Annotated in this window: 115 protein-coding genes, 3 pseudogenes and 2 riboswitches (1 of these 120 cut by a window edge); of the genes and pseudogenes, 81 read left to right on the top strand and 37 right to left on the bottom strand. The window is 57.8% G+C overall.

Annotation, left to right across the window (positions count from 1 at the left end):
* From E6W33_RS07470 to dsrO, 6 genes are all read right to left on the bottom strand, one after another.
* A protein-coding gene (locus tag E6W33_RS07470) for a hypothetical protein (protein WP_136416002.1) crosses the window boundary here: on the bottom strand, positions 1–299 show its 5' portion. Its footprint begins 394 nt before the window's first position; only the first 299 of its 693 coding nucleotides appear in the window; the start codon lies at positions 297–299; its stop codon lies off the left edge, out of view.
* Positions 296–697, bottom strand: coding sequence for a DUF309 domain-containing protein (locus E6W33_RS07465; RefSeq protein WP_136416000.1), 402 nt, complete (start codon positions 695–697; stop codon positions 296–298). The genes E6W33_RS07470 and E6W33_RS07465 overlap by 4 nt, the downstream gene beginning before the upstream one ends.
* Positions 694–1467, bottom strand: coding sequence for a molecular chaperone TorD family protein (locus tag E6W33_RS07460; protein WP_136415998.1), 774 nt, complete (start codon positions 1465–1467; stop codon positions 694–696). The genes E6W33_RS07465 and E6W33_RS07460 overlap by 4 nt, the downstream gene beginning before the upstream one ends.
* An 81-nt stretch (positions 1468–1548) precedes the next feature.
* Positions 1549–4197, bottom strand: coding sequence for a molybdopterin-dependent oxidoreductase (locus tag E6W33_RS07455; protein WP_136415996.1), 2649 nt, complete (start codon positions 4195–4197; stop codon positions 1549–1551).
* Between the two features lie 19 nt (positions 4198–4216).
* Positions 4217–5074 (bottom strand): NrfD/PsrC family molybdoenzyme membrane anchor subunit, encoded by an 858-nt coding sequence (gene nrfD / locus E6W33_RS07450; RefSeq protein ID WP_136415994.1) that lies wholly within the window; start codon positions 5072–5074, stop codon positions 4217–4219.
* Between the two features lie 5 nt (positions 5075–5079).
* On the bottom strand, positions 5080–5787 hold the full coding sequence (dsrO, locus tag E6W33_RS07445; protein ID WP_136415992.1) for a sulfate reduction electron transfer complex DsrMKJOP subunit DsrO: 708 nt from the start codon (positions 5785–5787) through the stop codon (positions 5080–5082).
* A gap of 357 nt (positions 5788–6144) precedes the next feature.
* On the opposite strand from dsrO, the gene E6W33_RS07440 reads away from it, so the two are divergent.
* Genes E6W33_RS07440 through E6W33_RS07430 form a run of 3 tightly spaced genes read left to right on the top strand, consistent with a single transcriptional unit; the run spans position 6145 to position 9780 of the window.
* The gene (locus E6W33_RS07440; protein ID WP_136415990.1) at positions 6145–6984 is read left to right on the top strand and encodes a PhnD/SsuA/transferrin family substrate-binding protein; all 840 of its coding nucleotides are present in this window, start codon (positions 6145–6147) and stop codon (positions 6982–6984) included.
* 1 nt (position 6985) lies between these two features.
* Entirely contained in the window at positions 6986–8434 is a 1449-nt protein-coding gene (locus tag E6W33_RS07435; RefSeq protein WP_136415988.1) for an ATP-binding protein, read from the top strand.
* Entirely contained in the window at positions 8431–9780 is a 1350-nt protein-coding gene (locus E6W33_RS07430; protein ID WP_136415986.1) for a sigma-54 dependent transcriptional regulator, read from the top strand. The genes E6W33_RS07435 and E6W33_RS07430 overlap by 4 nt, the downstream gene beginning before the upstream one ends.
* 128 nt (positions 9781–9908) lie before the next feature.
* On the opposite strand, the gene E6W33_RS07425 is transcribed toward E6W33_RS07430, so the two are convergent.
* Positions 9909–10640 (bottom strand): AcaB family transcriptional regulator, encoded by a 732-nt coding sequence (locus E6W33_RS07425; protein ID WP_136415984.1) that lies wholly within the window; start codon positions 10638–10640, stop codon positions 9909–9911.
* Positions 10641–11096: 456 nt separating this feature from the next.
* Between E6W33_RS07425 and E6W33_RS07420 the strand changes: the two genes are divergently transcribed.
* From E6W33_RS07420 to E6W33_RS07365, 12 genes are all read left to right on the top strand, one after another.
* Positions 11097–11669 carry a hypothetical protein gene (locus E6W33_RS07420; RefSeq protein ID WP_136415982.1) on the top strand — a complete coding sequence of 191 codons (573 nt, stop codon included), beginning with the start codon at positions 11097–11099 and terminating at the stop codon, positions 11667–11669.
* Between the two features lie 188 nt (positions 11670–11857).
* Positions 11858–12868, top strand: a complete 1011-nt coding sequence (locus tag E6W33_RS07415; protein ID WP_136415980.1) for a toprim domain-containing protein — start codon at positions 11858–11860, stop codon at positions 12866–12868.
* Between the two features lie 208 nt (positions 12869–13076).
* Positions 13077–14144, top strand: a complete 1068-nt coding sequence (locus tag E6W33_RS07410) for a DUF932 domain-containing protein (RefSeq protein WP_136415978.1) — start codon at positions 13077–13079, stop codon at positions 14142–14144.
* A gap of 321 nt (positions 14145–14465) precedes the next feature.
* On the top strand, positions 14466–14801 hold the full coding sequence (locus tag E6W33_RS07405; RefSeq protein ID WP_136415976.1) for a flagellar transcriptional regulator FlhD: 336 nt from the start codon (positions 14466–14468) through the stop codon (positions 14799–14801).
* A 15-nt stretch (positions 14802–14816) separates the two neighbouring features.
* Entirely contained in the window at positions 14817–15449 is a 633-nt protein-coding gene (locus E6W33_RS07400) for a FlhC family transcriptional regulator (protein ID WP_136415974.1), read from the top strand.
* Positions 15450–15809: 360 nt separating this feature from the next.
* On the top strand, positions 15810–16139 hold the full coding sequence (locus E6W33_RS07395) for a hypothetical protein (protein WP_136415972.1): 330 nt from the start codon (positions 15810–15812) through the stop codon (positions 16137–16139).
* Between the two features lie 124 nt (positions 16140–16263).
* The gene (locus E6W33_RS07390) at positions 16264–17478 is read left to right on the top strand and encodes a TolC family protein (RefSeq protein ID WP_136415970.1); all 1215 of its coding nucleotides are present in this window, start codon (positions 16264–16266) and stop codon (positions 17476–17478) included.
* Positions 17475–18023, top strand: coding sequence for a hypothetical protein (locus tag E6W33_RS07385; RefSeq protein ID WP_211097256.1), 549 nt, complete (start codon positions 17475–17477; stop codon positions 18021–18023). Before E6W33_RS07390 ends, E6W33_RS07385 begins: the two co-directional genes overlap by 4 nt.
* The gene (locus tag E6W33_RS07380) at positions 18023–19144 is read left to right on the top strand and encodes an HlyD family efflux transporter periplasmic adaptor subunit (protein ID WP_136415968.1); all 1122 of its coding nucleotides are present in this window, start codon (positions 18023–18025) and stop codon (positions 19142–19144) included. The genes E6W33_RS07385 and E6W33_RS07380 overlap by 1 nt, the downstream gene beginning before the upstream one ends.
* Before the next feature lie 10 nt (positions 19145–19154).
* A complete protein-coding gene (locus E6W33_RS07375; RefSeq protein WP_136415966.1) occupies positions 19155–22259 on the top strand; it encodes an efflux RND transporter permease subunit in 3105 nt (1034 codons plus the stop codon).
* A gap of 56 nt (positions 22260–22315) precedes the next feature.
* Positions 22316–22690, top strand: a complete 375-nt coding sequence (locus E6W33_RS07370) for a hypothetical protein (RefSeq protein WP_136415964.1) — start codon at positions 22316–22318, stop codon at positions 22688–22690.
* A gap of 66 nt (positions 22691–22756) precedes the next feature.
* Positions 22757–23260 carry a protein-disulfide reductase DsbD N-terminal domain-containing protein gene (locus tag E6W33_RS07365; RefSeq protein ID WP_247869565.1) on the top strand — a complete coding sequence of 168 codons (504 nt, stop codon included), beginning with the start codon at positions 22757–22759 and terminating at the stop codon, positions 23258–23260.
* A gap of 97 nt (positions 23261–23357) precedes the next feature.
* Here E6W33_RS07365 and E6W33_RS27475 read toward each other — a convergent pair.
* Positions 23358–23504 (bottom strand): annotated as a pseudogene (locus E6W33_RS27475) (IS5/IS1182 family transposase); the annotation flags it as partial.
* Positions 23505–24051: 547 nt separating this feature from the next.
* Between E6W33_RS27475 and mobH the strand changes: the two are divergent.
* From mobH to E6W33_RS07350, 3 genes are read left to right on the top strand one after another with little or no spacing between them, the layout of a single operon-like run.
* Complete coding sequence (gene mobH / locus E6W33_RS07360; protein ID WP_136415962.1) at positions 24052–25833, top strand: MobH family relaxase; 1782 nt, start codon at positions 24052–24054, stop codon at positions 25831–25833.
* Complete coding sequence (traD, locus tag E6W33_RS07355; RefSeq protein ID WP_136415960.1) at positions 25814–27727, top strand: conjugative transfer system coupling protein TraD; 1914 nt, start codon at positions 25814–25816, stop codon at positions 27725–27727. The genes mobH and traD overlap by 20 nt, the downstream gene beginning before the upstream one ends.
* Complete coding sequence (locus tag E6W33_RS07350) at positions 27724–28353, top strand: DUF4400 domain-containing protein (protein WP_247869564.1); 630 nt, start codon at positions 27724–27726, stop codon at positions 28351–28353. The genes traD and E6W33_RS07350 overlap by 4 nt, the downstream gene beginning before the upstream one ends.
* 169 nt (positions 28354–28522) lie before the next feature.
* Here E6W33_RS07350 and merR read toward each other — a convergent pair whose 3' ends face one another.
* Positions 28523–28930: an Hg(II)-responsive transcriptional regulator gene (merR, locus tag E6W33_RS07345; RefSeq protein ID WP_136415957.1), complete on the bottom strand. Its 408-nt coding sequence runs from the start codon at positions 28928–28930 to the stop codon at positions 28523–28525.
* Positions 28931–28972: 42 nt separating this feature from the next.
* Here merR and merT point away from each other — a divergent pair, with 42 nt between their 5' ends.
* The 3 genes from merT to E6W33_RS27470 are packed head-to-tail and all read left to right on the top strand — an operon-like array spanning position 28973 to position 29859.
* A complete protein-coding gene (gene merT / locus E6W33_RS07340; protein WP_136415955.1) occupies positions 28973–29344 on the top strand; it encodes a mercuric ion transporter MerT in 372 nt (123 codons plus the stop codon).
* Between the two features lie 12 nt (positions 29345–29356).
* Positions 29357–29650, top strand: a complete 294-nt coding sequence (gene merP / locus E6W33_RS07335) for a mercury resistance system periplasmic binding protein MerP (protein WP_136415953.1) — start codon at positions 29357–29359, stop codon at positions 29648–29650.
* Positions 29638–29859, top strand: a complete 222-nt coding sequence (locus E6W33_RS27470; protein ID WP_136415951.1) for a GDCCVxC domain-containing (seleno)protein — start codon at positions 29638–29640, stop codon at positions 29857–29859. Before merP ends, E6W33_RS27470 begins: the two co-directional genes overlap by 13 nt.
* 48 nt (positions 29860–29907) lie before the next feature.
* On the opposite strand, the gene E6W33_RS07325 is transcribed toward E6W33_RS27470, so the two are convergent.
* Positions 29908–30327, bottom strand: a complete 420-nt coding sequence (locus tag E6W33_RS07325) for a ProQ/FINO family protein (protein ID WP_136415949.1) — start codon at positions 30325–30327, stop codon at positions 29908–29910.
* Between the two features lie 571 nt (positions 30328–30898).
* Positions 30899–31210, bottom strand: a complete 312-nt coding sequence (locus tag E6W33_RS07320; RefSeq protein ID WP_136415947.1) for a hypothetical protein — start codon at positions 31208–31210, stop codon at positions 30899–30901.
* Between the two features lie 291 nt (positions 31211–31501).
* Between E6W33_RS07320 and E6W33_RS07315 the strand changes: the two genes are divergently transcribed.
* The 11 genes from E6W33_RS07315 to modA all read left to right on the top strand — a co-directional run bounded on the left by E6W33_RS07315 (position 31502) and on the right by modA (position 41026).
* Complete coding sequence (locus E6W33_RS07315; protein ID WP_136415945.1) at positions 31502–31885, top strand: copper-binding protein; 384 nt, start codon at positions 31502–31504, stop codon at positions 31883–31885.
* A 267-nt stretch (positions 31886–32152) separates the two neighbouring features.
* Positions 32153–32617 (top strand): translesion error-prone DNA polymerase V autoproteolytic subunit, encoded by a 465-nt coding sequence (gene umuD / locus E6W33_RS07310; protein ID WP_136415942.1) that lies wholly within the window; start codon positions 32153–32155, stop codon positions 32615–32617.
* A 21-nt stretch (positions 32618–32638) separates the two neighbouring features.
* Positions 32639–33157, top strand: a complete 519-nt coding sequence (locus E6W33_RS07305; protein ID WP_136415940.1) for a hypothetical protein — start codon at positions 32639–32641, stop codon at positions 33155–33157.
* Positions 33158–33190: 33 nt separating this feature from the next.
* Complete coding sequence (locus tag E6W33_RS27940; RefSeq protein ID WP_348983151.1) at positions 33191–33337, top strand: hypothetical protein; 147 nt, start codon at positions 33191–33193, stop codon at positions 33335–33337.
* A gap of 89 nt (positions 33338–33426) precedes the next feature.
* Positions 33427–33726, top strand: a complete 300-nt coding sequence (locus E6W33_RS07300) for a hypothetical protein (protein ID WP_136415938.1) — start codon at positions 33427–33429, stop codon at positions 33724–33726.
* Positions 33723–34892 (top strand): site-specific integrase, encoded by a 1170-nt coding sequence (locus tag E6W33_RS07295; RefSeq protein WP_136415936.1) that lies wholly within the window; start codon positions 33723–33725, stop codon positions 34890–34892. The genes E6W33_RS07300 and E6W33_RS07295 overlap by 4 nt, the downstream gene beginning before the upstream one ends.
* The gene (locus E6W33_RS07290) at positions 34892–36505 is read left to right on the top strand and encodes a hypothetical protein (RefSeq protein ID WP_211097255.1); all 1614 of its coding nucleotides are present in this window, start codon (positions 34892–34894) and stop codon (positions 36503–36505) included. Before E6W33_RS07295 ends, E6W33_RS07290 begins: the two co-directional genes overlap by 1 nt.
* The gene (locus tag E6W33_RS07285; RefSeq protein ID WP_136415934.1) at positions 36502–38331 is read left to right on the top strand and encodes a site-specific integrase; all 1830 of its coding nucleotides are present in this window, start codon (positions 36502–36504) and stop codon (positions 38329–38331) included. Before E6W33_RS07290 ends, E6W33_RS07285 begins: the two co-directional genes overlap by 4 nt.
* Positions 38328–38750 carry a TetR family transcriptional regulator gene (locus E6W33_RS07280; protein ID WP_211097254.1) on the top strand — a complete coding sequence of 141 codons (423 nt, stop codon included), beginning with the start codon at positions 38328–38330 and terminating at the stop codon, positions 38748–38750. Before E6W33_RS07285 ends, E6W33_RS07280 begins: the two co-directional genes overlap by 4 nt.
* 3 nt (positions 38751–38753) lie before the next feature.
* Complete coding sequence (locus E6W33_RS07275) at positions 38754–40055, top strand: Y-family DNA polymerase (RefSeq protein WP_136415932.1); 1302 nt, start codon at positions 38754–38756, stop codon at positions 40053–40055.
* Between the two features lie 212 nt (positions 40056–40267).
* Positions 40268–41026, top strand: a complete 759-nt coding sequence (gene modA / locus E6W33_RS07270) for a molybdate ABC transporter substrate-binding protein (protein WP_136415930.1) — start codon at positions 40268–40270, stop codon at positions 41024–41026.
* Between the two features lie 54 nt (positions 41027–41080).
* On the opposite strand, the gene E6W33_RS07265 is transcribed toward modA, so the two are convergent.
* The gene (locus tag E6W33_RS07265) at positions 41081–41404 is read right to left on the bottom strand and encodes a DUF190 domain-containing protein (RefSeq protein WP_136415928.1); all 324 of its coding nucleotides are present in this window, start codon (positions 41402–41404) and stop codon (positions 41081–41083) included.
* A 105-nt stretch (positions 41405–41509) separates the two neighbouring features.
* Positions 41510–41583, top strand: a riboswitch (Fluoride riboswitch).
* A gap of 60 nt (positions 41584–41643) precedes the next feature.
* On the opposite strand from E6W33_RS07265, the gene crcB reads away from it, so the two are divergent.
* From crcB to E6W33_RS07240, 5 genes are all read left to right on the top strand, one after another.
* A complete protein-coding gene (crcB, locus tag E6W33_RS07260) occupies positions 41644–42027 on the top strand; it encodes a fluoride efflux transporter CrcB (RefSeq protein WP_136415926.1) in 384 nt (127 codons plus the stop codon).
* A gap of 81 nt (positions 42028–42108) precedes the next feature.
* Positions 42109–42540 (top strand): EamA family transporter, encoded by a 432-nt coding sequence (locus E6W33_RS07255; RefSeq protein ID WP_136415924.1) that lies wholly within the window; start codon positions 42109–42111, stop codon positions 42538–42540.
* Between the two features lie 73 nt (positions 42541–42613).
* Positions 42614–42686: riboswitch (Fluoride riboswitch) on the top strand.
* A gap of 75 nt (positions 42687–42761) precedes the next feature.
* The gene (locus tag E6W33_RS07250; RefSeq protein ID WP_136415922.1) at positions 42762–44075 is read left to right on the top strand and encodes a voltage-gated chloride channel family protein; all 1314 of its coding nucleotides are present in this window, start codon (positions 42762–42764) and stop codon (positions 44073–44075) included.
* 21 nt (positions 44076–44096) lie between these two features.
* Complete coding sequence (locus tag E6W33_RS07245) at positions 44097–44441, top strand: DUF190 domain-containing protein (protein WP_136415920.1); 345 nt, start codon at positions 44097–44099, stop codon at positions 44439–44441.
* Between the two features lie 262 nt (positions 44442–44703).
* The gene (locus E6W33_RS07240; RefSeq protein WP_136415918.1) at positions 44704–45894 is read left to right on the top strand and encodes a Y-family DNA polymerase; all 1191 of its coding nucleotides are present in this window, start codon (positions 44704–44706) and stop codon (positions 45892–45894) included.
* A gap of 36 nt (positions 45895–45930) precedes the next feature.
* Here the strand turns inward: E6W33_RS07240 and E6W33_RS27465 are convergent.
* A pseudogene (locus tag E6W33_RS27465) lies at positions 45931–46056 on the bottom strand (phospholipase D family protein); the annotation flags it as partial.
* A gap of 491 nt (positions 46057–46547) precedes the next feature.
* On the opposite strand from E6W33_RS27465, the gene E6W33_RS07235 reads away from it, so the two are divergent.
* On the top strand, positions 46548–47153 hold the full coding sequence (locus E6W33_RS07235) for a methyltransferase domain-containing protein (RefSeq protein ID WP_168798563.1): 606 nt from the start codon (positions 46548–46550) through the stop codon (positions 47151–47153).
* Between the two features lie 29 nt (positions 47154–47182).
* On the opposite strand, the gene senA is transcribed toward E6W33_RS07235, so the two are convergent.
* The gene (gene senA / locus E6W33_RS07230) at positions 47183–48340 is read right to left on the bottom strand and encodes a selenoneine synthase SenA (protein ID WP_136415914.1); all 1158 of its coding nucleotides are present in this window, start codon (positions 48338–48340) and stop codon (positions 47183–47185) included.
* A 14-nt stretch (positions 48341–48354) separates the two neighbouring features.
* Here senA and senB point away from each other — a divergent pair, with 14 nt between their 5' ends.
* Both senB and E6W33_RS07220 read left to right on the top strand, forming a co-directional pair.
* Positions 48355–49329 (top strand): selenoneine biosynthesis selenosugar synthase SenB, encoded by a 975-nt coding sequence (gene senB / locus E6W33_RS07225; RefSeq protein ID WP_136415912.1) that lies wholly within the window; start codon positions 48355–48357, stop codon positions 49327–49329.
* Between the two features lie 32 nt (positions 49330–49361).
* Positions 49362–49811, top strand: a pseudogene (locus E6W33_RS07220) (tyrosine-type recombinase/integrase); the annotation flags it as partial.
* Positions 49812–49973: 162 nt separating this feature from the next.
* Here the strand turns inward: E6W33_RS07220 and E6W33_RS07215 are convergent.
* The 6 genes from E6W33_RS07215 to E6W33_RS07190 all read right to left on the bottom strand — a co-directional run bounded on the left by E6W33_RS07215 (position 49974) and on the right by E6W33_RS07190 (position 54614).
* Positions 49974–50171, bottom strand: coding sequence for a hypothetical protein (locus E6W33_RS07215; RefSeq protein ID WP_136415908.1), 198 nt, complete (start codon positions 50169–50171; stop codon positions 49974–49976).
* 544 nt (positions 50172–50715) lie between these two features.
* Positions 50716–51057: a YnfA family protein gene (locus tag E6W33_RS07210; RefSeq protein WP_136415906.1), complete on the bottom strand. Its 342-nt coding sequence runs from the start codon at positions 51055–51057 to the stop codon at positions 50716–50718.
* A gap of 2 nt (positions 51058–51059) precedes the next feature.
* A complete protein-coding gene (locus tag E6W33_RS07205) occupies positions 51060–51566 on the bottom strand; it encodes a helix-turn-helix domain-containing protein (protein ID WP_136415904.1) in 507 nt (168 codons plus the stop codon).
* 473 nt (positions 51567–52039) lie between these two features.
* Complete coding sequence (locus E6W33_RS07200; protein ID WP_136415900.1) at positions 52040–53200, bottom strand: IS30 family transposase; 1161 nt, start codon at positions 53198–53200, stop codon at positions 52040–52042.
* Between the two features lie 64 nt (positions 53201–53264).
* The gene (locus E6W33_RS07195) at positions 53265–53810 is read right to left on the bottom strand and encodes a phospholipase D-like domain-containing protein (RefSeq protein ID WP_136415898.1); all 546 of its coding nucleotides are present in this window, start codon (positions 53808–53810) and stop codon (positions 53265–53267) included.
* Positions 53811–54326: 516 nt separating this feature from the next.
* Positions 54327–54614: a PsiF family protein gene (locus E6W33_RS07190; RefSeq protein ID WP_136415896.1), complete on the bottom strand. Its 288-nt coding sequence runs from the start codon at positions 54612–54614 to the stop codon at positions 54327–54329.
* A 350-nt stretch (positions 54615–54964) separates the two neighbouring features.
* Between E6W33_RS07190 and E6W33_RS07185 the strand changes: the two genes are divergently transcribed.
* The 19 genes from E6W33_RS07185 to traN all read left to right on the top strand — a co-directional run bounded on the left by E6W33_RS07185 (position 54965) and on the right by traN (position 70768).
* Positions 54965–55474: a hypothetical protein gene (locus E6W33_RS07185; RefSeq protein ID WP_136415894.1), complete on the top strand. Its 510-nt coding sequence runs from the start codon at positions 54965–54967 to the stop codon at positions 55472–55474.
* Between the two features lie 157 nt (positions 55475–55631).
* Positions 55632–56180 (top strand): lytic transglycosylase domain-containing protein, encoded by a 549-nt coding sequence (locus E6W33_RS07180; protein WP_136415892.1) that lies wholly within the window; start codon positions 55632–55634, stop codon positions 56178–56180.
* Positions 56177–56878 (top strand): OmpA family protein, encoded by a 702-nt coding sequence (locus tag E6W33_RS07175; protein WP_136415890.1) that lies wholly within the window; start codon positions 56177–56179, stop codon positions 56876–56878. Before E6W33_RS07180 ends, E6W33_RS07175 begins: the two co-directional genes overlap by 4 nt.
* Positions 56875–57180 carry a hypothetical protein gene (locus E6W33_RS07170; protein WP_136415888.1) on the top strand — a complete coding sequence of 102 codons (306 nt, stop codon included), beginning with the start codon at positions 56875–56877 and terminating at the stop codon, positions 57178–57180. Before E6W33_RS07175 ends, E6W33_RS07170 begins: the two co-directional genes overlap by 4 nt.
* A 26-nt stretch (positions 57181–57206) precedes the next feature.
* The gene (locus E6W33_RS07165; protein ID WP_247869562.1) at positions 57207–57548 is read left to right on the top strand and encodes a hypothetical protein; all 342 of its coding nucleotides are present in this window, start codon (positions 57207–57209) and stop codon (positions 57546–57548) included.
* Between the two features lie 33 nt (positions 57549–57581).
* Positions 57582–57881 (top strand): type IV conjugative transfer system protein TraL, encoded by a 300-nt coding sequence (gene traL / locus E6W33_RS07160; protein ID WP_136415886.1) that lies wholly within the window; start codon positions 57582–57584, stop codon positions 57879–57881.
* Positions 57882–57899: 18 nt separating this feature from the next.
* On the top strand, positions 57900–58508 hold the full coding sequence (traE, locus tag E6W33_RS07155; protein ID WP_136415884.1) for a type IV conjugative transfer system protein TraE: 609 nt from the start codon (positions 57900–57902) through the stop codon (positions 58506–58508).
* A complete protein-coding gene (locus E6W33_RS07150; RefSeq protein ID WP_136415872.1) occupies positions 58453–59253 on the top strand; it encodes a type-F conjugative transfer system secretin TraK in 801 nt (266 codons plus the stop codon). Before traE ends, E6W33_RS07150 begins: the two co-directional genes overlap by 56 nt.
* Entirely contained in the window at positions 59253–60668 is a 1416-nt protein-coding gene (locus E6W33_RS07145) for a TrbI/VirB10 family protein (protein WP_136415870.1), read from the top strand. Before E6W33_RS07150 ends, E6W33_RS07145 begins: the two co-directional genes overlap by 1 nt.
* Positions 60655–61446, top strand: coding sequence for a DsbC family protein (locus tag E6W33_RS07140; protein WP_247869561.1), 792 nt, complete (start codon positions 60655–60657; stop codon positions 61444–61446). The genes E6W33_RS07145 and E6W33_RS07140 overlap by 14 nt, the downstream gene beginning before the upstream one ends.
* Entirely contained in the window at positions 61446–62075 is a 630-nt protein-coding gene (locus E6W33_RS07135) for a TraV family lipoprotein (RefSeq protein ID WP_247869560.1), read from the top strand. Before E6W33_RS07140 ends, E6W33_RS07135 begins: the two co-directional genes overlap by 1 nt.
* Positions 62076–62110: 35 nt before the next feature.
* Complete coding sequence (gene traC, locus E6W33_RS07130; RefSeq protein WP_136415866.1) at positions 62111–64690, top strand: type IV secretion system protein TraC; 2580 nt, start codon at positions 62111–62113, stop codon at positions 64688–64690.
* A complete protein-coding gene (locus tag E6W33_RS07125) occupies positions 64687–65040 on the top strand; it encodes a hypothetical protein (RefSeq protein WP_136415864.1) in 354 nt (117 codons plus the stop codon). Before traC ends, E6W33_RS07125 begins: the two co-directional genes overlap by 4 nt.
* A complete protein-coding gene (gene traF / locus E6W33_RS07120) occupies positions 65037–65630 on the top strand; it encodes a conjugative transfer signal peptidase TraF (RefSeq protein ID WP_247869559.1) in 594 nt (197 codons plus the stop codon). The genes E6W33_RS07125 and traF (E6W33_RS07120) overlap by 4 nt, the downstream gene beginning before the upstream one ends.
* 24 nt (positions 65631–65654) lie before the next feature.
* Positions 65655–65969 (top strand): hypothetical protein, encoded by a 315-nt coding sequence (locus tag E6W33_RS07115; RefSeq protein ID WP_136415862.1) that lies wholly within the window; start codon positions 65655–65657, stop codon positions 65967–65969.
* Between the two features lie 3 nt (positions 65970–65972).
* Entirely contained in the window at positions 65973–66596 is a 624-nt protein-coding gene (traW, locus tag E6W33_RS07110) for a type-F conjugative transfer system protein TraW (RefSeq protein WP_136415859.1), read from the top strand.
* Entirely contained in the window at positions 66596–67612 is a 1017-nt protein-coding gene (gene traU / locus E6W33_RS07105; RefSeq protein ID WP_136415857.1) for a conjugal transfer pilus assembly protein TraU, read from the top strand. The genes traW and traU overlap by 1 nt, the downstream gene beginning before the upstream one ends.
* A complete protein-coding gene (gene trbC / locus E6W33_RS07100; protein WP_247869558.1) occupies positions 67599–68369 on the top strand; it encodes a type-F conjugative transfer system pilin assembly protein TrbC in 771 nt (256 codons plus the stop codon). Before traU ends, trbC begins: the two co-directional genes overlap by 14 nt.
* 2 nt (positions 68370–68371) lie before the next feature.
* A complete protein-coding gene (gene traN / locus E6W33_RS07095) occupies positions 68372–70768 on the top strand; it encodes a type-F conjugative transfer system mating-pair stabilization protein TraN (protein ID WP_136415855.1) in 2397 nt (798 codons plus the stop codon).
* 24 nt (positions 70769–70792) lie between these two features.
* On the opposite strand, the gene E6W33_RS07090 is transcribed toward traN, so the two are convergent.
* Both E6W33_RS07090 and E6W33_RS07085 read right to left on the bottom strand, forming a co-directional pair.
* Positions 70793–71935, bottom strand: coding sequence for an RNA-guided endonuclease TnpB family protein (locus E6W33_RS07090; protein WP_136415853.1), 1143 nt, complete (start codon positions 71933–71935; stop codon positions 70793–70795).
* A 6-nt stretch (positions 71936–71941) separates the two neighbouring features.
* On the bottom strand, positions 71942–72169 hold the full coding sequence (locus E6W33_RS07085) for a transposase (protein WP_211097253.1): 228 nt from the start codon (positions 72167–72169) through the stop codon (positions 71942–71944).
* Between the two features lie 203 nt (positions 72170–72372).
* Here E6W33_RS07085 and E6W33_RS07080 point away from each other — a divergent pair, with 203 nt between their 5' ends.
* The 4 genes from E6W33_RS07080 to E6W33_RS07065 are packed head-to-tail and all read left to right on the top strand — an operon-like array spanning position 72373 to position 77899.
* Positions 72373–72744, top strand: coding sequence for a hypothetical protein (locus E6W33_RS07080; RefSeq protein WP_136415849.1), 372 nt, complete (start codon positions 72373–72375; stop codon positions 72742–72744).
* A 13-nt stretch (positions 72745–72757) separates the two neighbouring features.
* Positions 72758–73609 (top strand): conjugal transfer protein TraF, encoded by an 852-nt coding sequence (traF, locus tag E6W33_RS07075; protein ID WP_136415847.1) that lies wholly within the window; start codon positions 72758–72760, stop codon positions 73607–73609.
* 12 nt (positions 73610–73621) lie between these two features.
* Positions 73622–75061, top strand: coding sequence for a conjugal transfer protein TraH (locus E6W33_RS07070; RefSeq protein WP_247869557.1), 1440 nt, complete (start codon positions 73622–73624; stop codon positions 75059–75061).
* Between the two features lie 36 nt (positions 75062–75097).
* Positions 75098–77899 carry a conjugal transfer protein TraG N-terminal domain-containing protein gene (locus E6W33_RS07065; RefSeq protein ID WP_136415845.1) on the top strand — a complete coding sequence of 934 codons (2802 nt, stop codon included), beginning with the start codon at positions 75098–75100 and terminating at the stop codon, positions 77897–77899.
* 97 nt (positions 77900–77996) lie between these two features.
* On the opposite strand, the gene E6W33_RS07060 is transcribed toward E6W33_RS07065, so the two are convergent.
* On the bottom strand, positions 77997–78377 hold the full coding sequence (locus tag E6W33_RS07060; protein ID WP_136415843.1) for a hypothetical protein: 381 nt from the start codon (positions 78375–78377) through the stop codon (positions 77997–77999).
* Positions 78378–78797: 420 nt separating this feature from the next.
* Between E6W33_RS07060 and E6W33_RS07055 the strand changes: the two genes are divergently transcribed.
* On the top strand, positions 78798–79844 hold the full coding sequence (locus E6W33_RS07055; RefSeq protein ID WP_168798562.1) for a S49 family peptidase: 1047 nt from the start codon (positions 78798–78800) through the stop codon (positions 79842–79844).
* Positions 79845–79888: 44 nt separating this feature from the next.
* Here the strand turns inward: E6W33_RS07055 and E6W33_RS07050 are convergent, their stop codons facing one another.
* A complete protein-coding gene (locus tag E6W33_RS07050) occupies positions 79889–81817 on the bottom strand; it encodes a cytochrome c/FTR1 family iron permease (RefSeq protein WP_136415839.1) in 1929 nt (642 codons plus the stop codon).
* A gap of 431 nt (positions 81818–82248) precedes the next feature.
* Here E6W33_RS07050 and E6W33_RS07045 point away from each other — a divergent pair, with 431 nt between their 5' ends.
* Genes E6W33_RS07045 through E6W33_RS07035 form a run of 3 tightly spaced genes read left to right on the top strand, consistent with a single transcriptional unit; the run spans position 82249 to position 83222 of the window.
* Positions 82249–82560, top strand: a complete 312-nt coding sequence (locus E6W33_RS07045) for a hypothetical protein (protein ID WP_136415837.1) — start codon at positions 82249–82251, stop codon at positions 82558–82560.
* A 51-nt stretch (positions 82561–82611) separates the two neighbouring features.
* On the top strand, positions 82612–82890 hold the full coding sequence (locus E6W33_RS07040; RefSeq protein ID WP_136415835.1) for a hypothetical protein: 279 nt from the start codon (positions 82612–82614) through the stop codon (positions 82888–82890).
* Between the two features lie 53 nt (positions 82891–82943).
* Entirely contained in the window at positions 82944–83222 is a 279-nt protein-coding gene (locus E6W33_RS07035) for a hypothetical protein (protein WP_136415833.1), read from the top strand.
* Between the two features lie 117 nt (positions 83223–83339).
* Here the strand turns inward: E6W33_RS07035 and E6W33_RS07030 are convergent, their stop codons facing one another.
* The 6 genes from E6W33_RS07030 to E6W33_RS07005 form a co-directional block, all read right to left on the bottom strand.
* A complete protein-coding gene (locus tag E6W33_RS07030) occupies positions 83340–83849 on the bottom strand; it encodes a cupredoxin family protein (protein ID WP_136415831.1) in 510 nt (169 codons plus the stop codon).
* A gap of 100 nt (positions 83850–83949) precedes the next feature.
* A complete protein-coding gene (locus tag E6W33_RS07025; RefSeq protein WP_136415829.1) occupies positions 83950–84189 on the bottom strand; it encodes a hypothetical protein in 240 nt (79 codons plus the stop codon).
* 224 nt (positions 84190–84413) lie between these two features.
* Positions 84414–85601, bottom strand: a complete 1188-nt coding sequence (locus E6W33_RS27460) for a copper resistance protein B (RefSeq protein WP_247869556.1) — start codon at positions 85599–85601, stop codon at positions 84414–84416.
* Positions 85598–87433 carry a copper resistance system multicopper oxidase gene (locus E6W33_RS07015; RefSeq protein ID WP_211097252.1) on the bottom strand — a complete coding sequence of 612 codons (1836 nt, stop codon included), beginning with the start codon at positions 87431–87433 and terminating at the stop codon, positions 85598–85600. The genes E6W33_RS27460 and E6W33_RS07015 overlap by 4 nt, the downstream gene beginning before the upstream one ends.
* Positions 87434–87715: 282 nt before the next feature.
* The gene (locus tag E6W33_RS27935) at positions 87716–87835 is read right to left on the bottom strand and encodes a four-helix bundle copper-binding protein (RefSeq protein ID WP_348983155.1); all 120 of its coding nucleotides are present in this window, start codon (positions 87833–87835) and stop codon (positions 87716–87718) included.
* Between the two features lie 363 nt (positions 87836–88198).
* A complete protein-coding gene (locus tag E6W33_RS07005; protein WP_136415824.1) occupies positions 88199–88894 on the bottom strand; it encodes a DUF305 domain-containing protein in 696 nt (231 codons plus the stop codon).
* Positions 88895–90134: 1240 nt separating this feature from the next.
* Between E6W33_RS07005 and E6W33_RS07000 the strand changes: the two genes are divergently transcribed.
* Positions 90135–90614, top strand: a complete 480-nt coding sequence (locus E6W33_RS07000; protein ID WP_136415822.1) for a cupredoxin family protein — start codon at positions 90135–90137, stop codon at positions 90612–90614.
* A 127-nt stretch (positions 90615–90741) separates the two neighbouring features.
* Positions 90742–91029, top strand: a complete 288-nt coding sequence (locus tag E6W33_RS06995) for a copper-binding protein (RefSeq protein WP_247869589.1) — start codon at positions 90742–90744, stop codon at positions 91027–91029.
* 207 nt (positions 91030–91236) lie between these two features.
* On the opposite strand, the gene E6W33_RS26965 is transcribed toward E6W33_RS06995, so the two are convergent.
* A complete protein-coding gene (locus E6W33_RS26965) occupies positions 91237–91380 on the bottom strand; it encodes a hypothetical protein (RefSeq protein WP_168798561.1) in 144 nt (47 codons plus the stop codon).
* 325 nt (positions 91381–91705) lie between these two features.
* On the opposite strand from E6W33_RS26965, the gene E6W33_RS06990 reads away from it, so the two are divergent.
* The 3 genes from E6W33_RS06990 (at position 91706) to E6W33_RS06980 (ending at position 94408) form a co-directional block, all read left to right on the top strand.
* A complete protein-coding gene (locus tag E6W33_RS06990; protein ID WP_136415818.1) occupies positions 91706–92884 on the top strand; it encodes a methionine adenosyltransferase in 1179 nt (392 codons plus the stop codon).
* 184 nt (positions 92885–93068) lie between these two features.
* Positions 93069–93512: a hypothetical protein gene (locus E6W33_RS06985; RefSeq protein WP_136415816.1), complete on the top strand. Its 444-nt coding sequence runs from the start codon at positions 93069–93071 to the stop codon at positions 93510–93512.
* A 100-nt stretch (positions 93513–93612) separates the two neighbouring features.
* Positions 93613–94408 (top strand): IS5 family transposase gene (locus E6W33_RS06980; protein ID WP_136415814.1). Its coding sequence is split into 2 segments (ribosomal slippage): positions 93613–93887 and positions 93886–94408, totalling 798 coding nucleotides; the frame shifts between segments, so codons are not numbered across the junction.
* 8 nt (positions 94409–94416) lie between these two features.
* Here the strand turns inward: E6W33_RS06980 and E6W33_RS06975 are convergent.
* The 6 genes from E6W33_RS06975 to E6W33_RS06950 all read right to left on the bottom strand — a co-directional run bounded on the left by E6W33_RS06975 (position 94417) and on the right by E6W33_RS06950 (position 101283).
* Positions 94417–95586: a hypothetical protein gene (locus E6W33_RS06975; protein WP_136415812.1), complete on the bottom strand. Its 1170-nt coding sequence runs from the start codon at positions 95584–95586 to the stop codon at positions 94417–94419.
* Positions 95579–98092, bottom strand: coding sequence for an ABC transporter permease (locus E6W33_RS06970; protein WP_136415810.1), 2514 nt, complete (start codon positions 98090–98092; stop codon positions 95579–95581). The genes E6W33_RS06975 and E6W33_RS06970 overlap by 8 nt, the downstream gene beginning before the upstream one ends.
* 9 nt (positions 98093–98101) lie before the next feature.
* Entirely contained in the window at positions 98102–98791 is a 690-nt protein-coding gene (locus E6W33_RS06965; RefSeq protein ID WP_136415808.1) for an ABC transporter ATP-binding protein, read from the bottom strand.
* A complete protein-coding gene (locus E6W33_RS06960; protein ID WP_247869555.1) occupies positions 98788–99570 on the bottom strand; it encodes an outer membrane lipoprotein-sorting protein in 783 nt (260 codons plus the stop codon). The genes E6W33_RS06965 and E6W33_RS06960 overlap by 4 nt, the downstream gene beginning before the upstream one ends.
* A 182-nt stretch (positions 99571–99752) precedes the next feature.
* Positions 99753–100943, bottom strand: coding sequence for a sensor domain-containing diguanylate cyclase (locus E6W33_RS06955; protein ID WP_168798560.1), 1191 nt, complete (start codon positions 100941–100943; stop codon positions 99753–99755).
* 94 nt (positions 100944–101037) lie between these two features.
* On the bottom strand, positions 101038–101283 hold the full coding sequence (locus tag E6W33_RS06950; RefSeq protein ID WP_136415803.1) for a hypothetical protein: 246 nt from the start codon (positions 101281–101283) through the stop codon (positions 101038–101040).
* Between the two features lie 328 nt (positions 101284–101611).
* Here E6W33_RS06950 and E6W33_RS06945 point away from each other — a divergent pair, with 328 nt between their 5' ends.
* The 9 genes from E6W33_RS06945 (at position 101612) to fabI (ending at position 111724) form a co-directional block, all read left to right on the top strand.
* A complete protein-coding gene (locus E6W33_RS06945; protein ID WP_136415801.1) occupies positions 101612–102856 on the top strand; it encodes a DUF4010 domain-containing protein in 1245 nt (414 codons plus the stop codon).
* A 118-nt stretch (positions 102857–102974) separates the two neighbouring features.
* Positions 102975–103388, top strand: coding sequence for a hypothetical protein (locus E6W33_RS06940; protein WP_136415799.1), 414 nt, complete (start codon positions 102975–102977; stop codon positions 103386–103388).
* A 227-nt stretch (positions 103389–103615) separates the two neighbouring features.
* Entirely contained in the window at positions 103616–103906 is a 291-nt protein-coding gene (locus E6W33_RS06935; RefSeq protein WP_136416723.1) for a DUF2933 domain-containing protein, read from the top strand.
* Positions 103903–104583 (top strand): isoprenylcysteine carboxylmethyltransferase family protein, encoded by a 681-nt coding sequence (locus E6W33_RS06930; RefSeq protein ID WP_136415797.1) that lies wholly within the window; start codon positions 103903–103905, stop codon positions 104581–104583. The genes E6W33_RS06935 and E6W33_RS06930 overlap by 4 nt, the downstream gene beginning before the upstream one ends.
* A gap of 144 nt (positions 104584–104727) precedes the next feature.
* A complete protein-coding gene (locus E6W33_RS06925) occupies positions 104728–106008 on the top strand; it encodes an MFS transporter (protein ID WP_136415795.1) in 1281 nt (426 codons plus the stop codon).
* A gap of 46 nt (positions 106009–106054) precedes the next feature.
* The gene (locus tag E6W33_RS06920) at positions 106055–108484 is read left to right on the top strand and encodes a heavy metal translocating P-type ATPase (RefSeq protein ID WP_136416720.1); all 2430 of its coding nucleotides are present in this window, start codon (positions 106055–106057) and stop codon (positions 108482–108484) included.
* 52 nt (positions 108485–108536) lie between these two features.
* Positions 108537–110357, top strand: a complete 1821-nt coding sequence (locus E6W33_RS06915) for a DUF3141 domain-containing protein (protein WP_136415792.1) — start codon at positions 108537–108539, stop codon at positions 110355–110357.
* Positions 110358–110384: 27 nt separating this feature from the next.
* Complete coding sequence (locus E6W33_RS06910) at positions 110385–110954, top strand: general stress protein (RefSeq protein ID WP_136415790.1); 570 nt, start codon at positions 110385–110387, stop codon at positions 110952–110954.
* Positions 110951–111724, top strand: coding sequence for an enoyl-ACP reductase FabI (gene fabI, locus E6W33_RS06905; RefSeq protein WP_136415788.1), 774 nt, complete (start codon positions 110951–110953; stop codon positions 111722–111724). The genes E6W33_RS06910 and fabI overlap by 4 nt, the downstream gene beginning before the upstream one ends.
* Positions 111725–111877: the final 153 nt, after the last annotated feature.

Here is a 111877-nt window from a genome sequence, read left to right as displayed (position 1 = left end):
CTTCTTGCCATGCGCTGCACCGGAATCCATAGCCCTATCCTTGGGGAGCCGAACTCCTTCGACAAGGTTGCAATCAGGCTGTCGTCCAGAAGCGCCGCCTCGCCAAGGAGAACCTGTCGAGCGTCGGCCTGAAGCACAGCGCGGGCGCGCGTCAGCCCTTCCGCGCGCAGCACAACCGTCGCCTGCGACAGGTCTCGCGGCAAGGAACCGGACTCGTGAACGAAGACCGGCTCCGTGAAGGCCGACTCATTCGGGTTGCCCCAACGGCGCAGGGTAATAGTTGATGCGACCTGACTCATCCGGCATCCCTCAGGTAGACGAGCTTGTTGAACTTCGACGGCGGCACCGGACAGCCTGCATCGTGCTTCAGACCATCCAGCAACGGCCGCAACGCCGCCATCGTTTCCATCACGGGTGTCACTTGCACGCCACGATAGGCTGGCAGGAATGCCGACAATGCCTGTAACGCATCGTCGGCCAGCAATGCCGCGCCTTCCTGATTGCGGTTTTGCGTGAAGTGCAGCGCCAACGCGGCAAATGCCAGTCCTTGCAGAAAACGCGCGTCCTTATCCTCGTGGCCGTCGGGGCGGGTCTGGATCAGGTAATTCCAGCGCTCGCCCAACCAGTCATGCACGCTGCCGAAGTTCTTGCCGTCCCAGAGCAACGCCAGCTCATCCCATGCAAATTCGTGATTCATGCGACTGCCTTGCCGCTGCCATGTTCGCAACCGTTGCAGACCGGCTCGTCCGGGTTGAACAGCACGGACACCTCACTCTTGGGAACGACTTCGCGGCCGCCGTCGATATCATCCACCCGCACCTGCAGCAAGGTCAGTTCGTCATCTGCAAATGCCCCCAGCAGACGTGCGAACTCACGATAAAACGAATGTTCGCTGGCGCGCTCCAGCAGCGATGCATAACCACGCATCCAGCGGCCGAGGTGCAGTGCCCAAAATCGCTTGATTTCTTTTTCGAGCCGCGCGTGCGCGGTCAAATCGCCGTTTTCCAGTGCCGCGGCCTGTCGTTCCAGCAGCGCCGCGACAAAGCTCAGTTCAATCCCGAGCTGGTCTTCGAAGATCGCAAACCTGCCTTGTTGCAGGACAAAGCCGGCGCGCTGGTAGATTGCCTTGACGGCATGGTAGGGCTCCTGCTGAAAACGCCCGGCCAGGCGCGCCGATTCCACAGGCGGGCAACCGCCGGGCGAAGCGAACAGCGCCACATATTCGTACGCCAATGCTTCCTGCAGTTCCGCCAAAGACACGCGAGTCACGTCTTCGTCAAACAGCACGCCCAGCTCCGTCAATGCGGCAAGCGCCCCCGGCGTGCGCAGCGCATTCAGATAGTCGGTCCCGGGTTCTTCAACGAAAGCACCGGCAAGCAAGTGGTAAAAGCTGGCGCGTGCCCGCAGGTCCGATGCGGATTGAGCGCTATCGATCGATTCGGCGACTGCCGCAGTTTGCTCTTGCATGGATAACCTCTCACAAATCTCTGGCCGGCGGCATCGTGCGCCGGCCAGAGTGTCTGCCACTCAGGATTGGATGCCGAAAGCCTAGTGGCCTCCCGCCGGCTTATGCTTGACACTGTCAGGCCCGCCCCAGGACGCCATTTCCGGATGCATCTTGCGATGCAAGTCGCCGGTGTAGGCATAACGCATGGTTTCCTTGAACGCTTCCACATGCTTGTCCCACGACGCTTGCACGTCGCCATACTTGTCGTTCGGTCCGGCTTTGGTGACCTTGACCACCGTGTCATACCAGCCTTGCGAGCCGCCGATCGGATCGGCAACGACCGGGATGATCGCGTTCGGATGTACGCCCTTGTCGTCCCACCAGACATTTTTCAGGTCCGAATCGTCGCTGGCGCCCCAGGCACCGCCTTTCTGCGCATTGACCTTGGCCTTGGCGCCCGACGCGAGCCGGCCGTATTCCCAGTGGCCGAAAGCGGTCGGGATGGCGCATACCTTCGGATGGATACCTTCGAACACGTATGCCTTGGTGACCAGGTAGCCGACCTTGCTCTCAACGCGCACCAGGTCTCCTGTCTTGACCCCCAGTCGCTTGCCCGTTTCGGTGTTGAGCCAGACCGGGTTGCTGTGCATGATTTCGGCCAGCCACTTCACGGCGGCCGTGCGTGACTGCTTGTGCACATTGATCTTGTAGGTAGTGAGGACCATTTCGTCCTCCTTCATGTCCTTATGCCAGGGGATCTGCTTGAAGGTCGGCATCGGATTGAAGCCAAACTCAGCCCACTCATCCACCTTGACATTGATCAGCCGGTTCCTGGTCGGGAAGCCCGCGTAGTTTTTGCCCTTGCGTTGAATGCCGATCGCCTTACTGTTCTTCACGATCGTGCCGTTCTTTTCCACCACGGCGCCGGTCATGTCCGCGGCTGACAGTTCTTTCTTGTGCAGTCCGTACTCCGGCCGGATTTCGCGTCCGGTCTTGTCGATGATCTTGCCGGTATTCGAATCGAGTTTGCCGTAGACCGGATACACGCCATGTTTCTTCAAAAAGTCGAGCCCGCCCGCCTCTTTCAGCCCCGGGATATTGTCGAAATGCTGGCGCATGTAGTCTTCGCCATCCTTGAAGTTCCAGTATTTCTTCATGCCGCGGCTGCCGTCCGGATCCAGCTTGTGGATGATGTCGCGCATGATGATGCGGTTCTCGCGCGCCTCGCCCAACGGTTTGATGACCGGCTGGCGGATGCCCAGCCACGGCCACAGCGAGTTCGGCATGGACTCCGGCTCCCAGCGCTCCAGATAGGGGCAATCCGGCAGAATGATGTCGGCCAATGCCGTTTCTTCGCCCATGAAGGGGCTCATCGACACATAGAACGGGATCAGCTTCTCGTCGCGGAACAGCTTGCCCCATACCGCATCCGAACCGGGGTTCGTATAGACCGGATTGTCCTGATAGGTGAAATACACATTGATCTTCTGCTTGCCTTCCGCGATCCAGAACGGCGTCAGATGGCTGACCTTGTGCCCGGCCAGCGGGTAGTCGTCCGGATGGGAAAGATAGGATGGCTGGGCAGGTTTCGGCGGCTCCGGTTGCGGTTGCGGCCAGCCCATCCCGCGCGGCATGCAGTATCCGCCGCGCACTTCGACATTGCCGGTCATGATGGGCAGCATCATGCAAGCCTTCTCATTGTACGAGCCGTACAGATGCTTGGCCGGTCCGCGATAGGTATAGGTGGTGGCCGGCTTGGTCAGCGCGAATTCATGTGCGATGCGCTCGATCGTCTCGATCGGTACGCCGGAGAGCTGCGATGCCCATTCCGGAGTGTATTGCTGGTAGTGCGACTTCAACTCGGCGACGGTGACGTTGGTCCAGGTTTCGATGAAGTCGCTGTCCTGCAAGTCGTCTCGCAAAATCACATGGCCGATCGCCAGCGCGACTGCGCCATCCGTACCGGGGAACACCGGAATCCATTCATCGGAACGGCCCGCGGTGTTAGAAAGCCGAACGTCGAAAGTCACCAGCTTGGCCTTGTTTTCCGCCATGCCCTCGACCAGGCGCTGCGAGTATGGGTTATGGAAATAGGCGGCCTCCATGATATTGGAGCCGAAATTGAGGATGTATTTCGCATTCGCGAAATCCGGCGTTTCGATATCCGGCCCCCAGGTCGGCTCCATGCCGATCTTCTTGGACGATTCGCACACCGACGTATGGTTCACCACGGTGGCCGAACCGAGCGTTCTCATGAAACGGTCAATCACGCCGCCGGTGCGATTACGCCCGTACTTCAGCATGATGGTGTTGGGATCTTCCTTGAGCGCCGCATCCAGTTTTTGCGCGATCTCGGCGAGCGCCTCGTCCCAGGTAATGCGCTTCCACTTGCCTTCGCCGCGTTTGCCGACACGTTTTAACGGATAGAGAATCCGGTCCGGGTCGTAGGTGTACCACATGCCGGAATTGCCCTTGGCGCACAAGCGCCCGCGGGTCGAGACGTGCTCGGGATTGCCCTCCAGCTTCACGATCCGGCCGTTTTCCACATACGCCATTGCGCCGTCCTGAATATTGCACACATGACAGGTAATCGGGATTGCCTTGCGCTCGGCATAGGTGACGGGATTGGCATCCTTGCCTCCCAGTTCGGTTTCCATGGCGCGCAGCAGTTTCGGCGAAGCCGCTGCTGCCGCAACAGTACCGGCGCTGGCCTGCAAAAAGGTCCGGCGCGAGAGTTTGATTTTCAACATTGTCTTGTCTCCCCGATCTTTAGAAATAGGTCTGTACGATCTGGCCACCGATCAGGATCGAATAGCGCAAGGCCATGCCGCCGGCCAGCAGCAACAGCGATGCGAGCATGACGCCTCCCTGGCGATGTCCGAACGGCGCGAGCAGGAGCACCGCCGGAGCCGCGGTGCCAAGCACGACGCCCACGCCAACGAAAATCATGCCGAGGGAACCGGTCGTCATGAGCATGAAGGTCAGTTCCTGGCCGCTTCCGCCATACGAGGTGGTGCCCAGGAACGAAACCAGCATCGCGGCGACAGCGCCGGTCGTCCACAACATCAGGTGACGTAGTGCCCCCAGCAGCTTTTCATCTCCCCTGGCAAGGAACGATGCGACTGCGGCGCCGGACACCAGTGATAGCGCGACGAACAGCACCGGCATCAATGGCGTATTCCAGACCGGGCGGCTCTGGTGCACCGTCAAGTCAAAACCGGTGTAAATCGGCAGCCCCAGGCCGAGCAAGGCGCCGATGACCGCGAGCTTGCGGCTATGCGCTTCATCGTTCCTGCGCAATGTGACAAAGTAAGCAGCAGAAACGATGCCGAACAGCAGAAGGTTCAGGCTCCCCCAAGCCAGTGGCGAGCCGAAGTTGAGGTAGAACGGGTTCAGGATGTTAATGAAGCGCAGAGGCTGCGACAGATCGCCGATCAGCAGCAGCCCCCCTATCACCAGCAATATGAATGACGCATAGAATGCCCCGGTGCGCAATGACCTGAACTCTGGCCGAAACCACGACAGCATCGAAAAGAAAAACAGCGCCGCAGAAATGCCAATGACGAAGAAATAGATCGAGTAGGTGCCGGTCCACGGCATGTGGTGGAAAACGGTGTAGTCGCCCATAATTGTCACACCTCCTGGTTGCGGTTAACCGACTGGCGCTCCTGGTCGAGCGCCTCGCGGGGGTTATAGACGGCGCGACCGTATTCGGAATGATTGCGGTCCAGACCGATATAGAACACGTGCGGCTTCGTCCCCTCCTCGGGGCGCAGCACCTGCGTAGGCATCGTTGCCACCAGCCTCGATACCTCGCTCTTCGGATCGTTGATGTCGCCGAAGATGCGCGCGCGGCCGATGCAGGTCTGCACGCACGCCGGCGCGAGGCCTTGTGTTACCCGATGGTGACAGAAGGTGCATTTGTCGACGACGCTGGTGATGTCGGTGTAGGTGCGGCTCTTGGGCAGCATGAAGCGTGCGTTGTACGGGCAGGATGCCATGCATGCCTTGCATCCGATGCAGCGATCGTAGTGCTGCAAGACGAAGCCGCCGTCTTCGACCTTGTATGTGGCCCCGACCGGACAGGCGCGTACGCAGGGCGGGTTGTCGCAGTGATTGCACAGGCGCGGCATGAACTGCTTTCTGACGTTGGGGTATTTGCCGACAACCTTGTAGGGCACCCAGGTCCGGAACACGCCGAGCGGCACATCGAACTCCGCCTTGCATGCGACCATGCAGGCGTCGCATCCGATGCAGCGGCGCAGATCGATCACCATCGCGTAGCGCTTGACGCCCTCCTTTCCCCTGGTCTCGACCGATGAAATTCGTAGTTCGCTCATGGACTCGTCTCCTCCTGTCTTGGTATCGGTTGGCGCTCGGCGTCGCCGCGTGTTCGCAGCCGGCGCGCGGCAATGTATTAGGACAGTTTTGCTATTGCAACACCCGTGCCATAAATTTTTTTTCTTTTCTTTCAATGAGTTAGCACCAACACCCTGCAAAATCACGGGCAGCTGCATTACCGCCCCGTAACACTTCTGGCGGAATCGGCTTGAATTGGTATCACCGTTCGGTAACACCGTTCTGGATCGGGGCTGTTTTGATAATTCTTGATCTACCGCATTTTTTTACCTATTGATAACAGCTAGCCTGCCTTTCATAACACGTAGTTAAATTTGGAGACGTCGGTGCTTGGTTGGATGAGAGTCCTGGTTCTGTACTGGGCATTGCTGGGTTTGTCGCAACCTGTGGCCGCCACAGAAACGACACCGATCCGAATCGGACTGACATCGGTATTTCTCGATGATCAGACCTCCTTCATTAGTGCGTGGCGCGATTACCTGGAAAGCCACCTGCAGCGTAAGGTCGTATTCATCCAGCGTGCGAACTACCGTGAGGTGATGACCCTTATGCGCTCCGGCAAACTCGATTTTGCGTGGGTATGCGGTTATCCCTACGTACGCAACAAGCAGTACGTAAACCTGCTCGCGGTTCCGGTGTATAAGGGCAAGCCCACCTACCGCTCCTATTTAATCGTCCCGTCCAGCGATGTCCAAACGAAGTCGATCGGCGACTTGCGCGACAAGGTGTTCGCCTTTTCCGATCCGGACTCGAATTCCGGCTACTTGGTGCCAGTGCATGAGCTGGTTGGCATCCAGGAGAACGCAGCGGCTTTCTTCGGCAAGACGTTCTTTACCTGGTCGCATCGCAAGGTTGTTGAGGCGGTCGCCGCCGGCGTTGCGCAGGCCGGCGCGGTCGACGGCTACGTATGGGATATGCTGGCGCAGCAGCATCCCGATTTGACCGCTCAAACCCGGGTCGTGCACGAATCGGCCGAATTCGCCTTTCCACCCTTTGTTTCGGGCAAGGCGGTGGCTCAGGCAGACGTATCCGCCATGCGCAGCGCCTTGATGACCATGCCGCGGGACGCCGCCGGAAAAGTCCTGTTGCGCAAATTGGGATTGGACGGTTTTATTGAAGGCAATGACAGGATGTACAGCAGCATCGCAAAAATGATGCATGTCATTGCCGAGAAATGACATGTTCCGCGACCTGAGTTTCCGCTACAAGATTCCGCTGCGCGGCAGCGTGCTGATTGTCTGTACCGCGCTGGTCGTCACCGCATCCCTGATGTTTCGCGCCTACGAGGATCTCAAGCATGACCTGCTGCTCAACGCGCAGAGCATGGCGCGCGTGCTGGCACATACGCTGACGCCAGCCATCCTGCATGACGACGTCTGGCGCACCTATGAGATCATCAACTCGCCATTCCAGGTATCCGCCAAAGCCAACATCAACCAGGCCGACGAAATCCTGGTTCTCGATACCAAACGCCAAGTATACGCCTCCACGCATCCCAAGCAATACCCGATGCTGTCCGATCCGGCAAGGGTGAATCCGGACCATCTGCAGCTCCAGCAAAAAATCATCGACTACCGTGGCACTGAACCGACCGTCATCGAGCCGGCCCGCTCGGGAAAATTCTACATGGTTGCGCCGATCGTCTCCGATGGCATACCGCTCGGCACGCTGGTGCTGGGATTTTCGAATTCCATCTTCCTGCCGCGCTTTTACGACATTGCTCGCCGCGCGATGATCATTACGCTGCTGGCATTGGCAGCGCTGCTGCCGATCAGCTGGTACTGGGGGTGGCGCATGGCCGCCCCCCTGACGCAATTGGCAGGCTACATGGACAAGATCGGCCCGACTCTGCCTGACGACAAGGAGATAACACTGTACGAGTCGCGCGACGAGATCGGCCAGGTCGGGGCCGCATTCAAGCGCATGCTGGGCGAACTCAAGGAAAAGGAATCGCTTGAGCGGCAGATCTTCTTTTCCGAGCGTCTGGCGGCAGTCGGCCGGCTGGCGGCAGGCATCGCGCATGAGATCAACAACCCGTTGGGCGGCATGCTCAATGCAATCAGTACATTCAAGAAGCGCGATAACGACGATCCGCAGACCATCAAGACAATCTCCCTGTTGGAGCGCGGCCTGCTGCAAATTAAGGACACGATAGCCGCACTGCTGGTCGAGGCGAAGTTTCAAAGCCATCCGCTGACGGTACAGGACATTGAAGACACACGTACCCTGGTACTGGCCGACACAAATCGAAAGTCGGTCGACCTGCACTGGGAAAACGACGTGCTCGATACGCTGCCGCTGCCGTCGACACTTGTGCGCCAGATACTGATCAATCTGTTGCTCAATGCACTACAGGCCGTGGAAAACCATGGTCACCTTCGATGCCACATCTATCGCAATAGCGACACGCTGGTTCTGCAGATCGAGAACGACGGCAAGCACATCACGTCCGAGCAGCTTGACACCCTGTTCGAACCATTCATCACCGGCAGTGAAAGCGGCCACGGTCTCGGTCTATGGATGACCTACCAGATCGTGAATCAACTGAAGGGGGAAATCACAGTGGAAAGCCAGCCAGGCGAGACCCGATTCGTGGTCACCCTTCCTATTCCGGAATCCCTTGTATGATCAGTCATCAATTACCCCGCCTGTGCCTGATAGAAGACGACGCCATTATGGGCGAGTCGTTGTGCGACCGCTTCGAGTTGGAAGGTTATAGCTTCGATTGGTATAAAACTGCGGCTAGTGCGACGGCCGGATTGGATAACAAGCAGTATGCGGTTGTCATCAGCGACATTCGCCTGCCTGACCAGACGGGTGACGACATGTTCATACAGTTGCGCAAGCAGATCCCCAGTCTGCCGCCGTTCATTTTCATTACCGGTTTCGGTGCGATCGACACAGCAGTCAGCCTGCTCAAGCAAGGCGCCGCCGACTACATCACCAAACCGTTCGACCTGGATTCGTTGATGGAGAAAATACGGCTGCTGGTGTCGTCGGCTCCGCAACAGCGAAGCGCCGCAGGATTAGGCATTTCACCTGCGATGCGCCGCATCGCGGAAATGCTGCCGCGTCTGGTCGATCATGCGACAACTATCTGCATTACCGGCGAGTCAGGCGTCGGCAAGGAAAAAGTGGCGCTGGAGCTCCATCGTGGCGCGCCCGAATCGCAAGACAAGCCATTTATTGCAGTCAACTGCGGCGCGATTACCGAAACCCTGTTGGAAGCCGAGCTGTTCGGGCATGAGAAAGGCGCGTTCACTGGCGCCGCGCGCACGAAGAAAGGCGTATTCGAACAAGCGGACGGAGGCACCCTTTTTCTCGATGAAATTGGCGAGATGCCATTGTCCATGCAGGTCAAGTTGTTGCGGGTAATACAGGAGCGCTGCATCACACGGGTTGGAGGAGAAAAACTGATTCCTGCGAATGTACGATTAGTGTGCGCGACCCACCGAGACCTGAAGCAGATGGTTGAACAAGGAACATTCAGGGAAGACCTGTTCTATCGCATCAATGTGATTCAGCTGAAGATACCACCGCTGCGTGAACGCAAGGAAGACATCCTTTGGTTTGCTGACTTATTTTTAGAGCACTATGCCACCCAGCTCAACATCAAGAAGAAATGGCTTTTGCCGGCGACGGAAATGGTCTTACTCGATTATCCCTGGCCAGGCAACGTACGTGAGCTGAAGCATTGCATCGAGCGAGCTTATATCCTGACCAACGATCAGAACCTGAGCCTGGAACACCTGTTCGACGACGCGGTTTTGGCGCAACATACCATCCCCACAATCAAGACGGATGCGGATCTGAGCCACTACCTCCATGAGTGCGAACGTCGTTACATCATGAAGGCCCTCGATCGGCATCAGCATCACATGGGAAATACCGCTGCGGCGTTGGGCATTAGCCGTAAAAACCTTTGGGAAAAAATGCGTAAGTTAGAGATTGCTGGTGAAATAAAGGAAACCTGAGCAGCATGGGAAAGATGAACCGGGTGCTCGTCAAGAAATGGTGCTCCTAGCGATCCGGTTGTATATTTCATGCAAAAGATGATAGAACTTACGAGCAACGAGGATTAGCTCGTCCAGTCGTTTCACCTTCATGTACCGGTTGCGGCGCCTTCTTCCGCGCCGTTGATTGATACGCGAACGGCTGGAGCTTGCACACCTGTTGCTTCCCGCACTCCGGCTCGTTCATCGACTACGACAGAATTCATTCTTCGCTGCAGACCACTCTTGAAATTTCGTGCCGTGCCGGCGACCTGGCGCACTGCCCTCTTGAACTGCGCCTTGTGGCGATCCAACTCCCGCAAAGTAATCACATCGTCGATCGCCAGCGTTTCCAGCATCGGCATCAGCTGATCCACCTTGGAGAGCAATTCCAGATAGCGCCGCCCGAACTTGGAAATCACCTTCACCTCCAACGCCAGCGGCGCCGTGTCATAGCTCGCCAGGCTGGTAATACCATGCGCAGTGCATAAGGCCGCTGCGCTGTCGATTGCCTTATCCACGTCCGCGGTCAGCTTTTCGAGCTGATGCTGCAAACCGGCTTCCACTTTCTCGACCATTTCGTGGGGGAGCTTGGTGCGCGCCATCACCGAAATGAAATGGGTATTCAATTGCATGCTGTTGAAGCAGCGCACGAACAGCCGTTTGACCTCGGGGCTGCAAAAGGAAGTCGGAATCTTTCGGCTGGCTGCTTCCACCCGCCGAAAATCCGCCTTTACTTCTTTCGCCAGAATCTTGGCATTGATGCCGCCCTGGTCCGATTGAATAATCGCGTCGTTCGCCACGGAGCTTCTCCCACTGTTACTGGCCGGTACGGTGATCATCCGCCCTCCATGGCGGCGACGACCAGCATAAATATCGATTTTTGCCAGGGGCTTTCGCCATCAGCCTCTTGGTAGGGGCTTTTCGCTGGCGCCCCCGTTGACAGTCACCATCGGCAATCATTAAAGTGCTTCTCAAGCAGCAGCTAGCCCTGCAAGAAATTGGCAAGCCCCTACCGGATTCACCGCGCGCCTTGTCGCGCCCTCTCATCAAGTCGCTTTGTCTTGCGTCTTCCGTTTATCTATCGAAAGCCCTTTCGAGGCGATGGATCGATTCCCAGCCTTTCGCCTCAAAAGGTTTCTTCGACGGTAGCTGGCATCCCGTCCAGACGGCTCATGCCGTAGCAAGTACAAAGCCAGTCCATATAGTGCCGGTTTGCTCCGGCATTTCAACCACCCTACCGGGGCATTGTGTCCCCGCGCCGGGTCTGCATTGCCCCGTTTTTCATCATGGAGGCAATGATGTTGAATGAGTGTTTCTCTTTCGGTCCTCCCCCGGTCGTCGCGCGTGTCATTGCCGAACGATCGCTGGATACCCAACCTCTCCTCTTCCAGGATTTAACACCGGAAGCGCGAACGGCCGTTCTTCGGTACGTCTTTGACGATGACACACCGGTCGAGTGGTCGGAGGAAGATGTGGTGTTTCTCCACTGGCGCTTACTCAAGGAGCTGGATGCGCTCAGCAATCCCGCCACGCCGCTGGACGACAAGATCGATACCTTGCGCTGGGTCTTTACCGATCCCGAGCGCGACAAACGTCCGTTTTCGTTCGTCAATTGCCTAAGAGTCGTCGGATGCAGTCGTCTGTCTCCGACGCCCTATTTCGGGCTGGTCGACGCGGAAGCAATCCGGAGTTGGATCCGATTCCACGTGCGTACGTGGCTCGGCGCCGCTGTCGCGCGCTATCCGCTGTGGGTTCGAAGCGCGATTCTGCAGTATCCGAGCTGGGTCGAAAGCCGATTGGAGAAGAACGCGCAATGGATCAACGAGGAGATCAGGAAGCACACCGTCCAAGGTGATCTCTTCGCGTAGGCCCATTCGAACGGCACGTGCTCGATTCATCCAGAGTCTTGCTCTATTCAGATCAGGGCGGCGATTTACACCGTCCTTTCCACTACCCGCTGGCGGGGCGCTGCTCCGCTTGGGGCAAGGCTTCGCCTGCACTCAGGAGAGTTCCATGAAACAGGTGCAGAAGCGAATCAATGCATGCGGAGGCTACCATGCAACGTGACGAGTTCGAAGCGCGCATCAAGGAATTGAAGCGCCGTGCCCATGGGCGATGGACCAATATCCTTCGTCTGCTGGGCGTCCACGAAAAAATTCTCAACAAGCGCAACCAGCCCTGTCCGTTATGCGGCGGCACCGACCGTTTTCAATACACGGACAAGTATGGCGAAGGGAATTACCACTGCCGCCACTGCGGTCCGGGAGGTGGGCTGAAACTCCTCCAGGCTTGCCTCGGATGGGATTTCACCACCACGCTAGCCCGCGTTGAGGAATGCGTTGGTAATACCGTTGAAGCGCCGCGTCCCAGGCAAAGTGTCCCCACTTCCGACAAGATGAGACTGCTCGCCAAGCGACTCTGGGACGAAGCGCTGCCGATCACCGCTGGCGATGAGGTCGATCGCTACTTGAGTAACCGGGGTCTGCAACTAGCGGAATATCCGAGAACGCTTCGGTTTCACCCGAATCTCGGCTACTTCGTTAAAGACCCGACGTCCGGCAAGTCGAAGAAGCTGCGTGACTATCCGGCGATGTTGGCCTGCATCCAGGGCGCCGATGGGCATGCAGTGACGCTTCATCGCACCTACCTGCAGGATGGTCAGAAGGCCCTCGGCCGCCAGTCGAAAAAAGTCTTAAGCAGCGGCATCAATGGCGCCGCGGTGCGGCTGTGCGACGCGTCCGATGAGTTGGCGATTACGGAAGGCATCGAAACCGCCCTGGCCGTATATCGGCGCACCGGCAAGCCGGTATGGGCAGCAATCAGCGCCGGCAACATGGAAAAGCTGTGGCTGCCGGATTCGGCGCGCCGCATCTGCATCTATGCCGATAACGACGCCGCCTCGGAATTCGACGGTCAGGCTTCCGCGTTCATTCTCGCCCGTCGACTAAAGAAGGAGGAGATGAGATCTGGCCCGCGCCAGATTGAGGTCTTCGTTCCCAAGATCGCCGGCCATGACTGGGCCGACGTCTGGTTCACGCGCATAGCCCAGATTCGCCACGTGGCATAGCGTATCAAGTCGGTGAACGTCAGCGGAAAAGCAGTTTCACTGGTTGCTGCCATACCAGATTCGGTTGCTTGCCGGATGAAGGCAGCCCGTATAGCAAGCGCTTCAATGCGCGCATCCATGCGATCTAGCGATCGCTTTTTCAACCCAGCGGGGAAACGCTTCCCCGTTGGGGGGAATGGCGTCCTCGCTTCATTTTTTGGAGATCGATATGAAAAACGGACGCTCCCTTGTGAATTTGGCGACCGAACTGGAGCGCCAGCTCACAACCAAGAAAGACATGATCGTGCCCGCGTCACTCATGCATCACCAGACCCGGGACGATGGATCTTGCGTGCTGGTGATCCATGAATCGGGTGGAGTGCAAAGTTACGACGTGGCGGAACTCGCGCGCCGGCAGCTCGCCGAGAAGCTCAAGATTCCGTACGCGTATTTTGAACGCATGCGCACCGATCAGCCAGCTCTGCTCGACCGCAACGTGAACACCTGGCTGCAGAGCGACAGCGCGGACCGGCGCCTGATCCGCACGCTCGACGGGCGGGTGCGCGCTGTGCTGTCAGACCGCTACCGGCGACTGGACAATGTTGACCTGGCCGAGCATGTGCTGCCGATCCTGCAGCGCTTGCCGAATTCCCGGATCGAATCGGTCGACCTGACGGAAACGCGAATGTACCTCAAAGTCGTCACGCCGCGTATCAGCGCCGAAATCGCCCCCGGCGACGTGGTGCAGGCGGGCGTTGCCGTCATCAACTCGGAGGTCGGTTACGGCTCATTGTCGGTGCAGCCGCTGGTATTCCGGCTGCTCTGCAAGAACGGACTGATTGCATCGGACCATGCGCTCCGAAAACCCCATGTCGGCCGTTCCCTGGCGTCGTCCGATGAGTCGGTCGTCGTGTTCAAGGACGACACGCTGCGCGCGGATGATCAGGCGTTTTTCCTGAAAGCGCGCGACGTGGTAGAGGCGGCGGTGTCGGAGGTGACTTTTCAACTCGTCGTGCAGCGTCTGCAGAAGGCGCGGGAGATCCGGCTTACCGGTGATCCGGTGAAATCGGTGCAGGTGCTGGCCAATCGCTATGCGATGAACGATGGCGAACGGGCCGGCGTGCTGCGCCACCTGATCGCGCAAGGAGATCTATCCGGCTACGGCCTGATCAACGCTGTGACCGGATATTCGCAAGAGGTGGAAGACTACGACCGCGCCACGGAGTTTGAGGCGATGGGCGGCAAGCTGATCGAGTTGTCTCCCAGGGATTGGAAAGACATCGCCGAAGCCGTTTAAGCCTGGCGATTCACCCATGCCCCGATGAGAGATGGACGTGCCGGACTGTTTGTCGGCACGTCCCTGCCCGTGCTGTGCGCATCATTTCATCGCGAAACGATGCTCCTTAGTGTCAAAAGTTCCACAAACTTGTCCCATATATATGGCATTAGAGGCAAGATTCCATCCCTTGTTTGATAGTTATCAATTTTGCATCATTCCCGGAAGATATTTTACTAACCGTCACGAATGGAGCCCTGCTTAATAAGAAAACTTAATCGAGATCATGACCCATTGCGAACACCCTGCCCGAATACCAAGTGGCTTACCTGGAGAATCACCATGCCAAATGCAGTGCAGTTTTCAGATGTTCAACTGCTTAACTTAAGTTTTCTATTAGCAATTCAATCAAGTATCCGGAAAGACCCTATTTCTGCCTGTTATAAGTTCAAGCTCCCAGTCGAACACGCTTCCAAGCTCACCGAAATTCCCCCGGAAAAAATCCAATCCTTCGTTGCCAATCTCGGCCACGAAAGCGTTTTCACGCTGCGTCAGGATCTCATGCAGCTGCTGGAAACGCCGCCCGGATTACTGCGTCCGTTATCCACGGTACACGTCCCTGAACCGGAATCCGGCCTCACGCCGCCTGCCGACAGACGGGCTAGCGCTCGCACGTAATCAAAAGGAGGCCAAATGGAAACCTCGTACGCCGACCGCCATATCAAATCCTTGTCGCTTGCAAAGACTTGCGCCGAACTCGGCGCGCGCATCAAGACCATCATGTACATCACAGGGCTCGGCCACCACGAACTGGTCCGGCTGTTTTTTGTCGACGAACATTCTGCGCCGCGCGGCCGGCCGCCGGCTTCTCCCGAGTGGTTTCACCAGGCCAATCTCATCGAGAAAGTGGAAGCGTCGATTTTCTGCTCGATTTTCGAGCGGATGTCAGCCCTGGGTTATGGCCCTGCAGAGGCGTTGGTCGGCGCATATAAAACCTACCGCGAGCAATGCTCGCATCCGCCGCGCATCAGCTTCGACCGTGCCTTCGATCTGGTCTGCCACTCGAAAGGAATATGGGCGCAACAAGCACAGCATTTTTCACTGAACGTGTGCAGGGTTTGCCATTCGCAATATCTGGCCGCGTTCGGCGAATCCACTTCCTGCGAACACGGCTGCCCCTTCTGCAAACTGCTGAAGCGCTACCCATCCGACAAACGTGTGCAGACGACGTTTTCGCCGCATTCTACGCCGCAGATATCTCCAACTGATTTCGGTCTGTTAGCCGCATTCATTGCTGATGACGCAGCAGGTGCCGCTAAGAGTTAAACATTGCGTTATGTGCGACTAAGATCGGAGTACCACGGTGAATCGAATCGCAAAGACGTATCGATAGCCGCCCGACCACGAATAGGCAGGGAGGCTTTCAAGAGCCAAAGCAGCAATGCCTTGACGATGCGATTCATCCGATTAAAGCGATGCAGAAATTAAAACGTTCAAGGTCACATTGACAAGGCTAAGCCTTCCCACCAAGGGAAGGACCAGAGAATTTTGTGACAGGATACGTATAAATACGGATGTTTATATTCATTGAATAAGTGAACTAGCGTAGGAAACTGAACTGGTATAATCTATTCTTCGTGTATCTATTGCGATTGAAACGTGCGGCGCCTTGTTTGCATTCTCCTGATGTTCTTCTTGCCCTTGCATAGCTTTGCTCTGCAGGTCGAGTTGCCGTCGGGCGGAAATGCGTTTGATGTTGCACATGAGGTCGCGCATCTGGTCGGAGCAAGTCATCACCACGACGATGACCATGGCGCGATGCATTACGATAAGTCGACCGACTCCGCCAAGCATTTCGCAGAACACTCCGCATCACATCATTGCCTTGCAGTGATGCCCGATATTGCGCCGCTGGTTGCCATCGCCCCTGTCAAGGTCGAACAGACCGAGCATCGCCACTACATTCCCGACCACTTCCCGGATAGCCTCCAGCGCCCTCCGTCATCCCTCGGTTAATCCGCCGAGGGCACTTCTGCATCTTTTCGAGCTAGAAATAGCCTCACCGAGCATCCGCGCGGCTTAACTGCCGCGGCGTGCAGCTGCCTTCGGCCATTCTTTCCGAAATTCGAATGGAGATTGCATGCGTGCGCATTTATTAATACATCATCTTTGTATGGTGACTGCCCTGGCGCTCATCGCGCCGATAGCGCAGTCACAGGTCGCCCCGACCAGCCTGCATACGGCTGTCGAGGCGGCGTGGCAAAGGTCCCCGCAGGCGCGGACCTTGGTGGCTCGACAAGACGAAACAGCGGCTGGTCGTGAAGCCGCGCAATCCTGGATTGCAGGCTCGCCAACTATTGGCCTGTCACAGCGAAGCGACCGGTGGACTGACCGAACTGGCGTACGGGAAGACGAGGTTTCGCTCTCTGCCCCAATTTGGCTACCTGCGCAAAAATCCGCTCGTCAGGGCCAAGCCGAGGCAAGTGCTCAAGAATTGGACGCACAACTGGCCAACGCCATGCTCAGTCTTGCTGGAGAGGTGCGTGACCGATTTTGGGCTGTTGCGTCAGCCAAGGAAGCGCTGGCTGAGGCGGTTGAACATCAGCACCATCTTGAAGCTACTGCTGATGAGGTGATGCGTCGGGTCAAAGTTGGTGACATGGCGCGGACAGACGCCTTACTCGCGCAGCAAGAGGCTCTAGCCGCCAAGGCAGCGGTACTCGACGCGCAAGTAAAGGTACAGGAAGCACTGTCGCGTTACACCGCGTTGACTGGGCTTTCGGATGCACCGACGCCTGAACCTGAGCCAATCGCGACTACCGTCCCGGACCCGCATCCTCGACTGTTGGCCGCCCGTGCCGGCGTACAAGCTGCGCAGGCATCACTGAACGTCGTCAATAAAACCCGCAACGATCCGCCGACCTTAGGTGTGGCCATGCGGAGAGAACGGGACGCAACTAGTTCGCCGTTATCCAGCGTAATCCTTGCGGTGCAGATTCCAATCGGGACCAACGCCAGAAACCGCCCGTTAGAGGCAGCAGCGCGCACGCAGATTGAAACAGCGACAGCCGAAGCCACCCAGGCAGAAGCATTAATAGCCGCCGACATCAACGTTGCACGCCATCAAGTCGCAGCATCTCAGCAGTCGTTAGAGGCGGCTTCATCGCGTCTGGCCATGGCACGCGAGCACTTTCAGCTCACCGATAAAGCGTTTCGCCTCGGCGAGCGCGGATTAGTTGACCTGTTACGTGCACAGACACTGCTCCACGAGGCAGCAACCGCCGAGCGTCAACAGCGTGTCGCTTTGGGTCTTGCCCATGCGCGTCTGAATCAAGCCTTAGGAATCATTCCATGAACATCTTGAAAATCATCCTGATTTACTTTGCTGCCGTGTCCGCAGCGTTCGCACACGGTCCCGATGGCGACCACAGCCATGAAGACGCGACTGCACCGCAAGTGCAGGCCGGAGCGACACCTCGTATTGAAGCGTCCACCGAATCGTTCGAGCTTGTCGGCCAGTTGCATAAGGGCGAGCTGTCCATCCTGATTGACCGCTATGAAACCAACGAGCCTGTCCTCGGCGGGAAGCTGGAAGTCGAATCGAACGGACTGAAAGCACAGGCCAAATTTCACTCTGACTATGGCGATTATTCGGTCGATGACAAGCAAATGTTGGAGGCGCTCGCCAAGCCGGGCAAGCATCCATTGGTCTTTACCCTGACAACGGCGAATGAGAGCGACCTTCTCGAAGGAGCGCTGGAGGTCCGAGACGAAGCGCATGCAGACAATCATTCGCGCTTTCCATGGGCATGGACTGGTGCCGGATTGCTGGCCGCGCTGCTCGCATTCGTACTGGCTGCGAAGATTCGCCGCCCCAAAACATCGATGGGGAAAAAATAATGTTTAACAAATTTTCTTACTCAATCATTCCTTTCATCGCCGCTGGTCTTCTGTCGCTGACTTTTTCGATCGAAGCAAGCGCCCATGGAGATGAACCCCATTCGGATGAACCTGCACCGGCAGTTAGTGCGAGCGGCTTGGCTCGCCTGCCGGACGGGAGCGTCAATGTGCCCAAGCTGGCACAACGCCGGATGGCAATTCGAACCTTGTTGGCAAAGGAAGACGAACATCCATTCACCGTGGAACTGAACGGCCGCGTCGGCATTGACCCGAATGCGGGTGGTCGAGTGCAAGCGCCTTTTACCGGACGCATAGAGCCGGGGCCGAAAGGTTTGCCGGTCGCAGGGCAGCGAGTGGAAAAAGGCCAGGTGCTGGCGCAGGTACGGCCCGTTGCCAGCGCCGTTGAATTGGGGAATCAGCAGGCGCAGCTGGCCGATATCCGCGCTAACCGAAAGCTCGCCGAACAGCGCGTAAAGCGACTTGAGGCGTTGGAAGGAGCGGTGCCGCAAAAAGAAATCGAGGCCGCTCGTGCGGAGCTGGCGAGTCTGTCCGGTCGCGAACGCGCGGTCGCAAGCAGCGTTGGTGGGAGCGAATCCATCATTGCATCAGCATCGGGGATTATCGCGACAGCCAGCGTGTTAAGCGGACAGATTGTCGAGGCGCGTGACGTGCTTTTTGAAATCGTTGACCCGAACAGGATGATCGTCGAAGCACTCACGACAGACCCGTCACTTGCCACTCGGGTTGAGAGTGCGAGTCTCGCCAACGTGCCAGGTGCTGACCTGAGCCTGTTGGGTGGCGGCCGTAGTCTGCGTGACGGCTCGTTGCCGTTGAATTTCCGCGCAAATCTACGCAATACGGCGATTGCCATCGGTCAGCCAGTCACAGTGTTGGCGAAGCTGAACGACAAGATGAAGGGCATTGCCTTGCCCGCAGAGGCTTTGGTTCGCAACCCCGCCAACGAAACCATCGTCTGGACGAAGGTGAGCGCCGAACGCTTTATTCCGCGGCCCGTTGAGTACAAGCAGCTTGACGCGAAAACGATTGTGGTCGTCAAAGGCCTTGCTCCCGAAAGCCGTGTGGTCGTCTCCGGTGCGGCGCTGATTAATCAGATTCGGTAGGAGACGGACCATGTTTAACTGGATAGTTCGTTTCAGCCTGGCCAACCGGCTTTTTGCCTTGGCGGTGGCATTGCTGCTGATTGTGTATGGGGCGCTGACGGCAACGCGTACACCAGTCGACGTCTTCCCGGACCTGAACAAACCCTTGGTAACTGTTCTGACCGAGGCAGGCGGCATGGCGCCGGAAGAGGTCGAACAGCTGGTGTCGTTCCCGCTCGAGACGGCGCTGAACGGAATGCCGGGAGTCACCCGGGTGCGGTCGGTGTCTGGTGTCGGCCTCTCGATTGTATATGCCGAGTTCGACTGGGGCACCGACATCTACAGGAACCGGCAACTGGTCTCCGAGCGGCTCACACTGGTGAAAGACCAACTCCCTGGTGGCATTACGCCCATCATGGGGCCGGTGTCCTCCATCATGGGCGAAATCATGTTGATTGCCTTACCCATCGATGCATCAAAAGCCACGCCGATGCAAGCGAGGGAATACGCCGACTTCGTGCTTCGCCCTCGGCTTCTGTCCATTCCGGGTGTGTCACAGGTCATCCCTATTGGCGGCGATGTTCGGCAGCTCCGAGTGGAACCGGATACGGCACGCATGGCGCAGTTTAATGTCACCCTGGACCAGATTGCTTCCTCGTTGCAGGGATTCGCCAGCAATACCAGTGGCGGTTTCATTGACTTGAACAGCCGTGAGTATCTGATTCGCAACCTCGGCCGCACGAATCGGTTAGAGGACGTCAAGGACTTGGCTGTCGCTTTCCGCAACGGCTCGCCTATCCTGCTTGAGCAGGTCGCGTCGGTTCGCTATGCGCCGTCATTCAAACGTGGCGACGCCGGCATGAATGGCAAGCCTGCGGTGATTGTGAGCGTGCAAAAGCAGCCGACTGCCGATACGGTGAAACTCACGCGAGAGATTGAACGCGCACTGAAGGAACTCAAGCAAAGCGTCCCAGCCGGCCTGTCCGCGCCTGAAGTGCTGTTCCGCCAGGCGGATTTCATCGAGGCTTCCATCGACAACGTCACCGAGGCGTTGCGGGATGGCGCGATTCTGGTCGCGATCGTGCTGTTCGCATTCCTGATGAACTTTCGTACGACGGCAATTTCGCTTATTGCGATACCGCTGTCGCTCGCCGTGACGGCCGTCGCCTTTCACCTGCTGGGCCAGTCCATTAATGTCATGACGCTCGGTGGACTTGCTATCGCCATTGGCGAACTCGTCGACGATGCTGTTGTCGATGTGGAAAACATCCTGCGCCGCCTGAAACAACGAGGCAGCGGAGAAAATGCGCCGTCGGTGATGGAAGTTATCTGGCGCGCATCCGTCGAAGTACGGTCTGGCATCGTGTACGCGACCGTTATCGTCGTATTGGTCTTCGTCCCGCTATTTGCGCTGCCCGGCATCGAAGGCCGCCTGTTCGCCCCCTTGGGTATTGCCTATATCGTCTCCATTCTGGCGTCGATGCTGGTGTCCATGACGGTTACGCCGGTCCTGGCGTATTACCTGCTGCCGCAGATGAAGCAGCTCGGTCATGGTGACAGCCCCCTGGTTCGACGCCTGAAGGCATGGGATGCGTGCATTCTCGAATGGTCTTTTCCTCGCGCGAAGGGCATCCTCGCTATTGCGGTATTGGCAGTCGTTGCTGCTGCCGCGAGCGTGCCATTTTTCCCGCGCGCCTTCCTGCCTTCATTTAACGAGGGTTCGCTGGTGATGGGGATGACATTCACCCCGGGCACGTCGCTTGCCGAAGCCAACCGAATGGGAGCACTGGCGGAAACGCTGATGAAGGAAGTGCCGGAAGTGGTCAAGGTCGGGCGTCGCACCGGCCGCGCGGAACTGGATGAACACGCGGAAGGCGTCCATTCATCGGAAATCGACATCGACCTGAAGCGTTCCAAACGGAGCCGCGAGGACGTGATGGCGGACTTGCGCAGCCGGTTGGCCGTCATTCCCGCGTCGATTGCCATCGGCCAGCCCATCTCCCATCGGCTCGACCACCTGCTGTCGGGTGTGCGGGCGCAAATCGCCTTGAAAATCTACGGCGATGATCTCGATACGCTGCGTGGATTGGCCGAAGGTTTGCGCGGCAAGCTGACAGGCGTGCCGGGGCTGGTCGATTTGTCCATTGAGAGGCAAGTGCTCATTCCGCAGGTGAAGGTCAGAATCGATTACCGGAAAGCGGCGCAGTACGGATTGGCTCCCGGCCAGGTGCTGAAAACACTCGAAACGCTGTCAGATGGTGACCGGGTCACTCAGGTTGTGGATGGCGCACGCAGATTCGACTTGATGGTTCGTCTCCCGGATGCCAGCCGTTCCCCTCAGGACCTGGCTCGCATAATGCTCGACAGCCCGTCGGGCCGGATTCCGTTGTCCACCATCGCTACTGTCGAAGAAGGCGACGGCCCCAACCAAATCGGGCGGGAAAACGGTCGCCGGCGGATTGTCGTGTACGCCAACACGGATGGCTCCGACATGTCCCGCATCATTGGGGATATCCGGAAAGCCATCACCGCTACATCTCTGCCAAATAGCTACTTTGTCAGTATCGAGGGACAGTTTCAGGCACAGGAACAGGCAACGAAGCTGATTAGCGGCTTGTCGCTGGTCTCGCTGGTCATGATTTTCCTGGTGCTCTATTCGCGCTACAGGTCCGGTGCACTGGCTTTGGTCATCATGGGGAACATCCCATTTGCGCTCATTGGCAGCGTCATCGCGATGTGGGTTGCCGGCGTCTCGCTGTCGGTCGCTTCGATGGTTGGCTTCATCACCCTGACCGGCATCGCCACACGTAACGGCATCCTGAAAGTCAGCCATTACATCAACCTGTGCAAATTCGAAGGCGAAGTCTTTGGCACAAAGATGATTGTGCGTGGCTCGCTCGAGCGGTTGACGCCTGTGCTGATGACCGCTCTGGTTGCTGCGTTTGCACTCGTGCCGCTGCTTCTTGCAGCTGACGCACCGGGCAAGGAAATCCTGCACCCGGTCGCCGTGGTGATTTTCGGCGGGCTGGTCAGCTCGACGATTCTCGACTCGCTGCTGACCCCGCTGATTTTCTGGCTGGTCGGGCGCAAGCCGCTGGAAGCCATCGTGGCAGGAAAGTCGCAGGAAGCATATTAAGAACGGGCTGATGCAGCGGAGCCCAGTACAGAGCCGCTGCCTATACGGAGAAAGCAATGAAAAAACTTCTGACCCTCGTGGCAATAGCAGCATCAGTAGCAGCAACGGGCGCGTATGCACATGGCGACAAGCCGAAACACGGCGGCGTCGTTCAGTCCGCAAGCAACGACATCAGCTTCGAGCTCGTCAATAAGGACGGTAAAGCCACCATTTATGTGGAAGATCATGGAAAACCGGTCGCAACGGCTGGCGCTACGGGCAAGCTGACGGTCCTGAACGGCGCCGACAAGAGTGAAGTGGCGCTCGAACCAGCTGGCGACAATATCCTGGTCGCGCGAGAAAGTGCGAAGTTGGAGAAAGGTGCCAAAGCCATTGCGGCTGTTACGTTTGCTGACAAGCAAGCGGTGAACATAAGGTTTGCAATGAAGTAATCAGCTTGGGAGGGGAGTACGGTATGTGCTCGCCATCGGAACCGCGAACAAATGAATGAGGTTGTCATGAGAAGCAAGAAAGCACTGGCTGGCTGGCTGCTTGCAGCATTGAGTCTATCCCTGACCTGCCCGGTGATGGCGCAGCAATCCTCGCCCTCCGGACTGTCAGACAAAGTAAAAGGCCTGTTTTCCAACACAAAGGAAGATGAGCTAGTTGAGCCTGACGTGGCTTTCAAGATGAAAGCCGTGGCTAAGACCACCAACTTGCTGGCAGTCGACCTTACTCCTGCGAATGGATACTACGTCTACAAGGAACGGATTAAGTTCTCCGTAAAGGACACCGCAGGAATTCGAATCAACAACGTGAAACTCCCTGTCGGAGAGATGAAAACAGACCAGATTTTCGGCCGCACCGAGGTGTTTAAGAAGAATGTGCCTATTACGATTACGTTGGATAACGCGGCGAAGGGAAAAAACATCACCCTCTTCGCGTCGTATCAGGGATGCCATGAGAAATTGGGTGTTTGCTATCCGCCCATTGAGAAGTCGGTCACCTTAGTATTGCCCTAGCCCGGAAAGACGGGGCTGGAAGCGCGAGCGGCCCGGTTGCAACGCAGGTGATGCCTGGAAGTCGCTATCGACATTCCAGTGGAGAGCCCGTTCAGTGTCATCGCAATAACAACGCCATGAAAACAAGCGTCCCAAACTGTACGTTGGTTTCACGCTTGCGCTCGCAGTTCTTCCACAGTCATCGACATTTCTCCTGCCATGCGACCGAACGCTCGACCACCTAGCGCCGGGGAAGCACGACGAATGGGGCACCTCGCTGCATTTGACCACCGAGACCAGCGGCGGCGAATCCGGCGCGCTGGATTGCTTTCCCGACTGCGTCTGCATCCGTTGCAGCGGCTGCCAGACCCGTGTGAAGTTTGCGCTGCAATGGCTTGCCGGCATTCGGGAAGTGCTGGCGATCGCAAAAATCAGCGTATCGCAGTCGTCCTGAATTCCCGACAAATTACTATCCGGTAAGTGCAGGAACGATGAAAGCCAGCCGGCTTCGAAACTGCCGTTGTCGGCCGGTGATTGTGCATGCCACACAAAGGCAATTTGCGCATTTGCAAGGTTCCTGTCGGCTCGATTGACCAATGAACGCCAGTCGAACGGTTGTCGCGGCCTATTCCCACCGGCGTAACGGCTCACGTCATGTCGCCATGCTCCTGCAAACATCACAATTCGTGATGCCCTCGCGAAGGGACCCGCTTACCTAGTCCCGAAAGCTCAGCCAAAATCTTCTGATTTTGGCTGGACGAGCACAACCGGCGACAGTCAGACTGACCTCGTCTTCGTGCTATCGGATGATCATGGTCTTCGGCTCCCTATTCTCTGGCCGGCGTTCCGCCGGCCACGATACTCCGGGTACCCGTAACGAGGCGGCCACGCCTGCGCCGGATGCAACCGCCCCGTTAACCTATCCACCGCTCGATCCGGGTTTCCCGACGCACTCGGTTGACGATATCCTCTCTGTGCACAGCGATTTGATCCGCCGGATCAAACTAGCCTACGGCGCCGACCACGAGACGTATTCCAACGACCTTGAGACCGTCATGCATCGCTACGCCGGCTACGTCAACCTGTTGCCGGCCACAGCGAATAACTACTTCAGCGGCCCAGGTGGTCTGTTACGCATGGGGCTGGAGATCGCTTTTTATTCGCTACAGGCCACTGACGGACAGATATTTTCCGGACGCTCGACCATCACTAACCGCCGCCAGCTGGAGCCGCGCTGGCGCCATGCGACGTTCATCGCCGGGCTTTGCAGCCAAATCCACCGCACGCTTTCCCACGTGCTGGTTACCGACGACAAAGGCAATGCATGGCCTGCCTATCTTGGCCCCTTAACGGATTGGTTACAGGGCCAGCGTAGCCATCGGTTTTTCGTGCGATGGATCGCGCAGGCACAAGAGACGCGCACCCTCGGCGTGTTTTCCCTGCCCCACATTATTCCGGCCGAGACTCTGCAACTGCTGGCGCACGGAAACTCGATTATCGTCCCACATATGATGGCATCCATCAGCGGTATGCCCATCTACCGCGACCATAACATCCTGGACCAACTCGTCAGACATGCTACCGCCCTCGTGATTGACCGCGACTTGCAAGCCAGCACCGACAGGACTGGCAAGCCACAATTGGGTTCTCATCTGGCGCGCTACCTGATTGACGCCTTACGTCGCCTGGTGCAGTGCGATAGCGCCTGGGCGCCGAACGCCGACAAATCACGTATCTGGTATGGCCAGGATGGGCTGTTTGTCGTCTGGCCCAACGCCGCAGCGGAGATTACGGGCCTGCTGGAAACCGACCGCCTGCCCGGCATCCCGAAATCTCCTGCGACCATCCTTGACATCCTGGCTGACGCCGAGGTGATCGCGCCGCGCAATCCGTCGCAAACAACATGGCCGATCTATCCGCCGGGCGTGATGGGGCCGATCGAAGCCGTCAAACTCGCGTCGCCGAACCTGGTGCTGGCGCATCTTGCGGCGGCACCGTCTCCTTTGCCGATCGATTTACTGGCGCCAAGAGCGATGCCCGGCCCGGCCTCTTCCACTCATCAACGAGCGAGCACACAGTTGTCCCTGCTTGAACCCAAGTCCGATTTCAATGACGTGATCAGCCAACAGGAATCCAACGAACAAAACAAAGCGCCATCGGTTATCGATATCGCTAAGCGCCCTCGTGCAGACCAGGATTGGCCGGATGCCGCCATTACCGTCCCGACTACGTTTTCTTTCAATGCTCCACTGCGGCTCAATCCGGCCGTGCGTTCAGCATTGACGGACATTGTCGATACCCTCAATGGTCACGGTGCCTATGCCTGCTGCAGAGTCCCCGCCGGTCTCTTCGTCCCGCTGGCGGAGCTGGAGCGCCGGCAGATCGACACCTCCATGGCGATTCGCACCTTATCCGACTTGGAGATGCTGGTTTCTCATCCCCCAGGCAAGGTCAAGACCGTCACGCATGATTTCGGTGGTAACAAGGTGCTGGGCATTGTGATTACTCCGCAACACATCAGCGGCTTCGACCCATCCGATTTCGCTGCGCCGTCGCCTGCCACCGGGAGTTCCCATGCTGGTCCGCAAATATGAGATGCCCTGGCGAACCGCCTACGAGCTGTATGCCGGACTCGTCTGGGTAGGCGCGCTGGCCTTCTTTCTCTACATTACGGCGAGATCGATCGCCCCCGCCCTACTTGGCATGACGATGGCGGCAATGTGCGCGCTGATGACCGTGCAGCGACTGGGACTGGCGCTGCGGGTACTGACCGTGCGTGCTTCGTTGGCAGGCAAGGCAATGGAAGTCATCACGACCAAACGCCTGGGCGAGCTGACACCCAATGGCGATCAGGTTTTTCTGGGATTCGGGTTCGAATGGCAGCCGGTGCATTCGCAGCGTCTCTATGAGCTAGCCAAGGTCAACTTCCGCGACTACATGGTGTCGCCCTGGGTGCTGCGTACGCTTGGGTATGTCGTCAATCCACAGCCTGATGCGGAAATCGGCATGCCCTATATTCATGGCGTCGAGCCGCGCGAACAGGCGCTGTACCGGCCGCTGCAGAACTTCGAGGGTGGCACGCTGTTGGTCGGCACGACGCAGGCAGGAAAGGGAGTGGCGCTAGGCAACCTGATCACGCAAGCGATCCGACGGCAGGACGTCGTCGTCATCATCGACCCGAAAAACTCCAAGCGCTTGAAACGCGTCGCGATGCGCGCCTGCGACGATTACCGTGCTCCCGATACATTTCAATGGTTTCATCCTGCCTTTCCGGAAACCGGGGTGCGCCTCGACTTCACGTTCAACTGGCAAAAGCCTACCGAGATCGCGTCCCGCATCCAGTCCATCATGCCGCCGGATACCGCAGGCGCCTACTCGTCCTTCGGCTGGGATGCGATCAACGTCGTCGTCCAGGGCTTAGTCGACCTCGAAGAGCGTCCGAACCTTATGAAGCTGGCCAAATACATTGAAGGCGGCATTGAACCGGTGCTGGAAGTATCGCTGCGGCGGTTCTACGATGCCCTCCTCGGCGCGAAATGGCGCGAACGACCGGAAATGCGCCGCTTACTGGATAGCGCACAAAAGGGCAACATCAAGCGCCCGTCCGAATCGGCAAGCAACGACCTGCTGGCATACGTGGCGTTCTATGAACACCATGTGCTGCAGACCCAGCACAACAAGGTCATCGATTCGCAGGTGCGCACCTTCCGCCACAATCGCGAGCATTACCAGAAGATCACCGCTAACTTGCTGCCGATCCTGTCGATGCTGACCTCCGGCGATCTTGGAAAGAGCCTCTCCCCCGATCCTTTCGATGCCGAGGACCTGCGCCCCATGATGAATTTCGAGAAAATCGAGCGCGCCGGCCATGTGCTGTATCTCTGCCTCGATTCGCTCCCCGACCCGTCAGTGGCATCCGCGATCGGAGCGCTCGCCCTAGCGGACCTGGCCGCACGCGCCGGCATGCGCTACAACCTAGGCGGCTATCGGCGCATCTCGCTGTTCGTCGATGAAGTGTCGAACGTGATCAATCAGCCGTTGATCGAGATCCTGAACAAAGGCGCGGAAGGCGGCATCTATACCACGTGCGCGATGCAGACGCTGGCCGATCTTGCCAAGCGCCTGGGCAGTGAAGACGCGGCGCGCATGGCGCTGGGCAATCTCAACAATGTAATCGCTCTGCGCACAAAGGACCGCCCGACCCAGGATTTTATCGTCGAAACCTTCGGCAAGACCGCAATCCATACGATGCGGGTCGGACTGAATAACGCAGCGGACGCCCATCTCGGCGACTTCACCTCGGTCCATTCGGCTCAGGTGACGGAAAGCTTCGAAGAGACCATTCCTTCGGACATATTGGGCAAACTGCCCAACTTGCAATATTTCGCATCCGTCTCCGGCGGGCGCCTGATCAAGGGTCGGTTCCCGCTTCTCAATCCAGACGACGGCCTTCCGCCCCAACGCGTTACGCAGGAGGAGAACCAATGATCATTCGCGTCGTTTCCGCAGTATCGTTGGTACTGGTCTTGATCGCGGTGTTGTATCTGCCGGCCGCCCATCCGCCGCAGCGCTTTCTCAGCCAATTGCGCATCGAGCACGAACTGAACGCCGATTTCTGGGGCGGCGAATATGCGTTGCGCATCCTGGCGCGCATGCTCGACCTCCATGAGGAAAGGCAGCAAGCGTCCCCGCTTCCTCGGACATTCACCGAAACGCCGACGCCGGGCCAGGTCGATGTGGCGGTCGCCGCGCAAATGGCGCAAATGACCTCGCGCCTGACCGGCAATCCCTATTTCAGATCGCTCGATGCCCTGCTCGCACTCACCACTTATCGGTACTCGGTGTTTGCGCAATGGCTTCCGTACCTATTGGTCTTTGTTCTTGCCGCCGTGTTCGACGGCGCGATGTGGCGCCTCGTCAAGGGCAAAGAGTTCTTGCAACACAGCCCGGAGATGTATGCGCTGTATGCGTCCATGGCGATTATGGTCGCGTGCGGTACCGTTGTGGCATTCGTGATCCCGGTCACCCTGCATCCGGTTTTTCTGGTGACGGTGCCGATATGGATCGGCATATTCGCCGGTCTCGCGCTGGCGAACTTTCATATTCGCGGATAATGCAGAAGCTAGTTCGAATTGAACGCCTGAAGGTATGGTCTGACTCGTAGCGCTACCCGGCGTTGACCGGTTCCGCTGGTGTTGCCCTGTTACGGAGTACGCAGGCTTGAACACGCACCAACGCAAGTGGTTGGCTTAGTTCTGGCGACCTGAAATGGAGGATGCACCGTCAGGTATGCTGCAGCGAGGTGATCAGCGGGCACTTTACCGCCCCCTGCGTCGATTCACAGCGTGTGACAAGCTGATCCAGCGCTGACTCAATGCGTCTGAGATCGGCAATCCGATCGCGCACATCATGAAGTTTTTGCTCGGCTAAGCGGCGGGCTTCATCGCAGTGAGTACCATCATCTAGCTTTAGCAGTTCAGCTATCTCATCAAGGGAAAACCCGATCCGTTGTGCGGCCTTAATAAAACGCACGCGTGCCAGATCGCCTCGACCATAACGACGGATGCCACCTCGTGGTCTGTCTGGCTCCGACATTAATCGCTTGCGCTGGTAGAACCGGATCGTTTCAACATTGACCCCGGCTGCGTCGGCCAGCGCGCCGATTGTGAGGTTTTGTGAGAGAACGTTCATGAGACTTGACTCCGTACTTAAGTACGGAAGTAAGCTTAACGCATGAAACTGAAATCCCCAACAGAAAACGCCGCTCACACGGGGCGCACTGCATTGTTAGCGGGAGGCATTGCAGCCATTCTCGCTTCGACCTGCTGCCTTGGGCCATTAGTATTGATTACCCTTGGAATCTCTGGCGCCTGGATCGGCAACTTGAGGGCGCTCGAACGCTACCGGCCCATTTTCATCGGCGCGGCGCTCGTCGCATTGTTTTTTGCGTGGCGTCGCGTCTGGCGGCCAGTTGCCACTTGCGCGCCTGGGGAAGCGTGCGCAGTCCCGCAGGTTAAAAATGCGTACAAAGTGCTTTTCTGCGTCGTCGTCGCGCTTGTTGTCTTGGCTCTCGTGTTCCCGCTTATCGCGCCTTGGTTCTACTAAAAGGAAAATGCCATGAAAAAACTTGTTGTCGTGGCTGCGCTCTCCGCACTGACGTCGCCACTGTGGGCGGCCCCCCAGACGGTCACGTTATCCGTGCCTGATATGAACTGCGCAACCTGCCCGATCACGATAAAGAAAGCATTGACGAGAGTGCCAGGAGTCAGCAAGACCGAGGTGAGCCTGGACAAGCGGGAGGCCACGGTAACTTTCGACGACACCAAGACCAACGTCGAAGCGTTGAAACGCGCCACCACGGATGCTGGCTACCCTTCGACGCAAATCGGGAGCAAAAAGTGGCCAACGTGATCCTGGAATCGACGTTGACGTGTCCCGAGTGCGGCCACGCCAAGACCGAGAAGATGCCGACAGATACTTGCCAGTGGTTCTACGAATGCGAGCAGTGCCACACGGTGCTTAAGCCTAAGCCGGGTGACTGCTGTGTTTTCTGTTCCTACGGAACAGTCCCTTGCCCGCCTGTTCAGGAGCCTGGTCAAGGTAATAGCTGCTGTGGTTGATTGGTTCGACCACCGAGGTGCAGGCCGGAGAAATCGAATCGCGGAATATCAGCGACGAGATGAGAACTTCTCAGCGAGCTGCTGCAGCTTCGCCGCCCGTAGGCGCTCCGCCTTCTCGGCTTCCTGCTGCGCTTTTTTCCGCTCCTTGGCTTGCTTGAACCGCTCGCGCAGCATTTCAGATGCTCGCGCGCGATGCGCTTCGTCGATGTCGCCCGCCGGCGTGCCATCCAGGTTGAACCGGGTCGCGGCCTTCTCGATCGACTTCAGATACGGCAAGCATTTGGTATGCAGCCCGAGCGCGATGCGCAAGGCCTTTTTATCTAGCTCCGGCATCTGTATGCAAAGCTGCTTGTCGATCCCAATGGCGAGCGGTTGATATTCCCGAAAAACGGCAAACCTCTCTTGAATTTGTTTCAACAAAGCACGGGCAGCAGCGGCCGGGTTGGAAGAAGCAGAAGGAGTATTCATCAACAGCGGTAAAGAAGCAGGTTTTGTCGGTTCGCGAGCATATCACGGGGGCTCCCGTTGTTCACTCTTACCTTCCCGGAAGCGAAATACGCAGCCAAAAGCAGCAAGACCTTGCGCGCATGGAGCATTCTTCTGATTTCAATTAAGAAAGCGCCTCGCAATGCCATTTATGCTCGCGAATCATCTTTACCGCTCAGAAAGCTATACCCTTGAACAGAATCGCTCTCGTCCCCCAGGTCATCACGGCTATTGCGACAATCATCGCCGCGACCATGCTTTTCGTGACTCTTCGGGATACGCAGATAGAAAAACAGGGGGTAGTGACGCGGAGTATTTCCACGAATGCTATCAAACATTCATTACGGAATTTCCGCTGACAAAGTACAAGGGGACAACGGAGGAATATCTCGCCGAGGCACGCAAAGCTTGTCCGTGAACAAACACATTCAAAGCTGAAAGCCGCGCACTGCGGGGGCTTTTTCATTGAATCTGGGTTTACTACGCTGATGACCCATTTTCTTTAAAATCAATGGATTAGTTAAGCACTCTCGCCGAGCAATTGCGATTTACTCTATTTCTCCGCTACTGAAGCTAATCCTGCGAACAATGCATGCGCGCGGTAGGGTTTCTCAAACACAATATGAAATGACCGCAGTTTGTCATTCACGGCTAGTCGTGCCAGCAAATCAAACTCGTCGAGGGTGAGCTCCACTGCTCCCTGTGCAGATGGTTTCAGGCGGATAAAGCTTCCAATAGCCGGCGTCGGCATTTCCGATACCTTTGGTTGTTCCGCCGGGTAAGTTAGGATTGATACCGCGCTCACCACATTCAACGGTTGATCAAACTCGCCTGTATCTCTAAGTATTTGCTTCCTTTTCGACAAGCCAACGCGCCTCGAACGTGCGTATCCACGTGGACGTGAATATCGCTGCGCCAGGACCAAATCTTCCCAAAACAAGACACGGTTTCGGGGTTCTTTTTGCGTGTTGCCATAGGCGGCCTACCCGTCAAAAACACTATCTGGATACATGCGCATCGACACCGATTGAACAAGGTATGATTACCGCGCCATTGCTTTCGCTTTTCGTCATCCCCGCCGCCTGGCGTCTCCTACAGGAGCGCAAGCTGCGGAGAACTATCCACTCTTTATCTTCAACCAACGAGGAACAAAACCATGAAACATTCGCTGAATAAAACAACCGCTGCGTTTGGAATTGCCCTGTTTGCGCTGGCTGTTCATGCTGAGCAGTCCACCGGGACTAAGGGGATGGATATGGGCAACATGAAGATGGATTCCATGGAAATGAATTCGTCCAAAGCCATGAGCAGGGCCATGAACGAGGGAGAAGTAATAGCCGTTGATAAGGCGGGAAAAAGCGTCACCATTAAGCATGGCCCGCTCAAGAGCAAGACCGTCGAGATGGGCCCGATGACCATGTCCTTCCCGGTTCAACATGCATCGCTACTGTCCAATGTAAAGGTGGGGGATACGGTCAAGCTCACGGTTGAGAACGTCAAGAACGTCGCAACGGTCACCGCACTTAAGCCGAAAAAGTAAGAGAGTTCACTATGAAAAAGCGGTGCAGTACAGGCAACTGCCCCATGATGCCGTGAATCTATGCAAAAGCAGCACGCACCATCATCAGGTAGGATCGTTTTCGTTGAGCAGCACCGTCCCTTTGCAGTTTTTTGCAATGCCGACCACCCGAAAATTGAACCGTTTTCATTGCCGTGTCTGTTGCATTTCTTTATTGTGGAGAAATTTCACTAGCGGTTTCCCCGGCTCAAAATATATACTGGATATAAATACAGTATATCAATAAACATGCCGCTAGCCCTCACCTCACCTTCCCCGCCATTGCCGGGAAATCTGCTGCCCGCATCGGAAGCGCCCGAAGCCGTATGTCGCCCCTTGTTCCGCAGCCACGTCGCCGCTGGCTTTCCGTCTCCCGCCTCGGACTACATCGAACGGGGCCTGGACCTTAACAGTTACTTAATTCGTAATAAGGCTGCGACGTTTTTCTTTCGGGTTAAGGGCGACTCGATGATCGGCGCACGCATCCACGACGGTGACCTGCTGGTGGTCGACCGCTCCATTCAGGCCGAACACGGTCATGTCGTGCTCGCCGTGGTCGATGGCGAATACACGGTGAAGCGGCTGAATAAGCGCGCCGGCGTCATCGAATTACACGCCGAAAACCCTGACTATCCCCCCATCCGTTTCTCGGACGGCCAGGAGCTTCAGATCTGGGGCGTGGTGATCGGGACTGTTTGCAAGTTTATTGGGTGAATGTAACTGCACCAGGATGTCATGACGACTTCATTGATCATTACCGACTCTCGCCCCCTCATCGATCTGGCGATGGCCGACGAGCTCGATACCCTGCTCACGTTGGTACCGAACCTGCATGTTTTCATTCCGGACATGGTGCGCCACGCCCTCATTGCCCAGGTCGAGAACCCCGGTGCGCCGGACGCGCTGGAGTGGATCCGGACCAATGACGGGCGCAACGTGTCTGTGCCCTGCACCGAGGAACTGGAAGAGTTCATCGTTCTAAAACACGACGCAGCGGAGGCATCCGTCAAAACCCACAACGACCAAGCAGCAGCCGAAATCCTTGGCCGCGAATTGACACGCAGCGCTGACGCCATCCTCCTGTTGCTTGATGACGCCAGTGTCGGCCATGCCCATTTCCTGAAAAGCCTCCCGGACCATGTACTCCTGATGTCGACCTCCAGTTACCTCGACAAACAGAAAAGCCGGCGCATACGCCCCGCCGTTGCCGCCATGCTGCAGCGCTTTATGGTGCGCGGCCGCCCCCGCACCTGATTCACACGCCGACGGCATCCGTTTCGCAACGCCATGATCAGCGCGCAATCGGCGGCATTTGCCCTTGTCGACGTCAACAACATGTACGTGAGCTGCGAGCGGGTGTTCAACCCGAGGCTGGAGAACCGCCCGGTCGTGGTCCTTTCGAATAACGTTCTGTGGGGATTGAACTGTAAGTGATAAATTCACTAGGGGTTGGGTTTTGGTTTGGGGTTTGAGAGTCTCGCAGAGACGAGTAGCAGGTGGGGGCCGGGGGAGGAGCCGAAAACATGGGGGCTGTGGATAACGAGACGTTGAAGCGCTGGCGCGATCTGGATGCCATTGTTGTTCTCAACGCCCTGGCGGATCACATCAAACCGGACCGAACCTTCCGGCCAACTGCGTCTCACCTGTCGTCCAGGTGGAACGTGCACGCCGCCGGCCGAGATTGGGAGCTACTATGCACCGGCCCGAAGTTCTGGGATACGCGCGCCGAGTGCGGTGGCGGCGGTGCGGTCGATCTGGTGATGCACCTTCACCGGCTTACCTTCAAGGCAGCTGTCTCCCTGCTGAAGGAAAAGGGATTATGAGACTCATCTTTGCCACTGATGATCTCGCCATCGCCGGCCGGTCATTTGCTGGCTTTCCGCTGCTAATCGGTGATGATGGCTGGCCTTTGGAGCCGGCCCAGTCATTCCTATGGGAGACCTTGACGCATAGGGGCTCCGTGGAGAGCCCGTTTACTTGGGAGGCGTACGGCCGCTGGCTCTACGATTTCTTTGCTTTCCTGGCCGCGAACCAGCTCAACTGGAACGCGGCGCTCACGCCGAACGGACTGAGCGTCGTGGCGCAATACAGGGACTGGTCGATGACCGAAGTCGGCGTCAGCCCCAGCACGCTGAATAAGAGGCTCAACATCGTTGTGCGCTTCTACGAGTGGTGCAAGGACAATAACCATGTCACGCATCTGCCTTTCGGCCGGCATGACGTCCGCATCCCCGGCAAGGTCGGTTTCCTGGCGCATGTCAGCCGCGGGAAGACGCAATCCAAGGCGACTGTACTTGTTAGGGAGCGCAAGCCGACAATCAAGCTCCTGACCAAGGAACAAGTACGGATTGGCTTGAGACTCGACATGGACGATAGCCATCGGTTGCTGTTTCATCTGATGGTCCGCGTCGGGTTGCGTTCGTGCGAAGCGCGAACCTTCCCAATGGGATATGTCTTCAATCCGCGTACGCGTCGTGACCTGGTGTCTGGGCAGATGATTCGAGTCAACCTCGATCCCAAAGATATGCACATCAAGTTCAGCAAGCCGCGGAGCGTCGACGTGCCATGGTCACTGATGGAGGATTTGTGGTCTTACTCGCTGCATGCGCGCGAAAAGCGCCGACAGGTATTGGGCGACAACCCTTCATCCCTGATCCTCACCGCCAACGGTACTGAATTCAGCAAAGATGCTGTGGTCGACGTCATGAAGGCGATTGAGAAGAAAGTCAGTTTCCCGGTACGGGCGCACATGCTAAGGCACAGCTACGGCACCTATACGCTGGCGGCGCTGCGCAAGAACCCTGAATTCGAGGGCGAGCCGCTGCTGTACGTGCGCGATCGCATGGGCCATTCGGATGTTCAGACGACGGCCGTCTATCTGCACCTGATTAACCAGCTGAGCGCTCAGGCGGTGCTTGCTCATGAAGACGAAATCGACAGGCTGTTCACCGGCGCCGTGCCGATGACCCCGCAAGAGGATGCCGCCTAATGCCGCGCTCCAAAAACTACCGGACTACGCGCCCGGCCGCGTCGGCGAACGGTCCAGATGATGAGCCGTTCCATCCCGTGATCGAATTGCCAGGCAATCCCAAGAACCACAGGAAACTCGACTTTCGCCCTTACATGGGACGAGGCTACGACGGTTGGGTAAAGGCCTTCGCCTCGGTGCTTCGCTCACTCATGGCCAGTGGCAACTTCACCGTCTCCTCGATCGTCAGCCTACATTCCAACGGCATCAAGCACTTCATGTCATTCCTGATCGATGGTTCGTTGCATTTCCCGCCTAAGACGCCGGACAAGCTGAGCGCCTACGACCTGAACAGGTATGTCGCGCGTCTCAAAGTGCGGTACCCGAACGGCTCGACCGCCAAGAATTGCTTTGCGGCTTTGAAAACGGTTCTGACCGGCCTGGCTGATTACGGCTTCATCTGCACTGCGATGGAAGACCTCCTGCCTGCCAATCCATTTCCCAAAAGCGAAATCACGCTCGCCGGCGAAAAGCCTCTCACCCCTGCAGAGATGGACCGGCTGGCCAGCGCCGCGAAATCCGACCTGATCGCCATTCATCAAGGCAGATTCGACGGGCCGGATTCGGAAGCGATGGGCGTGCTGGTCCTGATCATCGCCATGCGTACAGGGATCAATGCCACGCCTCTGATGGAAATGGGCCGTGACTGCCTGACGCCACATCCCTTTATGCCCAGCCTGATGCTGGTCCACTCGGTAAAGCGCCGTGGCCAGGGTGCGCAGTCACAATCCATTCGGCAGACCGCTTTGCACGATAAGCAGACGACCATTCGCATGGACGGTGTAGCCGTGCTCAGGAAAGCGCTGGAACTGTCAGAGAGCCTGGTCGACCTCGCGCCGGAGGAATTGAAGAACCGCATCTGGCTCTACCGGCATGGCCAGCCCGGACGCTCGCAAAGCGTGTCTTGCCTCAATACAGGGATGACTTCAACTGCGTTCCGCAACTTCGTCAAGCGGCATGGCCTTCTCGGCGACGATGGAACGCCGATGCGTGTTACCTTGGCTGGCTTGCGCAAGACCATGGAAAACCGGCTGTGGAAGCTGAGCGACGGTGACCTGATCACGGTGGCCGCCATCATGGGCCATGCTCCGCAAGTGGCCGACAACCATTACCTCAAGCTAGACGAAGAAACCAAGGCCGAAGGCGCCCGATTCATCGGCGCAGCCTTTGCAGAGGCCCTGCGTGGTGAGCATCTGGCGCCAACCCCTAGCGGCAGCTGCCAGGACAGTCTGCACGGCTCGCTCGCCCCGAAGGATGGAAAAACGCATTGTGAGCAGTTCACGCACTGCCTTGGCTGTCCCAGCTATGCCATTGTCGGAACGCATGCGGATCTGTACCGCTTGTTCAGCTTCCAGGTGTTCCTGTCTCGTGAGGTCGACTACTTCAACTCTGCCGAGTGGGCGGAGTGGCGCGATCACCACCGCAGATTGATCGACCTGATCGATTGCTTCACCGGCGACAGGTTCGCAATTGACGTGGTGGATAGTGCCAAAGCCGCCGCACGGGCGAATCCGCATCCGTTTTGGGCGGCGAAAATCCGGCGCCTAGATGCCTCCAAGGGAGAAGCGGTATGAGTGCGAGACCTCGATCAACCGCTGCGAAGGCTTTCGACTTGCTGGCAGCGCAACCTATTACGGCGGCTGGCCTCACGGCCGACGAGAGAGACTGGATCGTCATCAGCGCCGTTGCCGATTCTCAGGAAAGCGAACACGTTCTGAGCTATTTCGGCAATGCTAGCTGGGATCTGAGGCCTTTTTACCACCAATCCAATGTCTCAGACTGCCACAAGGTCATCGACTGGCCAGCGGACTGCCCGCCGGCCATGGTGAAAGACTGCAAGGCAGTCCTTTACGCCTGGTTCAAGCGCGGACTGCCGGGAGCAAAGCCGCCGGTCGCGCGTGGCATCTACTCCGCAGCGCTGGCCTCCGCCATACCCGTCATGCGCTGGCTGAAACAGCTCGGAATTGAGCGATTTGACGAGGTACGTCCGCTTCACGTCAGTAACTTCTTCCACCTGAGCAAAGTCGAGATGGGGCTCAGGCCTATGACTGTCTACAATCGGTTGCGTATCTTCGATCTCCTGTGGCTCTTCCGGGACGAGACGTTACATCCGTTGCAGCAGTCGCCGTGGGGTAATACAACCATCTGGCGCTTTACCGGCATCAAGGCGACGAAGCTCGCCGAAGCAGCTGGCGGACGTGCCGGCCGCACAGCCATCATCCCGCAGGATGTTCAAGCGAGGGTCTTCACCTACTGCGAAAACGTCCTGAAGCAGGCTCCCGATATCCTGAAGAATCGGCATCAGATGCTATGGGCAGAGCGGAATCCACAGCTAATCCAGATACGTGATGCCGCCCTCTATATCCTCTCGATTACCAGTGGCATGCGCAATGAGGAAGCGATCGGTGTCGAGTCTGGCAGCTGGCGCAAGGAAGTCAAGGATGGTGTCGAATACCACTGGGTTGCCACAGTCGAGCACAAGACGCTCAAGGGCAAGGTGGAATACCTGGTGCCGGCGCTAACGATTAACGCGCTAGAGGTAATGCGTGAATACGCCAAGCCGCTGCAGGCAAAGCTTGTGGCGGAGATCAAGCTGCTTGAAGCTGGGTCAACGACTCTGTCTGAAAAAGAACGCCTGATCAGGTTGGAAAAAGCAAAGTGCGACTCGAAGAAGTTATTTCTTTGTCTTTTACACGGGCCCCAAAACAGGATCGATGCCCTATCCAATACCGCCTCACGGATCGCCTTCCGTCGGCTTGCGACAGCCGCCGGCGTCGACTGGAATTTGCAGCCACATCAGTGCCGACGGACCTATGCCCGAATGGTCGTGGAATCGAAGATGGGGCGCGCCTCGCTTATCTTCCTGAAGTGGCAGCTCAAGCACTCCAGCATCAGCATGACTCAGCTCTACGCATCGAACCCTCTACAGGACGCCGCTATATTTGACGAGATTCTGCAGGAGATGACTTATTTCAAGATGGATCTGATCGACTCTTGGTTGGAAGACCGTCCGCTTACTGGCGGAGCCGGTCGCGTGATCTCGCGCTTACGTGCCATTCCGATCGACAATCGGTCTGATTTGCTTGCCCAAACGGCCGCACAGGTGCATATCCGGGCGACTGGCCATGGCTGGTGCCTGGCCGAAGAAAAGGGATGCGGAGGCGCGGGGTTGTACGAAACTACGCGGTGCGCCGGCTGCAAGAGCAGCGTGATCGACGAGACATTCCTCGCTACGTGGCGTGGGATCCTCGATCAGCAGAAAGAGCTTTTGGCGATCGCCGATGCAGGACCGGCCGTACAGCAGCGCGCGCTCAGGGAGTTGCGCATTGCAACCCAGGTCATGAAAGAGCTGGGCGTCACTGGGGACGAAGTCACATCAGAACAAGGAGCCGAATCGTGAAGGCAGATGAAGGCGCGAAGGCAAAGAGACGAAAGAGTACAGTCAACCTCATCCAGGGTGCGATCGCCAAGCTGCAGGCGGAGAAGGCCAAGGTGACGATATCCGCCGTCGCCAAGGCCGCCAATGTATCTTCGGCGCTGATTCACAACACCTATCCTGATCTAGCGGAGAAAATCCGGGCGATCACCGGTAAGGCTACGCGCACCCAGCGAGATGAAAAGCATACGGCGCTCATGAAGGAGCGTGAAACAAACCGATCGCTGCGTGCCGAGAATGCTTCCTTGAAGTCAGATTTGGCGAAACTGGCTTCTGTGAATCAACTGCTCTTGGCCGAGATGGCGGTGCTAAAGGGAGTGGCTAGCGGCAAAGTGGTATCGATATTGCGCAAGTCCGCATCAGAATCACCATCAGAGGGCTGAACCATGTTTGCCCTTATTGACGGAAATAACTTTTACGTGAGTTGCGAGCGTGTGTTTCAACCGCAGTTGATTGGGCGTCCGGTGATTTCCTTGTCTAATAATGACGGTTGTACGATTTCGCGCAGCAATGAGGCAAAAAACCTCGGCATAAAAATGGGACAGCCCTGGTTCGAGATCAGGCACCTTGAAAAGGAGGCCGGGCTGGTTGCATTGTCGTCGAATTTCACGCTGTACGGAGACATGAGCAACAGGATGATGCAGATCGCCGCCGAGCTGGGGCCAGCGCAGGAGATCTACAGCATCGACGAATCCTTCATTGGTTTGCACGGCGTACCGGGCGATCTCGTGCAGCGTTGTCATGAGATCCGCTCGCGCATCCTGAAATGGGTCGGCATCCCTTGCGGCGTTGGGATCGGTGCAACGAAAACGCGGGCAAAGCTGGCCAACCACATCGCCAAGACGGCCGAACGAAAACCAGGCATCTATCCAGCCCAGCTGGCGCAGGTCTGCAACCTCGAAGCGCTGCCGGCATCGGACGTCGACGTCATCCTTGCGGCCACCGACGTCGGCGAGGTCTGGGGCGTTGGCCGACAAATCGGCAAGCAGCTTAAGGCGCTGGGCGTCCACTCGGTGCTAGATCTCGCACACCTGTCGCCGACGATGGTCAAAAAGCGCTGGAACGTCGTTCTGGAACGCACGGTGCGCGAGCTGCAGGGGGAGCCGTGTATTGCGCTTGATGATGCACCGCCTCCAAAGCAACAAATCGCCTGCACGCGTAGCTTCGGCCAGCCGATATCGACCTTGCCGCCGCTGGTGCAGGCGGTGAGTGACTTTGCCTCCCGTGCCGCAGAGAAGCTGCGGGAACAGGATAGCGTTGCTGGACAACTCCTCGTGTTCGCCCACACATCACCGTTTAGGGGTGGGCCGCAGTTTTCCCGCCACTCTGTTGTAAAGCTATTGCGACCGACGTCGGACAGTCGGCTTCTGGTCAAGGCAGCGATCGATGGTATCACCAGCATTTATTCCCGCGGCTTCCAGCTGATCAAGGCAGGCATCATTCTGCTGGATATCATGCCGACGACAGTGCGGCAATGTGAGCTGGATTTCGGCGATATTGACTCATCTAGCACAGCTAATCTAATGGCAACCTTGGACGCGCTAAACCACCGATTTGGCCGCGGTGCAGTCAGTATTGCGAGTGCCGGTCTTCCAAGGTCACAGCGGGTATGGACGATGAAGCAGGAACGACTGTCTCCGCACTACACGACTAGGTGGAGCGATCTACCGATTGTGAAGGCGAACTGACCTGATATTGCAAGCGTACCTGGGCAGCAGCTTCTGCTCACAAACCGGTCATTTGCATTATCTTTCCAAAATACAACTATCGGCCATTTCCGGACATCTGCTGTTGCGGCAAGAAGTGGCAAATCGCTCCTTTGCGAAAATTTGGCTGTCTCGGTCGCGGGCAATGACACTGGTATCATAGGCCCTGTTGTTATTTCCTAAGAGGCTACAAGATGAAGCGCGTCCTGGTTCTCTTGCTGGCAAGTATCGCCGCCTTATCTGCCCATGCGCGTGATGTTTATGTGGCTGCAGCAGCCGACCTGACATTTTGTCTCAAAGACCTCAATGCTGCCTTTCAGAAGGCCAATCCCGATGTGAAAGTGATTGTAGCCACCGGGTCCTCAGGAAAGTTCTTCTCTCAGATTCAGAACAGCGCCCCTTTTGATGTCTTCATGTCCGCTGACATTGACTACCCGCGCAAGCTGGCTGATGCCGGCCTTGCGGTCAGGGAGAGCTTGTTCCAGTACGCAGTAGGACAAATCGCCGTATGGGTAATCAATCCTCAGTTCGACGTGGCAAAGGGCTTGGCCGTGCTGAGTGATCCTCGTATTTCAAAGATCGCTATCGCCAATCCGAGTCATGCGCCCTACGGTCGTGCTGCACAGGCAGCAATGGAGAAGGCAAAGGTCTGGGAATCAGTTCGTCCAAAGCTGGTCATGGGAGAGAACATTTCGCAAGCTGCTCAATTCGTTCAAACCGGAAACGCCTCTGCAGGAATCATTGCTTTGTCAATCTTGAAAGCCCCATCTGTTGAAGGCATAGGCCGGTATTGGCTGATTCCTCGGGACCAGTACCCGGCGATTGAGCAGGGGGCAGTTCTGACCATCAAGGGCAAGGACAATGCCGATGCACGAAATTACATGGCGTTTTTAAAGACTCCTGATGCACGACGCATTTTCGACAGGTACGGGTTCCTGCTTCCGTCCAAATAACTTGCCCCTGAATTGCCCTAAACGGACCATTGAGCGGTACGGCACGAAAGGGTCTCAAGCGGCTGGCATCCCAATTTCGCCGAACTCCACCGGCAGCTTCACATAGAACAAATGGACGCCCTCGCTCTCAAGGGATGCGAAGAGCCTGTCCGCTTCTTCTTCGCTGACCACCATTGTGACCTCTACCGGCTGGTCTGCCAGTTCGAAGAAATGCGCGGCATGGAATCGCCGGTGATGGCCAAAACCGATTGCTCCCATAAATACAGTCGCGCCACGAATGCCCTGCGCGCGGGCAGTTTCGATCAGCCATTGATAAAGCGCCGCATGCCCGTGTCGTTTGTTCTGTTCTGTGAAAAACTCAAGCTGATAGCCTTTCATTGCGTTCTCCCGGAAAGAAATGGCCTTATCACGAGTATAGGCAAATTGAACGACAGCGCACAGCGGCAGGATCATTGGTCCGAGACGGACAACTCTGGTAAAGTTTTGATTATCGGAGATGGCATTCCTCCCTGAACCGTCGCTGTGCGCAACAGTTGACTGATGATGCCTACGTTACACCCTGGATGGGGATACGTAGGCTCGACCTGTCCAGGTAACAACATGAAAGGACAGGTATCGTGCTTACATCCATTGCTGCAATCGCCATTGGTGCCAGTCTCGGCGCGTTGCTTCGCTGGGAACTCGGCAATCTGCTCAATGCGTTGTTTCCGGCAATCCCTCCTGGCACGCTGGTCGCCAATCTACTAGGGGGCTACCTGATCGGCGTTGCCGTCGCCTTTTTCGCAGAACATCCCGCACTAACTCCTGAAATCCGCCTGCTCGTGGTAACCGGATTCCTTGGAGGCCTGACGACCTTCTCGACCTTTTCCGCGGAAGTCATCGCGCTCTTCCAGGAGGGCCGCCTGGCGTGGGCATGTGGCGCGATTGCAGTCCATGTCGCAGGGTCGTTAAGCATGACAATGCTCGGCATTCTGAGCGTATCGCTCATCTATGATGCCTGACCGGCTACACGTCACGTGTACATCAAAAGTGCATTGATACGGCAGCGTGTTTTCAGTTGATCGGATATTTTTGGAGGCTTCATGAATCTTCTTCCAAGCTGGGTATGGTTTGCATTGGGATCGGCATTCTTCGCTGCACTGACGGCCTTGTTCGGCAAGCTCGGCGTCGCCGGCATGAATTCCAATATGGCGACCTTCATCCGGACCATCGTCATTTTGCTGGTCACCGCCGCGATCTTGTCCTTACGAGCGGAATGGCAGAAGCCGAACGCCATTTCCTCCTACAGTTGGCTGTTCCTCGTGCTGTCCGGAATCGCTACCGGGCTGTCGTGGCTGTGCTATTACCGGGCCTTGCAGCTTGGCCCTGTGAGCAAGGTTGCTCCGATTGACAAGCTCAGCGTCGCGTTTGCCATCGTGCTCGGCATCGTTTTCGTCGGCGAAAAGCTGACTTGGCCCGTTGCGCTCGGAGGCTCGCTGATTGTCGCCGGATCCATCGTCATTATTGTCTTTTAGGATCAAAATCACCTGCTGCGCCGTACGGGCGGCAGTTACGGTTGTCAATGTCGGGGGGGATACCATACAATCACCCGGCTACGGAGATGGCATTCCTCCTCGAACCGCCGCCCATTAACCGGGTAGCTGATGATGCCTACAGTCGTTCCTAGTCATGGGAGCTGTAGGTGTTCGCCCGCCGCTTCACATGACCAGGATTTGCAAACAACAAACCTGGTGTCATGAAACACTCCAAATATCCTGAACAAGTCGATCTGCTGCCCTACATGGGCAAGTGGCTCCTTTTTGCGGTTATCGTCGCTACCCTGGCCGGCACCGCATCCGCACTTTTCCTGTTTTCGCTGGAGTGGGCGACCGCCTGGCGCGAATCTCACCCGTGGATTATCTGGCTGTTGCCGGTGGCCGGCTTCACAGTCGGCTGGATCTACCTGCAACTCGGCAAGAATGTCGAAGGCGGCAATAACCTCATCATCGATGAGATCCACGATCCCAAAAAAGTCATTCCGCTGAGGATGGCGCCGCTGGTGCTCGGCGGGACCATCCTCTCCCATCTGTTCGGCGCATCGGTCGGGCGCGAGGGAACGGCGGTACAGATGGGCGGCGCGCTGGCCGATCAATTGACGCACATCTTCCGCATGGACCAGCAAAAGCGCCGGCTGCTTATCATGGCCGGTATCAGTGCGGGCTTCTCGTCAGTCTTCGGAACGCCATTGGCCGGAGCGATCTTCGGCCTTGAAGTGCTGGCTATTGGTCGCATGCGTTACGACGCCATCCTGCCGTGCTTCATTGCCGCCATCGTCGCCGACCAGGTCGGTCTGTTGTGGGGCATTCACCATACGCACTACGTCGTTTCTGTCATCCCCCACATCTCTGCATGGAGCCTGGCCGCGACGATTGTTGCTGGGATTGTTTTCGGGCTGGTCGGGATGCTGTTTGCGAATGCCACGCACGGACTGTCCGACTTCATGAAACAGCGTGTGGCCTATGCGCCGTTGCGCCCCTTCATCGGCGGCATTGTCGTTGCCGTCGCCGTCTGGGCCATCAGCACACATCGATACATCGGCCTCGGTATCCCGACCATTGTCGAGTCTTTCCAGCAGCAATTGCCATGGTGGGACTTCGCTGGAAAGATGGTCTTCACAATCGGCTCGCTCGGCACAGGTTTCAAGGGAGGAGAAGTAACGCCGTTGTTCTATATCGGTGCCACTCTTGGCAACGCGCTTGCACCGATCCTGCAACAGCCGTTTTCCATGCTGGCAGTGCTCGGATTCGTGGCTGTCTTTGCCGGGGCCGCCAATACGCCGATTGCCTCGACCATCATGGCCATTGAGTTGTTTGGCCCAGAAATTGGCCCTTATGCCGGAATAGCTTGCGTCGTCAGCTATCTATTTTCCGGGCATACCGGCATCTATCGCGCTCAGCGTGTAGGTCACTCTAAGCACCGTCACTTCCCTGAAGGGATCAAGCTCGGTGAGGTTGCCTACTATCGTAGCAAGCTGCGCAAGCAGGCCGAACAAGACAATGCGCCCCTTTAACCCACGAGATTCCAGGCCATCATGCAAGACCTTGCCGCCCTTCGACTCTATTTCCCCTTATCCGCGAAAGCACGTGCTACGCGCTTCTGGCATCGCTTCGCCGCACCGAGCTTAGCGCATCATCTGCTCTCCTACGCCCGGCGGCTAGGCGTCAGGCAGGCCATTCTGCATCATGTCGATGCGGGCTACCTTCAGGGGGAACGCATCAGTCATCATTCATTGGAAGGCGGTTCGATGCGCCATCCGCAATGCCTGGAGTTGATCGACACGGAACAGAAGCTGCGCAAATTCCTGAAGGACCATGAGCATGAACTGCATAAGGTGCATGCTGTCCTGTTTCGATGCGAATTATCTCTGAAAATGTAGCCCGAATCGTTCATTTTCCGGCATATCGTATGGCTGCTTTGAGTCGATTTCCGACAGTCAACTGAATCTGAGCAATGACTGGTTTAGTGCGGATTCCTGCCGTAAGCTATCAGCACTGAACCGAATGGTTATGATGCTGAGCATGCCGCTACCAATGCCCAAATTTGCAGGGCTTTAGATGGGCAAAAAGCTCAAAATGTGTAAGTTGGGAATGTTGCTGCAAAATCAGGGAGTTGCGAAATACTAACAGTTAGCATCATTCATACATAATGACGGTTGCGCTGTGGCCAGGTCCAACGAGGTTAAGGCGCTCGGCGTCAAAATGGGCGAGCCCTGGTTCAAGCTGAAGGAACTCGCGAGGCGGCACGGAATTGTCGCGTTATCGAGCAACTACACGCTGTATGGCGACATGAGCAATCGCATCATGACTGTATTGCGCGAATATAGTCCGGTTACCGAAATCTATTCGATCGATGAATGCTTTCTCGGCTTGCGCGGGCTCGATGGCCTGTGGCGGTCGCGTGAAGCGATGGGACAGGACATTCGGCAGCGGGTACGCCAATGGATCGGCGTGCCGGTGTGCGTCGGCATCGGCCAAAGCAAGACGTTAGCCAAGCTCGCCAACCACATCGCAAAAAAGCGTCCGGAATTCTGCGGCGTCTGCGACCTGACATCCCTGCCACCGGGCGAAGTCGATGCCTTGATGGCGGCGATCGACGTCGGCGAAGTCTGGGGCGTCGGTCGGCGCATCGAAGCGCAACTGCTAGCAGCCGGCATCGAGACGGTGAAGCACCTGCGGGACGCATCGCCACGCTGGTTACGCTCGCATTTCGGCGTTGTCATGGAGCGTACAGGGCACGAATTGCGCGGTTTGTCCTGCCTTGCGCTGGACGAAGTGATGCCACCAAAGAAGCAAATCATCAGTTCCAGGTCGTTTGGCGAACTGGTGACGACCCTGAACGCATTGCGCGAGGCGGTGTCCAGTTACGTGGCACGTGCCGCCGAAAAGCTACGCGCCCAGCATTCCGTCTGCGAGACCATTCAGGTGTTTGTCCAGACCAACCCGTTTCGCGCCTCCGATCCTCAATACAGCAATGCGATGACTATCCCCTTGACGCATCCGACAGGCGACACGCGACGACTGGTGCGCGCCGCGCACTATGGTCTGGAGCAGATCTATCGGCCAGGTTTCTACTATAAAAAGGCGGGCGTCATGTTGAGCGGGTTGTCCGATGCGTCTTCGCAGCAGCAAGGCCTGCTGTTTTCTGCACACGGCACAGGCAAAAAATCTGACCAGTTGATGGCCGCGATCGATGCAATCAATGCTTCGTTTGGACGAGACACCGTGACCGTGGGATCGACCGGAATACACCACGGTTGGGAAATGAAACGAGAACGAAAAACACCCAGCTACACGACAAGGTGGAGCGATGTGCCAATCGCGTTTGCATAGCAACTGGCATCCTCCAACCGCACCAAGCGTTTCGCTTCAATAGCTCGACTTGTCATCGACGCCCTGCGCGAATCGGTCCTCCCAGTGGCGCAGGTAGGAGGAGGCCAATTCCGGGTTGTTCCAGATGACGAGCACGTTCTCGCTATTCGATTTGGCCGCTGCAGGTAACGGTCCGAGTAATCACCCAGTCCGATTCGACGTCCGCAGCCATTCCGCTACTTCGTCTTCAGCAATTTCGTCGTCGTAGGCAGGTGCGGCAAGTTAGCGGAGTAGTTCCGACGACATCAGCACCATTGCGACGCGGTGATCACTAGTTCAACGCCACCATTACCGTTTCTTTTGAGCCGCTGATTTTCTTGCAGCCGATCGTTCGTCGGACAAAAAATCGGTCCCACAGGCAGCTCTGTGTTCAGCACCGATCGTTGCCGCAACAAAGCTGACGGGCGACAATCTGCCAGTTCCGGTCATTCGCCCGCTGCGCAAAGCGGAAGATCAACCGTCAGAACTACCACGCCTAGCTGACGTTCCAGGGCAACACCACGACGCCTAGTGGTCGGCCAGACCAAACGCTCATAAAATACCTACCAGTCCGTCCCTACCCAGTTCCAGGGTATGGCATGAGAGAATCACCGCTTTCCATGGACCTAAAGACGATGAGCAAGAGTGTCGAGTTCTTCGAGACCCAATTCCGCAAGCAGGTCGCAAAAAGCGAAATGGCGCTGAATCCCTTTGAGAAGGCAGCACTGCCGCACCTGCAAGGACGCCTGCTGGATTTTGGCTGTGGCCTGGGCAACCTTGCGGTCGTCGCGGCACGCCAGGGGTGTTCGGTTCTGGCACTCGATGCGGCGCCGACGGCAATCCAGCACTTGGCTGCCCTGGCTAAGCAGGAAGGGCTCGACATCCAGGCCATCGAGGCGGACCTACGGGCGTACGAGATCAATGAAGACTTCGATACGGTCGTGTCCATTGGCCTGCTGATGTTCTTCGACTGCGAAACGGCACGCCGGCAGCTGGCGCAATTGCAGGCCCGGGTGCGGACCGGCGGCGTAGCCATTATCAACGTGCTGATCGAAGGCACGACCTTCCTCGGCATGTTCGACCCGGGGCGGTATAGCCTCTTCAAGGGGGATGAGATAAAGGAAGTCTTCGCAGGCTGGGAGGTCTTGAGCGAGTCCTTCGATGACTTTCCCGCCCCAGGAGACACGGTGAAATCCTTTGTCACCCTCATTGCTCGAAAGCCCGGGGCTCCCGCAGCTTAATCGCGGCAGCCATCCAAGAACGGATAGATTCAGAGGGCGCAGCTGCGGAATCCCGTGTGTATGTCGGCCCGCTCGGGCTGGAAAAAGTTACGGTAGTTGGGATGCGCTATGCGCGGGTTGGTGGCCCGACTCGCCCCCTTCAACACATAGCGTTGTTCCTCGAAACCGAAGCGCGAGTAGTCGCGGTAGGGATGGGCGACAAACCCCGAGAAGGGAGCGAAGCGGCTCGCTGTCCATTCCCAAACGTCGCCCCAGGTAAATCCCGGCGCGCTCATTGCGGCGCATTCCCACTCGGCCTCAGTTGGGAGGCGGCGCCCAGCCCATCGGCACCATGCGACAGCCTCATGCCAAGTCAAATGCACTGCCGCGGCGTCGAGATCAAGCGCTTCCCAATTGCCGAAGCGTAATGCCTGCCAAGTGCCGTCAGCCTGGCGTAGATAACGCGGTATCGCTACGGCCCCGGCCTCCACAGCCGGCAAGAAACGGCGCCAACTAACCGGCACGGCATCGATGGTGAAAGGCGCCAGTGCAACCTCATGCGCATTCAATTCGTTGTCGAAGGCGAAGCCGGTGCCCTGATAACCCAGGGGAAAGATCGCCCCGGCAATGTGGAGGTCCGTGGCTTGTGCCAGCCGCCTCTCCCAAGGCCGCAGATGGCGTGGCAACGGAACATCAAGCGTCTGGGCCGTGTAGGTAAGGGCCTCGGCATGCATATCTTCGTGGAACAGCGACAGGCGAAAGAAGTACAGGCCCTCCGATGTGTCGGAAGCATCGCTTAGCAAGGTGAGGGTCGCCTCCAAGCTCTCGGCAAGATAAGCGCGGGTAGCCGCAAGGTCTGGCAAGGGCAAGCCCCATCGCGTTGAGTGGGCGACATGGCTTGAGTCGTAGAGGGCGTCGGCACCAGGCAAGCGACCTTCGGGGCGGGGATGGTCGGGATCACAGCTAATCCCCGCGTTCCGGTGCTGGTTCCGGGCCAGCCAGAAATCGTAGAACCAAGCGATATGGCCGGCCTCCCACCGGGGAGGGTTTATTTCTTTCAAGTATGGAACGGCCAGTTCCGGGCCGAATTGGGTGACATAAGCTTTGAGCAGTCCGAGCGTGCGCTGACGAGTGTCTTGGAGTGCTCTGGCGAGAAAGGCAGCATCGCCTTCCCTGGCTCGGCGGGCAATGGAATAATAGGTCACCACGAAAAGGACTCCCAATGTCAGCACAAGTTGTGATTGTCACTCCGCGTCTGGCCGATGCCAACAATGGCAATTGGCGGACTGCTCAGCGCTGGGGGCGCTTCCTTGCCGGCAGGTATCGGGTCCGCTTGGTGAAGACTTGGCCCGACGAGGAGTCAGGGCGCGACGACGCTATGATTGCCTTGCATGCGCGCCGTTCGGCCGAGTCGGTGGCCGCCTGGTATGCAGATCGGGGCAGCGCCGGACTCGGGCTGGTTCTCACCGGGACCGACCTCTATCGGGACATCCAGAGCGACGTTGGTGCGCAACGCTCGCTAACCCTGGCCCAGGAGCTTGTAGTGCTGCAACCGCTAGGGAAGAATGCCCTTCCTGCCGAGTACCGCGGCAAAACCCGCGCCATCTTTCAATCCACACCTCCTCGCCAGCCGCTCACCAAGACGAGCCGCCACTTGCGCGTGGTGATGGTCGGTCATCTGCGTCCCGAGAAGTCACCGGAAACGCTGTTTGCCGCTGCCCGCCTGCTGGGCGACCGTGACGATATTTTTATCGACCATATTGGTGGTGCGTTGGATTCAGAACTGGCAAATGAGGCCGCCGAGACCCAGGCTGCCTGTCCCAATTATCGCTGGCTCGGCAATCTACCGCATGCGAAGACCCGCGACCGCATTCAGCGCGCTCATCTGCTCGTTCATTGCAGCCGGATGGAAGGTGGAGCCCATGTCGTCATCGAGGCATTGACCAGCGGAACACCGGTGCTTGCTTCACGTATCGACGGCAATTCCGGGCTGTTGGGAGAGGACTATGGGGGCTTTTTTGGGTGGAATGACTCCACCGCCTTGGTCGCGCTTCTCACTGTCTGTCGCTCGTCCCAGAACGATCCGCAGGGGCTGCTTCACAAATTGACGGAACAGGCTCGCTCCAGGTCGGCATTGTTTTCCCCTGAGGCCGAGCGAAAAGCGACGCAACACCTGGCGGACGACTTGTTGGGGTGATCCCTCTCACTGCGCGCCATCGTTTACACGGAATGACGATAGGAAGCAAGTTGCGTGGATGCGATCTGACTGGATTAAAAGTAAGTGACATTGCGCAAGGAAACCGAATACTGCCACGTGCGATCGTGATGCAGCAGAAGACCAAGCGTCCGGTCCAGTTTGAGATCACCGAGCAAACGCGGACGTCGTTGGCGTCCTGGATGGAAAAGGCGCACTTGGCCGGCAACCAGTTCCTGTTTCCGAGCCGGCTTACGAGCTCTCCCCATCTTTCGACCCGGCAGTACGCGAGAATTGTGGAATCCTGGGTGAAATCGATTGGTCTGGATCCATCACCGTATGGCACTCACACCATGCGTCGCACAAAAGCTACGCTCATTTACTGGAGGACCAAGAACCTGCGTGCGGTGCAGCTTCTGCTGGCGCACACCAAGCTTGAAAGCACCGTTCGCTATCTTGCGATAGAGGTCAATGACTCGCTTTAGATTGCAGAACAGACCGAGGTATAGCTGTGGGCCGCGAGTTTACAACGGCTTGATTCGTACGGAAACAGATCATGTCAGCTTCGTGGGCACAAGTGGTCAGAAGTTGGATTGTGTCAACGGGCGACCTGCGGCCATCCCTAGACATTGGTGGCCCTTCGAGCGTTACCGCAGTGCCTGGGAGCGAAGTACGTGAACAAGTTCCAGATAGACTTGTTGCAGGGTCTCGCTCGTTTCCTCGCGGCGCGCTATGGTTTCCAGTGCTGCCAGCAAATGTTCGGCCACTGCAAGGTCGTCCTCGCGACAGGCGCGTTCGAAGGCGGCAAGCACGTCGCCCGATAACGTGCGTCTTCTGTAGAGCATATCTTGGCCCGTATTGGTCAGCCCACTGGAAGCAGGCATGAAATGTACTATAGACCTTCCCACTGGGAAAAGGTCAAGCCAAAGTTAACCGTCCGTTCAGGGTCGATTCTGTTGAAAAAGTCGCCCAGCAATATCGAAAAAGTGACGTACCGGCCATATCGATTCGTCGAATGAATTATTCCCATCAACAGGTGGGCGAATACTCTATTCCGCGACTTAATCGACCAGGTCTTATCGCAAACGAATATTTCACAAGAGTTTTTCAACAAAATCGGTCGGTCTCGGTAGTTCATGAAACTGTTTTATATGTCAGGTACTTGGCGGGAAGCGGCCATTACTGGAAGCGCAGCAGTCGTCTCAGTACGGCCTAGACTGTGTAAAAACGCCATGGCAACTCATTTTCCGGGGTCGTCCGACCATTCCCCACCTCCGAAAAATTGAATACAACGCGTTCTGGTGAACCGATATTTTTTCGGTCGAGTTTTTTCTGCGTTTTCACACAGCCTCGGCCAGGACCGGACAATTGCACGGGCCGAGAACGAAGTTAGGTAGCTTTATGACCCAAGGCAATCACTCCTGCGCCCAGCAGAGCCAATCCCACGCCGACGTAGTCAGTTGGTACGGGCTTGATGCCGTCGACTGCCCATAGCCATCCAAGGGCTGTGACGATGTAGATCGCCCCGTACGTGGCGTAGACTCGGCCGCTTGCGGATGGGTGCAGTGTCAGCAACCAGACAAAGATGGCCAGGCTAATGGCGGCCGGGAGCAGTAGCCACACGCCACTTTTCCCCGTGACCCAGAGCAGGGGCAGATAGCAGCCGACGAGTTCGGCGATGGCAGTTGCGAAGAAAAGTCCGAAGGTGCGTCCGATGCTGGTCCACTCCATGTTCAACGGCGCCTCACTTCCACGATCCCAGAAGAGTTCTCCCCAACGCCTTCCCGCGTCCCACTGCAGCATGACTTCGTACTTCGGGTCGGCGGTTGCGACGACAGATCCTCGATGATCGTGCAGTCCCGCGCAGTCCCTCCTATGCAGGCCTCGTCGCAGCCTTGCACAAACGCCAACAGACTTTCCTCCAACTGACGCAGCTCTCCGATCTTGGCGCGAACCTGTGTCAGATGGTCCTGCGCCATGTCGCGTACCTCGACGCAGGAGCGATCACCGTTCTCGAACATGCTCACCAGGTCGCGGACCTGGTCAATGGGGAACCCAAAATCACGGCAGCGCTTTATGAAAAGCAAGCGCTTTTGGTCCGCCTCGCTGTAGTAGCGCCGCCCGTTCGCGCTTCGAGGCGCCGGCGGCAGCAGGCCAATTTCTTCATAGTATCGGATGGTAGGGACAGTGCACTGCGCACGACCGGCAAGCGCCCCAATTGTCAGTTTTCCACTCTCCATAAATCCCCGCAAAAAAGCCCTTGATCCTCAAGTTACTTGAGGATGTACAGTCTTGGCAAGGTCTTTTTTATGCCGTTGACTAGGAGCTGATCATGAAGAGGATTCTGAAGAACTTGGGGATTGTTGGTGGGGGCACTGCGGCAGCATGTGCTGCCTGTTGCGCGGCGCCTTCGCTGCTAACACCGTTGCTTGCGTGGCTTGGACTCGCCGGAACAGGCTTGGCCTACTCGCCTTGGCTTGCGTTGCTAATGCTGTTCCCGGCCATGATGTTGGTAGTCCAGTTCATGCGCCGAAGGGCGAGTTCGCGCAGAAATGCCTCCACTGCCTGTGGGTGTGAAAGCATGTGTTCGACGGCTGAAGGGCAGAAATCTGCCTGCCGGTGAGTGACCGAGTGAGACGTGGCGTCCGTCCGGTTTGGATCGATAGTTCGCCTCTATGGCTGCGGCACCAATGTCTGGAAGGCGTCTGCGGATTCAACCGGTGTACGCAACAAGTTGGCTAAATCGTTGAGCGGGTGTTTCGTAATTTAGTGTTTTTCTTGGGCGTTCATTCAGTCGCCTCGCTACGGCATTCAGTTTTGCCTGTGAATGGATCGAGAGATCGGTTCCTTTGGGGAGATACTGCCTTAACAGCCCGTTCGTATTCTCATTGGATCCGCGTTGCCAGGGATGGTGCGGATCACAGAAATAAACTTGTATGTCAGTCGCCAACGTAAAACGCTTATGGTCGGCCATCTCGGTGCCTCGATCCCAGGTCAGGGATTGGTAGAGTTCGTCTGGCAGCTTGCAGGCGTGCTTGATCAGTGCGTTGATGACCGTCTCGGTATCCTTGTTGGTTACCTTCACCAGCATCACGTAGCGCGTCTGCCGTTCAACCAGAGTCGCAATCTGACTATTACTGCTCCCAATCAGCAAATCTCCTTCCCAGTGCCCAGGAACGGCACGATCTTCCACCGCGGCCGGACGCTCACTGATCGACACTGTGTCGATGATTCTGCCGTGAGTGCCCGTTTTCTGTGTGTGATGGCGCGACCGGCGCATGACACGTGTGTGCCGCAGATACATCAGCAGTTCCTTCTTCAGGGCGCCACGGGCCTGAATAAAAAGGCTGCGATAGATGGTCTCGTGTGACACCTGGAAGCTCTCGTCGTTTGGATAAGCATGCTTGAGCCATCCGGCGATCTGTTGTGGTGACCACAGCAATCGGAGCCTGGCTGCAACAACGCGCGCCAGCGCCCGGTTCTCTACCAGTTTGCAGGTCTTGGGGCGACGTGCCCGATCCCAGGCGGCCTGCTCGGCCTGCGCTGCACGATAGGATTCATGACCACCGTTACGCATGATCTCGCGGCTGATGGTCGAGGGCGCCCGCCCGAGTGCGATTGCTATCGAGCGAATCGATTCCCCGGCGACCATCGCACGCGAGATCTCCTCTCGTTCGTCCAATGTTAGCGCCAAACGGGAGCGGCATCGTTGCGGCGGACGTATCCCGCCAGTCTCCGCCAGAATCCCTTCGATTGATGAGTGATTTCGGTCAAAAAGCTGCGCAATCTGCTGGAGCGACTCACCCTTTTGCCAGCGCTCCCACATCAGTGCTTTCTGACTTTCCGTGTAGTAAATTCGTGGCCTTTGTTTCATCTGCAACACTCCTCCTGCTTACACAGTCTCTAGTGTGTTGCATACACCAGTTGAATTCACAGTCCTATTCCTGCCGGTGTTCATCACACCGGACTGACTGCTTACGGCACTGGACACGCTGCAAACGTCGTCCGAAATACGCAGCCGCCGCCTGACTGTAATTGAAACTGCCATTCTGGACGTGCCGCTCGTCAGAAATAATGTACTTGTCGGGATAAATGGCGTAGGTCGAAATCGACCGTGTCGGGATGCCGGCATTGACTAAGAGGTTAAGCGCGGCGATGCTCGACTTGCCCTTGTTTCCCTTTTCATCCACGATCACGCGCACGTCGACGCCCCGCTTTTTGGCCGCACGCAACGCTTTCACAATCGGCGGCGAGGTGAACGAATACGCCGCAAGCCGAATACTGCGCTCCGACGCATTAATCACTTTCAGTACGAGCTCCTCACTACCCGCATCAGGCGAAAACGCGCTTTCGATGAGTCCAGTCGCTGGGGCTTTCGCAGTGCGGGCTTGGAGTGCCTGAGACAGTTCGTCGATCAGCGTCGACTGCTTGGCAAATGCTTCTGTTGCGAACGTGAGAGACAGGACGACGAAGAATTTTTTCATGCGGCGATTTTGACCGGCCGAGCATATGCATAAGGTCTCATTAAGTGTCGAAATTTGGTTTCAATTGCACCAACAGACGGCAAAGTTGTCCACATTTACTGTGGTCAAGTCTGTGGATAAATAAGCATGACGTTCCGCATGTCATTGATCCACAAGGAAAACTTTCCGTTGATGAAAATCAACGCACAAGCCCTACATGCTCGTTGTTTCGCCCGAAAAAAAACCCGCTAGCCTTGCGGTAGCGGGTTTAAATCCAATTCAAGGAGAGTTGGAGGAGACAGGATTCATCCTACATCCCTGGATAGAATTCGTCTGCTTTATTGTTCGAATAGCAGATATTCGCAAAACGCATACCTTCCGCCCCTGCCCTACATATACAAAAGCCCGCTGCGCGGATGGCGGGCGGGCTCGTCTCTCTCACTATCCTGATATGGATTTTTTGGTGTTGCCGACGAATCTCACCTCACTCCAAATGAAAAACAATGATTTTAGGCAAACGTCGTCGGCCCTGTAACCTTACTGCTTTTTCAGGCAACCACTCATAAACTTCTTACGCTCGTCGCCCTTCATTCCTGAGGCTTGCGCGTTACACGACTTCATCTTGTCTTGCTGGGCCTGCTGTGCATCGCTCACCTTGGGCTTGTTCGAGAGGCACTCTTTCATGAATGCTTTGCGTTCGTCTCCCTTTTTATCACCCGCTTCTTTATTACAGGACGCCATCTTGTTTTGCTGTTCCGTCGCGGCGAAAGCCGGATTGAAAACGATCGGAGCCAGCAGCAAAACGGCGGTAAGTAATTTCTTCATAGTGTCCTCCATAGAGAATGGCTTGGGTTTGACGAATGGCCGACCTCATTGGTCGACTCCATGACGGCATAGATTGTCCGGTCCTTAGCTCCCAATCATCGGACCAGTACACATTGTAATCGCCTACGCCTCGGCTCAGCCCACCGCAAACTTGGCCAGTCGTGCTCGCGAGAGTTAGATCGATCCATTCACGCCGTGACTGCCAATTGAGAAACCAGTGATATATCGAGCATCCTAATCCCGAAAGCCCATAAAAATCGCCCCATTTTCGGCGAGCGAATCATTGGTCGGATCGGTACTCTACCTCCATCGACGTTGCATTTATCGCTGTGCTACTCAGGAGATATCCGATGTCTATGCAAGCAACGATGAGCCTGCCGACAAAGACTTCCACGGCCACGCCACTCGCCGCCAAACGGAGTGAAGACACGATAGGCACGCGCGTGTGGCTCGACGAATATACCTTTCTCCAGTCGGTTTATCACAGCGCCGACAACTGCTCGCCGAAGTTCCGCCTGCCGGATTTAATCAGTGCATGCGTGTCGCTGGTGTTCTTGGGCCCCGATCCTGCGCAATGCATTTTCAGTTACCTGCACGCCGAGATGATCTTGCGCGATCAAAATAGCATTCGCCGGCAAGAGGAGATGTGGATGCCGCAGTACCAGCTCTTGCTTGGCTTGCAGCGTTCGCCTTCCAACTGCCATCCCCATCCGCAATTCAAGCTCGACCATTTCACGACCGCCTGCATTGCATTGGTGAGTGCGGGACAGGATGTGACGCACCGGATCCTGGAGCAGGCACGCCACAATACCGCCGAACGCGCGGCACGACGCCTTCACGCGGAGCCGCTGAATCAATAAGGTTGTAGCAGTTTTTCCGCTGTAAGTAGTTCACCCTGTAACACACCCCGCCCCGGCATTTTCGCCTGGCTTACCCGACTGACCAGACCGCGTTGCGGTCATCCGATTCGTTACCGCACGCCGGTTGCGAGGAACCCTTGGTTTGTTCATGTGAGCTATGCGACAAATTGCCCTATCCACTCTGATCAGCCTGTCTACCATCCCCGGTTCCGCCCTTGGCTGCTGGGACGCCGCAGGGCAACGCTACGGCGTATCTCCGCAGTTGCTGTACGCAATGGCGCAAATCGAGTCCAGCCTGAACCCATCGGCTGTCAATCGCAGCCACTTGCGACGCACCCGCAGCTACGACATCGGGCTCATGCAGATCAATAGTTCCAACCTCGACGGATTGTCCCGCTTCGGCATCAGGGAATCCGACCTGTATGACGCCTGCACCAATATCTACGTCGCGGCCTGGCTGCTGTCGCAGCAGTTTGCCCGCTACGGAGTGAGCTGGGAGGCAGTCGGCGCCTACAACGCCGCATGCACGCAGCTCAAGGGAGAGAACTGCCAACGAGCGCGCAGCGATTATGCGTGGCGCGTCTATCGCCGCCTGACCGGGCAGCCGGCATCCATCAAAGCCGGCAAGTCCATCAGTTCGGCCTCAAGCGCGCCCGCCGGCTCGATGCCGCACCCCGTCATTCTTGCCATACGGGTGTCCCCATGACTATCCGCTTACTCCCCGTTGTCAGCACGCTATGTGTCGTCTCCGGTGCCACTTTGCTGACCGCTTCCTGCAGCCTGCTGGCGTACCGCGATGCGCAACATGCGACGACGACCATACTTCAACACCAGAATCATGCCCGCCGCATCGCTCAGCTCGACTTTGGCCGCAATGCCTCCTATGGGGTTTGCATAGAGCCCGCTTGCCCAACCGTTACGCCTAAATCTCTGGCATCGACCATGCAAGCCCAGGCCCCGGGGGCGCAACCGGTCATGCTTACGGCGGCAAGCAACTCCGCGGCGCATCCATCCCCGGCCACTGGTCCCGCAACTGTCACAGATCGTTCGCCCAAGACGGAACGCCTGGTGCTTGCGTTTTCCTCGGGCGCGTCGCGTCTCGACGCAAATGCGAGGCATGCGCTTGACAAGATGCTTGCGACAGCGCGCAGGGCCGAGAAAATCACCATCATGGGTCGCACCGACAACGTCGGCTCATCCAAAGCGAATCACGCCATTGCCCTCGCCCGTGCCTTGCACGTGCGCGATTACCTGCGCAGCCGCATGAAAGACGTCGACAACATCATCGCGATCGACGCGAAAGGCGCGTGCTGCTTCCTGTCCACCAACGACACGCCCCACGGCCGGCAGGCGAACCGGCGTGTCGAGGTCGTTTTCACCTTTCAAGGCGGAACACCATCATGAAACCAAACGACCTCCTCCTTTCCAGTGCTAAGGCGACGGCGCCATCTTTTCCCGAGATGGGTTCGTCGCCGATGCCGACATCCCCGAAGAGCAAGAAGCGAGTCCGTCCCGGATGGCGAGCAACCATCGTGCGGCAGGACAGTTTCAAGCGGCTGCGGGACATTCAAAAATCCATGGTCGATCCTGCCCTGGACCTGTCCTATCTGAGCGACGCCTGTATTCAGATCGCGTTGGAGCAGGGAGCAGAAGAGATCGTGAAACGCGCCCTCGCGGACCTCAAACCGCATCTTCGCCAACCTTGACCTTCATTCACACAGAGGAGGAGTTTATGAACGCTGTTTCCGTCAACACGATCGCCACTTCCCGCAAAGGCATCACCGCAACGCTATTCGTGCTGCTGGTCGCCGGACTTTGCACGGCATTTCCGACCCACGCGCTGGACCTCGTCGCTTTCACCGGCATTACCGGTCCGATGACATCGGCGCTCGCCCAGCTTGCCGCGCTCGGTCCGTCCGTCAAGGCATTGGTCGGCTTTGTCGGCTTCGTCGTCGCACTGATCTCGCTGTCCGCGCTACGCAATTTCGGCCCGGTGCTGTTCTACGTCGGCGTGGCGATCTTCGCCGCGGTCGGCCTGGTCATCGCCGGCGCCATCATGGGTGCGGTGGTCTGAAGCCATTTCAATGCACTACCTAGGAGAGGACGGATGAAAGCAGACACCTATATTCCGCGCCGGCTGGACGACCAATGGAAGATCGGCTTTTGGGACGCCGACGTGGCCGCTCCCGTCCTCTTCTGCTTCTTCGTCGGCTACCTGTCCGGCTCGAAGCTGGCTTTCATGGTGGTCATGGCCATCGGCATCGCCACGAGCCGCTGGCTGTCCAGGATCAAAGCCGACAAGCACCCCGCGTTTGCCGTTCACTGGTTGTACTGGCACTTGCCCACCAACCCCATGACGGCGATGCGCGCGACGCCACCGTCGCACATTCGACGCATGATCGGTTAAGGACACCGGAGGAAATCGATGAATAACGATAAGTTTTCTAACGACATCCGGGACTTGCGTGGCCGAAACCGCAGCCTGGGCCTCGCGGTCGCCGGCCTCGTGTTCGCACTCATTCTCGCGCTGGCCATCATTCTGAAACAGCTCGGAAGCGAGCGTACGGTGGTGGTGCCGCCGTCGATCGACAAGAGCTTCTGGGTCACCAAGGATCGCGTCAGCAAGGAATACCTGGAGCAGATGGGCGCCTTTGTCGGATGGCTGATCCTCGACGTTTCTCCTGAGTCGATCGACTGGAAGAAAGACATCTTGCTGTCCTATGTCACGGCGGACCAGAGCGGCGCGATGAAGACCCGGCAAGACCTGGAAGCGGAGCGCCTAAAGCGCATGAACGCCAGCACATTCTTTGCGCCGAAACAGCTGGTCCCGAATGAAGATACCCAATCCATCGTGCTGGTAGGCCGCCTGCGCACGCAGGTCAACGGCCAGGACACGACCACCGACACCAAGTCCTACCTCGCCGAGTTTGCCTATCTGGGCGGGCGCGTGCACCTCAAAACCTTCAAGGAGATTCCCAATGTTCAGCAGACTCCAGCCCAGGCATTGGCTGTCGGCAGCAGCGCTACTCGCTAGTATGCCCGCGCTCGCACTGCAGGCGATCGAAGCGCGCGACGGCATGTCAGTGGAAGCGATCGTCTCGACCAAGGAGGCGACACGCATTCGGCTCGAAGGAACGCCGATCACCGACGTCTTCGGCAACATCTATTCGAGCAATTGCGCTGCGGCGCCCGCAGCTGCCGGCGCGCCAACGCCGGCGTCGCCAGCAGTCAATCCGACCGGCGAGATCGTGCTGGAATGCGACCGTGACAAGGGTGAGGTGTACGTGCGACCGGTAGGGAATTCCGCCAAGCCGATTAACCTGTTCGTTTCCTCCGCCAACGCCACCTATACCTTGCTGCTGCGCAAAAGCGACGTGCCGGCGGACACGATCGTTATCCGCGACAAAACGCCGCGCCAGGCGAAGGCCGAAGGTGTCCTGCAAGTGCCGGCGGGTCGCTCATCGAGTCATATCCGGTCACTGAAGGCGATGCTGATCGCGATGGCGTCTGATCGCGTGCCCACCGATCTGCGCGTCGATGAAGTCAATATCCCGCGTGCGCTGTGGGCGGAAGCGAAGTTCACGTTGCTGCGCGTGATCGAGGGGCGCGGACTGATCGGCGAGAAGTACCTGCTGACCAATGTGAGCAATGCAACGATGGTGCTGGCTGAACAGGAATTCGATCGCGAGGAAGGCAATGTGCTGGCCGTCTCGATTGACAACCTGAATCTGCGTCCAGGCGAAAGCACCAACGTCTACGTGATCCGGATGGGGAGCTGATGATGGCAATTCCCTCATCATTGAAATCAGCGCTCGACAAACTTTCGCCCAAGCAGCGCCAATTCGCGATGCTCGGGTCGATCATGACGGTCGGTATCAGCGCACTGTGGGCAGTCTTCGCGCTGACTGATCACCGCTCCAAGACGACGGCAATAGCCAGTAGCAGCGTTCTGCCTGCAACCGTGACCAATATCGGCGTGATGGCCGGCGGCCAGCAGGTCAATCCGGTTGACCAATGGGTCGGCACGGCAGGCAAGAAACTCGCGCAATACGACGCCGACAAGCAGGAACAGACGAAGATCAACGCCGATCGCAAAGCGTTCGAAGACAACATCCTGCGCCGTTTTGCCGAATTCGAACAAAAGCAAACCGCCGCATCGCAAGCAACCAACAGCAGCTCGTCACTGGGAACGCCTTCAGGAACGCCGGCTGGCGGCATGCGCTCCGCGCCGGTCGCGCCGCCCGCCAACTATCCGCCGGCAGCAGCCTTATCCGGCCAGGGCCTGCCGCCGCAGCCGCCTACTCCGCGCGGCGCGACAACGGCAGGCATGCCGGCTGGCGTACCCGGCAACGCAGCGTCGGCGTTCGATGTTCCTGTGCTGGTGCGCGTTGCCGTCGGCACTGCCGCCAAACCGGCACCGGCTCCAGGCGCATCTACGGGCGCGACCAATAAGGACGGCGACACGAAGTCCGGCACCGTCGACACCTACCTGCCGGTCAGTTTCACCCGCGGCATCCTGCTGGGTGGCCTGGATGCGCCAACTGGGGGCCAGTCTCAGTCGAACCCGCATCCGGTCTTAATTCGCCTGGCCGACAACGCCGTGTTGCCGAACCGGTTCCGTTCCGACGTGAAAGAGTGCTTTGTCATCGCGGCAGGCTATGGCGATATCAGTTCGGAACGCGCGTATCTGCGCACCGAAAACCTGTCTTGCGTACGCAATGACGGATCGACATTGGAGGTCAAGATCCAGGGCAGCGTGTATGGCGAAGACGGCAAGGTTGGTATGCGCGGCCGCCTGGTCACCAAGCAAGGCCAGATGCTGGCCAATGCGCTCACCGCCGGCATCGTGAGCGGGATCGGGCAGGGTTTTTACCAGGCCGGCACGACTGTCTCCACCTCCACCTTCGGGACGGTTGCCACCACCGAAGGCGGCACGCGCGAGCAGATCGAGCGCGGCATCGGCGCCGGCGTCGGCCGCGCCATGGATCGCCTGGCCCAGTACTACATCCGCCTTGCCGAGCAATCCTTCCCGGTGATCGAAATCGACGCTGGCCGTCAGGTCGATGTCGTGATTACCAAGGGCGTGCGCATCGATTCCGGCGAGTCGAACAGGAACCGCCCCACCTCGCTCGCGCAGCGCGACGCCCAACACGAAGACAGCTATGGAAGGAATGGCAACGATGATGACTATTAATTACGTCGCTGTCGCGCTGGCTGCAGCCGTCGCCACCACAACTGCATGGGCGACGCCCGACGAGGAGCATGTGCTGGCCTCGCTGAAAAAAGCGCATCCGAATACCCGCTTTACCAGCGTGTCGCGTACCCCGATTGCCGGGCTGTACGAGGTCTGGATGGGGTCGAATGTCGCATTCGTCTCCGGCAGGAATACCCGATACATCCTGTTTGGCCGCCTGTTCGACACCGTGGCAATGCAAGACCTTACCGCCCCCAAGCTCGCCAGCTCAGACGTGCAGCACACGCAGGAGGCCGATGGTGATGGGCAGAAGATCTTTATTGAGCAACTGCCGTTGGCAGACGCGCTCAAGACGGTCAAGGGCGCCGGCGAGCGTCAGTTGGTGGTGTTTTCTGATCCATCCTGCGGCTACTGCAAGCGCCTGGAGCCCGAGCTCGACCGCCTGGACAACGTCACGCTCTACACCTTCCTGGTGCCGTTCCAGGGCAGCGCACAACCAGTCGCGATCTGGTGTGCAGCCGACCGCGGCAAAGCCTGGCGCCAGGTCATGCTGGCCGGCGACACCTCCCTGCTCAATCCCGATCCACATTGCGCGAATCCGATTGAGCGCAACCTGCTGCTGGCCCAGCGTCTGAAAGTGCGCGGCACGCCGACCATGGTCTTTGCCGATGGCCGGCGCTTCGATGGCTATACCAACGCAGCGGAAATCGCATCCCGGTTGTCGGCAGCCGCGAAACAGGCGAACGGTGCGGCGACCTCACCAAAGGAGAAGCTGTAATGAAACTTTTGACGATGCGCGTAGTGCGTAACGCTCACTTTGCGATCTCAATGGCAGCGGCCTTCACGCTTGCCGGCTGCGCCAACATGTCGGGTCTGGGCGGTTCGTCCGAATACGGTTGCAAGGCGCCCGAGGGCGTGAAATGCGATTCCGTTTCCGGAAATTACACCAACGCGCTCCGGAACAACCTGCCGAGCCAGCGGCAAGGCCGGCAAAACCATTCCTCCGACGGCGCTACACAACCGGCGCTAACCGCCGCGCGGATAACCCCGGCCATAGCTCCAAGCATTCCCGCCGCAGACTTTACGCCGCAAGCGCTACGGGCACAGCCGCGCGTGTTGCGTCTGTGGGTCAAGCCGTGGGAAGACCTCGACCACGACCTGAACGACCAAAGCTACGTCTATGTTCAAACTGACAACGGTCATTGGTTACTCGACCACGCGCAGCGGCGCATTCGTGATGCCTATGCGCCGATCAGACCACCCGCCCCACGACCGGCGTCCACGGTCCAGTCCGATACCCAATCACCGGTGCTGCGGCCATCCACGGCCGGCGACTCGGCAGGCACTCCGCTTGCCCGCGCGATTGACTCCCTTCGCGAGCGCGCGCCAGCCGAGGACGACAAGTAACCATCCAATCGCCTGGAACTCAATTGGAGACATTCATGTTCAACGCCTTGCGCATCCATTCACTATTGGAAGGCAGCTCGTCCGCCCTGCAGGAGGGCATCGGCAGCCTTTTTGGTCTTGCCCGCCCTGATGAATCACCTGCGGATCAATTCGCCAGCTGGCTGCCGTATTCTGCCTACATCCCGGATGAGCGGATTTTTGTGAATCGCGACAACATCGGATTCATGCTGGAGCTGATGCCCCAGTCCGGCGCCGACGATCAGATGGTCGAAGTGCTGATCTCGCTGTACGTGTCCTGCCCGAAGGGATGCGGCATCCAATTTCACCTGTTCGCATCCCCACATGTACGCGAGCAATTGCGCCGCTACGCGAACCTGCGCATGGAGGATGAGGATCAAGCCGACAAGGCCAAGCGCCACGGCAGGCCGGCACGCAACGACAACCTGTTCCGCAACCTGGCGCGGCAACGAGTCGCCCATCTGCTACGGGGCGCGCAAAAGTCACTGACGACGGGGTTTCATTTCACGATCCGCGACTTTCGTCTGATGATGAGCGTCGCGTTTCCGGCGAGCGCAGATGATCTGAACAAACGCGAGGAACTGATGGCGTTGCGCGAGTCGATGGCAAGCACGCTGAAATCGGCTTCGCTGCCCAACCGTGTATGCGACGCGTCCGACCTGATCAACTGGTGCGCGCTGTTCACCAATCCGGACCGGATTTGTAACACCGATGCGCCCGACCTGCACTATGACGACGGCCGCGAGATCCGGGATCAGATCGTCGACTTCGACACCATCCAGGACGCCACGCCACAAGGCCTGCAGCTGTTCAAGGAAGGTAATCCCAACATCCTCGAAGCCAGGTTTTATTCGATCAAGTCGTTCCCGGAACGCTTCGCATTGTGGCAGATGGGGGCACTGATCGGCGACCTGATGCAGCCGGCATTGCAGTACAGCGCACCGTTCCTGTTGACCATGGGCGTGCACATCCTGGACACCAACACCACCAGAACGGCGGTCACTGCCAATCACGTCCGTGCCACGCAAAATGCGCAGAGCAAGATGGCCGCTGTGATGCCCGATGTCGGCAAGAAACTGAAAGACTGGAACGCTGCGGCCGACGCGATGGATGTCGGCGGCGCGCTGGTCAGCATGTACCACCAGCTGGCGATCTTCACGCCGCCGGCGAAAGCCGCGTCCGCGACGGAAACCGCCAATGCAATCTGGCGCTCGCGCGGTTTTGAGCTCAATGCCGACGTGTACCAGCACCGCCAGGCGCTCCTCGCCTGCCTGCCGATGACGCTCTCGGAAAACCTCCATGCCGACCTGAAGAAAATGCGCCGCGTGACGCGCAAGACGATGGCCAACGCGATTCATTTAGCGCCCTTGGTGGCCGAATGGCGCGGCACCCGTACACCGACTCTCGTGTTCGGCGGCCGCCGCGGCCAGTTGATGACCCTGGACCTGTACGACAACGACCTCGGCAACTACAACTTCGCGGTGGTCGGCGCGCCCGGCTCCGGCAAATCCGTGCTGTTGAACGAAATGGCATGGTCGTACCGCGCGATTGGCGCCAAGGTGTGGATGCTCGACCTGGGGCGCTCGTTTGAAAAGCTCTGCCGCAAAGCCAAGGGCACCTATATCGAATTCCGTCCCGATACGGATATTTGCCTCAATCCCTACTCGTCGGTAGTGGATATCAACGAAGACATCGACATGCTGGTGCCCGCCATTTCCAAAATGGCATCGATGCAGCATCGTTTGGAAGAGGTGCAGTACAAGGCCATCTCGGCGATGACGTTGAAACTCTTCCGTGAATACGGCCAGGATCTGACGATCACGGGACTGCGCGACGCGTTCAAGAGCGGCACGATCGAAGAGTTGGGTCTGATCAACGATTCGCGCATCCGCGATCTGGCCGTGATGCTCAATCCCTATGCCAAGGGCGGGCAGTACGCGCGCTTCTTTGAGGGGCGCAGCAACATCGACTTTTCCAACGACTTCATCGTCATTGAAAACGAGGAATTGAAACGCAAGCCCGACCTGCATGCGGTCGTCAACATCCTGTTGATGTACCAGATCACCGGCGAGATGTATCTGACACGCAACCGCAAGAAAGTCTTCTTCATCGACGAGTTGAAGCAGCAGCTCGGCGACATCGGCGCCGACGACCCGGTCAAGGCCGCGGTGGTTGAGGAAGCCGCGCGCCGCGCACGCAAGTATGGCGGGGCGCTCGGCACCGCGACCCAGAGCGCCGACGACTACTACGGCTCGGCGCAGATGGAGGCGGCATTCAACTGCTCCGACTGGGTATTCCTGATGCGGCAAAAGAAGGAATCGATCGAAATGCTCGACCGCAAGGGGCGGCTCACGATGGACGAATCGAAAAAGCGCCTGCTGCACTCGCTGCGCACCGAACCAGGGGCGTTTTCCGAACTGTACATCTCGTCGCCGGTCGGCGAAGGTGTCGCGCGCCTGGTGCTCGATCCGGCCACGCACCTGCTGTTCTCGAACAAGCTCGAAGACAACGAGCCGATCGACCAGTTGCGCGCCCAGGGCCTCAGTATCGACGAGGCGATCAAGGAAGTGCTGCGCCGCCGGGGATATGAATCATGAGGCCGTTCATTGCCAATCTGACTTTCACGATCGTTGTCGTCGCCATTGCGCTTGTGCTCTATGACCGTCTCATCTTCCGCCCGTCGCAGCAAGTCGGCGTGGTCGATATCGGCGAAGTGTACCGCGCCAAGGAAGCCCAGTTCGCACAGCTATTGACCCACGGCGGCACCGACGATGAGCGCCAACAAGCCATGACGCTTGCCAAACAGTTCGCGCAACGTCTGCCGGTGGCGCTGGATGAGCTGCCGCGCGACTGCAACTGCCTGGTCGTCGTGAAAGCCACGGTAGTCGGCAGCCGGCCGAACGTGGTGGACCTGACCCCACTGTTGAAAAAAAAGGTCGACCTATGATGACCATAGCCACCAACACGCCCGATACATCGCCGTCCCTAGCCAGCTGGGTGGCACGCCGCACTACCGGCCTGTGCGACTTCTGGCGCCACGTCCGGCGCCGCTGGCTCGTGTACCTGGCGCTGCTGGCAATCTGGAGTCTCGCGTTCGTGCGCGTCTTTATCGATCCGACGCCACGCCTGCCGGTGCTATTCAATGTGACGCCGAGCCTGCCCTACACGGTCGCAGTCGTTCAACACGGCCATACGCGCTTCAAGCGCGGCGATTTCATCGTGTTTTCATTCGCAGGCGAAGCGCAGCAGCACTACCCGGGCCTCAAAAATCAGCCGTTTTTCAAGGTAATCCGCGGCGTCGCAGGCGATCGCATCACCGTGCACGACCGACATATCTATCTGAATGGCATGGAGATGGGATGGGCCAAGACACACAGTGTCGCCGGGCGTGCGCTGGCACCGATTCCTGAGATGGTGATCCCGCCCGGTCATTACTACGTGCAAGGAACCAGCCCCGACAGTTTCGATTCGCGTTACCAGGCCAGCGGCCTGGTACGGGCGGACCAGATCGTCGCGATCGTCAAACCACTCTTTTAAGGGGTAAATCCCATGAAACATGCGATGGCTGTTGTTCTTGCGTGTGCCACTCATGTCGCGCTGGCGCAGCAACCCGACTACCGGGTCGACATCCCGATGGACGTGTATCTGGACGCGCTCGCCCACATTTCACCGGCGGCACGCGATGGCGCGCAATCCTATCTGCAGGCGTTTCGCCGCCGCTGCGGCCGGGAATTGACGACACGCGAACTGCGGCGCGCCGTGGCAGACGGCGATGGCGATCCGGTGCTGATGGGGATGATCCGCGCGTCCTATCAACAGGATAGCGGAACACGACGCGTGCTCGAATCCTCCATTTCCTGCTCGCCGCGCGGATAAGCAATGGCAGCCCATCACACCTTGCTGGCCGCCCTGCTCGTCGCCTGCTGTATCGGCGGTCGCGCGGAAAATCTGGGCAATATCGGCCCGGTCTATCCGATCGGCGAACAACACTTTCTGGAAATGATCAGCCAGCGCCTGCGTGACAAGGAACGCAGCGGCGAGCTGCGTCGCCTGGAACAGCAGGCGCGCATGCGGGGCATTGATGCGGTCGTCCACCCGAGACCGCTGTCCGGTCTCCAGCCTGGTGACACCGCGCGCACGTTCTACTACGACCCGACCTTTGTGCTAGACCGCAATATCTTTGATGACAAGGGGCACTTGTTGTTTGCCGCCGGTACGCGCAAGAACCCATTGGAGGTGGTGTCGATGTCAAAGCATCTGCTGTTCTTTGATGGCCGTGACCAGCGCCAGGTGGAGCGTGCCCGCGCGTTGATCGACCACTATCATGGCCGGGTGAAACCGATCCTGGTCGGCGGCTCCTATCTCGACCTGATGAAATCCTGGCGGATACCGGTCTATTACGACCAGCAAGGCTTGCTGACGAAGCGCTTCAAGATCACGCAAGTGCCCGCGATCGTGTCACAGGAAGGCTTGCGCCTTCGCATCGACGAGCTGGTGCTCTGATGAGACGGCGCCTTCTTACCCTCATCCTGGCGCTGGCCAGCCTTAGTCTTTCATTCACGGCCCAGGGCGCCGGCATGGCTACCTGCACCGGCAAGTTCCCGAACCCGATCACCGACATCTGCTGGAGTTGCATTCTGCCCATTTCCATCGGCGGCGCGACGGTTGCGAATTACGGCGGGCAAGAAGACATTCCCAATCCGACTAGCCCGCTCTGCAGCTGCGGGGTGAACCCGACCATTGGGCTGTCAATCGGCTTTTGGGAGCCGGCCCGCCACGTGGAAGCGGTCCGCAAGCCGTTTTGCCTGACTTCGCTGGGCGGCGTGAACCTCGATCCGGGCATCCCTGCGCCGGAAGGTGCGCGTTTCACGCGTTCCGAGGGCGACGGCGACCAGAACAGCTTCTACCAAGCGCACTTCTATGTGAATCCCGTGATGTACTGGCTGGAGGTGGTGGCGGATTTTCCGTGCCTGGAGCACGGTTCCTTTGATCTGGCCTACCTGACCGAAGTCGACCCGCTGTGGAACGACGATGAGCTGACATTGATCCTGAATCCGGACGCCGTGCTGTTCGCCAATCCAATCGCAGTGGCGGCCTGTGCCGCCGATTGTGTCGCGGCATCAGTCGGCTTCGGACTCAACGAATTGTTCTGGTGCGCGGGATGCCAGGGCAGCATTTATCCGCTCGACGGCCAGTCGGCCGTGCATATGGGCGGCGTACGCACCTCGGCGCTGATGGCGCAACGGCTCACCGCCAAGATGCATCGCGAGTTGCTCGCGTGGGGCTGGCACGGCCAGGCAGGATTATGCGGTCCGTACTTCCTGCCTGTGATGGACAAAACCGCCTATAAGACCCAGCTGACGTATCCGATCCCGAACACCGACAAGGAGAACGGCAAATGCTGCCAGCCATTCGGCCGCACGACCGTGATATGGGGCGCCGGCAAGGAATATCCGGTGCAGGGGGAAGACTTCGCTTATATGCTCTTCAGAAAAAGGAATTGCTGTGTTGGCTTTTAACTTCCTCTCCCGCCGGATCCACGCGGCGATCACGTCCGTCGTCTTGTTTGCGGCAACGGGCGGCCTGTCAGTCTCATGGGCGCAAGCCGCCCCCTCCATCACTGATGCCGACATCGAACGCGCCCGGCGCAGCCAGCCAACCATTTCGGATAAGGAGATCGAGCGCGCCCGGAACAGGTATCGGACACCGAGCGATCTCGAATTGAGCCGCGTGCCAATTCCATCCGCTCCCAACCTCGATGCCTTGCCACAACCGAAAACATCGCACCCCATCGACCTGGAAGCCTTGGCCAAAGGCTATGAAGCCAATGCCGATCGAATTGCCGCCGCCCAGTCTCTCCATTCCGGCCCGGCGCTGATGGTCTTCATCAGCTTCTCGATGCCGCAACCGACGCTGCAGCGCCTGGTCGACCAGGCCGCAAAAGCCCAGGCAGCACTGGTGATCCGGGGACTCGTCAACGGGTCGCTGCGGGATACCGTCGTGCGTGCGCAGCAACTGATCGGCGAAAGAAAGGTGGCGTTTCAGGTCGATCCGCAAGCGTTCGACCGCTTTGCCGTCACCGTCACCCCGACCTTCGTCTTGGTGCGCGACGGCGCGCAAAGTTCTCCATGTAACGCCGGCCTGTGCTATGCATCGGACGCATTTGTCGCAACGGCGGGCGACGTGAGCCTGGACTACGCACTGGAGTATGTCGAGCGCCGCTCGCCGCGCTTCGCCAGGGATGCGCAGCGCTTCCTCAAGAAGCTCAGGGGCTAACCATGCGCAAGGCGATCACCACGCTCACCCTGTTCTGTTTCACCTGGACACAGACAGCTGCGATGGCCGCGCCACACGATGAAGGCGTAGTGGCCGGTACCGCCGCCAACCCCGCCATTCGCGGCAGCGTGAACCAGACCAGCGCGTCCACCGTGGTCCCCGGGTATACGGCCACACCGCCGGAAACCGCATATTACGGCCAGGCCAATCTATCGGCCCAAGCCAATGCGCGCCTCGTCAACTGCACCCTCGCGCCCCATGACCCGGTATGCGAGGCGCAGCGCAACGCCGTCGCATCCGCCAATACCCCGCGGCCTGCCGTGACCGCATACGATCCGAATGTCGTCACCGCAAAGAGTATTGCGCGCAATCCTTCGCTCGCGCTCGGCAGCCTCGCCTCCTATTATTCCGACTGCGTCACTAATGACGTGAACACCCCCGCGACGATGCAGCCGCGCCTGTGCCATCGCTATGCGGGCGTCGGCAATTTCCAGTGCGCGCGCAGTTTGACGGTGGGCGTTGCGCGGTCGACGAGCTGCAATGTCGGCGACTGGTTCGCTCACGCCGGATCGGGCAATACAGGTTTGGACGTGCAATGCCTGCCCGACCGCGCCGACAGCGCGCAGCATTTTCGGGTGACCAACTCGGGCAATCCACTGGCCACCTTCAATGTCGATCTGGCGGCGCCGCGGGTATTCCCGCAAGCCGTCGTCGATCTCGGCCTGGCTATCGGCGATGCCAGTCCTCAAGGTACTCCCGCCCATTACCGGGTATGGGTGGTCGACAACGCCTGCAGCACATCGGCCTGCGCCGTCACGGCCCTGCTCGCTCCGGATCATGCCGACGTATGCACAGGCGGAGATTCCGGGACCTGCACGTCGGTTGAACCATTTAGTAAGGTGTATGCCGCCTGTGGCGCAGGACAAACTAGCGGCGGCAATATCGTGTCCTCAGGTACTCCATGCGCCGGTTGCGATCCCGTCGTGTCGACGCTGGACGAAAGCCTTTGCTATACCCCGTCGGCCTCGCCAACCGCGTACACCGGCACTTCAGTCAGTACACCGTCAGCCGCCTATTGGGCGCCGGTCGGGGCGCGGCCCGTCGTCGGCTGGCAAATCAATCCCGCCTTTCCGATGGCGATCCCGCAAATGACGCTGAATTACACCAAGCCCGTTACCAGTTTTACGGAGACCGACCGGTGGGACGACCAGTGTCCGGTGCTGGCCTCCGGTTCGCGCTGCACCCTGACGACCGCCGATGTCTGCGTCGATGGTCCTGCCACCAAGACCATCGACGGCAAAGACGTCACGCGCGCTTGCTGGCAATACAACCGCACCTTCTCCTGCGCCGCCGGTGCGCCGGTCGATGAATGCGCTCCGTTGGCGGCAGCAGGCTGCACACCGACCACCTCCACCTGCCGGCAAACGAACGGGGCAACCGGCGCATGCGAAGTGTTCGAGGACACGTACCAGTGTCCCGTGCCGGCGCAGACCACCACCGTGGCAAGCAATTGCCCGAATGATGTCTTTTGTCTGGGGGCGAGCTGTTTTAATAAAGCGTACACCAACGACGCCGACTTCGCCCGCTCCATGTCGTTCATGGAAGCGGCCCGCGAAGCGGGCGTCTATCTGGACACGGACCGCATGCAAGTCTTCAAAGGCGAGCGCAATACCTGCCGTGACCGGCTCCTGACAAACTGCTGTTATTCGGATAGCGCCGGCGCTGGCATGACCAACCAGTCGCTGTTGGGCGCCGGGTCGCGCCTGGTGTACGACATCCTAATGAACTCGGACAACCGCGAATTCATCACCCAGGGCATCACTGCCATGCTGACGTCCGGCGGCTATAGCGGCAGTTTTACCTCCTATGGCGTGACGGTCGCGGTCAACGGCACGGCATTGCCGGCAGGCTCGGTCACGCTGGCGACGACCGACAGCCTGGCGATCGCATTCGATCCCTGGTCACTGGCCGTGTCGGTCGTGTTCTATGTCGCGATGTCGATGACGTCGTGCAATGAAGAAGAAGGAAAACTCGCGATGAAGGAAGGCGCGCACCTGTGTCATACCGTCGGCAGCTGGTGCTCGTCGTGCATCACGGTGTTCGGCAGTTGCATTTCCTGCATCGAGCACACCACCTCGAAATGCTGCTTCAACTCGGTCCTGTCCCGCATCGTCAATGAACAAGGACGCGCCCAGGTCGGCAAGGGCTGGGGCAGTGACCAGAATCCGGACTGTTCGGGATTTACCATCGCCCAGCTGCAATCCCTCGACTTTGGCGCGATGGACTTGACCGAGTTCTACGCCTCCATCGTGCCCACCATGCCGAACGTCGGCAATATCCAGTCCACCAATGCGGCACGGCTCTCCAATTGCTACTACGGGAAAGGAAAGTGCTGGTAAATAACCCGGATGAAAACCCAGGCTTTATGGTGAAACATGAACATTTCTACTCATATTCCCCACATCAGGCGTATTTACAGCCGCCATTGGCAGGACGGCGGTCCCGCCAATCCGGGCAAGGTTCCGACTTGCATTCAAGTCGCTGTGCGCCCGGAGACCACAGTGTTCACACACAAAACGGTGCTTGGCGCGCTTCCCAAGTTCGCCGCAGCAAGAGCAGGTCTGGCTCGTGTAAGCCGGGCTCACATACTCGACCTCAATCCCTTCTGCCTTTGCCTTGTACTCCACAAATGTCTGCAACTGCCGGAAGGCCCAGCGATGCAACCTGCCGCGCACGCGTTTGCCACCCTTGATACGGTCACGGATGTGCGTCAGGTCCTCCATCAAAATCTTGGCAACGCCGGCCTTCATGGCTTCCGCGACGATAGCCTTGCTCGTTTCGTGATTAACGTGCTTCACGCGTCGTGCCTCCTTGCCAGAGACCTGTCGGAGCGTCTGTTTCGCGCTCTGGCTGCCATTGGACTGGAGACGGCGGCGCAGGGCAAGGTGGCGGTCGCGCCAGTCGCGAAGTTGCTCGCCGCCAAAGACCTTGCCCGTGCTGGTGGCAGCGAGATTGTTTTCCCCGACATCCACGCCCATCACCAAGCCGGATGCGTCTTGTTTCTTGTCGCCGGATTCGACGACAAGGTTAAAGAACCATTTGCCCCTGCAGAAGACGAGTTCGGCTTCCTTGGGCTTCCCGGATCCGACGATTCGTCGCTGATGGTCGCCGAGTATCATGGGCACAACAATGCGGCCATTCAGTGTGTTCAGCGAAACGGTGTCACCTTTAAGCGAGTAGGTGCGCTTGTCGTAATGCACGCTGGCGCGGTTGAAGCGGATTACGGGAACCATGTCGTCTTTTCTGATGCGCCCCCGTTCCATTTGTGCCTTATATGCTTTGCACACAGAATAGATGGCGTTGCAGCACATCTGGCTGCCAAGGGGCGTCGTCTCGCGCAACATCGTGTAGGCACGCTGGTGCAAGGCGACGCGATTCCACAGGCGATTCTCGCGCACTACCGGCACCAAGCGGTTGCAGGCATCGGCATAGGCCGCGCGCACAGCAAAAAGCGCCGCTGCCTGAATGGGCATGATGTTCAATCGAATCGATGCCGTGCGTATCATGGACTATCACCGTTTGGGGAGATGCTCGGATCGCGCAATGAAGCGTCGCATCATCTCAGCGCTGATGTTGCCCGCCGTACCGAGATTGCAGTACTGCAACCACAAATGGCCGCCCCACAACCTTTGCTGGAACGCAGAGACGCTCTGCAACAGCAGTCGCGCCGTCGTGCCATTCAGGAATTTGGCAGTATTAATCACCGGCCATACCAGTTCCGTGCAAATGGCATCGAGCATCTTTCTCGTTCCCTCAGCCACCGGCCACGTCAGCACATCCCGTCGATACTTCGAGCACCAACTAACATAACAGGCTGTCTGGTACACGCAAATCCGATGAGTAACCACATCGACCATGCGACAGATTCTAGCCCACAGAATGCGCTTCCCGCACGAGCAACTCCACCCACGAATGAAATCATGGGCTTATTTACGGAGGATCTATGACCAAGTCCCATGCGCTCATGCTCCTCCTGCTCGCCGGTGCAGCCAGCGCACAAACGGCTGTGATGCGCACGCCGGTGCCGGATCCCCGTCCACTCATGTTGGCAGCGATCGATTCGCCTGTCGGCGAAGCCTATGGGGTGCTGACCGGAGAAACGGCCGACGCGATCTCGAACAAGTTCAAGGCCACCACGCCGATTTATATCGACGTCACCACCATCAAGCGCTACGCGCAGCAGGGTTGCAGCAGGCTGAAGGTGGTGTTCTGGCAGGACGGTGTGCTCCTGCCAGGCGCAGCGGCGCCACGCAAGCAGACGATCGAATTCGGCATCAACTATTGCCGCGACGGCTTGCCGCCGCGCTCTTTGTGATGAGGGAAGCAACATGAAGCTTCTTTGCGCCATTCTCGCCCTCACCGTATCCGTAACCGCCGCCGCACAAGGCACCCAGCAGAAAACGGTCAACGTCGCGCGCGGATCGTCGTACTGGGGTGACAGCGAACGCGGCTGGCATTTCTACGAAGACCCGGAGCCGGAACCCGTGGAACCACCGAAAGCCGCTCCGGCGCCGGCGCCAGCGCCGAAATCAGAACCGCACAAGCCGCCGGAAATTGTGCAGTTCGAACGCCTCCAGAAAAAGCTGGAGGAATACCGCAACATCGCGATCATCAATCCGACCGAAGCCAATGTGCGCCGCTACATGGAGCTGGAATCGAAGGTGGTCGGGCAGGCATCGCTGTTCGCGGATGTGGCGCAACGCGTGGCGTGGGCGACACCGGAACTCGATCCCACGCTGCAGGGCCGTCCGGTCAACGCGAAGGCCCTGGAAGTCTTCGAGCACGATCAATTACAGGCGCGCTCGCACTCGATCGCCGAGCTGGGAAAAGACCACGTGTTGTTTTTCTTTTTCCGCAGCGATTGCCCGTATTGCCATGCGTTTGCGCCGACGCTGGAGGCATTCCAGGCCAGGTACGGCATCCAGGTGGTGCCGGTCAGCATGGACGGCGGCGGCTTGCCGAATTTTCCGAATCCGCGGCGCGACAACGGCATTGCCCGCACGCTCAATGTCGCGCAAGTGCCGGCGCTTTTCCTGGCGCAGCCCTTCACCGGAAAAATTACCCCGATCGGCTTCGGCGTGCTATCCGAGTCCCAACTGCTGGAACGCATCTCGATGGTATCGACCCCGTCGACCGAAGCCCTGGTCCCGAGCACCACCAAGCGGATTTCTTTGCGATAGGAAGGATTTATCGTGGCCCACCAACTCTTCAACCGCTCCATTGCCGTCGTCACCGCCGGCGCGCTTGGCCTGGCTCCACTTTCGATTCAGGCCGGCGACCTGAATGCGGAAGTGAACAACATGTTCAACAATCTCGGCGCGGTCGGGAATTACACCGCGCCCGGCGCGTTCCGGGGGCAGACCTACAATACCTATTCTGGCGGCAATTTCATGCTGCGCGCGCCGAACAAGGTCTATCAGTTGGCGGCCATCCAGTTCCCGAGCGCGAAAGCCGGTTGCGGCGGCATCGATGTGTTTGGCGGTTCGTTCTCGCACATCTCGGCGACCGAGTTCAAGAACATGCTGAAAAACATCACCGCCGCGCTGCCCGGCATCGCCTTCCAGCTGGCACTGGAAGCCGTCTCGCCCCTCTTGGGCGGCCTGACCAAGTGGGCCAAAGGCCTGGAGACCTGGATTAACAATGCGCGCATCAATTCCTGCGAGACGGCCAAGGCGATCGTAAGCACGGCCGCCGAGGCGGTCGGCTACAGCTCGCAGGAGGCGTGCGCTGACCTCGCCATCGACATGGGCCTTGAAACCGACCGGGATGCGGCACGCCGCCGCTGCGCAACCGACCGGCCGAGCATTCTTGCGTCCGCACGCGCCTCGGCCGACCCCCATATCAAGAACAAAGCCCCGTTTATCGGCAACTACACATGGAAGGCGCTGCAATTCACCGGCGCGTATTTGGATGATCAGGAACGCGAGCTGATCATGAGCATGGTCGGAACCGTGATCTTTTATCCCGACGAAGCGGGGCGCGATCCTGATCCGGTCGCACCGACCTTAACGTCGATTGCCCACCTGCTGTATGGCCAGACCGATGCGGCATCCGGCAATGTCATCCAGCATATACTGAAATGCAATAACTACACCGACTGTGATGTCGTCACGCTGGACACCAACTATACGCATACGCCCTTCACCAAGAAGGTCGAGGAGCTGATGCGTTCGATCGCAACGAAGATCGCGTCGCGCACGGCGATTCCGAACAATTCACCGGAAGTCGGGTTCGTGAATCAGACCAGCGAGCCGGTCTACAAGATGCTTTCGATCGGTGCGACCATCCCCGGCTCCGGTCTGGCCGATAGCCTGATTGCCCAATATCGCGATGTGATCGCCGCCGATTACGCATACGTGTTCCTCGAAAAGAATCTGCGGGTCGGCATGGCCGCGCTGGACAAGGATTTCACGCTGCTGGAGCCGCAACAACGCAAGGTCTCGGCGATCCGGCAGCGCGCACAAGCGATGCTGCTGCAGATCTCCCAGGAAAAGAACATCCTGTATCAAAAGGTCGGGTCGTTCAAGGCCGTGTCCTCCCATTTGGAGCAACTGGAGCGCCAGCTGCGCAGCAGCATGCCCCAGCACGTAATGGACATGCTCGGCCAGCAGGCCGCCTACCTGGGCAAGTAGCCGCCATCGCCAATACGTTTTCACCGGAGCCAGACTATGTGGGAAATCTTCGCCTATCAGAATTCGGACAGCCTGTTTGGCATCTTCAACGCGATTGCCGCCATCCGGGGTTCGGACACCTACCTGAGCGCGATAGCTGGTGTGGCTTTTTGCGGGTTTATCGCCGCGCTGCTCGCCTACGCATTCGCTCCACAGAAATTGCAAGGCTGGCAATGGCTCGCGACGGTGGTGCTGGTCTATTCGATCCTGTTCGTGCCGCGCGTCACCGTGGGCATCGTCGATAAGACCGGCGGCGCGCCGGTCAAGGTCGTCGGCAACGTCCCCTTTGGCCTGGCCATGTTCGGCGGCATCACGAGCACGGTCGGCAACACGATTACCGAGCTGTTCGAGACCGCGTTCCAGGTCATCCCGGGCAACGCCAACCTTCCGAGCGAGATGACGTACCAGAAAAACGGTCTCGTGTTCGGCAACCGGCTGATTCGCGAAACCGGCAGCGTGGTGTTCCAGGACCCGAATTTCCGGACCGATCTGATCAACTTCATTCACAACTGCACGATGTACGACCTGATCGATGGCACCATCGATCCCACCGCCTTCTCGCGCTCCGACGATGTCTGGAGCATGATGGGCAACCCGAATCCCGCGCGCTTCACCACGCTCACCGCCGCCGGCGGCACGGTCACCACCGACACCTGCCCGAATGCCTTTAACGACCTCTCCGCGCGCGTTCCTGCCCAAATCACTGTGATCCAGGCAAAGCTCGCGTTCCAGTTGAATCCGACCCTGCCGGCGGCAGCTGCCTCGTCGGTGATCGCCAATCAGATCCAGCAGGCCTATATCAGGAACAATATCGCGAATGCCGCTGCCACGGCAGCAGACATCATCCGGCAGAACGCTGTGATCAACGCGATCAATGACACCAGCAAAATCATCGGCCAAAAAATCAACGACCCGGCATCCATGGTACTTGCTGTCGGACAGGCGCAAGCGGTTGCCCAGACCAATGCCGCCTGGATCAACAATGGCAAGATCGCGGAACAGGCGCTGCCGGTGGTGCGCAACGTGGTCGAGGCGCTCGCGTACGCGCTGTTCCCGCTGGTCGTATTGCTGCTTTTCCTGACGAGCGGACGTGAGACGATGATGGCCCTGAAAAACTATCTCGGCGTGCTGATCTGGATTCAGCTCTGGCCACCGCTGTATGCGATCCTCAACTATATGGCGAGCATCTATGCCGCGTCCGAATTGTCGGCCGCGGCAGACATCGGCAGCGGCGCCAAGGCATTGTCGCTGCTGACAGCGTCACCGATATTTTCGAACGCGATTTCGTCGCAGGCGGTGGTCGGTTATCTGACCATCAGCATCCCCTTCATCGCGTGGGTAGCGATCAAACGGATGGAAAATCTCGGCAACGCACTGGTCGCCGGACTATCCGGACTGCAGTCAACGACTTCATCGACATCGGGTTCCGCGGCCAATGGCAATGTCAACATCGGTAATGTCAGCATGGATCAGATGCAGCTTGCGCCGAACCGGACGTCAGCGTTCATGAGCAGTGTCCAGAGCGACATTACCGGGAACACCCTGAGCACCAACGCGCTGACTGGCGTTTCGGCCATCAATATGCTGCGCAATCAAGGATTTGCATCGCGCATGGTTTCGGTTAAGGTTGGCGAACATGAGGTGGCGGAAGCCAATAAATCTGCCGAGGCAGCGCGAAGTGAAGCCATCGCGGCAAACACCGAGCGCTCTACGATCCTTGCCGATATTTTTAGCAAAGGCACGACCAAGCTCGGTTCTCATCGAAGTTCCAGCGGATCTTCCAGTAGCAGCTACGAAGAGATCGGTAACAGTCTTGACCATCTCAATCAAATTACCAATCAAGTCGCTTCCAAAACCGGTTTGACCCAGCAGCAAGTTGCGCAAATCGCTTTTGGCGCTGCTGGCCGCTTTGGCATTGGCACCAACGGCCCCTTGCTGAAAGCAGGCGCCGAAGTGAGAGCAAGTGCAGGAAAGAATTACAGCGCAGGCATTTCGGCTGAAGAGCAGAAAGTTCTCAGTCATCTCACGCAGGACCAGGTGGCCGAATTCAAGAAGTTCGGCGATCGTCTCAGTCGTGACACCAACGTGCTCAATGCCCTATCACGCGACAATAACGAAGCGTCAGAGCTGTCCTCGCGCCTCGCTACCACGACTAATCGAGCGCAACGCAATGAAGCAAAGTACGCTGAGCGCGTTGCGTTTGCCGAACGACTATCCAGTGCACGCGAAAAGGGAGAGACGATTTCGATCGATATTGCCGCAGACCCTCACAATATTGAAATGTTTCGGCGCTATGCGGAGCAATATGGCGGTACCAGCGCATCTGCACATGCCCTGTTGGATAGTGAACTCGCGCGTCAGGCGCCTCGTCCGAATCGCGTATTTTCGGATGGGACTGCAGTTCCTGTTTCATTCGGCGATGCTTCAATACCGTACGATTCCTATAGCGCCGCCCCGAATCTCAATCCCAATATTGACGCTATCAATAAGAAAAACCGCTCGGCAGTGAAAGCTCATGGCCCGGCAATCTCAGCGCCAGCACAATCCGCTTCTGTTACCAATCCGGAACTGCAAACTGTTCGAAAGGATATCCGAGAAAGGGGCAAACTGCTCACGGATAACACGGGTGCCGCTCCAAAAGAATTCGATAAAAAGGCTGAAATTACCAAGAGTGAAGATGGCACGCTTTCTTCGCGCAAATCATTATTTGGCAAGGTAATGAAGCAGGTTGGTAATGACGCTTCTAATACTCTCGAAAATGCGAAAGAAGTCGTTCAAAAGGTTTTGAAGGACAAATAGGATTAACACCGCCCGGGCTATTTCAATTTAAGTTTGGAACAGGAAGCTCAATACCCTTTGGGAGCTGAAAGGGCAGCCTTCTTCTTGAATATGCGTTTTACGAGGCGATATCTCTGGTGTAGTGAATATCAGAGGCATCACGCCATCCCGTCATGGTCTTCGTTAGTGGGTCAGTATCCCCAGCTGCATTGAATGGAAACTGCTGTCGGTAATTCCCCCATTCATCTGCTGTCATCATCGGAGAATACGGCTGACAGTCCTGTTGAGACTCATTTCTGCTCATACCGACCTTGCCGCCTCTTCCCCATTTACGTCTTCTTACGGCCAAGATCGAAGCAAAAATTGCCACACCAACGGGAGCGCCAAACCCGGCTCCTACCAAACCACCCACAATCATTGCCGGAGCACTACTGTTGATCACCGGTGATACACCAACCAGCACACCTAAAGCGGTTGTTATCCAAACAATACTCTTCATTGTTGCTTTTCCTCATGCATGGACAGTTTCAAGCATCCTGCAGCGACAAGCGATAGCGGTGCTGAATATTCTGCCGGTGGTTTGTTATTGAAATTAGAGATAAATCAGATGCCGTTCCATATCATTTTTCCCGCCACTCTTCCACAGTCTCTGGCAGACGGACGGCAGACGTTTCTGTTTGCCTTCTACGGTCCGTCGCGACGTATCAGGCATGCCATTGTCTTCAATACTCTTTGGCAGTGGCAGTTATAGAGGAATGGCGATAATTCGAGTCCAGGAATCCCAAGAACTGATGCCAAAAGCCCCAAGAAAATCGCCCCTTTCCCCGTAGCTGCCACCCGTTCCGGAATGTAATTTGGTGATGGACCTTATCGAATGCCCAAGTGCAGTCATCTAATACATTTCTTGCGGAGCAAACGCATGATTAACGAGACATCGTCCATCGACCAGCGCTCGCCTCATCCCACCAACGCAGTGCCAGATTCTGAGTCGCACGAAACTGGACTGCTGGCGCTTCAATTGCTCAGGGAAATGCGCGCCCAGCGTGAAAGTCTACAGGCCGAACACCAGCTTGCCGCTGTGGAGCGCAAGTCGGAACGTCATTGGAGAATGTTCTTCCAAGGGATCTTCTTTGCCGCACCACTCGTGCTCGGCCTTTTGTACTTCTTGTTCTTCCTTAGCTCTGCCGGCTTCCGCCTGGGGCCATTTACGGATGTTGTAGGCGTCGTGCATATTGATGGCCAGATCGCGTCCGGCGCCACTTCCTCCGCAGACAAAATCGTCCCCGCGTTGGAGCGCGCCTTCTCGGACGCCAATGTAAAAGGCGTTGTACTGGCGATCGACAGTCCCGGTGGTGCTCCAGTCGAATCGGAACGAATTACCGATGCGATCACGTCCCTGAAAAAGAAGCACCATAAACCGGTCGTTGCAGTGATCAACAATGTCGGCGCCTCGGCGGCCTACATGATCGCCATGCATGCGGACAAAGTCGTCGCCGGCAAATACAGTCTAGTCGGTTCCATCGGCGCGATCATGGCGCCTTGGGAGCTCCATCGCGCCATGGCCAAGCTCGACGTTTCGCAGCGTGTCTACGCGTCGGGCAAACTCAAAGCTTTCCTTAACCCGTTCACCCCGGTTTCGCCGGAAGTCGATGCGAAGGCGAAGAAGCTGGTTGACCAGATGGGCCAGACCTTCGTCAGCGAACTGAACGCCACCCGTGGCGCATTCCTCAAACCAGGCGTTGACTATGGCAGTGGCGAGGTGTGGGGGGGACTGGAGGCCAAGGAGTTGGGCCTGGTCGACGCAATCAGCACCGTGGATGACGTCGTCGCCACGACGTGGGGGCTCAGGACCTACAATTTCGGGCCACACCAGGACGGATTCGCCGCGATTGCATCGACGTTCCGTGCAGCGGTATCCGACGCGCTCCTCAACCTTGTCGTGCGAAAAAGCTTCCAGATTCAGTAGGACTGCGACATCTCATCCCGCGCCGACCGAATGACTCGCATCACTTATACCGGCCCGGATTTTTTCTGCGACTGCACGTTATACATCATGCTCACCACGATGATCAGCAGAATCAGAATCTGGGCGACGATCGTCTGCAGCGATGGATAGATGCCCAAAACATCAATACGTGGCAGCTTCACCGGCGTTACGTCCAGAAATCCAACCTTTTGAAGTGCGGCAACGCCTTTCCCCATCAGGACGACCGCCAATACGCCGACCAGTGCCGAGCTGATTGCAAAGAATTGGCTTATCGGCAATCGCGTCGTGGACCGCAGCAGGATAAATGCGATGCCACCGAGGATGGCGATTCCTGTCACAAGCCCCGCAAGCATGTACATGCCGTTGCCCTCTGCCCAAAGTGCTGCATAGAAGAGAACGGTTTCAAACACCTCGCGGTAAACAGTGATGAACGACAGCAGGAACAGCATCATGGCCGACTTCCTGTTCAACGCCGACGAAAGCTTTTGTTTCACATAGGCTTGCCAGCGCCCCGCCAGACTTTTCTGATGCATCCAAATACCCACGCCCAGCAACACCAGGGCCGCAAAGATGGCAGAAATTCCTTCCGTCATTTCGCGGCTGGCACCACTCACGTCCACCAGATAGGTCGCAGCGGCCCAGGTCAACCCTCCTGCCGCCAAGGCCGCGACCCAGCCTGCATGAATGTATGGAAGAACATCCGTGCGTTCCGCCTTTTTCAAGAAAGCCATCATTGCGACCACCACCAGGAGCGCTTCCAATCCCTCGCGCAGGAGAATTGTCAGGGCGCCGATGAACGCGGACAGCGGATCATTCGCTCCGCCGAGTGCCGACTGCGCCTCATTCAACAAGGTCTGCAAGCGCTGTTCAATCTCATGCGCTTGCTGAACTTGACCGCTGTTGATCGCACTGCGGTATGCCCCCATCGTCTTTTCAATATCCTCGAACAGCGAATGATTCTTTGCCGCCAACGCCGGTTCCGCCGGCTCGAAGCCATCGAGATAAGCGGACAACGCCAACTGGGAAGCCAAAGACCGGTCCCCCTTATCCAACGCTGCCCCACTTTCCTTCAATTTGCTCTTCGCGAGCGTCAGCGTGTCCAGGTTCGATTCACTCAGCGCCTGCGGAGCACTACGCAAATAGGCAAGCAAGGGTCGCGCAGAGTCTTCCCCCAGAGTCTTGGCCAATGCCGCTTCTGATGCCTGGCTTAGCTTGGCAAGCGTCGGCACTGAAGCATGTAGCTCCGGTCGCGACGCCCATAATTTCGCACCCGCTTGACGATCTTCCTCGGAATAGGACAGGGTCGATACAAAATAGGCAATCGCCCAACGGTCGTCATCGGACAATTGTCCAAACCCCTGCATGGACGTCCCTTCCACGCCCCGCGTGATGATCTGCTGTAGCGCGAACACGCTTCGTTCCCGTGCACGTTCATGATCGGTGAATGCGATCGGCGGTGGATTCAACCGGAACGATAATGGGCCATCCCCCCGTCCAGACGTACCATGGCAAGACGCACACTGGCTTTGATAAAGTTTCGCGCCTTGCTGCAGGTCCGGGTCTTTTCCGGGAGAAGCCGGAACCGGGTAGGCGGCGAGCAATCCTGCGGCCAGCATACGCGCGCGATCGCCCACAACCTCCGCGGGCGCTTTGTCGGCGATAGCGACGCGTAGGGCGGCGGCTCCTTTCAACAGATTCGCTGATGCAGTCGTTGGCGGCAAATCACGCAACTGCCGCTCCGCAGCTTGCGCAAACTCCCGCATTTCAGCGTACTCATCCTCGCTGACGACTTTGGCATCCTTGACCGCCTTGCCGTAATCAACGGCAAGATAGTCGAGCAATTGCCAAATCTGTTTTGCCTTATCTTGCGTTGAGACGTCGTCGGCATGGACTGTCGAAACCAATGACATCAGACAAACCAGAACCATCAAAAAAATACGCAGCGCTTGCATAGGACTTTGAAATCACCGGACAAGTAGATGAGAATGATTATAGTTTAAATTTTAAGACGCGTGCGAATCGACATGTCTACGGCGCAAGACTGCGATCTGTCCCCCATCCTCAAGATCAAGCTGATGCAGCGCTCATCCCAGTTGCCCGCCGCAATTCGTCGGCAATACGAAATACTTCAGCAGCATCAGTTGCAAGCGGACGAACAGTACGCCGTGGTGTGTTGGCTCAGAGCCGTTGGTTGGCCACGTCGGGACGGGCCAGCGCGTCTCAAAAAACCCGCCCGCATCGGCACATTTCTCAATGATTTCAGACGCTTACGCGTACAACTGCGCACTCTGGGCGGCGCTGGCATGCTCCCTGCTGTACTCCTGTCGAGTGCAACACAACGCTCACCACCAACCCGAGACTTCACCCGATTAGGAGAACTGATATGAAAACCCTGACCATCAAAGACTTGCCTGTGGCAGAAGAGCTTGATCGCAAAGCGATGGCGTCCATCCAAGGCGGCATGTGCGGCGCTTGCGGACCGTATTCGCCCTCGAGTTACTCGCCTGGCTATCCTTCTTCCTGGAGCCCCCAGCCCGATGTAACGAAGAACGACTTTAACTTCAACGCGTCGCAGTCGCTTAACCAGAGCCAGAACACCTTGGTCAACAACGGCAACAACGCTGCTTTCGTGTCCGGCATCACCGCCAACGTGCATCCGACTCAAAACGGCAGCAACAACATCAAATTCGGCTAATCGCCGCGTTCGCTGCTTACGGCCCCCCCACACATTTTTAGGAGATTTGAAATGGCAATCCTGATCATCAAAGACTTGTCCGTCACCGCAGAACTCGACAGCAAAGCGATGACCGCCGTACGCGGCGGCACCAGCAAAGGCTATACGCCGTCTTACAGCCCGCTTTTCAGCATCTCGAAGAGCGACTTCAGCTTCGACGCATCGCAATTGCTCGGCCAGTCCCAGGAAACCGTGGTCAACAACGGCAACAACGTCGCTTTTGCGTCCGGCATCACGGCCAACGTGAATCCGACTCAGACAGGCACCAACACCATCAACTTCGGCTACTAATCAATGTCCGGGCGGAGGCCTCGACCGCCTCCCCCGTCCCAAGGAGAACAAGCATGTCGACCATTGTGATCCATGACCTTGCCAAGAGCGAGGATCTTGACCGTCAGGCGATGTTCGCCGTTCGTGGCGGAATAGCCACAGGCGGGAATTCCTGGCTAGCAGGCCTGGGGCCTGTCGCCAACGTCAATGTTGGCGTCAACCAGAACATAACCCAACTCCAGAACATTGGTGTCAACGTGCTGAACAATGTTGGCTCAATCGGTGCCGGATTCATCCCGCCGGACCTCAAAATCAGTCCGACACAATTCGCCACCGCCAATGCCGCCATTTAAGCGCCCCTCAGCAATGGAGGTCTCATGACCTCCATCCTTCCAAATGGTGGCTTCCCTTAAATACGGACTGGATTGAAGAGGCAAGTACGGCCGCGTGAACTGTGTGACGCCACCAGGTTAGCGTGCCACTGTCCGAGGCGCGTCTTTCTGCGCTTCTACAGGCACGAGAATGTCGCCTTTCATGCCAGTGTCAAAATGCCCGGGCTGAAAACAGGCAAAGCCAATTTGCCCGGTCTGGGAGAACTTCCAGACGATTTCACCGGTTGCGCCCGGTGCTACAGAAATCCAATAAGGAGCGTCGAGCTTGGTATCTGGATTGCTCTTCATTCGTTCGTTATGTTCCTTCAATCGCCTGGCTGTTCCCAGCATGAATTCATGCGGCCCTCTGCCCTTGTTGACAATGACAAAGCGTATGGTTTCATTCCTCTCCACAGTAATATTGTCCGGCTTAAAACGCATCTCGTCCGACATGTCGATATTGACAGTACGCGTCACGTTCTGTGGATCACCGGCCTTACCGATCAATAAGTCATCAAAGCCGCTATGATCGCCATGCGCAAATGCCGAAACCATACCCGCATATCCCAGTATCACCGCGCACAGATATCGTCGATATGAATTTCTCATTGTCTTCTCCCCATAATTTATTCCGCTCACTCGCCGTGTTTATCATCGGCATTGTTTGTCAACTGCCGCTACTGCTCCGCTGATACCTGTGGCAGATGATTCAGGAAAGTAACGATATCCCATATGTATGATCATCATCGCTTTTGTCCCACGCCGGCATGCCCATCATTTTGATGCCGTGCTTGATGATCCAAAAGGTTTCAGCGGCATCCTGAACGGGACGTTTAGTCAGATCGGACGCTTGAAGACTCAGTGCCGGTCCGATATCCGACGCAGGCATGCCGGGGGGCACGATGGCAACCTGCACACATTTCGGCATATTCTCGCGTACCTGAGGCAAGTCTCCCGGAAGTATCGAGTTTGGGTTTCTGAATACCACGCACTCTGGCATTCACCGAGCGCTCGCGTATCACAGCGACCACGGAGCGCGTCACTTCGGTATGGAGATCGTCAGCCGCGATATTGTAAATGCCGTACCACGCAACCGATGCCAGCCCGACCGCAACCTGCAGGCCGATCGACAAGGCTGCATGGATCTGTCGCGCGCCGTGTATGGTTTCCTCGTCAGAACCAGATCCGAATCCCAGCGACCACCTCGGATTCCCGCACCTTACCGCCCGCATCGCGGGTGAAATCAGCCGTATTGCCGAACTTGCGCCTCCACGCCACCCCGAGGTAGGGCGCGAACTGTCGCCTGATTTCATATCGCAGCCGAAAACCGAGCTCGACATCCGCTAGCCCGGATCCGATACCCCGCGCCCGATCGTTCCTGCTGTAGAGATTGGCTTCCAGGCTCGGCTGCAAAATCAGCCGCTGCGTGATAAGCAGTTCATACTTGAATTCCGCCCGCGCCGCCAGTGTGCCGCCATTGCCCCAATAGGCGGTTGCTTCCGTTTCAAACCAATACGGTGCAAGCCCCTGCACGCCGAACGCGATCCAATCGCGCGCAGCACCTTGGCCGGTGTCATGCCGAACACCTAGCTGCGTGCTCCAGAATGCCGCAAACGCGCGATCCCATAAAGCCTCGGTACGCAGACGTTCAAGGCGGCCATTTCGATGCTCCCCTTCGGCTTTGAGCCAAAGTTTGTGGTAGTCCCCGCCATACCACGCTTCCGCCTCCAGATTCTGTCCATACTCACGCCGAGCATCGACGGCTTCGAGCCTGCTTACGAGCACTCGGCCGAACAATTCATCATCACGCATTTCCATCCCACCCAGGGATTTTTTCTTCGTTCCTTCCGCATAGGCATCAGGATCACGCGCGTCCGGCCCGGGCAGACCGCCCTGCATCGGTCCCATCTGCATCCCCGGAATCGGTTCCATCGCCATACCCGGCATGCCGCGCTGATTCTGGGCACGCTCTGGCGGTTCGTGCTTCACACCATGTTCCATGCCTGCCATCCCGTCATGCCCGCTCCCCTGCTCATGGGCAGGAGCCATTTGCATGCCTTCATGATCGATACCGGACTTTGGGGCAGGTGCAGTGCCTTGATCCATATGATCGCGGTCCATTTGGCCGTGCTCCATCCCCGACATGCTGTCCAAGGGCTTTTCGCTGCCGGACTCCTCCCGGCGCGGCTTCCGTTTTTTCTCGCGTGATTGATCGCTGTCCTTTTGTTGATTCTCGGGCATTTGCATGCCAGGCATATCCGCCATGTTGTGCTGGGCAAGCACCCAGCCAGGCTTAGCCATGGCAAAACAAGCGACCAAGGCGCTTGCCCATTTCTTCTTGTTCTTAAGGAGCCGGATCATGATACGACCACCTCGCGGAACATGCCCGCTTCCATGTGATAAAGCAGGTGACAATGGTAGGCCCAGCTTCCCGGCGCATCCGCAGTGACCAGATAGGTAACGCGCTGCGCCGGTTGTACGTTGATCGTGTGCTTGCGCGCCTGGAACCGCCCATCAGGCGATTCGAGCTCGCCCCACATGCCGTGCAAGTGAATCGGATGGTTCATCATGGTGTCGTTCACCAGCACCAGCCGCAGCCGCTCGCCATAGCGGAAATGGACCGGCTTCGATTCCGAAAACTTTTGCCCGTCGAAGGAGAACATGAAGCGCTCCATGTTCCCGGTCAGGTGCAGTTCGATCTCGCGTGCCGGCGGGCGGGCATCAATCGGGCCGCCGATGGTGTGCAGGTCGGCATACGTCAGTACGCGCCTGCCGTTGTTACGCAGGTTAACGCCGGGGTCATCCAGATTGGTCCGCGGCATATCTACATGCATGTCCACACCCGGCCCGTATTCCGTACGCGCGTGGCGTACACGCGGCATGGTCTGATTGTTGGCCATTCCGGCCATGCCGCCATGTCTCATCCCTTGCATTCCTGTCATGCTGGCATGGTCCATGTGATCCGTCTTTGCGTGATCCATGCCCGGCATATCACTCGTGCCCTGATATCCCTCCTTGTCGTTCATGCTGCCCATGGCGCCCATCATGTCCGTCATGGACAACCACTGTGGTTGATCCAACGTCGGCACCTCCGCTTGCATGCCAGCACGCGGTGCCAGCGTGCCGCGCGCATACCCGGTACGATCGATCGATTGTGCAAAGATCGTATAGGCGCGTTCATCGTGCGGCTCCACCACCACATCGTAGGTTTCCGCCACCGACATCCGGATCTCGTCCACCGTCACTGGCTCGACATCCTGTCCATCGGCTGCAATCACGGTCATTTTCAAGCCCGGAATGCGCACATCGAAAATCGTCGTCGCCGCACCGTTGATGAAGCGGAGCCGCACCTTTTCTCCGCGTTGGAACAGCCCCGTCCAGTTCATGGATGCCGAGTGTCCATTAACCAGGTAGGTAAATGAGACGCCGCTGCGCGAAGCGCCGGTGATATCGCTAAAGTCCGTCGGCAGCATGCGCATCTGGTTCCACATGCTGCGCTTTTCGATGGCGCCTGCAAGCCCCATCTTCGCTACATCGCGCATGAATTCGGCCGCGGTAGGCTGATTAAAATTGAAGAAGTCGCTCATTTTCTTCAATTTTGCAAACAGTGACTCCGGATCGACATCGGTCCAGTCCGACAGCATCACGACGTGTTCGCGATCGGTGCGGACACGCTCGCCGCCCCGCGGCTCGATGATCAGTGGCCCATACAGCCCGCTCTGCTCCTGGAACCGTGAATGGCTGTGGTACCAATAGGTGCCGCTCTGCTTCGCTTGGAATCGGTAGACGAAGGTTTCTCCCGGCGCGATGCCATTAAAGCTCAGGCCGGGAACACCATCCATTCCCGCCGGGACCAGTATCCCGTGCCAATGGATGGAGCTGATTGCCGGCAACCGATTGGTAACCCGCAGCGTGATGGTATCGCCCTGGCGCCAGTGAAGGATCGGCGCCGGAACCTGGTGGTTGACCGCGGTGGCAATGCGGGGAACACCGGTGAGATTGACGGCCGTCGGAGCGATTTCCAGATTAAATTCGTTGCCACGCAATACCTGTGGTCCTTCTCCTCTTCCCGCAGCCCACGCCATCGTTGCATACGGCGCTATTCCGGCGTAAGCGCCAAGTGCTCCCAGACGGAGCAGAAGTCGGCGCCGCTGCAGATCGGGCATGTTGTCGGAGCGCGCATCGTGCTTCATGGGCAATCATCTCCTCGCAGACACACATTTCGTATTCATGAGCGTGGTGCAGAAAAAAACCTGCCGGAACGCTTGACCGGTGCAATGTGTGCATAATCCATACCAGCGATAGATGTACTCAGCGGAACTTGTTGAGACAATCTGCCACGATGCGCACCACTCTCATGCAGCGCCGTACTTATGCCAGCCTGCCCAGAGTAAACCGATTGGGCAATCGCATACTGTGATTTCTGACAACAGGCTTCTCGCAAAACCCTTGCCATCAGGTTTGAAGAAATTGAATTAATGTGCGATTGCGCCGGGCATTTCCCCCTGTGCTGCGGTCTGTGCGCCTGTCGCCATTCTCCGGCATTCTGCTGCGCAATCGCGGCAGGCTTCCGCGCAACGCTGGCAGTGCTCCATCTGGAACTGTGCGCACTCTTCGCCACACGCATCACATATTTCCGCACAAGCATTGCAAACCAAGCTTGCGAACGCACTGCCGCGCGCCATGTAACTTGCCGCCAGCCGACACATTTGCGCACAATCGAGGTCGAGCTGAACACACTTTGCCATTTTCTGTACATCCTGTTCAGTCAAACAGGAGACAGCGCAGTGGTCACATGCTGTCGCGCAGGAATAACATTCATCTATGCAGGACTGAAACTGTTCGTGTGCCATAAGAATCTCCGTATTAATACGACCATGCCTCTTTGGAAGCCGGATCTACGCTCGCTTCATAATGATTGAAAAATTTTTCTTCATCGCCCTGAAATAAGGAATCTACTATTCCATGCTGCTCTGCCCGCGGACGCCCGTAGTCGGCTGGAAATCGCAGATATTGAACTTGTCACATAACTGTTTGCGCATTTCATTGATCCCCCGGGTCTGGTTTTCGACAATGCCTTCGCAATAATGGATCAGCGAATCATGCTTGAGATCGGCCTTGACACGGCAATCCTGGCTGGGCGCCAGCGCGCGGTAATGGTGACTGCTGAATACTTCGAGAAAGACATGGTTGAACTGCTCGCCTGCGGCGGTCTGCTCCAGCAACTGAATCTGTTGCTGCCCTTCCGGCAATAGTTGCGGTGTGCTGTTGATCCCATACCATTCGCGCAAAAATCGTTGTGCAGTCGCGATCTCTTCACGTTGCATCCGATTTGCTTGTCGCGCCATCGATTTGATTTCATCCGACGTGGCTTTGGCCGGTGTTGCTGAGGTGTCCGGCGTCGGCGACGTGCCCTCTTGTGGGTTGTCGATGGCCGCTTCTCTCTGCAAGTCAGTCCCCGCAGCCAGCTCGGTCATCCGTAGGGCTGAGAAATGGTGGTTGATGATAAAGGTCAGGTAGTCTTTTTCAAACTGCGCTGTGATACCGCGGCCAGGACTATCTGCGCTGGCCGGCGCTGTTAGCAGCGCCCCGGAAATTAAAACTATTGCCAATTTACCGACAACGTAATTCCAATTGTTCTTAACCTTCTGCATAGTCTCTATCTCCTGAAAAAGTTACCGATTGCAGCTCCTTCTACAAGGGGTTAGCTGCAAGATCATGGAACAGGCGCGCACACTACCTGTGACATTGCCGCCGCCGACGGTGGCAAGCAAGAGGCATACCGCAAAAGTTAAGACGATCAGCGAAAGAGGAAAGATGAGGCGGAAGCGCATCACACCGCATAAATGTTATGGCAGAAAGCATAGAAGCAGACAAGAGACTGCCAGGTTGCATGCCCTGCCTCAAAGAGAGGAGCAGTGGTTTGCGGTTTGAATCCGGCTTCCGGGTCAAGACAATAAACTTGGAAAATATGTCGTCGATCAAGAATCGGTTCGCCGTTCCCACAGCGATAAACTCATACCATATGGTCGTACTGGACAGTTTTCACCGACAAGTCTTTTCCAAACACTGGCACCTCTTGCCATTCTTCGGCATTGTCTTTTACGAGCTGCGCCCTTGGATTACAAATTTGTAATCTGGCTGTCAGCTTCGTGACATGTTCGCTTTTATACACTGGCTCCCAAGGGCAGTGTTGCTACTTGCGATGGCACGCGCTGCTCTATATTATTTTTGATATGAATCATTCCCTCAAGACATTGATGTTGTGGCTACTGATCCTTGCCCTTCCTGCGCAAGGATATGCGGTCGTACTCAGTTCATCTTGTGGGTTGAAGCATAGCCACGAGACGACAAACGTTATTGCAAACGCTTCCTCTCGCGCGATGCATATGCATAATGCGAGCATGATTGACGCCGGCTCATCCGATGCATCGACACCGCTTACCGGGCATGGTGCCTACAAGTGCAGCGCTTGTGCCGACTGCTGCTTCGGTGTCGCTGGCGCCATGATTCCGTCCATGCCGACTTGGATACCGTTCGACCAGCACATGACCGTGTCGGTTTTCTCTCCGGTTCTACCTTTGTCCGGCTATATTTCTAGCACTCTCGATCGCCCGCCTCGGAAATTCTTGGCGTAAATTTCCGCACCAAAGCCCGAAGCTAATGCTTCGCGACTTCACCATCGACTTGCTGCTCGCGCTCCGTCACGCGAAGGCTGTTCTTATGGAACACATGTCATTCACACATTGGATCGCTGTCGCGATAGTAATTGCGCTATCTTAGCCACCCGGCACTAGTGCATATGAATGGACAGGAAAACCGCCACCTAACTCTCATGACCTGCTGAATACACCGACTCCAGCCCTCACCACCATTGACACAGGAATTAAATAAATGACACAAGCGATTCGCATTGCAATCTTCTCGCTCGCTGCGGTAACCGGCGTGGCATTCGCACATGGCGATGAAGATCATCACGGCGGCCACGACGCGGGTCACGCAGCAGCACTCGGCAAGCCAGGTGACCCTGGCAAGGTATCTCGCACGATCGACGTCGACATGAATGACAACATGCGCTATACCCCGTCGAACATTGTCGTCAAGCGCGGCGAAACGATCAGGTTTGTCGTAAAGAATGACGGCAAGCTGAAGCACGAAATGGTAATCGGCAGCATCAAGGAATTGAAGGAACATGCCGAACTGATGCGTAAATTCCCGGAGATGGAGCATTCCGATCCCAACCAGATATCGGTGGATCCCGGGAAAACCGGCGAGCTGGTGTGGCAGTTCACCAAAGCCGGAAAGTTTGATTTCGCCTGTCTCCAGCCGGGCCATTTCGAGGCTGGCATGAAGGGCAAGGTCTCTGTTAAATAAATTTGTCTGTCACAACGTTATGAAAGGAATATCCATGAAAACCGCATCCTCGCTACTCGTCGCATTCGCACTCTCCTCTGGTCTGACACTCAACGCAGTTGCTGCCGATGATATGTCCAAACACGATATGTCTCAGCATGACATGCCGATGCATGGTTCGATGGGCGGCATGAAATCCGCGGAAGGTGCCACATCGATGTCTTCCGGCGAAGTCAAGAAAATCGACAAGGATGCCGGCAAGATCACCATCAAGCACGGACCTCTCGCCAATCTCGGCATGCCGGCAATGACCATGGTGTTTAAGGTAAAAGACCCGGCCATGCTCGACCAGGTGAAGGCGGGAGACGAGATCGGCTTCGTCGCAGAGAAGGTCAATGGCGCCCTGACGGTCACGAAGCTCGAGCCGGCAAAGTGATTCCAGGGTAAAGACCAACATTTTTGCCGACCATAGGCTTCTGGATTGGCTCGCAAGCGCATCGGCGCAGTTTGGGTGACGGGCCTTGATTCCGGGCCCGCAATGTGGGCCCGGAATCGGCTGATGCTATTCAGGGCGAAAACGGAATGCCTTCAAATGAATCCACGTGTCGATCTGGACTCCCCCCTATCGAGAGGCGACCGCTCATTAGTTCGCGCCGCGATAGGTCATATCATACGGATCACTGCGAACGCCGGAACTGGATGCATTGGCGCCGCTCGTTCCGCTGGTTCCCAGACTGGAGCATCCAGCCAGCAAGATTATCGCAACCATCATCGCAAGCTTTTTCATAGCATTTCTCCTAAAAACAAATTCCTGAAGACATCTCTCCTGTTGTCTGACATGCCTGTCTTTCCAATCGCTATTCGATGACAGCAGTAACGGTAGTAAGTTCGTGCCAGACCTTTCACGATGACCGATGAATGATCTAGCAATTACAAATCTGTCATTCATGGAACACCCGTCATGCCGTACCGCACAAGCAAGCTCCTGCGCACAGAAGTCGTTGCTCCCTTGACCCAAGTCATAGCTCCATTCGCTGTGTCGATGGCAGAGTAAAAAAAGCCGAAGCAACTATCCATACAGCGCCACGGCGCACCTCTGCAAAGCGACGGATATGGAACTCATTCTGACCCCGGCGCCAATGCGCCATGCGCAACAGCGCGCGGAGATATGCGAACACAAAGGGATCGGCCATCCGGACAGTCTGTGTGATGGCGTCGCCGATGCCGTTTCACAGGCCTTGTGTGCCGCCTATCTGCGCGAATACGGCGAGATACGCCATCACAACGTTGACAAGGCATTGTTGATCGGCGGTCAAAGCACACCGGCATTTGGTGGCGGACGGGTCGACCAGCCGATACGGCTGATCGTCGCCGGCCGAGCGGACCCGTTGCCGAATGGCGGTTCCATAGCGGATCTGGTGCATAACGCGGCACGTGACTATCTCGTGCATGCACTGCGTTTCCCGGCCGCTGTATTTCGCATCGAGCCGGCCGTGCGCCCCGGCAGCCTCAACTTGCGGCGCGTCGTCGCTTCCGACGTTACAGTTCCCGTCGCCAACGATACCTCGTTCGGAGTAGGATTTGCGCCCTATTCGCCGCTGGAACAAACCGTCCTGCGTCTGTCGGAGCATTTACGCAGTGCATCGTTCAGGGAAGCTTTTCCAATGGCGGGCGACGACTTCAAGATCATGGGCAGACGCATCGACGACCGCGTCGGCGTCACGATCGCGCTCGCCTTCATGGACTGGGAAGTGAATAGCGTGGCTCACTATTTCTCCCGAAAGGCTGAAATGGTGCACTGGCTCGGCTCCCGTCTGGACCAGCCATGCGACATCCGCATCAATACCCTCGATGATCCGAACGCGACCGACGAAACCGGCCTTTACCTGACGGTGACAGGACTGAGCGCCGAGCACGGCGATGATGGGCAGGTCGGCCGCGGCAATCGTGTCAGCGGGCTGATCACCCCTTTCCGGGCCATGTCACTCGAAGCAGCGGCCGGAAAAAATCCTGTCAGCCATGTCGGCAAAATTTATAACGTGCTGGCGACGACCCTGGCCAACGCGTTGGTAGCCCGCATTCCCGAAATTGAAGAGGCACAGGTGCAGCTCTTGTCCGCGATTGGCCAGCCGGTCAATCGCCCGCAACTCGTCGCCATTGCGCTGGTAACGGCAGACGGCCGACTGGATGAGGTGAATAAGGCTCACATCGAAGATTTGGTGCGTGCCTGTCTCGACGATATCCCCGCCCTGTCGGCCAAGCTGGCGCACGGCGAATATCGCGTGTTTTAAAACGAGCTGTACGCTCCGTGGAAGAGATTTTACGAATCTGTTTCCCTGGTTTTTGACCGGAATCATGTAAGTTTCACAGCGTGATCACTACGATCACTGAGGCGGGATCAGCAGGGAGGCTGCTCATTCCATTTCTTCCATCACGTGCCTATTACACGCAAGATACTTCTTACAGGAGAGGTTCATGAAATCGATAGCTGTATTCGCTCTCGCGGCAACGCTTGCCGCCGTAAGTCCCATTGTTATTTCCGCCGATTCATCGCAACACGAAGAGCATCATCCCGATGCGCAGGCTGCGAAACCTGCCCAGCATATGACGGCTAAACAGAGCGCGGCCCCCAAAGCATCGCCAGAGCAAATGAAAAGAATGGATGCACAAATGAACGCGATGCGCGACATGCACGAAAAAATGATGGCGGCCAAGACCCCGGAGGAGCGTAGCGCACTCATGACCGAGCATATGAAAACCATGCAGGACAGCATGTCGATGATGAACGGAATGATGAGTGGAAAGCCGTCGGAATCTCAACCACCGACACCGCAGATGATGCAAAAACAGATGGAAATGATGCAGATGATGATGCAGATGATGATGGACAGAATGGGGCCACCGGCGCCGGCGAAATAAACTAGCGCATTCGATCCCATGGCAAGCCGCCATGGGATCGAACTCAGAACCTGATCGGTATTTTTCCGTCAAACACGTTTTGTGTTGAGACGGAAACGGGATGACGAGGAAGCATTATCCAAGCGATATCAGCCGGGAGCAATTCGAATTAATTCGCCCACTGTTGGCAGGATCGAGGAAGAAGACGGCGCCAAGCAAATGGGATCTGTATGACATTTTCTGCGCGATTTTGTATCTGCTGAAGAATGCGGCAACGTGGCGTGCACTGCCGGGGGATTTCCCCTCGCCCAGTACGGTGCGCTACCACTTCGATCACTGGACCAAAGTGCAAGAGGATGGGACGGAAAGCCTGCTGGAGCAGGCATTAAAAAAATCAGGTGGCGCAAGAACGCGAGAACAGCGGACGGCAGCCCTTGACGAGCTTTTGCATCGTGGACGCACAAAGCGTCAAGAACAGCGATACGGCGCAATGTAAAGGGTATGACGCGGGAAAAAAGGTTTCGGGGATCAAACGGCATATTGCAGTGGACACGCAAGGCTTGCCGCATGCGATCGCGGTGACAACCGCCGACGTCAATGATCGCAACGGCGCCTTGCTGATGTTCCTGCTGAACGACGACAAGCTGTCCAAGGTGCGCAATGTCTTGGTCGATGGCGGTTATACCGGCGAGCGGTTTGAAGATTTGGTGTGGCAGATATTGGGAGCCGAGGTGGAAGTCGCCAAACGCAACGAGCTGCATAAATTTGTCGTGCTTCCGAAGCGGTGGGTCGTCGAGCGCTCTTTTGCTTGGCTGGAGAAGTGCCGACGACTATGGAAGAACTGCGAACGCAAATTGCATACGAGCGAGCAGTTCATTGTGCTGGCATTCCTGTCTCTACTGTTGAAAAGACACTGATCAGGCACTCAGAAGAACCACTGCAGCTGCGAGTAATAGACGTTATTGAAGTGTCCGTATTCGCTTGACGCACTGCCGGAAAAGCGCTGCACGCCGATCGTCCAGTCAATATTCGTGCGCAGCGAATAAGTCAGCCCCGGCGCGAAATAGCGGCTTCCATCGTGCAGATTCGCGACAAAATAATTCGTCGTCTTTAGCAGCGGCGTGATTTCATAGCTCGCGAACACCCCCGCATAGCGCTGCCCGACATTCTGGATCCGCCCTGCCAGCAAGGACTCAAAATCATACGCTGACGGGTCGGATGCCCCTGCGCCGTTATAGTAAATCTCGCCACTGATCGTCAGCGTATTGGCAAATGCATAGTCGACGCCGACAAGCGCGCGGCGATAATGCCTTGCGCCGGATGGAGACGTGACAGTCAGCTCGCCGCGAAGCCCTGCATTTCCGATCTGGGTTGCAAAGTCAGCTCCGAGCAGGCGGTCGCCGCGAAAGCGGCCTGCGACAATCGAAAAATCCACGCCCGTCCTGTTTGCATGCCAATACAGCGCGCCACTGCCACTCGCCCCCGGCCGCTGAGCCGCATACACTGCGCTGACCCGCGACACCTCTCCCAGCTTGTGTTCGATCAGTATCGCGTCGGCGCCCGGCCGTTCTTCACGTTCAAGCTGGATGGGTGAAATCGGATTCAGGATATCGAGCGGACTCCAGAAGCGTCCGGTCCCCCATGCAATGCGCTGGCGACCCACGCGAACATCGGTGTCGTCCACCGCAAGGGTAGCGAAGGCGCGATACAGACGATGCCGGCCGTAGACGTCCGGCGAGTCGATATAGTTGCTCTCCGCCTGCCAATATTGTGCCGGCCGAAGATCCTTCTGCAACCCGAATTGCGCCGAGCGCAGGTAGCTTCCCAACAGTATTTCGTTGTCATACTGAACATCAACACTCAATGCCGGGTGAATCTGCCCTTTCAGTTCGAGCCGCAGCCGATTCAAGTCGAGCGTATAAGCTTGTTCGGTCGGGACGATCGTTACCGAATTTTGCAACAGGTTCTTGTAATAGCCGCTCAATTTGAGCGGGACCGCCACGTCACTTTCGCCCTCCTGTACCGCGTATGCACGGCCGGACAGCGCGGCCCCCAGCAGCACGCATAAGGAAACGCGCCGCAGCTCTTCAAACATGGCGAATCGCATCCACCGGCCGGAGTTGAGCGGCCCGCCAGGCTGGATAGAACGCCGCAAGTGCGCTCACCCCGAGTAAAAGCAGAAGCGGAACCAGCAGGTGACTGCTGCGCAGGCGAGGATAGATTACGCCTGTCATTCCGGGGATGGTCTGCAGCGCATTGGTGTAAGCGGAAAGATCGATGCCGCGCGCTGCCAGGTACTGCACCAGCATGACGCCCAGCAGGTAGCCCAACAAGCTGCCGACAACGGCGAGCGCAATCGATTCATAAAGCACCAGGCGGACGATTTGCGCAGGCCTGGTGCCAAGTGCCATCATGATGCCGAATTCGTGCGTACGCTCCATCACCGACATCAGCAGGGTGTTCATCACCCCCATGGCAACCACCAGGAACACGATGCCGATCACCAGTTTCAGATTCATCTTCACAAAATCGATGATCTGCGACACCTCGGGAAGCAGCTCGCGCCAGGTAACCACGACGTAAGGAGTCCGCGCGAGGTCCTGCTGGAGCCGGGCGCCCGCAGCGGTCAGTTGTTCACGGTCCCTCAGCCGCACGGCAATGGTGGAAATATCGTCGCCCAGCGACAGAAGCGCCTGGCCAGCGCGCAGGCTGACGAAACCGATGGCATTGTCGAATGCCTCGCTTTCCGTTTCGAAGATCGCGCTCACACGGTATGCAGCGGATCCAACCTCTCCGACCGCATTCTGCGCCATGACAACCACCTTTTCTCCGAGGCGAACGCCGAGTTTTCCAGCGAGCTTGCGCCCCAGCATGATGTCGCGGTCTTGACCGGGACGCAACGCTTTGCCTTCCCTGACCGTGCGTTCAATGAACGTGACCTTGCGCTCGCTGTTGGGATCAATTCCCAGCAACAGAATGTTCTGCGACTGCGCCGCACTACTGATCAGCGCCTGCGTTTGCACCCGCGGCGCGACGGCCGCAACCGATGGCTGGCGTTTCACCGTTTCCAGCAATTGACCGGGCTGCCGCAGCGACAAGTCGGGCGTCATCTCCTGCCGAAATAACCTATGCTGAATTTGCAGGTCGCCTGTGACATAGCCGGTCGAATTATCGATCATCTGGGCGAAGTACCCTTCCACAAAACTGTACAAAAACATGAAGGCGGCCAGACCGAAAGCAACTGCCGATACCGTCAGCACGGTTCGCCGTGGATTGCGCACAATGCCGCGGCCTGCGATCTTGAAGAAGAGCGGCCAGCGTGTGGCGCTGCCGGGCGCCTTCCCCCGGCGCAGCCATCTCGGCGCCAGCAATGTCGTTTGCAGGCCGCGAATGGCATCCACCGGACGCAAACGCGCTGTCTTCCATGCCGGATAAAACGCCGCGAGCAAGGCGGTAACGAACACGACCAGGGAAAGCAGCGCGGTGCGGTCGGCGCGCGGCATGGGGTAAATCACTCCGGTCAAACCGGGCATCGATTCCAGCCCCTGACTGTAGCGTTCCAGGTTAATCCCATTTAGGGCAAAGTATTGGCTGATGCCCACCCCGACCGCCGCGCCGATCAGCAGACCGGCGATGCCCAATATGCACGCCTCGTAAAAAACCATGCGCACAACCTGCGTGTCCCGCGTGCCGAGCGCCATGATCACGCCGAACTCCCGGCTACGTTCCATCACCGACATCAGCACCGTATTGGTGATACCCACCGCGACGACCACAAACAGGATCATCACCAGGATGGTGGCGACGATTTCATGGAACGCGGTCGACTGCACCACCGTAGGCAGCAATTTCTCCCAGCCCAGGATTTCCTGCCCGGCGCTCGCCTGCCGCATCATGGCACTGACCACGGCGTCAGTCGCATGACGAGTGTCGAGCCGGCCCACCACTGCGGTGACTGCGGCACCTGCCGCAAACAATTCCTGCGCGGTTGAAAGCGGCAAGAACACATAATTACCGTCCAACATGTCCATCTTGGTATTAAAAATACCCTGGACGCGATAGCGGCCGGCGCCGACCGAACCGTCAGCTGCTTGCGTCACCAGCACCACGTCAGAACCAACCTGCGCTTTCAGCGCGGCTGCCGCACTGGAGCCCAGAAGAATCGCATTGCCGTCGCCCGGCTGCAGATAGCGGCCGGCGCGCACCGCCTGCGCAAGCGTCGTCACCCGGATTTCCTGCCCGGGATCGACGCCAACCACCATGACGCCGCGTGATTTGTCGCCCAGGCTTAACAGCGCACTGCCTTCCAGGCGTTGCGTCACGGCCACCACATGCGGTTGCGCCTGCAATTGCCGCACCGTATTCGCAGACTGCTCCAGCAACAGATCGAGCGTACGCTGCTCGTGATAGCCGGTGCGATGGATCTGCAGGTGCCCGGCCAGGTAGCGCGTCGAGTTCTCTGCCATCTGGTCGTTCGTGCCGTCGGCGAACGCCCAAAGAAAGATCAGCGATGCCAGGCCGATCGAGATTGCGGCCACGGTGATGGCAGAGCGGCGCGCATTGCGGAAGATGTTGCGCAAGGCAAGTTTGAAGAAGGCCATCGGCACTCCCTATTGCTGCACAATTCGCCCGTCGTGCAGATGTACTATTCTTTTGGCGCGTTGCATGACCATCGGATCATGCGTCGAAAATACGAAGGTGATACCTTTTGTTTCGTTCAGCTGACGCATCAGGTCGAGCAGGGCCGCACCTGCGACCGAATCCAGATTCGCGGTCGGCTCATCGGGCAGCACGATCAAAGGCTCTGACACGATGGCGCGCGCCACCGTCACCCGCTGCTGCTGCCCGCCCGACAATTCATTGGGGCGCCGATGTTCCATGCCTTTCAGACCGAGTTCGGCCAGCATCGCCAGCGAACGGGCGCGCCGCTCCTGCTCCGGCACGCCTTGCAGCAGCATCACATATTCGACATTTTCCAGCGCGGACAGCACAGGAATAAGGTTGTATTCCTGGAAGACGAAACCGACCTTATGCAGGCGCAGGTCCGATAAAGCGCTCTTGGACAAGGTACCGACTTCCTGCTCGCCGACCCATATCTTGCCGCTGCTCGGCGTGTCGAGGCCGCCGATCAGATTGAGCAGCGTGGTCTTGCCCGAGCCGCTCGGGCCAACCAGCGCGGTGAATTCGCCCTTGCGGATATCGAGGTCGATTCCCTGCAGCGCATTGACCGCAACGCTTCCCTTCTGGTAGACCTTGCTCACCTTCTCGATCCTGACGATCACCTCGTTTGCAGCACTCATGGTTTTTGAAGGTTTCGCTGTGTGAAAATCTCTGGTTTGACCGGCTGGTCGAATACCGCCTCCTTCAGCACCACGGTCGTCAGGTTGCCTTCCTTGGTGACCGGACGCATCTCCCAGCGCGTCGGCATGACGCGCCCGCCGATGGGCCGCACATCGGAAAAGCTCAGCACCCGGATCAATTCGCCGCGCTCGCTGTAAAACTCCTCCTTGATGGGGATGTAATCCTTCTTGCGTATCCAGTAGACGATCTTGCCCCAGACGACAGCGGCATCCGGCTTGGGGGTGGAATCGATCCGAAGCACTTCGGCGCCGTCCGGCTGCGGCTCGCTGGCCTGACTGACCTTGTGCGTGTAATCGTTGACGACGCTGCTTTCCTTGACCAGGTCGTCGTTCGTGAAGTCCGAACCCATCCAGGGCTGCAGCATCATCGAAGGTGGGATCTTGATGGTCCGTTCCACGGCCGGCAGATAATTCCACATTTCATTGCCGATGCGCAGTGACCCGATACCCGCTTCCTTTGCCGGCGCCGTGATGCGCACGAATGAACGCACGGGGCGGTCCATCCACACCCGCAGCGACAAGGTGCGCTGCCAGCGCGGTGTCTTGATCGTCATTTCGTAATTGCCCTGGACGGTTTTTCCCCACAGGAGCTTTTCAACCCTGTCCAGAATCTCGCCGCCGCTCGGCTCTTCTGCCTGTACAAGCGCGAACGGCAATGCGCCGGCCAGCAACAGCGCGGCAAACATCGCGCTCCGATAAGTACCGCCGCAAGTAGGCATGCCATTGCCTCCGGATTTTGTCTTCGTTCACGTTTGTTCAAGCCGGGCGCGCCATGATGCCTGTCCGGTGCCGCGCCATCCTGTGCATGTTCATTCGTTGCAGCCGCGTGATCTGGCCGCATGTCACGTCGCGCTTTTCATGCCATCATCTCCCTTCCGGGATGGCGGCGCTGGCATGTCATTCATGCCAGCTCGGTGCGGTTACGCCCCTGCTCCTTCGCCCGATATAAGGCTTTATCGACGCACTGCATAATGCTCACGCTGTCGTCGCCTTCCGCATAGGCCGTCACACCGAAACTGCAGGTCACTGAATGGCCATGAGGGAACGCGTGCGAGGCGACCAGGGCGCGCAGCTTTTCGGCAATCTGCAGCGCGCCGTCGCTATCGACGCCATGCACCAGCAGCACGAATTCCTCGCCGCCCCAGCGCGCGAAGATGTCATTTACTCTGGTTTCGCTGGAAACCAGTTGCGCCATGTCTTCCAGGACCCTGTCGCCGCTCAAATGACCAAATTGGTCATTCACCCGTTTGAAATGATCAACGTCAAACAGGATCAGGGAAAACGGCACCCCGTAACGCCGTGCGCGTTCAAGCTCTCTCTGGAGTTCTGCATCAAACTGGCGACGGTTCGTGACTTTGGTCAGCGCATCGGTTGTTGCCAGCTTCTGCAGTTCATCATTGGCATTCGCCAGTTCCGCAGTCCGCGCCATGACCTTGCGTTCCAGTTCTTCGTTGGCGCTCCTGAGCGCAGCCTCGTCGCGCTTGCGCCGCGTGATATCGCGTATCGTGCCGACAAAGATGCGTCTGCCGTGTACCCGCATTTCCGTGACAGCCAGTTCCATTGGAAAGGTCTCGCCGTTACTCCGCAGCCCTTCCACTTCTCGTCCTTTCCCGATAATGCGTGGCGTTCCCCGGTCCAGATAAGCCGCGATGTAGCCGTCATGCGCGCGGCGAATCGGCTCCGGCATCAGACGGTTCACGCTCTGACCGATGATTTCCGAGGCTGCCACGCCAAACATCTTCACCGCCGCAGGATTGAAGTCCTGGATCATTCCGAGTTCATCAATCACGATGATCGCGTCAAACGCGGTGGCGACGATTTTCTCCGAACGGGTAATGCTTTCATGCAGCTCGACATTCGTCTTCCGAACGGCCTGGATGTGATGAAGTAAAGGGCGGAACATAAACCAATGAAATACCGGCGTCAGAACCAGCACCAGAACAGCCGAATCGATCAACACAGCGGTGCTCCCATCAAACGAAAGCCGCTGCAACACTCGCATCGTTGCATAGTGCAAGACGAACACCGCAATGCCGAGAATGAAGAGAATCCGGAGCGGAGAATGAAAGTAGCGCGGCGCTGCGGCGACCATTTGCGGACTGCTTTTCCCGCTTCCACCCGAAGCGCAGACGTACCATCCCCGGGCAGCGCGTTCTTCGCCGCCAGTCTCGGTCATCTGGTCCGGCTCAATAGCGAGTGCGTTCTGATTTCTCGGCATCGTCGACTTGTTGTGATTTATCTTTGCGCAGCAATGCCAGCCCCCACAGCATCACGACGGGGCAAATCAAGGCAATACAGATCAGGATGATCGTCCAAAGATCGAATCCGCGCCAATAAAGCGCCGCACCGACCAGTGCGACGATGGCGAGCATGCAGTACCCCAGCCGCATAGAAAAATCCGGCCGGCTCGCCGTACTCGATTTTCGCATCATGGCGTCTCCAATCTCATCTGTTTAAGCGGCTTCGAATCTGCAATGCCTGACAAGGAACGCACTTCCGATTCTTCTTTGCCCCGCCATCTGCCGGTGACTATCCGCCAACTGCCGCGCGGTCGGAATGATTCATGGTGACGCTGATGTATTTTTAAAAAAATGACCCAGGTCAAACAATTTTTTGATAACCGTCAGTACGATCCGGTAACTTTATTCATCATGGCGTGCTGAATCGAGCGCCCCAGCCGCATGAAATACGCAGCGGCTGCAACAACAGTCGTTGCAGCCGCCTTACAGACCGGACGATGCCCAATCCCATCAGGTGCATATGAACGGCCAGAATTCGTTGCTGATCGCCTTTTCCGTCGCCATCAGCGGCGGACTTCTGGTCGGACTCGATCGTGAAAGACATAAAGGTACCGGGCCTCACCGTTCGCTCGCCGGGGTGCGCACGTTCGCGCTGGCCGGCGTGGCGGGAGCAGTGGCACGCGCATTCGGCGATCCCTGGCTCGTCGCCGTCGGCGCCGCCATGGTTGCGGTGCTCATTGCCATCGGCTATTGGAGAGAGCGCTCCGACGCCCCCGGGATTACCACGGAACTGGCGCTGTTCGTTACCTATCTCCTCGGTGCCGGCGCTGTCGAACATGCGCAACTTGCCTCGGGTGCCTTCGTTGTCGTTGCGGGGCTACTTGCCAGCAAAACGCGTTTGCACCGCTTCGCCACGGAGGTACTGACAGCGGAGGAACTGAGCGACGGCCTCATCCTCGCCGGTGCCGCGCTGGTGATCTTTCCGCTGGTGCCCAATCGTCCGATGCCACTGCTCGCCAACGCCAATCCGCACCATCTGTGGCGACTGATCGTGCTGCTCATGGCCCTGCAGGCGGCCGGGCATATCGCCCAGCGCGCGGCCGGCCGAAAGCTCGGGCTTGCGCTTGCCGGCCTGGCATCCGGACTGGTCTCCAGCACGTCGACGATTGCCGCCATGGGTGCGCGAGCCCGGAAGGAGCCGGATGCAGTGGCAGCCTGCGTGTCGGGCGCCTTGTTTTCCAATGTGTCGTCAATGACGCTCCTGCTTTCGGTGGCTGCGGCAATCAATCCCGGCGCATTGCAGACGCTGTGGCCGCTTTTTGCGGCCGGGATCAGTGCCGGATTGGCCGTCGCCTTGCTCAGCGTGTACCGCCAAGGCAGCGGACATGCCGAAGATGCGCCGCCAACGCAGGTTTTCAGCATCGGGCATGCGACTGGATTCGCTGTATTACTGACCACGCTGACAGGCGCGATCACCTTGGCGACGGAACATTTCGGCCGCATCGCAACCGAGGTTGGCGTCGCTCTGGCCGCAACCGTTGATCTGCAGGCGCCGGTCGCATCCTTGCTGTCGCTCGCGTCCGGCGGCGCAATAGACGCGTCAGCAATCGCTTTTCCTCTCCTGCTCGCCATATCCGTCAATGCGGCGGCAAAGATATGCACCGCATGGGCGACGGGCGGTAAAGCCTTTGCGGCAAGACTTGCGCCAGGACTGTTCGTAACAATTGCCGCAATGTGGCTGGTCTTGCTCTGGCAAACGAGCTGAACCGCCGCGCTGTCCGGTTTTTTGCCCGATTTGGGGAAATTTGATTTAAGTCATACGGGTCTTTGTCCTCGGTTCGCTAGTATGAGGCCATAGCAAACCGCAAACAGTGGATAGTCCGATGCTACTTTTTTCCGACGCACATCGCCGGCGCTCTGCAGCGACATTCGCGTTGCTGGGGTGGCTGATGGCACTGTTTGTCAGCATCGCCCATGCGTGCGTCCCTCCGCAGCAGGCTTCGACGTGGACCGCTGCCGAGCGCATGGAAGCGAGCATTGCTTCTCATTCAGACTGCACGCATGACGATTCCCAACGCGACCCGAACACGTGCAAGATGTTCTGTGACGCGCAGACGTCTGCCGTGGTCAAGGAAAAGTCCCTTGACTTGACGGGGATGGACCTTCCCACTCTCACCACGCCCGCTTACATCGTCCCGCTGTTTCCGCACTCTACATCAATAGCCAGTGTGCCTGAGACCTGTTCGCAGACCTGCGATCCAAACTTCTCGCTGCGCTTCGTCCGGCTCACACTATAGCCATCCCTCGCCCTCAAGCGCCACGGCAGTTACCCCAGATATTTTCTTCTTTGAAGACCAGCTGCACGGCGCATGTCGGCGCTCCCGCTGTCGTTTTCGTTTGGCGAACCGCATCTCATTGAGGAAGAAAAATTTGAATGCCTGACAAGGTCTGGCGCGATTTCCCTCCAACGGTCGTCCATGCAATGCATAGAACACGCGTTCCATCTTATTCACAGGAGATTTCCATGACACACGATCACGAACATCAGCACCAGACGGATCGAACTTCCAGCCGCGGGAAATGGGTGTTGATCGGCTTTCTCGCCATCGGCGCATTTTTTCTGTTCACCGAACACCGCGCCCATCTATTCGGCTTTCTCCCCTGGCTGCTGATCCTGGCCTGCCCTTTGATGCACCTGTTCCACGGGCACGGCGGACACGGCGGAAACAATGACAACCGTACGCGGGCTTCCGACCGAGGCCCGGTGCCGGGTGACATGCCGCAATCCCATGAACATACCGGAAGAAAATCATGAACGACACGACACCTGCTTACGGCCTCTGGAGCCTGGTGATCCTCAACTCATTGGTATTCATCATCTTTGCGTTCAGTTTCGCCAAACCGCAAAGCCCGCGCGACTGGCGCTCCTTCGGTGCGTTCTCGGCATTCCTCGTCGCGTTGTTTACCGAGATGTACGGATTTCCGCTCACTATCTACTTGCTGCTCCCATGGCTGAGCAAGACCTTCCCCGGCGTTAACTTCCTGTCGCATGATGCCGGCCACCTTCTGGAAGTCATGTTCGGCTGGAAAACCGATCCGCATTTCGGGCCATTCCACATTGCCAGCAATATCCTGATCGGGCTCGGCTTCCTGTTGCTGGGAGCGTCGTGGGATGTGCTGTACAAGGCGCAGCGCAGTCATACGCTCGCCACTGCCGGCCCGTACGCCCGGGTGCGGCATCCGCAATACATCGGATTCGTGATGATCATGTTCGGGTTCCTGCTGCAGTGGCCTACCCTGATCACGCTGGTCATGTTCCCGATTCTGGTGACGATGTACGCGCGACTGGCGCGACGCGAAGAGCAGGATTCGATTGCGGCATTCGGCGACGCCTATCGGCAGTACATGCAGCACGTGCCGGCATTCTTCCCCCGGCTGTCCGGAAAGAACGCACGATCCTCCGACCCGAACAGGAGGGAAAAGCATGGCTGATGCCCATCTCGCTTCTCTGCCATTCGCCAGCGAGATCGGATGTGTGGCGGTACCATTGAACATGGTGGTTCCGCCACATCACTATGCGAGCGATACGGCACTCGTCATCGGGTCAACAAACCGTCTGCATAACGAACGCCGAGTATGAAACATCACCGAGAAAGCACCTGGAAACGATGCATTGCTGCGACGTCAGCATCGGGCGTTGCCGCATCGCCAGATGCGCACGGCAGGTTTCCACTACTGGTGACCGCGGTGTTTACGGTGTCGCTCAGCGCCAACATCGTGACGCCATTGTTACCGTTTATGCTGAACGCACTGGCACTTGCACCTGCCCTCCAGGAACGGAATGCGGCTTTTCTCAACGGAACCTATTTGCTGGCGATGTTTGTCTCCGCGCCACTTCTTGGGCATCTTTCGGACCGGATCTCGCGGCGCTCCGTACTCCTGGCAGGTATCGGCGCGTTCACCTTATCCCTGTACGCGCTGGCAAGGTCAGCAGGGCTTGCCGAATTGTATGCGAGCCGCATCCTGTCCGGTATTGGCGCCGGCGGTGTGCTGCCGATTCTGTTGGCACATGTTTCGGAACATCACGGCAAAGAGCAACGGGTACGGCGCTTCGCCTGGCTCGTTACCGCGATCATGACCGGTAGCCTGATCGGTCCTTATCTGGGCGGCCTTGCCGCCAAGCCCGCCTCATGGACATGGCTGGGTTTGACGCAACCTGCGAATCTCATCGTCCCCCCTGTTCTGACAGCAGCATTTGCCAGCAGCCTGCTGCTGATCGGAGTGTTCGTCGCCTTTGACGTGCGCCCGCAACTCACCTCACACGGAAGTCAAACGCCCCACTCGCATGATGCGCTCCATCCTAGACAACTCTATACGCTTTTCGCATTCTCGATCATCCTGATGTATGCAGTCGGATCTTTCGAAGTCGGCTTGGCGACAGTCGCACGGATCGGTTTGCAACTCGATGCGGCACAACTTGGCATGATGTATGCCGAATGTGCGCTCGTCATGCTGATCATGCAGGCATTTTTCTTTTCCGAGCAGTTCAAGAATTTCGCGAATCACTACCTGATCGGCCCCGCCATCGCAGTAACGGCCGTTGCCCTGGCCTTGTTTCCGTCGGCCGGAACGCATGCCAAACTTGCCGTTGTCATTGCCGCAGTTGCAGGCGGCGCCGGTGTGATCGCCCCACTTATTTCGTATCGCGTATCCGTGCTCGCGGGCGGCCAGCAGGGAAAGAATTTCGGGCTGCAGAGCGCCTCGTCCAGCCTCGGCCAAGCAATGGGCTCGGCCGGCAGCGGCCTGCTGTTCGGACTCGACCGGCAACTACCGTTCTGGCTGGCCGCCACGATTCTCATTGTGGGTTCACTGCTGATATTTATGCGCTTGCCGTCGCCGCATCAATTGGAGGCATAGCGATTTTAGCAATTTCTTATCAATACACCTTGCGTAAGGAGTGATGATGCAAACCAGCACAGTCGATGTAAGCGACATGCTCACCCCCCTCAATGCTGAAGGAGTGACGAAGCAGTTGTCGAAACTGCGGGGCGTGCACCATGCCGATGTGAATTTTGTCGCCGGCAGCGCGACCGTCCATTTCGATGAGAAGCAAACCGGTCTCGCCGAGATCCAACGTGCGATACATGATTGCGGCTTTCATTGCCGCGGCGAGATGGTGCCCAAACATGTATGCGAACGGCCTTCCGGCGGAGCCGGAGCTATACCGGCCGCCGGCGCGCATGAGCACCATCATCACGCCGCGCACGCTGCAGCCGCCGGCGGCGCCGTACCGCTGCGGACCGCTGCCCAGCCCCCCGCACATGTGCATGCGCACGGCGCACACGAGATGCCGCATGACATGATGCACGACATGGGGCACGCCCCCGGCATGTCCATGCAGGACATGGTTGTAGACATGCGCAACCGGTTCTTCATCTCCTTGCTGTTTTCCATTCCGGTGTTTCTGTATTCGCCGATGGGCGAAATGTTCGGCAAGTTCCCTGTGCCATTCGGACTGGATCGCAAGATCTTTCTTTTTTTATTAGCAAGCGGTGCCATCATTTATCCAGCCTGGCCTTTTTTTGTCTCGGCATGGCGTGGCGCAAAAAACGGCGTGCTTAACATGGCAACCCTTGTGGTGCTATCGGTCGGCACAGGTTACCTATTCTCGATAGGTGCCACCTTCTTCTTTGACGCGGAGGTGTTTTACGAAGCGGCTGCAGTTCTGCTCGTATTTATCCTGCTCGGCCACTGGTTGGAAATGCGGGCGCGCGCCGGCGCCACTGACGCCATCCGCGCGTTGATTGATCTGGCGCCGCCGAAGGCGATCGTGCTGCGCGATGGCCGGGAGATCGAGATCGCTACCGCCGACGTCATCGTGGGCGATACCGTCGTCATTCGCCCCGGCAACAAGATTCCGGTCGACGGCAAGGTGCTCGAAGGCGGCTCGCAAGTTGACGAATCGATGCTGACCGGCGAATCGATGCCAGTCAAAAAGGGCCCAGGCGACATGGTGATTGGGGCGACCATCAACAAGAGCGGCAGTTTCCGCTATCAGGCAACCAAGGTCGGGGCGGACACGGCGCTGGCGCAAATCGTCAAACTCGTGCAGGAAGCGCAAAATTCGAAGGCGCCTGGGCAATTACTGGCCGACCGGGCCTCGCAGTGGCTGGTGCTGATCGCCATCCTGGTCGGTGTCGGCACCTTCGTTACCTGGTACTGGCTGCTCGGCCAGCCCTTGCTGTTCGCCATGACCTTGACCATCACCGTATTCGTCATCGCCTGCCCCGACGCACTCGGACTGGCGACGCCAATGGCGGTCATGGTCGGCACCGGCCTGGGTGCGATGAATGGCATCCTGTTCAAGAACGCCGCCGCGCTGGAGAATGCAACGAAGCTCAATGTCGTCGTATTCGACAAGACCGGCACGTTGACCATGGGTGAACCGGCAGTGGTCGGCATCGTTACCGCCGGAGGCGTCAGCGAAGAGCATTTGCTGAGCATAGCCGCCGCAGTGGAGCACCATTCCGAACATCCGCTGGCGCAGGCGATTCTAAAGCGTGCAGGTAGCGTTGTCTCGTCCCCGGCCACGGCATTCACCAATATCGACGGCCAAGGAGCCAAGGCGGAAGTGGGCGGCAAGGTCGTCCTGCTGGGAAATCGAAAGCTGATGGACGCCGAGCAGGTCGACTTGAACGGCATGGGCGCGCAGGCCGCAGCACAGCAAGGCACCGGTCGCACCGTCGTCCATGTCGCGGAGGACGGCAAGCTCATCGGATTGATTGCCATTGCAGATGCCCCCCGTCCGACCTCGAAAGCCACGATCGCCAGGCTGCAGGAACGTGGCGTCAAGGTCGCCATGATCACCGGCGACAATCGCGCCACCGCGGAGCGCGTCGGCAAGGAGCTCGGCATCGACATCGTGCTGGCAGATGTGCTGCCGGGCGACAAAGCCGCGAAGATCAAGGAACTGCAAGGTCAGGGCTACAAGGTCGGCATGGTGGGTGATGGCGTCAACGACGCGCCGGCGCTTACGCAGGCCGATGTCGGCTTTGCCATCGGCGCCGGAACCGATGTGGCCATTGAAAGCGCACAGGTCATTCTGATGAAAAGCGACCCGTACGACGTGGTTGGCGCCATCGAACTGTCGCGCGCGACCCTGCACAAGATGCACCAGAACCTGTGGTGGGCAACCGGCTATAACGTCATCGCCTTTCCGCTGGCAGCTGGAGTGCTTTATCCGTTCACGCTGTCGCCGGAGGTCGCCGCATTATCGATGTCGGGTAGTTCGGCAATCGTTGCCATCAATGCGCTGATGCTGAAGCGAACAAAACTGGCTGGAATCAAGCCGGCGCCGCAAACCAGGGCTGCGATTGCGAGTGTTCCAGCGTAAGCCGCCGCCAGCCAGTCCGCCATCATCCTGAAACCGACCGAAGGCTCGCGCCATGAAACCTACCATCAGCCCTGTCCCGGCAAGCAAGACAAAACGGCTCCTCGCGCCACCTGCGTTAACATCCACGGCGCGCCCGGAAAGACGTCCGGTTGCCGACGACGTGCATGGAGAAAAACTTCCACCAACCAGGGAAGCCCTGAAGCAATCATTGCTGCAACAGGCACTGCAGTACCAGATCGACCGCTGGCAGCGCACCGTCCTGTTTCTCGACGTCCTGCGCGAGCGCGCCAACAATATGCTGGCCCACGAAGAAGCCGGCATGCCGCCGCCGCTGGACTTCGAGTACGAAACCCTTCTCGATGCCCGGCGCTTCAAACGGCCAGCCAACTATGCACTGCTGCGCATCACGCACTGCCACGACGATCATGCCAAGGACTGCGTCGACGAAAACAAGGCTCCCGTCATCATCGTCGATCCGCGCGCCGGACATGGCCCCGGCATCGGCGGGTTCAAGCGCGACTCCGAAGTCGGCATGGCGTTGCACGAAGGGCATCCCACGTATTTCGTGATGTTTTTCCCGCAACCCTGCCCTCATCAGACGTTGGCGGATGTCTTACATGCGCTGCGCCGCTTCGTGGCGGAGGTCAGCGCGCGGCATCAGGGAAAAGCGCCTGTGTTGTACGGAAATTGCCAGGCGGGCTGGGCAGTCACCTTGCTGGCAGCAGATTGCGAGGGCCTGACGGGAGCGACTGTGCTCAACGGTTCCCCGCTGTCCTACTGGGCCGGCGCGTCGGATGCGAACCCGATGCGTCTGGCCGGCGGGCTGCTGGGCGGCGTGTGGCTGACCGATCTATTGACGGATCTGAGCAACGGGCGCCTCGATGGCGCATGGCTGGTGCAAAACTTTGAAAATCTCAATCCAGCCAACACCTGGTGGGAGAAAAATTACAATCTCTTCGCGCAAATCGATACCGAGCGCGAGCGCTTCCTAGAGTTCGAGCGCTGGTGGACAGGCTACTATTTCCTGAGCCGTGAGGAGATATTATCGATCGTTGAAAACCTTTTCATCGGCAACAAGCTGGAGCGAGGGTTGATGCGGATATGCCATGGCTGCTTTGTCGACCTGAAGCGCATTCGCAACCCGCTGGTGATTTTTGCGTCCAGCGGCGACAACATCACGCCGCCCCATCAGGCACTCAACTGGATTCCGACCGTCTATCCGACTACCGCCGACCTGAAAAAAGCAGGCCAGCGCATCGTCTACCTGTTGAACACGCACGTCGGCCACCTCGGCATTTTCGTATCGGCCAGCGTGGCGAAACTGGAGCACCGCGCCATTCTGGAAAGCCTGGGCGAACTCGATGCGCTCAAGCCTGGCTTGTACGAGATGAAGATCAGCAATCCGACCGGTAACCCCGACTGCCGCAAACCGCAGTACACGGTGCATTTTGAGGAACGCCAAGTCGAGCAGATCCACTATGCGTACCCGGAGCAATCGTTTGAAAAGGTGCAGGCGGTCTCCGAGTGGAACGATTTTGTGTATCAAAACATCTGGAGCCGGTGGATTACCGCATTCGCCAATCCAATGAGCGCCGAAATGTTGAAATGGATGCATCCGATGCGCACCAGCCATCTCCTCTTCTCGGACAAACTGAATCCCTGGATGCTGCCGATCGCAGCGTGGTCGGGCGCCGTCAAAAACGCTAGGGAAGCAACCAATGATGAAAATCAATATGTCGGCATTGAACGCGCTGGTAGCGCTTTGATTTCACATCTCCTTGACGGCTATCGACAACTGAGGGATATGGCCAGCGAAGAAATGTTCAAGGCAATGTACGACACGACAGGGAAGTCAGGCCTCGCGCAGGAATAACACGCTTTATTTCTAAAGGAGATTCACATGTCACATCATCATGCAGTGGTTGCCGTTTTCGCTCATCACGAGGAAGCCGATGCCGCAGTTCGCAAGTTGGCCGAAGCTGGCCTCGACATGAAACATTTCAGCGTCGTTGGCAAGGGATATCACACCGAAGAAAAGGTGGTCGGCTTCTACAATACCGGCGATCGGATGAAATTCTGGGGCAAGCACGGTGCGTTCTGGGGCGGCCTGTGGGGGCTGCTGTTCGGCGGGATATTGTTCACGATTCCCGTGGTCGGACACGTCATGGTGCTCGGCCACCTTGCCGCGATGGTTTACGGTGCCGTCGAGGGAGCAATCGTCGTCGGCGGCCTCAGCGCGCTGGGCGCGGCGCTCTATAGCATCGGCATCCCGAAGAACAGCGTGATCCGGTACGAGGAGGCCTTGAAGGCTGACGCCTTCCTGGTCGTGGCACAGGGAACTCCGGACGAGATGGCGCGCACCAAGGATATTCTCGCCATGGAAAACCCCGAGCGACTCGACCTGCATGAAGACGTGAAGGCTCCGGCGCCCGCCGAAAGCCACCACGCCGGCCATGCGCATCAGGCATGACCAGGACACTTGAAGGAAAACGCGGACTGGTCGTCGGCATCGCCAACGACCGCAGTATTGCCCACGGATGCGCCGTGGCCTTTCATGCCGCCGGAGCGGAACTGGCGATTACCTATCTGAACCAGAAGGCCGAGCCGTACGTACGGCCTCTGGCCGAGACATTGGATAGCAGTTTCATCCTGCCATGCGATGTGCGTGAGGCTGGGCAACTGGAAGCGGTCTTCGAACACCTTGAACAGGCATGGGGGCGACTGGATTTTGTGCTGCACTCCATCGCGTATGCGCCGAAAGAGGATCTTCAGCGCCGTCTGGTGGATTCGTCACCGGAAGGCTTCGCACTGGCGATGGACGTCTCCTGCCATTCGTTCATTCGGATGGCAAAGCTGGCCGAACCGCTGATGAACGACGGCGGTTGCCTGCTGACCGTGACTTTCTACGGGTCGGAGAAAGTGGTCGGCCATTACAATCTGATGGGACCGGTCAAGGCCGCACTCGAAAGCAGCGTCCGTTACATGGCGGCGGAATTGGGGCATCAAGGGATTCGGGTACATGCGCTGTCGCCGGGGCCGCTGAAAACACGCGCCGCATCGGGGCTCGACCGCTTCGACGAATTGTTGGACCGCGCACGCGAGGATGCGCCGGAACACATGCTGGCTAGCATTGAAGACGTCGGCAACGTGGCAGCCTTCCTGGTGAGCGACGCTGCCCGCTTACTGACGGGCAATGTCGAGTTCATCGATGCCGGTTACCATATCATGGCTCCTCGCTAATATCGATAAGGAGGCGAATCGTGGACATCATCGAAAACCACACCTTCGACGAACTGAAGCCAGGCGACAGCGCTAGCCCGGATATTTCATGAAGCAGGTCGGCGATTCCGTGCCGAAGCGCGTTGTTATTGGTTCCTACGCCAAACAACAACC

Origin of the sequence: Herbaspirillum sp. ST 5-3, assembly GCF_004804275.1 — a bacterium.
GTDB lineage: Bacteria > Pseudomonadota > Gammaproteobacteria > Burkholderiales > Burkholderiaceae_D > Noviherbaspirillum.
This window is presented reverse-complemented; position numbering and strand designations above follow the sequence as displayed.

Excerpts from the sequence above, each read along its gene's own strand:
- E6W33_RS07465 (WP_136416000.1), bottom strand. The coding sequence starts at position 697 with ATGAATCACGAATTTGCATGGGATGAGCTGGCGTTGCTCTGGGACGGC.
- E6W33_RS07350 (WP_247869564.1), top strand. The coding sequence starts at position 27,724 with ATGATCATTCGCGTCGTTTCCGCAGTATCGTTGGTACTGGTCTTGATC.
- E6W33_RS07370 (WP_136415964.1), top strand. The coding sequence starts at position 22,316 with ATGAAAAAACTTCTGACCCTCGTGGCAATAGCAGCATCAGTAGCAGCA.
- E6W33_RS07245 (WP_136415920.1), top strand. The coding sequence starts at position 44,097 with ATGCAAGACCTTGCCGCCCTTCGACTCTATTTCCCCTTATCCGCGAAA.
- E6W33_RS06945 (WP_136415801.1), top strand. The coding sequence starts at position 101,612 with ATGAACGGCCAGAATTCGTTGCTGATCGCCTTTTCCGTCGCCATCAGC.
- mobH (WP_136415962.1), top strand. The coding sequence starts at position 24,052 with ATGGTCTTCGGCTCCCTATTCTCTGGCCGGCGTTCCGCCGGCCACGAT.
- E6W33_RS06995 (WP_247869589.1), top strand. The coding sequence starts at position 90,742 with ATGTCTCAGCATGACATGCCGATGCATGGTTCGATGGGCGGCATGAAA.
- E6W33_RS07380 (WP_136415968.1), top strand. The coding sequence starts at position 18,023 with ATGTTTAACAAATTTTCTTACTCAATCATTCCTTTCATCGCCGCTGGT.
- E6W33_RS06925 (WP_136415795.1), top strand. The coding sequence starts at position 104,728 with ATGAAACATCACCGAGAAAGCACCTGGAAACGATGCATTGCTGCGACG.
- E6W33_RS06935 (WP_136416723.1), top strand. The coding sequence starts at position 103,616 with ATGACACACGATCACGAACATCAGCACCAGACGGATCGAACTTCCAGC.
- dsrO (WP_136415992.1), bottom strand. The coding sequence starts at position 5,787 with ATGAGCGAACTACGAATTTCATCGGTCGAGACCAGGGGAAAGGAGGGC.
- E6W33_RS07420 (WP_136415982.1), top strand. The coding sequence starts at position 11,097 with ATGATGTTGAATGAGTGTTTCTCTTTCGGTCCTCCCCCGGTCGTCGCG.
- E6W33_RS07405 (WP_136415976.1), top strand. The coding sequence starts at position 14,466 with ATGCCAAATGCAGTGCAGTTTTCAGATGTTCAACTGCTTAACTTAAGT.
- E6W33_RS07455 (WP_136415996.1), bottom strand. The coding sequence starts at position 4,197 with ATGTTGAAAATCAAACTCTCGCGCCGGACCTTTTTGCAGGCCAGCGCC.
- E6W33_RS07040 (WP_136415835.1), top strand. The coding sequence starts at position 82,612 with ATGGCAATCCTGATCATCAAAGACTTGTCCGTCACCGCAGAACTCGAC.
- E6W33_RS07145 (WP_136415870.1), top strand. The coding sequence starts at position 59,253 with ATGATGGCAATTCCCTCATCATTGAAATCAGCGCTCGACAAACTTTCG.
- E6W33_RS07395 (WP_136415972.1), top strand. The coding sequence starts at position 15,810 with ATGTTCTTCTTGCCCTTGCATAGCTTTGCTCTGCAGGTCGAGTTGCCG.
- traE (WP_136415884.1), top strand. The coding sequence starts at position 57,900 with ATGAATAACGATAAGTTTTCTAACGACATCCGGGACTTGCGTGGCCGA.
- E6W33_RS07325 (WP_136415949.1), bottom strand. The coding sequence starts at position 30,327 with ATGAATACTCCTTCTGCTTCTTCCAACCCGGCCGCTGCTGCCCGTGCT.
- E6W33_RS06975 (WP_136415812.1), bottom strand. The coding sequence starts at position 95,586 with ATGTTTGAAGAGCTGCGGCGCGTTTCCTTATGCGTGCTGCTGGGGGCC.
- E6W33_RS07315 (WP_136415945.1), top strand. The coding sequence starts at position 31,502 with ATGAAACATTCGCTGAATAAAACAACCGCTGCGTTTGGAATTGCCCTG.
- traF (WP_136415847.1), top strand. The coding sequence starts at position 72,758 with ATGAAGCTTCTTTGCGCCATTCTCGCCCTCACCGTATCCGTAACCGCC.
- E6W33_RS07365 (WP_247869565.1), top strand. The coding sequence starts at position 22,757 with ATGAGAAGCAAGAAAGCACTGGCTGGCTGGCTGCTTGCAGCATTGAGT.
- E6W33_RS07165 (WP_247869562.1), top strand. The coding sequence starts at position 57,207 with ATGAACGCTGTTTCCGTCAACACGATCGCCACTTCCCGCAAAGGCATC.
- merT (WP_136415955.1), top strand. The coding sequence starts at position 28,973 with ATGAAACTGAAATCCCCAACAGAAAACGCCGCTCACACGGGGCGCACT.
- nrfD (WP_136415994.1), bottom strand. The coding sequence starts at position 5,074 with ATGGGCGACTACACCGTTTTCCACCACATGCCGTGGACCGGCACCTAC.
- E6W33_RS06910 (WP_136415790.1), top strand. The coding sequence starts at position 110,385 with ATGTCACATCATCATGCAGTGGTTGCCGTTTTCGCTCATCACGAGGAA.
- traF (WP_247869559.1), top strand. The coding sequence starts at position 65,037 with ATGATGACCATAGCCACCAACACGCCCGATACATCGCCGTCCCTAGCC.
- E6W33_RS07430 (WP_136415986.1), top strand. The coding sequence starts at position 8,431 with ATGATCAGTCATCAATTACCCCGCCTGTGCCTGATAGAAGACGACGCC.
- E6W33_RS07425 (WP_136415984.1), bottom strand. The coding sequence starts at position 10,640 with ATGATCACCGTACCGGCCAGTAACAGTGGGAGAAGCTCCGTGGCGAAC.
- E6W33_RS07275 (WP_136415932.1), top strand. The coding sequence starts at position 38,754 with ATGTTTGCCCTTATTGACGGAAATAACTTTTACGTGAGTTGCGAGCGT.
- traD (WP_136415960.1), top strand. The coding sequence starts at position 25,814 with ATGCTGGTCCGCAAATATGAGATGCCCTGGCGAACCGCCTACGAGCTG.
- E6W33_RS07085 (WP_211097253.1), bottom strand. The coding sequence starts at position 72,169 with ATGCTCGATGCCATTTGCACGGAACTGGTATGGCCGGTGATTAATACT.
- E6W33_RS06940 (WP_136415799.1), top strand. The coding sequence starts at position 102,975 with ATGCTACTTTTTTCCGACGCACATCGCCGGCGCTCTGCAGCGACATTC.
- E6W33_RS06930 (WP_136415797.1), top strand. The coding sequence starts at position 103,903 with ATGAACGACACGACACCTGCTTACGGCCTCTGGAGCCTGGTGATCCTC.
- E6W33_RS07190 (WP_136415896.1), bottom strand. The coding sequence starts at position 54,614 with ATGAAGAAATTACTTACCGCCGTTTTGCTGCTGGCTCCGATCGTTTTC.
- E6W33_RS07305 (WP_136415940.1), top strand. The coding sequence starts at position 32,639 with ATGACGACTTCATTGATCATTACCGACTCTCGCCCCCTCATCGATCTG.
- E6W33_RS07135 (WP_247869560.1), top strand. The coding sequence starts at position 61,446 with ATGAAACTTTTGACGATGCGCGTAGTGCGTAACGCTCACTTTGCGATC.
- E6W33_RS07015 (WP_211097252.1), bottom strand. The coding sequence starts at position 87,433 with ATGAAGCACGATGCGCGCTCCGACAACATGCCCGATCTGCAGCGGCGC.
- E6W33_RS06965 (WP_136415808.1), bottom strand. The coding sequence starts at position 98,791 with ATGAGTGCTGCAAACGAGGTGATCGTCAGGATCGAGAAGGTGAGCAAG.
- E6W33_RS07415 (WP_136415980.1), top strand. The coding sequence starts at position 11,858 with ATGCAACGTGACGAGTTCGAAGCGCGCATCAAGGAATTGAAGCGCCGT.
- E6W33_RS07200 (WP_136415900.1), bottom strand. The coding sequence starts at position 53,200 with ATGAAACAAAGGCCACGAATTTACTACACGGAAAGTCAGAAAGCACTG.
- E6W33_RS07255 (WP_136415924.1), top strand. The coding sequence starts at position 42,109 with ATGAATCTTCTTCCAAGCTGGGTATGGTTTGCATTGGGATCGGCATTC.
- E6W33_RS07385 (WP_211097256.1), top strand. The coding sequence starts at position 17,475 with ATGAACATCTTGAAAATCATCCTGATTTACTTTGCTGCCGTGTCCGCA.
- E6W33_RS06950 (WP_136415803.1), bottom strand. The coding sequence starts at position 101,283 with ATGATGCGAAAATCGAGTACGGCGAGCCGGCCGGATTTTTCTATGCGG.
- traU (WP_136415857.1), top strand. The coding sequence starts at position 66,596 with ATGAGACGGCGCCTTCTTACCCTCATCCTGGCGCTGGCCAGCCTTAGT.
- E6W33_RS07205 (WP_136415904.1), bottom strand. The coding sequence starts at position 51,566 with ATGGAGAGTGGAAAACTGACAATTGGGGCGCTTGCCGGTCGTGCGCAG.
- E6W33_RS07390 (WP_136415970.1), top strand. The coding sequence starts at position 16,264 with ATGCGTGCGCATTTATTAATACATCATCTTTGTATGGTGACTGCCCTG.
- E6W33_RS07140 (WP_247869561.1), top strand. The coding sequence starts at position 60,655 with ATGATGACTATTAATTACGTCGCTGTCGCGCTGGCTGCAGCCGTCGCC.
- E6W33_RS07000 (WP_136415822.1), top strand. The coding sequence starts at position 90,135 with ATGACACAAGCGATTCGCATTGCAATCTTCTCGCTCGCTGCGGTAACC.
- E6W33_RS07090 (WP_136415853.1), bottom strand. The coding sequence starts at position 71,935 with ATGATACGCACGGCATCGATTCGATTGAACATCATGCCCATTCAGGCA.
- E6W33_RS26965 (WP_168798561.1), bottom strand. The coding sequence starts at position 91,380 with ATGAAAAAGCTTGCGATGATGGTTGCGATAATCTTGCTGGCTGGATGC.
- modA (WP_136415930.1), top strand. The coding sequence starts at position 40,268 with ATGAAGCGCGTCCTGGTTCTCTTGCTGGCAAGTATCGCCGCCTTATCT.
- E6W33_RS07295 (WP_136415936.1), top strand. The coding sequence starts at position 33,723 with ATGAGACTCATCTTTGCCACTGATGATCTCGCCATCGCCGGCCGGTCA.
- E6W33_RS07125 (WP_136415864.1), top strand. The coding sequence starts at position 64,687 with ATGAGGCCGTTCATTGCCAATCTGACTTTCACGATCGTTGTCGTCGCC.
- E6W33_RS06985 (WP_136415816.1), top strand. The coding sequence starts at position 93,069 with ATGAAATCGATAGCTGTATTCGCTCTCGCGGCAACGCTTGCCGCCGTA.
- E6W33_RS07440 (WP_136415990.1), top strand. The coding sequence starts at position 6,145 with ATGAGAGTCCTGGTTCTGTACTGGGCATTGCTGGGTTTGTCGCAACCT.
- E6W33_RS07050 (WP_136415839.1), bottom strand. The coding sequence starts at position 81,817 with ATGCAAGCGCTGCGTATTTTTTTGATGGTTCTGGTTTGTCTGATGTCA.
- E6W33_RS07265 (WP_136415928.1), bottom strand. The coding sequence starts at position 41,404 with ATGAAAGGCTATCAGCTTGAGTTTTTCACAGAACAGAACAAACGACAC.
- E6W33_RS27940 (WP_348983151.1), top strand. The coding sequence starts at position 33,191 with ATGATCAGCGCGCAATCGGCGGCATTTGCCCTTGTCGACGTCAACAAC.
- traW (WP_136415859.1), top strand. The coding sequence starts at position 65,973 with ATGGCAGCCCATCACACCTTGCTGGCCGCCCTGCTCGTCGCCTGCTGT.
- E6W33_RS07150 (WP_136415872.1), top strand. The coding sequence starts at position 58,453 with ATGTTCAGCAGACTCCAGCCCAGGCATTGGCTGTCGGCAGCAGCGCTA.
- E6W33_RS07045 (WP_136415837.1), top strand. The coding sequence starts at position 82,249 with ATGAAAACCCTGACCATCAAAGACTTGCCTGTGGCAGAAGAGCTTGAT.
- E6W33_RS07210 (WP_136415906.1), bottom strand. The coding sequence starts at position 51,057 with ATGGAGTGGACCAGCATCGGACGCACCTTCGGACTTTTCTTCGCAACT.
- E6W33_RS07170 (WP_136415888.1), top strand. The coding sequence starts at position 56,875 with ATGAAACCAAACGACCTCCTCCTTTCCAGTGCTAAGGCGACGGCGCCA.
- E6W33_RS07080 (WP_136415849.1), top strand. The coding sequence starts at position 72,373 with ATGACCAAGTCCCATGCGCTCATGCTCCTCCTGCTCGCCGGTGCAGCC.
- fabI (WP_136415788.1), top strand. The coding sequence starts at position 110,951 with ATGACCAGGACACTTGAAGGAAAACGCGGACTGGTCGTCGGCATCGCC.
- E6W33_RS06915 (WP_136415792.1), top strand. The coding sequence starts at position 108,537 with ATGAAACCTACCATCAGCCCTGTCCCGGCAAGCAAGACAAAACGGCTC.
- traL (WP_136415886.1), top strand. The coding sequence starts at position 57,582 with ATGAAAGCAGACACCTATATTCCGCGCCGGCTGGACGACCAATGGAAG.
- E6W33_RS27460 (WP_247869556.1), bottom strand. The coding sequence starts at position 85,601 with ATGATCCGGCTCCTTAAGAACAAGAAGAAATGGGCAAGCGCCTTGGTC.
- E6W33_RS07235 (WP_168798563.1), top strand. The coding sequence starts at position 46,548 with ATGAGCAAGAGTGTCGAGTTCTTCGAGACCCAATTCCGCAAGCAGGTC.
- E6W33_RS07035 (WP_136415833.1), top strand. The coding sequence starts at position 82,944 with ATGTCGACCATTGTGATCCATGACCTTGCCAAGAGCGAGGATCTTGAC.
- E6W33_RS07290 (WP_211097255.1), top strand. The coding sequence starts at position 34,892 with ATGCCGCGCTCCAAAAACTACCGGACTACGCGCCCGGCCGCGTCGGCG.
- E6W33_RS06970 (WP_136415810.1), bottom strand. The coding sequence starts at position 98,092 with ATGGCCTTCTTCAAACTTGCCTTGCGCAACATCTTCCGCAATGCGCGC.
- E6W33_RS07180 (WP_136415892.1), top strand. The coding sequence starts at position 55,632 with ATGCGACAAATTGCCCTATCCACTCTGATCAGCCTGTCTACCATCCCC.
- E6W33_RS06955 (WP_168798560.1), bottom strand. The coding sequence starts at position 100,943 with ATGGTCGCCGCAGCGCCGCGCTACTTTCATTCTCCGCTCCGGATTCTC.
- E6W33_RS07435 (WP_136415988.1), top strand. The coding sequence starts at position 6,986 with ATGTTCCGCGACCTGAGTTTCCGCTACAAGATTCCGCTGCGCGGCAGC.
- E6W33_RS07215 (WP_136415908.1), bottom strand. The coding sequence starts at position 50,171 with ATGCTCTACAGAAGACGCACGTTATCGGGCGACGTGCTTGCCGCCTTC.
- traN (WP_136415855.1), top strand. The coding sequence starts at position 68,372 with ATGCGCAAGGCGATCACCACGCTCACCCTGTTCTGTTTCACCTGGACA.
- E6W33_RS07375 (WP_136415966.1), top strand. The coding sequence starts at position 19,155 with ATGTTTAACTGGATAGTTCGTTTCAGCCTGGCCAACCGGCTTTTTGCC.
- E6W33_RS27935 (WP_348983155.1), bottom strand. The coding sequence starts at position 87,835 with ATGGAGCACTGCCAGCGTTGCGCGGAAGCCTGCCGCGATTGCGCAGCA.
- E6W33_RS07460 (WP_136415998.1), bottom strand. The coding sequence starts at position 1,467 with ATGCAAGAGCAAACTGCGGCAGTCGCCGAATCGATCGATAGCGCTCAA.
- E6W33_RS07060 (WP_136415843.1), bottom strand. The coding sequence starts at position 78,377 with ATGAAGAGTATTGTTTGGATAACAACCGCTTTAGGTGTGCTGGTTGGT.
- E6W33_RS06920 (WP_136416720.1), top strand. The coding sequence starts at position 106,055 with ATGCAAACCAGCACAGTCGATGTAAGCGACATGCTCACCCCCCTCAAT.
- E6W33_RS07065 (WP_136415845.1), top strand. The coding sequence starts at position 75,098 with ATGTGGGAAATCTTCGCCTATCAGAATTCGGACAGCCTGTTTGGCATC.
- merR (WP_136415957.1), bottom strand. The coding sequence starts at position 28,930 with ATGAACGTTCTCTCACAAAACCTCACAATCGGCGCGCTGGCCGACGCA.
- umuD (WP_136415942.1), top strand. The coding sequence starts at position 32,153 with ATGCCGCTAGCCCTCACCTCACCTTCCCCGCCATTGCCGGGAAATCTG.
- E6W33_RS07400 (WP_136415974.1), top strand. The coding sequence starts at position 14,817 with ATGGAAACCTCGTACGCCGACCGCCATATCAAATCCTTGTCGCTTGCA.
- E6W33_RS07195 (WP_136415898.1), bottom strand. The coding sequence starts at position 53,810 with ATGAAAAAATTCTTCGTCGTCCTGTCTCTCACGTTCGCAACAGAAGCA.
- E6W33_RS07175 (WP_136415890.1), top strand. The coding sequence starts at position 56,177 with ATGACTATCCGCTTACTCCCCGTTGTCAGCACGCTATGTGTCGTCTCC.
- E6W33_RS07300 (WP_136415938.1), top strand. The coding sequence starts at position 33,427 with ATGGGGGCTGTGGATAACGAGACGTTGAAGCGCTGGCGCGATCTGGAT.
- E6W33_RS06960 (WP_247869555.1), bottom strand. The coding sequence starts at position 99,570 with ATGCCTACTTGCGGCGGTACTTATCGGAGCGCGATGTTTGCCGCGCTG.
- E6W33_RS07115 (WP_136415862.1), top strand. The coding sequence starts at position 65,655 with ATGGCTGTTGTTCTTGCGTGTGCCACTCATGTCGCGCTGGCGCAGCAA.
- E6W33_RS07185 (WP_136415894.1), top strand. The coding sequence starts at position 54,965 with ATGTCTATGCAAGCAACGATGAGCCTGCCGACAAAGACTTCCACGGCC.
- E6W33_RS07005 (WP_136415824.1), bottom strand. The coding sequence starts at position 88,894 with ATGCAGAAGGTTAAGAACAATTGGAATTACGTTGTCGGTAAATTGGCA.
- senB (WP_136415912.1), top strand. The coding sequence starts at position 48,355 with ATGTCAGCACAAGTTGTGATTGTCACTCCGCGTCTGGCCGATGCCAAC.
- E6W33_RS07055 (WP_168798562.1), top strand. The coding sequence starts at position 78,798 with ATGATTAACGAGACATCGTCCATCGACCAGCGCTCGCCTCATCCCACC.
- merP (WP_136415953.1), top strand. The coding sequence starts at position 29,357 with ATGAAAAAACTTGTTGTCGTGGCTGCGCTCTCCGCACTGACGTCGCCA.
- E6W33_RS07250 (WP_136415922.1), top strand. The coding sequence starts at position 42,762 with ATGAAACACTCCAAATATCCTGAACAAGTCGATCTGCTGCCCTACATG.
- E6W33_RS07030 (WP_136415831.1), bottom strand. The coding sequence starts at position 83,849 with ATGAGAAATTCATATCGACGATATCTGTGCGCGGTGATACTGGGATAT.
- E6W33_RS07285 (WP_136415934.1), top strand. The coding sequence starts at position 36,502 with ATGAGTGCGAGACCTCGATCAACCGCTGCGAAGGCTTTCGACTTGCTG.
- E6W33_RS07410 (WP_136415978.1), top strand. The coding sequence starts at position 13,077 with ATGAAAAACGGACGCTCCCTTGTGAATTTGGCGACCGAACTGGAGCGC.
- traC (WP_136415866.1), top strand. The coding sequence starts at position 62,111 with ATGTTCAACGCCTTGCGCATCCATTCACTATTGGAAGGCAGCTCGTCC.
- E6W33_RS06990 (WP_136415818.1), top strand. The coding sequence starts at position 91,706 with ATGGAACTCATTCTGACCCCGGCGCCAATGCGCCATGCGCAACAGCGC.